Raw genomic sequence first — 115343 nt, 5'->3', positions numbered from 1 at the left:
TCATTTCAGTTGTACAAACCGGAGTGAAATCTGCGGGATGCGAAAACATAACAATCCATTTGTCTTTAGCAAAATCAGACATTTTAATTTTACCCTTAGTTGTTACAGCTTCAAAATCTGGTGCTATATCACCAATTCTAGGCATTGAAATCACTTGTTCCTGTATACTATTTTCGTTGTTCATAATAAATATTATTTATAGTTTTATATTTTTTGATAAAATTAAATTATCAAACAGGTTTACAATGTAACCTTGGTTACACATATCAATTTTTAACAATTTTTTACAAATACAAACAAGCTTAACCTTGTAATTTAGCTTTTGTACATAATAATTAGTACTGTCAAGATTAAGTTAGTTATGTGACTAATGTCACATTTTAAATCAATAAGGGCGCTTAATTTTGCAGCATGAAGTTGTCAAGCTTTTCTATATCAATACTGTTTACATTCATTTCATTGGCAAGTTGTTTTAAGACTGCTAGTGTAATGAGCTATTATGCTTTGTTTACAACTGATTTTGTGGAGCGCTTTTGTGAGAATAAAGAACGACCAGAATTAAAATGTGATGGTAAATGTGCCCTATCTCAAATATTATCTCAGAAAGCCGATGATGAAAAGACACCAATTAATTTAGACTTACTTAAAAACGAAACAGTATTGTTTATTGGAGCGTTGACTGCATATGAGTTTGTACAACAACCTAGAAAAGTGGTGCATAATGTACTGTATCGTGTTCTTTACGATTTTCATTTCTTTGAACGTATCAAACATCCTCCCAAAATTTAAAAATTTTCATTTCAATTTAATGTATCTAACTCCTTATTAAGAGGAAGTTCGATAGTATTTCTATTAATTAAAATTTTTAAAATGAACCTAAAATATCTTTGGGTACTATCGGTATTATTATCGACACCCTTATTATACGCACAAAATTTATCAGGAAAAATCATCTCTAAAATTGACCAACAACCACTTGATGGTGCTCACATTTTGACTAATAACGGATTAGCAACATATACTAATTTTGATGGTGATTTTGTTTTAAAAAATGTTGAAGAAAATGTGATATTGACCATATCTTATGTTGGGTATAAAACCATACAACAACAAGTACTTGACATTAATACCCCAATTGTAATCACTTTACAAGAAGCGCCCATTGCCATAAATGGAGTTTTAGTGACAGGAAATATGAAAATTGACCCAGTACTTACCTTAGAGACCAATGATTATGTCAAAAAAATAGTTCAGCCCAGAAACGTGGCTGATTTATTCAATGATGTTAATGGTTTTTCATTGATTAAAAGAGGGAATTATGCAATTGATCCTAGTTTTAGAGCAACGCAATATGAGCAGTTAAATGTGCAGTTTGATGGTGGTACTAAAGCCATGAATGCATGCCCCAATCGTATGGATCCCATTACTACCCATGTGATACCAGAAGAAATAGAAAAAATTGAAATTATAAAAGGACCATACTCTGTTAGATATGGTGCAACTTTTGGTGGTATCGTTAATATGGTAACCCAAAAACCAACTGTAGAAGATTATGGTATTCACGGTAGTGTAAGTGGTGGTTATGAAAGCAACGGTAATTCTATGGTATCTATGGCAAGGTTGCAACAGGCAACTGAGAAATATGACGTAGCAGGTAATATTGGTTTTCGTGATTTTGGTAATTATGAAGATGGTGACGGTACAGAAATTCCGTCTTCTTTTAGAAGCTTGGATTATGGCATAAAAGCGGGTGTTAATTTTACTGAAAATCAAAGACTACAAGCACATTGGCGACAGTCATTCGGGCGCGATGTTTTACATGCTGGTCTTCCTATGGATACCGAAGAGGATAATAGTAGTATTCTCTCTTTAGATTATAAATTAGGCAGTATGCCAGGTCTTGTAGAAAGAATAGATTCTAAAATCTATTATAGTTATGTTGATCATGTAATGACCAATTACAAAAGGCCAACTTTTATGATGACATCTGCAATTTCTGCAATTGATGCTACAACGGCAGGTGGTAAAGTAGAGTTAAAATTAAAACCAACAGACAATCTTGCCCTATTTACAGGTGTTGATGTTTTGCATATTGCTCGAGATGGCAATAGAACACGTCTAGTAAAAAGCAATACTATGGGAGTTTTAGAAACACCCTTGACATTTGAAGATAAGATATGGCAAGATTCCTATATAAATGATATTGGTTTATTTGCAGAAGGTAAATACCCCATAACAGAAAAAACCATGTTAACTGCAGGTGTACGTTATGATAATGTTACTTCTGAATCTAAAGATCCAGAAGCTGATTTTGCTGCTTTATATACTAATCTTGATAAAAGAACCGAACATAATTTTAGTGGTACAGCTTCAATTAAATATGTGTATTCTCCTCAATTTATTATGGAAGTGGCGTATGGTCGTGGTGTTAGATCAGCAAATATGATAGAACGTTTTATTAATCATTTCAGCGTGGGTCAAGACTCGTATGAATATGTTGGTAATCCTAATTTAGAGGCAGAAGTAAATAATCAGTTTGAGGTAGGTTTTAAAGGAAAAATGCCTATTTCAGAAAACACTTTAGATATGTTTAGGTATAGCACTTCATTCTATTACTCCCTTTACGAAAATTATATAGTAGCTATCATAGATGAAACACAAACAAGAAAATTCATGCCAATGAATGAACCCTCTAATGCAAAAGTTTTTAGAAATTTAGATGATGCGTACAAGACAGGTTTTGAAATTATGGCAGGTGTAGACTTTTGTAATCATTTCAATTTCACCACTGAACTTGCTTATGTATATGCTAAGAATAATGACTTAAATGAGTCATTACCCTTGGTACCACCTTTAGTTACAAGATTTAAATTGGGCTTTGAAAAAGAAAAGTTTTGGGTGAATGCAGAATATAGGCTGACTGCCGAGCAAGATAATATTGCGTATTCTTTTGGTGAGCAGGTTACACCAGGGTATGAAATAATGGATTTACGTTTAGGTGTAATACCAATGAAGAACCTAACCTTAGGTGTTGCTGCATTAAATGTTTTTGATAAAACGTATAGTAATCACCTCAATTTTGCATTTAATAATCAGGCTGAATTTGGAACAGAACCCATCAATGATCCAGGAAGAAATCTTTCGGTTTTTGTTCAATATGAGTTTTAATAGATGTTATTAAAAAAAGGGGACCATACTCGGTCCCCTTTTTTAATTTAATGAATTACTATTTTAGTTTTATGGCATTAAAATATAACCATCAAGTTGATAATTGGCAAGCACCATCATAGCAGATAAGCCTAATTCTGTATTCGGGTTTAAATCTTCTGCCGCAATACCTCTAGATGCCGTAGCTTGGGCGCATACTATAAGTTTTACACCGTAATCTTTTAAAAGTTGAATTACTTCTGAATTAGGATTTTCTTTATCATATTTGGCTTTATATTTTTCATCGTTTAAAGCGGTAAATGTAGCTCCGCCGTGCACAGCTGCCACAATATTTACTTTATCTGCAGAAATGCCATTAACACCTAGCATATTTATCATACGTGCAATTTTAAAATATCCAATATTAGAACCTTCCATTTCACGTTCGTCTTTTAGGTCAAAAACGATATTGTATTCCTTATCCGGATCTGGTAATGTAGTCACATCTTTAAAATCCTTTATTTTTCCGTAACCATCAATTACTGGTGTAATCCATTCCTGTGCAGATGAGAGTTGTGTAGCCATAATTGCTATTAAAATTAAAAGTACTTTTTTCATGAGTTTGTAGAATTTTAAATTAGTGTAGTTTGGTTTAAAGTATTCGATGATTGCTACTAATGTCCGTTATTTTTTAAAGTAATAAAAGTAAGTAGGGTTATTTAACGCAACTGTAACTCATGTTACAGTAATTATTAAATAGAAGTTCTAGATTCGTTGACTAAATTAGTGTTGTAAATATTTTATAAGCTTATTATATAGGTATGGAAGAATTAAGAACATTGGCCAGAAAGCTATATCATTTATTTATAGTGGGGTTTATATTGGTCCTGACCATATTTGTAGTGCTACTTACGTATGAGCCGAAATCTGAAATTTACTCGCCAATAATAGCAGACGAAATAACATCTACAGCTATATGGAAACCCAAAGATGCTATTGCTGAAATTCCTAATATGTCCGAAACCGTCAAGAAAGGATATTACTTGATAGCGGAAACTTCAAAATATATGGGACCGAATGCAGCGCGTGCCGAAGATCGATATAGCGGTAATAATTTGGCGTGTACTAATTGTCATTTACAAAAAGGAGCACAGGCAGGCTCTGGCTCTTGGGTTGGAATTATAGAACGATTTCCACAGTTTGGTGGCAGAGGTAATAGAGAAGGTACTATTGAAGACCGAATAAATGGGTGTATGGAGCGTAGTATGAACGGCAAAATGCTTCCGGAAGGTTCTGGTCAAATGAAAGCGATTGTGGCCTATATGAATTGGTTGAGCGAAGATGTACCAGAAAATAGAAAGGCAGAGTTTAAAGGATATCCAAAAATAAAGATACCTGCTGTTGCGGTAGATTTAGAAAAGGGAAGTCAGGTGTATCAAAAAGAGTGTATCATCTGTCATGGTGAAAAAGGAGCGGGAGTTCTTAATGCGGTCGATGGTAAAAGCTACACCTATCCACCACTTTGGGGTCCAGATAGTTTTAATGATGGTGCAGGTATGAATAGGGTGATTACATCTGCGGAATTTATTAAAAGCAACATGCCTTATTTGCAGGCAACATGGGATAATCCCAAATTAACAGATGAAGAAGCTTATCATGTGGCGGGTTATATTAATAGTTTTTCAAGACCTCATAAGGCAAATAAGGAAGATGACTACCCTAATAAAAAATTGAAACCGGTATCTACTCCTTATGGTCCTTGGGCAGATGATTTTTCTCCAGAACAACACAAATACGGACCTTTTCCACCAATAATGGAGTATTACAAGAACGAATACGGTATTACCAAAACGAAATAGGCTTTATGCGAATACTATTAGTACTACTTATTTGGCTACCTATTTTTTCTATGGCACAAGATACTGTTGCGGTAAAGAAAAAAGGAATTTTATCTGGGCAATGGCGAACGTATTATATGATGACGTCAAATAAAGGTGAATTAAAAGACTTTAATGCTTTAGCGACAGGAGGTAAATTAAAGTACCAGTATACTCTACTAGAAAACTTAGAAATAGGTGCAGCATTATATAATGCTACCAATTTAGGATTACAAGATTTATCAAATCCTGATGCTACAACAGGCAGATTAAGTAGATATGAAGAAGGATTATTTGATAGGCTTAACCTTAGTAATGATGCGGTCTTTTTATTAGGGGAATTGTATGCAAAATATAAATTGAACCATCAAGCTTTTACTTTAGGTCGCATTAAGGTAAATACACCACTTATAAACCCTGAAGATGGTAGAATGATACCCACTTTGGTACAAGGATTTTGGTATAACTATAAAGCAAGTAAAAGTACTATTCAATTTGGATTATTAAATGAAATAGCACCTAGGTCCACAGGTCAATTTTATGGTATTGGTGAAAGTATAGGCACATACCCAGTAGGTAGAAACAATCTTGGTAGTGCATCTCAATATGCAGACAACACGTTATCTGATTATATCTTAATGGCAAATGTCGATTTTGAAGTAACTGACGATTTTAATGTGAGAATATGGAACCAATATGTAGACAATATATTCAATTCGTTCTATATAAAACCTGGTTATAAAATTTCTGAATCGTTGATGTTGGAAGGGGAGTGGTTGCATCAAAATAAGGCGGGCGATGGTGGTAGCGGTATAGATTCCCTTCGCTATTTTAATCAGAAATCATCGGATGTTTTAGGAATGAAAATCGCGTATAAAAGTAAAGCAGGACTAGTTTCTTTGAGTTATAATAGAATTTTACCGCACGGTCAATTTATCTCACCAAGAGAATGGGGTAGAGAAGATCTTTTCAGTTTTCAAAAGCGAGAACGCAGCGAAGGTTCTGCGGATAATCATACACTGGTTCTAAACTATAAACAAGAGTTTAAAATTCTTAAAGAGGATCTAAACCTAATTTCAATATTGAGTATTGGAAAGCATTGGAAACCAGATGTAACCAATGCTATTTTAAATAAATATGCAATGCCAGATTATACCCATATCAACCTGGATATTTTCTTTAAAATAAAGAAAATTAAAAACCTACGACCAGAATTATTGATTACCTCTAAAATGGGAAATGGGGATATTCAGGACAACCCAAATTTCTATTTCAATAAGGTTGATTTGTTTCATTTGGATTTCATTATTAACTATAATTTTTAGTCGCAAAATCTAACCAACTTCATTAAAATAAATTATAGAATCATTTTAAAGATAATTACTTTTTCAATTTACATGTATTCACACCAAACAAGGTATACAGAGGGCAAAAGCTAACAAATGTTGTCAATATTAAGATTGCGGCAACAGCCAACATAATATAACCTAAAACACCAGTTACTGTATCCGTATAAAATGTAGTTAAAAGTGCTACGGCAATAAATATTCTAATAAAACGATCTGTACTTCCCATGTTTTTTTTCATGATACTAATTTTTAAATTATGATTTGTTTGCAAATTGTAATGATTTGCGTTTATAAAAGACTTATCAATTAAGCAGCTTGTATACTGCTCATTATAAATGCAATGTATACGTAATCAATTACATAGAATATGATAATAGTCATGTGTAAAGTTCAATGTTAATGGGAAGAATTAATGTAACTTAAGTTACTAAGTTGCGATTTTAAAAAAAGTATTTTTGTAAAAATGGTTAATTGAATGGAAGCATACATAGAAGCATTCTTAAATGCAGTTTCAGGAACATTTACATGGACTTGGAAATCAATAATTTTCAATGTTCCTTGGTATTTAAATTATTTTTGGGGTTTAATTCTTATCTCGTTGGTAGTATGGTTTTTAGAGATAGTTTTTCCTTGGAGAAAAGAGCAAGGTGTTTTTAGAAAAGACTTTTGGTTAGATGCTTTTTATATGTTTTTCAATTTCTTTTTGTTCGCTATAGCAATTAGCGGCATCTATAAGCTGCTGCAAGTACTTTTTGAGGATATAGGTGTAGCATCTAACAGTCTGGCGCTTATAGATATTTCCAATTGGCCAATGTGGGGCCAGCTATTATTGTTTTTTGTTGTATTGGATTTTGTACAATGGTTTACGCATACTTTGCTTCATAAATATGCTTTTCTATGGAATTTTCATAAAGTACACCATAGCGTGAAAGAAATGGGTTTTGCTGCACATTTACGTTATCATTGGATGGAGAATATCCTGTATAAACCTTTAAAAACTTTTGGTGTAATGATTTTGGGTGGTTTTGAACCAGAACAGGCGTATATAGTCCATTTTGCTGCTATAGCTATTGGTCATTTTAATCATTCTAACATAAAAATTACTTGGGGACCTTTAAAATATCTGTTCAATAATCCTGTAATGCATTTATACCATCATGCCTATGATTTACCAGAGGGAACGTATGGCGTCAATTTTGGTATTAGTTTAAGTATATGGGATTATATCTTTAAGACGGACTATATACCAGAAGATAGCGGTAATATAAGGTTAGGATATCCTGGAGATGAGAATTTGCCAAAAGACTTTTTAGGGCAAGCGGTACATGGTTTTAAGCCAAAGAAGAAGTAAACAATTTAACCTCTTCTTTGGTTATTTTATGCTTATTAAGATAGTTTGCCTGAAGCACAACTTACAATAGATTTGGCTTTAGATAATACTGAGTTATCTTGGTCAATACTGGGGTATCCAATTGACTTTAATTTATCTTTTGCTGCTGTTATTCCTTGCTGGTTTAAAGCGTCGAATTGAACAGATGACGATTCTACAGACACAGATACATTTTTTATTGCTGGTATCTCTTCCAATTTAGCAATTATAGTTTTGGCACAACCGCCACATTTAAGGTTTTGAATAGGAATTACTGATGTCATATGACGTTAATTTAATTTAGATTAAAATGGATTAGTTCCAAGCACTATAACCTCCTTTTAGATCATATACTTGTGAAAAGCCTAATTTTAATAGCTTACGGGCGGCTTTTTGGCTTCTTGCCCCTGATCTACAATAGACATAAACGGGTTTATCTTTATCAAGTTTTTCAAAATATTTATTAAAATTACCAGCGTTAAAAACATCAACGTTTATTGCTTTTTTAATATGTCCGCTATTAAATTCAGAAGCTGTTCTTACATCAAAAGGCTTTATATCGTTAGTGATAATTTGTGTTGCATATTCGGTCTTAATCAGGATAGTGATATTACCTGTGGTTTCTTTTTTTTTACCGAAGAGTGTACTTAAAAATGACATAGTATTTTGTTTATAATTAATATTCAATATTAAAAGGAAACGGTCTTTAGTATATGACCGCTTCCTTAATAAACCAACCAATAAAAAAATCTTTGAGTTTGTAAATGTCTATTTGAATTACAAGGTTGTAGGGCAAACAAATTCAGAGACTGGAATACCAGCTTCTTGTATAGCTTTGAACCCTCCTTTTACATCTATTAGATTATGAATACCTCTACTTTTTAAAATAGATGCCGCAATCATACTTCTGTAACCACCGGCACAGTGTACATAAAACTGTTTCTTTTCTGGAAATTCTGCTAAATGATCATTTAGAAAATCTAACGGAGTATTTTTTGCATCTAAGATATGTTCAGATAGAAATTCAGATTCTTTACGCACATCAAATACAGGTGCTTTTTCAGTTTCAAGAACTTTTTTAAGCTTGTTGGCATCAACTTGGCTAACGGTATCATATTCCATTGCTGCCTTTTTCCAAGCATCAAAACCTCCTTCTAAATACCCTAAAGTACCATCAAAACCAACTCTAGAAAGTCTAGTTACTGCCTCTTCTTCCATACCAACAGGGGTAACCAATAAAATAGGCTGTTTAACATCGGCGATTAAGGCACCTACCCAAGGAGCAAAGCTACCGTCAAGACCTATGAAAATAGAACGCGGTATATGACCTGCCGCAAAATCATCTTGGTTTCGCACATCTAATACAATGGCATCTGTTTCATTTGCAGCAGCTTCAAAAGCCTTTGGGGAAAGAGCTCTTGTACCACGTTCCAAGACTTCTTTTATATCTTCATAACCTTCTTTGTTCAATTTTACGTTTAAAGGAAAATATTGAGGTGGTGGTAGTAAACCATCGATCACTTCATCAATAAACTCTTCTTTCGTCATATCTGAACGTAAAGCGTAATTCATTTTCTTTTGGTTGCCCAAGGTATCTACTGTTTCTTTCATCATATTCTTACCACATGCAGAACCGGCACCATGAGCGGGATAGACGATGACGTCATCTGCTAAAGGCATAATTTTTTCACGTAGACTGTCAAATAAGAATCCGGCTAGGTCACGCTCTGTTAATTCGCCCATTTTCTGAGCAAGATCAGGTCTGCCCACATCACCTAAAAATAAAGTGTCTCCGCTAAATATAGCATAGTCTTTACCATTGGCATCTCTTAGTAAATATGTGGTACTTTCCATTGTATGACCAGGAGTATGTAATGCAGTAATAGTAATATCACCTAATTTAAACTCTTGATTATCTTTTGCGATTATAGCCTCGAAAGACGGATTTGCTTTTGGTCCGTATATAATATCAGCACCGGTTTCTTTGGCCAAGGTTACATGACCACTAACAAAATCGGCATGAAAATGAGTTTCAAAAATATATTTGATTTTAGCATTATCTGCCGCAGCTTTCTTTATGTAAGGCTGTACTTCTCGTAGAGGATCAATAATGGCGACTTCTCCATTGCTTTCAATGTAATAAGCACCTTGCGCAAGACAACCCGTATATATTTGTTCTACTTTCATAAGTTCATATTTATTATTGAGACAAAATTACATTTGTAAAAAGGACTACACAGTAACTTAGGTTACATAGCTATTAAAGTAAAACAGCCCTGAATAATCAGCGCTGTCTTAAGTTTTAAAAATTACAATAGTGTTGATGGGCAAACGTATGCTGTTTTAGGTAGTGTTGTTTTTGAAATAGCTTCAAATCCACCTCTAACATCTGTGAAATCTTGCCATCCTCTTTGCTTTAAAATCGAAGCTGCTATCATACTTCTATAACCACCGGCACAATGTAAAACGAAAGGCTTGTTTTTAGGGAATTGAGATAGATGCTGATTGAATTCATTTAAAGGAACATTGATGGCGCCTACCACATGTTCAGAATCAAACTCGCTCTTTTTTCTAACATCAATGATTAAAGGTTTTTTAGTAGCGTATAATGCTTCCAATTCCTTACCCTCAATTCTATCACTTGTTTCGTAATCCTTTTTAGCTTCTTTCCAAGAATCAAAACCACCTTTTAAAAAGCCTACCGTATTATCATAACCAACACGTGCCAATCTTGTAATAGCTTCCTCTTCTTTATCTTTATAAGTAACTAGTAGTATCTCTTGTTTTATATCTGGTATCATTTCACCTACCCATTGGGCAAAACTACCTTCTAGTCCAATATTGATGCTATTAGGAATAAACCCTTTTGCAAAATCTTCAGCATTTCTAGTGTCTAATACTAGTGCCCCGGTTTCATTGGCAACAGCCTCAAAAGCCTCTGGAGTGTATGGGGTAGTGGCACGATCCATTATCTTGTCTAAACTTTCATACCCTTGAATGTTCATTAAAACATTTTTAGGAAAATATCCTGGAGGAGCTGTGAGTCCGGTTAAGAGTTCTTTTATAAATTCCTCTTTGCTCATGTCTGGTCTTAAAGCATAATTTACTTTCTTTTGATGCCCTAAGGTATCTGTGGTTTCTTTACTCATCATTTTACCACAAGCAGAACCGGCACCGTGGTTAGGGTACACAATTAAATCATCGCTCAGTGGCATAATTCTATTACGAAGAGAATCGTATAAATAACCAGCTAGTTTTTCTTCGGTTAAATCTGCCACCACATGTTGTGCTAAATCTGGTCTACCAACATCACCAATAAATAACGTATCGCCGGTAATAATGCCGTGCTCTTTTCCATTCTCATCAATTAAGAGGTAGGTAGTACTTTCCATGGTATGACCAGGAGTGTGAATGACTTTTACCTTATAATCGCCAACTTCAAAAATTTGATTGTCTTTTGCTATTGTTGCCTCATAAGCTGGTTTTGCACCAGGACCAAATACAATTTCGGCATTAGCTTTTTTCTTTAATTCTAAATGACCACTAACAAAGTCGGCATGAAAATGAGTTTCAAAAACATATTTGATTTTAGCATTATCTTTCTTTGCTCGATCAATGTAGGGTTGTACTTCACGTAACGGATCAAATACGGCGGCAACGCCGTTACTTTCTATATAATATGCGGCGTGTGCCAAACATCCGGTATAAATTTGTTCTACTTTCATGTTTATGGTTTTTTAATTAATGAAATAAAAATACCATTTGTAAAAGAGCTGTACAGTGACATTAGTCACATAAGGAAAATTTTATTTGAAGAATTCCATGTAGAAAATAAAGCCTGCCATTACAAGAATAAAATAACCGAAACCCTTCTTTAATTTTTTGCCATCAATGAAGTTACTAAGATAACTTCCTATGAAAATGCCGATGAAGGAAAGCGAAGTGAAAACCGATAGAAACTTCCAATCTATTTCCATGGTCATTGCATCACCTAAAAAGAAACCCATTAAAGATTTAATAGCAATAATGACCAAAGACGTACCTACTGCAATTTTCATTTCAACATTTGCTAAAATGACCAAAGCTGGAATAATTAAGAATCCGCCACCTGCACCAATTAAGCCGGTAATGCTACCAACTAAAAGACCTTCTAATAAAATTAATGGATAATTATAAGTTACTTGCCCCGTTTTAAGAACCGTCTTTTCTTTTTTAAGCATTGAATATGCTGCAGGAATCATTAGAATGGCAAATAGTCCAAACATTGCCATTCTACGTGTAAATTGAAAGTGTTCAATTTGAAATAAAACATCTGGCATAGCTGGCACTACATAATGTCTAACAAGCGTAACACCTATAATTGCTGGTATACCAAATACAACGGCGGTACGCCAATCTACATACCCTTTAAGATGTTGTTGCCAACCCCCGACAAGAGCACTTGCACCCACAATAAAAAGAGAATAGGCGGTTGCAGCTTTTTCGTTAATTGAAAAAAGATATGCCAATACGGGTACTGCTAAAATAGAGCCACCTCCGCCAATGAGACCTAATGATATACCAATTATTAAGGCGCTGATATAACCAATAATTTGCAAAATTTCCATGTGATGTATTTGATATCACAAAAGTAGAACGGTGCAAAAACCTGTGCAGTAACAATGGTTACAGAAGGATTATAAATCTAAAATTTCTAGGTAATTTCGATGGAGTTTAATTTTACCCATTTCCTCTAATTTCTTTAAAAGTCTAGATATGACAACCCTAGAACTATGAAGATCATATGCAATATCTTGATGGGTACTATGAATAATATCATCTTTAGTAACCCTTGCCTTTTCTTTTAAGTAGCCAATTAAACGCTCATCCATTTTTTGGAAGGCAATACTGTCTAGTGTACTTAAAAGTTCGTTTAGTCTTACGTGGTAACTGTTAAAAACGAAGTTTCGCCAAGATTTATATTTAGCTGTCCATTCTTCCATTTTCTGAATAGGAACCATAATCAGTTTTGCATCGGTCTCTGCAACAGCTCTTATTTCACTTTTGGCATCGCCCATACAACAAGCCATGGTCATAGAACAGGTATCTCCTTTTTCTAGGTAGTATAGCAACAATTCATCACCATCTTCATCTTCCCGTAAAATTTTAATAACTCCAGAAATCAATAAAGGCATACCTCTTAAGTAGTCACCTATTTCTATTAATTTATAACCTTCGGGCACTTCTTTAAAAGTACCTACTTGTACAATTTCATTAATAAGTTCTGGCTCAAAGATATTTCCGTATTCTTCCGTTAAATTCTGAATCATGCTATGGTTAATTAATTTTTTGAGCTATTTCTTTATCATATTTAAAAAACATATTTGCCCAAATTGATTTTGACACTGCTGCTATCCAGGGCATAGTCAAGATCAGTACGACAACTATAGTAATGAACAAGGTAGGCAATGAAAGATTTAAACCAAATAATAATATTAATACATAAGTAGCTACCGCTACGGCAATACCTACTGCATAAGATACATACATAGAACCCGTATAAAAACTAGGTTCAATACTATATTTTAAATCGCATTTCGGGCAACGTTCTTTTACCTTATTAAAATTACTTAATTTATAAGGATTAGCCTCAAAGAATTTTCCTTTATGGCATCTAGGGCAACTTAAAAATATGATACTGTACAACTTGGAACCTTTTGGTAACATGCATTAAAATTTAGCAACAAAATTATTGGATTTGGATTATCTGATCGGTAACATTGGTTACATAACAAAGCATTCTATAACTATTAAAAGAGGGGTAAGTTATTTTTTTACATTGTACTGTGAACTGATAAAAATCATATTATAAACTATTTATGACATGTAAGTTTGTCATTAAATAAGACTTTTATGTGTTCGCTTGTTCAAAAATATAATGTTCCAGGACCTAGATATACTAGTTACCCTACTGTTCCTTTTTGGGATATTTCTACATTCTCAGGTAAGAAGTGGGAAGAAACAGTTAAGAAAAGCTTTCACCTTAGTAATTCATCTACAGGTATAAGTCTATATATACATTTACCGTTTTGTGAAAGTATGTGTACGTTTTGCGGTTGTCATAAGCGTATTACAAAAAGGCACGATCTGGAACTGCCTTACATAAAATCAGTTTTAAAAGAGTGGGGGTTATATAGAAATTTGTTTGATGAAAAACCGATTATTAAAGAACTACACTTAGGTGGTGGTACACCAACATTTTTTACTCCAGAGAATTTAAAATTTCTTATTGAAGGAATTTTAAGAATAGCCACAAAAGCCGAAGATGCTGAATTTAGTTTTGAAGGTCATCCTAACAATACTACAAAAGAACATTTACAGGCATTGTATGACGTTGGGTTTAGAAGAGTAAGCTTTGGTGTTCAAGATTATAATGAAACAGTTCAAAAGGCAATTAATAGAATTCAACCTTTTGAAAATGTAAAAAATGTAACCGAATGGTCTAGGGAAATAGGTTATGATTCTATAAGCCATGATATTATATTTGGTCTGCCCCATCAAAAATTAGAGCATGTTATAAATACCATAGAAAAAACAAAAGAACTAAAGCCAGATAGAATTGCTTTTTATAGCTATGCACATGTGCCGTGGTTGGCTGGAAACGGTCAAAGAGGGTATAATGATGCAGATTTACCTGCAGGTGAAGAAAAGAGAACTCAGTATGAAGTTGGTAAAGAATTGCTGTTAGAGTATGGTTATCATGAAATTGGTATGGACCATTTTGCTTTAGAATCTGATAGTTTGTTTAAAGCTATGGAAAATGGAACCCTACATAGAAATTTTATGGGATATACTAGTTCTAATACCCATTTGATGGTTGGGTTAGGAGCATCTAGTATAAGTGATAGTTGGTATGGTTTTGCACAGAATGTAAAAAATGTAGAAGAGTATCAAAATTTAGTTGCAAACGATATTATTCCACTTTATCGAGGTCATATTTTAACAGAAGAAGATCAAATTATAAGAAGACATATCTTAAATTTAATGTGCCAGTTTCAAACATCATGGAGTGTATTTAAATTGCATTTACCGCAATTGGATAGTATACTAGATAGGCTGAAAGAATTGGAAAGAGATGGTATTGTGGTAATTACCGAGGGTAATTTAAGAATTACAGAAAAAGGCAGACCTTTTGTACGTAACGTTTGTATGGCATTCGATTTACCATTACAGGATAAATCGCCAAATACGAAGTTGTTTTCAATGACCGTTTAATATTAAAAAAGATAAAGTCCCTATTTTACTAATTGCTAAATAAATTAATCATGAAAAAAATTATTGTACTTACAGATTTTTCAGAACAATCGGAATATGCTTTAAAAGCAGCTGTTGATTTAGCCAAGAAACACGATGTAGAACTTTTTGTTGTTCACATGTTAGAGCTTAACCAGGCCATACTTCCGTCAACAGATGGTATTTATATAGAGCAAACAGTTTTCATGGTAAAATTGGCAGAAAAGAACTTAAATGAATTCTTAAAGAAACCATATTTAGAAGGTGTTAAGGTGACACCGGTAATAAAACATTACAAAGTTTATAGCGAGTTAGATGCAATGGCAAAAGAGCACGATGCAGACTTAATTGTCATGGGCTCTAATGGTGCTAGCGGATTTGAAGAATTGGTTATAGGATCTAATGCAGAAAAAGTGGTTAGAAATGCAACCGTACCTGTTTTGGTGATAAAAGGTAAGGTTGAAAATTTAAACATTGAACGTTTTGTTTTTGCTTGTGATTTTAACGATGATAATTTACCTGCTTTTCAAAAAGCAAGTGAGTTTGCAAAATTACTAAAAGCATCTATGGAGGTTGTTTATATAAACACACCTAATGATGATTTTTTAAGCAACAGAGATGCATATCAAAAAATAAACAAGTTTTTGTCCAAAGCAAATTCAGCGCAACAAGTAGAAATTTATAATGACTATAGTGTAGAGCAAGGCATTATTAATTATGGCAATACCATACTTGCAGATGCTATTGCCATACCTACGCATGGCCGTAAAGGAATTTCACACTTCTTCAATGGCAGTGTTGGTGAAGATGTGGTGAACCATGCTAGAATACCAGTGATTACATTTAAAATATAGATACTAACCTATACTATAGATAAGAATAAACCCAAGGTGAAAGCCTTGGGTTTATTTGTTAAATATATTCATCAATTAACTATGTGAATTTTGAAAATTACGTAATTCTATTTACCCAGTTATAGGTAGCTTTTTAGATAACAAATACCAATAATTCAATTAAGATCATATTAAAGGACAAATATGTCTTTATATATGACCTTAATCATGTTTTTTCCTTTTTATCACACATACATTTGTTCAGTTAATAAACCAATAAAAATATTAAAAATGAAAATAGCTTTAAGAAGTATCGTGGTCGTGTTTTCACTCATGCTAGTAGCATGCGGCGGTAAAGAAGAAAAGAAAAAAGAAGGATTTAGTGTAGATCGTGCCAAAACTACAGAAAAAGCAACAGAGGCTCTTACTGAAACTAGTACAGAAAAACCTTCTGAGCGTGTAGATCTAGAAAATAAAGGAGTAGGTCCTATTACGTCTGTGACTTTATCTCCAGATATTGATACGGCATTGGCAAAGAAAGGTGAAGAAACTTACAGTCAAATGTGTATGGCTTGCCATAGAATAGATAAAAAATTCATTGGTCCGGCTCCAACAGGTGTTTTGAAAAGACGTAGTCCAGAATGGGTTATGAACATGATCCTTAACCCAGAAGTTATGGTTAAAGAAGATCCTTTGGCAAAAGAGCTTATGGCAGAATTTAATGGAGCACCAATGGCTAACCAAGGGTTGACCGAAGATCAAGCACGTAGCATACTTGAATATTTTAGAACATTAGAGTAGTAAATAAATAAGATAACCACAAACATAAATAAAATGAAAAAGTACTTCTATTATCTAGCAGCGGCTCTAGGGCCAATTCTGCTTCTTTCAGGTTGCGGTGACCAAAACGGTAAGGCATCCTCAAATGGAGCACTTGCATCAAATAATGCAGAGAAAGTATATGTAGCCCCTGGTGAACATGATGAGTTTTACGCATTCATGTCTGGCGGGTATAGCGGTAACGTAACCGTTTATGGTCTTCCTTCTGGGCGTATGTTTAAAGAAATTCCAGTTTTCTCTCAATTTCCAACTAACGGTTATGGATATTCAGAAGAAACAAAACCTATGTTAGAAACTTCTTTTGGTTTTATACCAACTGATGATTCTCACCACCCGGATATTTCTCAGACTAATGGTGAATTAGATGGTAGATGGCTTTTTATAAATGGAAACAACACACCGCGTATAGCTAGAATTGACCTAAAAACATTTGAAACTGCTGAGATTATAGAAGTTCCAAATAGTGCAGGTAACCACAGTTCTTCTTACATCACTGAAAATTCAGAATATGTAGTGGCAGGAACACGTTTTTCAGTTCCTATTCCACAAAGAGATATGCCTATAAAAGATTACAAAGGTAACTTTAAAGGAGCCTTGTCTTTTATTAGTGTAGAACCTGAAACTGGTAGAATGGATATAAAATTCCAATTGATCATGCCTGGTTTTAATTATGATTTATCTCACCCAGGTAGAGGTAAATCTCACGGTTGGTTTTTCTTTACAACGTATAACACAGAAGAAGCAAATTCATTGTTAGAGGTTAACGCTTCTCAAAACGATAAAGATTTTATTGCAGCGGTAAACTGGAAAAAAATTGAAGAGTATATTGAAAATGGTGGTGGTACAATGGTACCTGCAAATTATACACATAACGTGTATAGCGATGAGACTCATAGTGCTACTTCAACAATGAAGAAAGAGGTTCTAACAATAGATCCTACAAAAGTTCCGGGTGCTATATTCTTTATGCCAACACCAAAATCTCCGCATGGGGTAGACGTAAATCCAACAGGAGATTACATTATTGGTAACGGTAAGCTTTCTGCAGACCTTACAGTGTTCTCTTTTGATAAAATGATTGCTGCAATTGACGGTAAAAAGTATGATGGTGAAGCTTATGGTATTCCTATTTTAAAATTCGAAGATGTATTGGCTGGTCAAGTCAAAAGTGGAGGATTAGGTCCTTTACATACAGAGTTTGATGGTAAGGGTAATGCGTATACTACGTTCTTTATTTCTTCTGAAGTTGTAAAATGGAAAGTAGGTACATGGGAAGTTATTGATAGAAAACCAACTTTTTACTCTGTTGGTCACTGTATGATTCCTGGAGGAAATTCTGCAAAACCTTTTGGTAAATACCTGGTATCCATGAACAAGATTACAAAAGATAGGTACCTGCCAACTGGTCCAGAATTAGAACACTCTGCACAGTTGTATGATATTTCTGGAGATAAAATGGAGTTAATCTATGATTTTCCAACACATGGCGAGCCGCACTATGCAGCTGCTATCCCAGCATCTATACTAGCGCCTAAATCGCAGAAAATCTATAAACTAGCAGAAAACGAACATCAATTTGCTACAAAAAATGTTTCAGATGCAAGAGTAGTGAGAGAGGGTAATGAAGTACACGTGTATATGGCAATGATCCGTAGTCACTTTACTCCAGATAATATAGAAGGTATTAAAGTTGGTGATAAAGTATATTTCCATATCACTAACCATGAGCAAGATTTTGATGTGCCACACGGCTTTATGATGATCGGTCAACAGAATTCTGGTTTATTAATAATGCCTGGTCAAACAAAAACATCTGTTTGGGAACCTAAGCAAGAAGGGGTATGGCCATTTTACTGTACAGATTTTTGTTCTGCTTTACACCAAGAAATGCAAGGTTACGTAAGAGTTTCTCCTGCTTCATCTAATATTGACCTTTCTTGGTCTTTAGGTGAGTAAATTAAGAACAAGTAAATAAATTATTCAAACAAAAAGCAGGTCGCGTACCATGACCGACCTGCTTTTTTATTTGAGTATCAAGTTGTTTCATAGTTATGATTTTTAAGATACAATAAGATGAAAAAGGCAAGTGTAATAATGATAATTGGATCTCTATGTTTATTGGGATTGTTTGCGTTTCCACTTTGGAATATTATGTTAGGTGCGCCTCAATATCCAGATCCATTGGGTATGAATATTCATATTTCTGGCATACAGGGCGTTTCTGAATTTGATTTACAGAATATTGACGGTCTTAATCATTACATAGGTATGAAGACTATCCCTAAGGCTGATGAAATGTGGGAGTTCAATATATTTCCTTCAGTGATTATCGGTATGGTACTTTTAGGAGTGATACTGGGAATGTTAGGCTTCTTTCAAAAAATTGATTACCGGTATTTCTTAGGATGGTTTGTACTAATGTCTATCTTAGGTATTATGGGTATGTATGATTTTAATCTATGGTTAACAGACTATGGTTCAAATTTAGATCCCCATGCAATTATTAAGGTGGTAAACGAAGACGGAACACCAATGTCATATAAACCACCACTTTTTGGATATAAAAAACTATTGAATTTTGATGTAAGTTCAATGCCGGCAACAGGTGCATGGTTCATGTTCGTAGGTATGATGCTTACCGTAGTTGCTTTTTTTTTAGGATGGAAAAGTAAAAAATCATAGTAATCTCAACAAACCATAAATAACTAAATAATGAAGAATCTAGCAATAATAGGGGTCATATGTGTTCTAGTATTATCGGCATGTAATAGTGAACCTAAACCAATTACTTATGGTTCTGAAGGTTGCCATTTTTGTACTATGACTATTGTAGATAAGCAGCATGCTGCCCAATTTATGACCAAAAAAGGAAGAAGCTACTCTTTCGATGCTACAGAATGTATGCTAAACCATTTACGCGAAATAGATACTGAAACAGTCGCATTATTTCGAGTAAATAATTATACAGATCCTGGGGTTTTTATTGACGCTACACAGGCAACATATTTAATTAGTGAAAACATTCCGAGTCCTATGGGTGCATTTTTATCTGCTTTTTCAAATGAAGAGGCTGCTAAAAAAGCGCAATCAGATAATACGGGAGTTTTATATACCTGGACTGAACTAAATGAAAAGTTTAAAAAGGAAAATCCTTTTTAAACTTAATAGAGCAATTTTAAAAATTCAGACCTATTATATAGTATTTTCTTAAAGAAAAACAATATCAGTTCTACATTACCAACAAACCCAATCAAAGCATAAACCAGTAGGTAAATTTATTAGTGATAACATGATACGATACCAAAGCTTATTAATTTTTACGTTAGTACTTATGGTAACTGCAAATCTATGGGCGAAACCTATTATAATTTGCGATAGTTGTGAGGTAAATTCTATTTCAGAAGGAGTTAAAATAGCTATGGAGTTTGATACGCTTCTAGTGAAAAAAGGAACTTATAAAGAGCACAATATTCTAATAGATAAACCATTGACTTTAATAGGAGAGGATTATCCTATAATTGATGGAGAAGAGAAAGGAGAAATTATACGTATTGTATCAGATGGTGTAACGATAGATGGCTTTTTTATCATCAATGTAGGTACTAGCTATACCACGGATTATGCTGCAATCCGAGTAGTTAAAAGTGAAAATTTTCTAATTCAGAATGTAGTACTAGAAAAATTATTTTTTGGTATTTATTTAGAAAAATCTAATTACGGTAAAGTCTATCACAATAAAATAATAGGAGATGCGAAAGACGAGTATAATTCCGGAAATGGAATTCAACTTTGGTACTCGCACCATGTTGAGGTCAGCAATAATATTGTTCAAGGCGCAAGAGATGGTATTTACTTAGAGTTTTCTGATAATATTACAATAGACAATAACAAAAGCACAGGTAATTTAAGATACGGTCTACATTTTATGTTTTCAGATGATGATGTTTATACCAATAACCTTTTTGAAAATAATGGAGCAGGGGTAGCGGTTATGTTCTCTAAGGGAATAATAATGAAAGGCAATACTTTTCGTAAAAACTGGGGTACAGCTTCTTTTGGTGTTTTGTTAAAAGAAATCAATGATGCGAAAATAATTGAAAATACCTTTGAGGAGAACACTATTGGCATACATATAGAAGGTTCTAACAGAATTGAATACAAAGGGAATAATTTTATAAATAACGGATGGGGTATTAAAGTACTTGGTGCTTGTTATGCCAATTCTTTTAAGGGAAATAATTTCTTGTATAACAGTTTTGATATATCATATGACGGTAAGTTAAATGATAATGTATTTGACAGTAATTATTGGAGTGATTATACAGGTTATGATTTGGATAAGGACGGAATTGGAGACGTGCCGTATCGCCCTGTAAAATTGTTTTCTTATATCGTGAATAAAACACCAGAGTCTATTGTTCTCCTACGAAGTCTTTTTATGGATATTATTGATTTTTCTGAAAAAGTATCACCAGTGTTTACACCAGACAATTTATTGGATGCCAACCCCTTAATGACAAAAGTAAAATGATTCATATTGAAGGTTTACAGAAGAAATTTGGAAAGAACATTGTTCTTTCAGACTTAGATCTCAACATTGAGAAACCAGGTGTTTTTGCCATCTTGGGTCCTAATGGCTCGGGTAAAACTACCTTGATTAAGAGTGTTTTGGGTATGGTGGTACCAGATAAGGGAAGTATTTCTGTTTTGGGAAAATCAATTAAAAATAGCTGGAAATACCGTAAAGAGATTGATTATCTACCACAGATAGCAAATTTTCCGGGTAACTTAAAAGTGCACGAGCTTATTCGAATGATCAAAGATCTTAGACAGAGCCCAAGTGATGAAGATAGATTGATAACGCTTTTTAAACTAGAACCATTTTTAGATAAAAAACTCTCAACCTTATCAGGAGGAACAAAACAGAAAGTGAATATCGTTTTAGCTTTTATGTTTGATAGTCCGTTGTTGATTTTAGATGAGCCTACAACGGGTCTTGATCCAGCATCTTTAATTCATTTGAAAACCCTCATTAGAGAACAAAAAGAAATGAATAAAACAGTATTGATTACTTCTCATATTATGCAGTTCGTAGCAGAAGTTTCAGATATAATTGTCTATTTGTTAGAAGGTAATATTTATTTCAAAGGAAGTATTGAAGAACTGAAAACCAAAACGGGACAAACAGATTTAGAACATGCCATAGCGGCGATAGCAACCACACCAGCTCATGCTTAAAATATTAAAATACAGTTTTTACGACCTAATTCGTAGCCGATGGAGTTACGTTTATTTTTTGTTTTACCTATTGTTAGGTTTTGTATTGCTATTCTTGAACAATGATGTTTCAAAGGCAATCATAACTCTAATGAACGTTATCATAATTCTAGTGCCTTTAATTAGTACCATCTTTGGTATCATGTATTTTTATAATTCAAAAGAGTTTACAGAGCTTTTATTGGCACAGCCGGTTAAACGTTCTTCTATTTTCTTAGGGCAATACTTTGGTGTTGCGGGCTCTTTAACTTTAAGCTTGGTGTTAGGGCTTGGTATTCCGTTTGTACTTTACGGCTTATTAAAGAGTGATGCTATTTTTGACTTTACCCTGCTCTTGGTAACAGGCGCTTTTTTAACTTTAATTTTCACTGTACTAGCTTTTAATATAGCCTTGTCTAATGAAAATAAAATTAAAGGTTTTGGGTATGCTGTTTTGCTGTGGTTGTTTATGGCAGTAATTTATGACGGACTTTTTCTGATGTTTTTAATTATTTTTAAAGAGTATCCGTTAGATAGTTTTTCTCTTGGTGCAACCATTTTTAATCCAATAGATTTATCGCGAACCTTAATACTTTTAAAGTTAGATATCTCCGCACTTTTGGGATATACAGGTGCTGTTTTCAAAAAAATTTTTGGTACAGATCAAGGTCTCTTTGTGTCTATCTTTATGCTTATATTATGGACGTTATTACCAATTTGGCGATTGGTGTTCGTATCTAAGAAAAAAGACTTTTAACTTAGCCCCATAAAATGGCGGTACAAACAATTAATCTTAAGACACACACGAAGTTAGCACTGGGGTATTTTGTTTTAGCTGCGCTCTTAGGCTGTGTCTTAAGGTTTTTTAAGGTGCTTGAAATTCCTATTACCTATAAGTTTATAGTTCATACCCATTCTCATATAGCTTTGTTGGGTTGGGTATATTTGGCACTCACGACATTACTGTATAAGCTTTATTTAAGTAATGCAAAAGTTCATAAAACGTATCGGAGAATCTTCTGGTTTACACAAATCACCTTATTGGGTATGCTGTTCACCTTTCCTTTTCATGGATATGCTGCATTCTCTATTATTTTTTCAACCTTATTTCTATTTGCCTCTTATTGGTTTTCTTGGTTCTTTTTTAAGTATATTCCTTTAAAGTTTAGTACCGCGCCATCATTAAAATTTGCGAAGTCTGCCATTTTCTACCTACTACTTTCTAGTATTGGTCCATGGGCTTTGGGAGCTATAATGAATACCCTTGGAGCTACCTCTATATGGTATCGTTTAGCAATCTACTTTTATCTCCATTTTCTTTATAATGGTTGGATGATTATGGCACTTATTGCTGTTTTATTATATGCTATTGAAAAAAAGCACCATATTTTACCTCAAAGAAGTTATAATAACATCTTTATAGGATTTAATTTGGGTATCATTTTCTCTTTTTTTCTTTCAACTCTATTTTCACAACCTTCGGCACTGTATTATGTATTTGGTGGGCTAGGGGCAGTATTACAGCTTTGGGCATTTTATAATTTAGTGATTTTCTTAAGGGAAGCTAAACTGAATAAGGAAAGAATATTTTCTTTATTACATCAAAATATTTTAACAATAGTAGCAATCCTTTGGGCGGTTAAAATGGTATTGCAATTACTAAGTTCTGTGCCGTATTTTGCTAATTTGGCAGTAACGTATTTAGATTTTACAATCGGTTATTTACATTGGACGTTTTTAGGGGTAGTAACACTAAGCTTATTTCTTTTTTTGGACTATTTTAAATTACTATGTCTGAACAAAAAAATGCTCTGGTTATATGTTTTTGGCTTTTTGCTTACAGAAGCACTTATTTTTTATAAAGCTATTGTGTCATGGCAAGAGAGTACTTTAATCTCAGAATATATAGTCATTTTGGCTATAGCAAGTCTAGTTATATTAGTGGCTGTAATTGGTATATTATTAAGTAGTTACAGACTTAAAACTAAGCACTAATGTTTAAAAAAGCTCTTTTAACGTCTTAAAAAGGTGAGTCCCTCTTCTATACCCATAGTTAAATCATAAAGGCTTGTATTCTCTAGCATATCTCGCAAATCATTTCTCATTTGAACAAATCTATCGTGAACGGGACAAGGTTTATTAGCGTTACACTGTTTAAGACCCAGACCGCAACCTTCATAAACTTTGTTACCATCTATAGCATGCACAATCTGGTTAAGTTTTATTTCAGGAATTTTGATTTTATCAATCTCAAAACCTCCAGACGGACCTTTTACCGAGCTAATGATATTGCTTCTAGTTAATTGTTGTAAAACTTTAGCAGTAAAGGCAGCAGGTGAATCAATCTTCTCCGCAATCTCTTTAAAGTTTACACGAGTATCATCTAGTGATTTTAAGGCTATGTACGTCGAAGCTCTAATTCCGTATTCGCAGGCTTTTGAAAACATTGACAAATGTGTTATAGATTAAAAATATAAACGCTATTCCTGAATGAAATCATAGGAGTTAGTCTATATCATGTAAATATCAGTAATAATGGTTTTTTAGAATATGAATTATATCATAAAATAAAATTAATTACTATCAAAAATGGAGTCCAAACCGGGCTCTCTTTTTTATTTTATGAAATTAAATTCTTTTAATTCCCTAAATGCTTGTTGTAGAACACCCAAGCCTGTTTAGCAACGTCTCTACCTAATTCTAAACCTGCTATATTATCTGCTTGTATGTGGTAACCGCCCATTACTCTAGACATTCCCGCCATGTTTGCGGCTTCGGTAAATGTGGGGAAAGTTATGGTAACAGGTTTTCCGTAGAATGCAGAATCTATTTCTGTTAAAGTTCCTGGTACCAATTCAATAGACTCACCAAAATAATCATCACCGGTAAAAAGGCGCAATATTTCTGCACAACCACCACTAATGGTACTATGACCAGATGTGTAACTAGGAAACGGTGGGCAAAGAAAAATATCAGGAGAATAAGGTCTCCATTCTTGTCCTTTCATTTCAACAATACCTACACCAGGTCCGCCCCAAGCTTTAATCATCTTGTCTTTGTAATATTCATGTACAAGAGCGTAAGGTCTAGCATAGTCGTAGTACATTTTTGAATCCCAAGAAGCTATAAAGGCATCCATTGCGGTTATTTCGGTTAAGAAATACATTTTTACATCTTGGTCAAGGGTATGGTTATCTCGGCGAGAAACATCTTGCGCAAATTTCAACCAGTGTCCCGCTTGTTGAACAGACTGTGGTCCGTCTCGCATAAATTCGACCAAAGCTTTATCTTCATCGGTAAGGTTGGCCTGTAGATCAACAACTTCTTTAACTTCTTTTTTTAACTGTTCTGATCCTACCATTGGTGGCGGGCCTGGTCTAAATTGATCAGCCGATGTCATGGTGATAGGAATTACTTTTTGCCAGTAAGGAGTAAGGCATCCTGGTGCATATTGTCCGCCTTTTCCATCAGAAAAGTATTTAGGTTGCCAACGGTTGATGTCTATACTTTCATCTGCAGTATTTACCGGGCTATAATTAGTATAGTCAAAATAAGCCTCTCCGTTAGATCCTTCTACTTCGCCATATTGATTACTGCCATCATTTTTTCTTGCTTCTATTGTTGATTTAGCTGCCAAATTACCAACACCTTCAGGAGTAGTAGGGTCAGTAGAAGTATTATCTGGATCAAGACCTAATTCAACCATAAATTTCCTGAACATTTCTGTATCAGAATAGTAATATTCTTTCATGGCACCAAAAGCGGCATAACTAATAACAATTTCTTTATTTGAAAGTGTTTGCTCTGCTAATGGTCTTCTTTCTACATTTTTTAGGTAAACAGGAATTGCATTTTCATCATATACAGACCAAGCATCAAAAATAGAGACAAAGATTAAACCAAGGTAGCGAGAGGTTATCGTAGGTCTTGGTTTAAATTTTTCGGTATCGGAAGCCGTTGCATCCAACGCCATTTTTCCCCATTTATAGGCTATGTTTTCAGTTCCCTTTGGTTCTTCTACATTTTGCTGTGAAAAAGAGAGTTCTGTGTTCAACAAAACAAAGGCTGAAACTAAGAGTAAGAATCTTATCATGTGTTTGGTTTATAGGTTGTTGGTTGACTATCAAATATAATGAAGACAGTGAAAAATCTAAAATTTAGGCTGTAAGAACATTCTGTATGAAATCATTTAATTGATGCATTTGTGGTTTCCCTTTTTTCTTACCGCTTCTGCCTGCAAAATAGAGTACAAACCATATTACTACTAATATTACCATAATACCTATTTGTATATGGTACGTTCTGTTTAAAGATGCGCTGGCATATGCCCAGATACCAACAATTATAAAAAGTGTAGCAACTACGAAATGTATGAACATAAAGAATGTCCAAAGAGTAGGGTTGGGACCAAATACGCCATGTAACCGACAGCTGTGCAAATCAATTTCATCAATTTCTAAGTGAAGCTGAGGTGACCAAAAGTGATGTTCTTTTTGATTGAATTTGATGAATATATGCTCATCTAATCGTTTTATTAAAAATGGTGCTTCTTTTGTTTTTTCAAATTTTAAAAGAACAATTTCTTTGGTTGTAGGTATATCTAATTGAAACCTAGGGCGAAGCACAATTTCGTTCGGTAACGGTTTCATATTAGTAATGTTAGTTTGGCAAAAGCCATTAATTATGACACTCTATGGCACTTGAAGCTAATTCTGTTACAGGTGCTGGTGATACGTAAGGTATATCAAGACCAAGACCTCTTAGAATGAAAAGTATACCAATAATAACTACAAAAACAGGAATAGCTCTTTGTACTTTTTGACGTACACCACCTTTTAGTAGATTACTAAAATAAATTGCAGCGGTCATTAAGGGTAGGGTACCTGCACCAAAAAGAACCATGTAAAGACTACCTTGTAATGCGTCGCCCATTGCTATTGAAGCAAAAAGCGCCATGTACACCAATCCGCATGGTAAAAACCCGTTTAAGAAACCTATGGTTAAAAAGGTATCTGGTGATTTTTTCTTCAGCTCTTTCCCCAGTTGATTTTTAACTTTTGATATAATTTTATAAATGGGTTTGGAAAGATTGTATTTATTGAAGGTTTTATAAGGAATTAAAACTACCAGAATCATTAACGCCCCAATGGCAATAGAGAGTTTCTGTTGTAATCCGAATATTGAAAGCCCCTTTCCAAGTAAGCCAAATATCAGACCTATGATACCGTAAGCTAATAATCGTCCAAAGTGATATATAAATATTTGACCGAATTTTTTATAGTTGTTTGTTCTATCTACCGGAAGCATAAAGGCTATGGGTCCGCACATACCTACGCAGTGCAAACTTCCCATGAATCCTAATATGAGGGCAGATAATAGCATGTACTAAAATGTTATACTCTCTTTATGTAAAAAATCCTTTCCTTCGTGTTTCCAAAATATTTTAATGTCCCATCGACCATCCAACAATTGATTGTCAGGTATGAGCAAATGTGAATCGGATAAACTTATGGGCAAGTCAAAATCCAAATTCTTGTTGGATGGTCTGTAAAGGGACACCGTGCCAGTAACATTAGTGTCATCATAACCTTCAGGAAAAAGAATTAATAATCCTTCAGGAGAATTTTTTAATTGTATTTGCGTAGGTGCAATTTGAGCATTTTTCTCTGCATCTATCTCTTTTTGATATCCAAGTTCAGCTTTATAATACTCTTCTGTAACCAAATCATGGTTGGCATTATGGCTTGTAGTCATTGTAACCACGAAAAACATAATGAAACTAATAAATGCAACTATGGCAATTACAATACCGGTACCCCAATTAATTTTCATATTTTTCTATTTAAATCTATTTATAACTACGTGGTGCCAAAAAGCGAGCGGTAGTGGTCTCTATTAACTTGTCTTTACTGTAAACCCCTATTTTAAGGTTGTTTTTGTCACCGCTCAAAGCTGCTGCATTAATCTCAATAAACAATGTACCTTCTGCTAGAGCTTCTGGTTGAACATCAAAATTATCAGTACGTACCAGTTTAATTTCACCTTTAGGTGACATTAATTCAAAATGTACATCTTCAACCGCTTTAGTGGTTTTGTTCAATAATTTATAGGTAAACACATTACTAATGATATTCCCTTCTTTATGTTCGTAAAGTTGACCAGGTAATCTAAGAATATTTGCTTCCAAATCATTTCTTAAGAACATCATACCAACAAGGACTCCGGTTAAAATTACCAGTACTGCGGTATATCCTTTTAAGCGTGGTGTAAATTTGAACTTTTCCTTTTTGGTGATTTCATCTTCACTTGCATATCGGATCAATCCTTTAGGTAGATTTACCTTTTCCATTATGGTATCGCACTCATCAATACACGCAGTACAGTTTACACATTCTAGTTGCGTTCCGTTTCTAATATCTATTCCCGTAGGGCAAACGTTTACACATTGAAAACAGTCTATACAATCACCATGGCCAAGTTCTTCGCGATTTTCGTTCTTACGCCATTTTTTTCTACCGTTTTCAGCTTCTCCACGTTTATGGTCATAAGCAACAACAATAGATTTGTTATCCAACAAAACCCCTTGCATACGTCCGTAAGGACAGGCAATAATGCACACTTGCTCTCTAAACCAAGCGAAAACAAAATAGAATACCGCTGTAAAAATCAACAGCGAAACCATGGTGCTTACATGTTGAGTAGGACCATCTGTTATATATTGAATTAAACGATCGCTACCAATAAGATATGCAAGAAATACATTAGCTATGATAAATGATATAATAAAAAAGATAAACCATTTCAATGTACGTTTACGAATCTTCTCTGCGTTCCATTCTTGTCTGTCTAGGCGAATTTGAGCACCGCGATCTCCATCGATCCAAAATTCTATTCTACGAAAGACCATTTCCATGAAAATAGTCTGCGGGCACATCCATCCACAGAAAATACGTCCAAAGGCTACTGTAAATAGCGCAATGAAAACTACTCCAATAATCATTGAGATTACAAAGAGGTGGAAATCTTGTGGATAAAAAGGGAAACCAAAAATGTTAAAACGTCTTTCTAAGACATTGAACATTAAAAATTGGTTGCCGTTTATTTTAATGAAGGGAGAAAATATCAAAAAGGCAAGCAGCACGTAACTTACATATTTACGGTACTCGTAAAGTTTACCACTTGGCTTTTTTGGGAATACCCAAGCACGCTTACCATCTTCTTTAATGGTGCCTATGGAATCTCTAAAATTATCTTGATCTTGCGACATTTTCTCTCTCTTTATGTGCTTTGAGAGGTTTTACACTCTCATTGTATTCAGTTCATGGTAACCGAAGCAGAATCAATTGCTACTTCTGGCATTGTTTGTTCAGCTGGAGCTTCTTGTGCGGGCGCATTTGGGTCTACCCATATATCACCTTCAGGTGCTTTTGGATTGGCAGCTGTAGTACCTTGAAAACTTAAGACATAACTTGCTACCTGTGCAATCTCTGCAGGTTTTAAGTTTTGTTTCCAGGCGATCATACCTTTACCATCACGACCACCTTCAGATATGGTGTGAAATACGTTTTTAATACCGCCACCAAGAATCCAGTTTTGATCTGTTAGGTTAGGTCCAATTCCACCGCCACCATCAGCCATATGACAGGCAACACAGTTACCTTCAAAAATGCCTTTACCGGCACTAAGGTCTGATGCATCAGTTAAAAGTTCGACCGTATTGGCATCAACAAGACCTTTTGCTGTTTTTTTGTATTCCTCAATTTCTAATTGAGCAGCAGCTACTTCTTGTTCATATTCCATAGTTTGGTTATAGTCGTTAAAGACATGAAAACGAAGTAAGTATACTACGCCAAAAACAATAGAAGCATAAAATAGATATACCCACCATGGCGGTAAATTATTATCCAACTCGCGAATACCATCGTAGTCGTGATCTAGTATAATTTCACCTTCTGCCTCCATAGGTTTAGTGCCCAACATTTTGTTGTACATTTTTTTACCCCATGTCCATTCCCATTTTTCTTCCTTAGCAGCTAGATAACGAACTTTTGCTTCTTCGTCAAGTGTATTGTAAAGCACATTTTCAATGGCTTGTACAATAAAGGCAATAGCTATTAATAGTAACAGGATAAGTGCCATAAAACCGAACATCATAGTAGGGTAGGCTAGAAAAGCCGGCTTGTCTCCACTATCAATATAAACTTCCATGAGTACGATGACCAAGAAAAAAGCTACTGTTATTCTTAACCACCAGGCTGTATTGTTTTTCATAATTCGTTGTTTAGTTGGTTATCTTCTTCTAAAGGCAATTCGCTAACTTCTTTTATGTATGATTTTGAGGCTGTAATTACCCACCAGAATAACAATGTGAAAAACACAAAGAAGATAAGTAATGATATCATGGGGTAGGTTGCTACACCATCTATTGTTTCCATGTAACCTTTTACAAATTTGAACATGATTTTTTAGTTTTATTTATCAGATAATAATTCACCAGTTTCCTTCACCTTAATATCTGTACCTAATCTTTGTAGGTAAGCAATTAAGGATACAATTTCACGGTCTCTCATTTCTATGAATTCTTCACCGTTTTCTGCAGCATATTTTTTGTCAGCTTCGTAAGATCTTGCAAAATCGGGATCACTATATAAGTTCTTCTCAATTTTCTCTGCCTGTGCATCCATTAGAGCATCAGCATTTGCAATTTCTTCTTCTGAGTAAGGAACGCCCAAAGTTACCATAGCTTCCATTTTAGCTTGTATATCACTACGGTCATGCTCATCACGTATCATCCAAGAATAAGAAGGCATAATAGAACCAGACGATGTACTTTGTGGATCATACATATGGTTTAAATGCCAGTTGTCAGAGTACTTGCCCCCAATTCTTAATAAATCTGGACCAGTACGTTTACTACCCCAAAGGAATGGGTGATCGTAAACGAATTCACCAGCTTTGGCATATTCACCATAACGTTCAACCTCACTTCTAAATGGACGAACCATTTGAGAGTGACAACTTACACAACCCTCACGAATATATAGATCACGACCCTCTAATTCTAAAGGAGTATATGGTTTTACACTGGTAATTGTGGGTATGTTAGATTTCACCAAAATGGTAGGTACAATTTGTATGATACCACCAATCAAAATAGCTACGGTAGCTAAAATGGTTAATTGAATAGGCTTACGCTCTAACCAAGTATGGAAAGTTTCACCTGCTGTTCTATGTTTAGAAACACGTGTAAGTGCAGCCGCTTCCGCTAACTCATCTTCTATAGTACTTCCAGATTTAATAGTACGAACAACGTTATAAATCATAACACAAGCTCCTACAATGTAAAGGCTACCACCAATGGCACGCATCCAGTACATAGGCATAATTTCATGTACGGTTTCTAAGAAGTTACCATAAACCAAAGTACCATCTGGATTAAATTCTTTCCACATTAAAGCTTGTGTAAATCCAGCTACATACATAGGTAGGGTATATAGAATAATACCTAAAGTACCGATCCAAAAGTGGAAGTTCGCCAAACCGATAGAGAACAATTTATTCTTGGTCATTTTAGGTACCAACCAGTAGATCATACCAAAGGTTAAGAAACCGTTCCATGCCAATGCTCCAACATGTACGTGAGCAATAATCCAATCACTAAAGTGGGCAATTGCGTTTACGTTTTTAAGAGAAAGTAAAGGACCTTCAAAGGTTGCCATACCATAACCGGTAATTGCAACAACCATAAATTTTAAAACAGGATCGGTACGTACTTTATCCCAAGCACCTCTTAAAGTTAGAAGTCCGTTAATCATACCACCCCATGATGGAGCTAAAAGCATAATAGAGAAGGCAACACCTAAATTCTGAGCCCAATCTGGCAAAGCAGAATATAATAAGTGGTGTGGTCCTGCCCAGATATATATAAAAATCAATGACCAGAAGTGAACTATAGATAGTCTATAAGAGTACACCGGTCTGTTGGCCGCTTTAGGAACAAAGTAATACATAAGACCTAGGAACGGAGTAGTCAAGAAAAATGCAACCGCATTATGGCCGTACCACCATTGTACCAACGCATCTTGAACACCAGCGTAAACCGAGTAGCTTTTTAATGCACTAACAGGTAATTCTAAACTATTGAAAATATGAAGTACCGCTACAGTTACAAAAGTTGCTAGGTAAAACCAGATAGCAACATATAAATGACGCTGTCTTCTTTTGATCATCGTACCAATAAGGTTAACACCAAAAGCAACCCATACTACAGCGATAGCTAAATCAATAGGCCATTCAAGTTCAGCATATTCTTTAGAACTTGTGTATCCTAAAGGTAAGGTTATAGCGGCGGCTACAATAATTGCCTGCCAGCCCCAAAAATTGAATTTACTTAGAAAGTCACTATACATACGCGCCTTTAGAAGACGTTGCGTAGAGTAGTAGACCCCTGCGTAGATAGCATTACCTACAAATGCAAAAATTACCGCGTTGGTGTGCAACGGGCGTAAGCGACCAAAACTTAACCATGATATACCATCTGTTAAATTGGGGAACATGAACATAAAGGCCAATAATAAGCCTACAGACATACCTACAATACCCCAGAACATGGTTGCATAAAGGAAATTTTTCACGATTTTGTTATCGTAATAAAACTGCTGTACTTCCATAATTATACTTGTTTATTTAGTTGGATTTTCTCTTGTTTAAACTCTTTTGTAACTGTCTTTTTAGGTTTGACCAATTCATCTTCAAATAGCATACGAACAGATGGTGTGTAAGAATCATCGTATTGTCCTTGTTTGACAGACACGATAAAGGCAATGAAAAAGATAATCGCCACAACTAGACTAATAGCTAGTAAAACATAAATAACACTCATACCTACCTGAATTATTCGGTAAAAATAAGTGGGTTGTATACCTTAGAAAATGACAAATGTCATACTTTAAAATTTTTCTTAAAAAACTTAAATATATTAGATGATAGGGTAATCAGTGATAGGTTATATTATGTTGTAAGTGAGTGATTTAAAATAATATTTACAGTGAAGAATAATATTTCGATTATGTTAAAATATATGATTTATATTTTTCTGATAAGATGAATGTAAATTGCAGAATAAGTTAGTCCTAATTAAATTTTTACTTGAATTAGTATTCATCAGATTACGGCAATTTTCTACCAAGTAGGTTGGTCATAATCGTAGTGAAAATAACAATACTGATAGAGCTTAATGGCATGAGTATCGCCGCAATAACAGGCTCTAATTGTCCAGTAATCGCAAAATAAAGTCCTACACAATTATATAGCAGCGATAGCATAAAGCTCATTTTAATAATACGTATTGCTTTCTTTGAAGCCAAAATATAACTGTATAACTGTTTAAATTTTGTAGCATCTAAAATAGCATCGCAGGCAGGGGAGAAGACATTAATGTTTTCTGATATGGCTATACCTACATTGCTTTGTGCCAGCGCTCCTGCATCGTTTAATCCGTCGCCCACCATTAGTACTTTTTTTCCTTGATCTTGTAACGTTTTTATGAACTTTAATTTCGTTTCAGGTTTCTGATTGAAGTAGAGTGGAGTCAATTTTGGTAACAATGCTTCTAGTCGCTCTTTTTCTCCTTCATTATCACCAGAAAGTATCGCTAGGTTTAAGGTTTCTGACATGTTTTTAAAGACTGTTGAGAGTCCGTCACGATATTGATTTTGAAATACATATCTACCTTTATAGTCATTATTAGAACTGATATAGATAGAAGTGTCTAGCACATTATCTGGATTAGTTTTACCAACAAAATTGGCAGAACCAATTTTCATATTTATGTCATCTTTAGAACTTTCTAATCCCTTTCCAACATGTTCTTCGTATTCATCTAAGGTTATGATATTCTGTTCTTTAAGTAGATCATATAAAGATCTGCTTAAAGGGTGGTTAGAAGCTCTAATGGTATTTTTTAAGATAGATTCCTCCTCAGGGGTCAAAGGCATTCCTTCGTAGTGCGCTGTACTTTTTTGCGTAGTTGTGATTGTTCCTGTTTTATCAAAAATTGCAGTATCAATTTTTGCTAATTGTTCTATGGTCTGCGTGTTTTTAATGTAGAATTTTTTCTTGCCAAAAATGCGAAGCATATTGCCCAATGTAAATGGTGATGCCAATGCTATAGCACATGGGCAGGCAATTATTAATACCGCCGTAAAAACGTTCAAAGCTTTAGATGGGTCGTAAAATAACCAGAATGTAGTTGCGGTAAAGGCTATTGAAAGTACTGTGATAGTAAAGCGTCTGCCAATGCTATCGGTTAGATTTTGAAAGGCATTTGCTTTATCCGTCTTAAAAACGGCATTTCCCCATAATTGGGTCAAATAACTTTGCGAGACAGATTTTAGGGCAATCATTTCGATAACTCCGTTTAGTTGCTTTCCACCTGCAAATATTTGTTCACCGGTATTTTTTGATACGGGTTCAGATTCTCCAGAAACAAAACTGTAGTCTATTTGTGCATTACCGTATACCAATGTACCGTCTACGGGAATCATTTCTTCATTTCGTATAAGTATTCTATCACCTTTTACAATTTCTTGTACAGGAACCGTTTCTTCTTTACCACTAGTATTTAATCTTGTAATGGCAATGGGGAAGTATGACTTATAATCGCGTTCAAAAGATAAAAAGCTGTAGGTTCTTTGTTGAAAGAATTTACCTAGTAAAAGAAAGAAAACCAGTCCTGTTAGGGAATCAAAAAAACCACTTCCTAAATCAAAAGTAATATCAAAAGTACTTCTTAGAAAAAGTACTAGAATACCAAGGGCTATGGGTACATCTATGTTTAAAAGTTTTGCGCGTAATCCTTTATAGGCAGAAACAAAATAATCCCATCCTGCATAGAAAACTACCGGTAGTGAAAATATGAACATCATCCATCTAAATAGATTTTGATATTTATTCAGCCAAAATTCACCACCCGATGCCGCGCTTGATCCTAAATCAAAATACTCAGGAAATGAAAGAAACATGACATTGCCAAAAGCGAAACCGGCAACGCCTAATTTATAAATGAGGCTTCTGTCTGTAACCTTCTTTTTACCATCAAAATCTTCTAACGAAATATAAGGCTCATATCCAATTTTTGCTAAAAGCAAGACTAAGTTTTTTAAGCTGAAACCCTCTTGCTTATAGGTGATACGTATTGTTTTCTTGGGAAAATCTACTTGAGAATTGGTGACATGGCTGTTCAGCTTATTTAAATTCTCTAGAATCCAAATACACGAACTACAGTGTATAGTGGGTATATAAAGGTTAATGATTTGAATGTTGCCATCATTGAACTCCGTTAGTTTAGAAATGATTTCTTCATTATCCAGAAAATCATATTTTCCTTCTATAGCTTTTGGAGTAGTACCTGCCGCCGCTTGTAGTTCATAATAATGAGACAAGTCGTTACTGGAAAAAATTTCATAGACAGTTTTACAACCGGCACAACAGAACGATTTTTCATCAAATGTTATGAGTTGTCTTTCACAAGGATCGCCGCAATGGTAACAATTTGTAGCCTGCATAAATTTAAACTAATAAGTTTGGCAAAGGTGAAAATCATACACAATCTAAAACATGATAATTGTCAGTTAATACATTCGCAGGCTTGTTTATTTTTGGCGGATAATAAATAATATTGCCATGGAACATAGATGTGAAAATTGTATTATAAGACAGTTTAATTCACTCCGTGCGTTAAATAAAGACGAGTTAAAAAAAGTCTCAGATTCTAAAATTTCTAAGATAATAAAAAAGGGAGATGCTTTATTTACGGAAGGGCAGAAACTTGATGGGGTATTTTGTGTACGCAATGGCGTATCTAAATTATCTAAATTGAGTAGTAATGGTAAAGAGCAGATTGTAAAATTGACCAATAGGGGAGAGATTATGGGTCAGCGCTCTGTAATTGCAGAAGATTTCACCAATTTAAGTGCAACTGCTATTAGTGATATGGAAGTATGTTTTATACCAAAAGAAACCATCTCTAATATCTTAAATACAAATCCGTATTTTTCATTAGAAGTACTTAGACATTTGGCTCATGACTTAAAAGAAGCCGATGATGTTATTGTAAATATGTCTCAGAAAACCGTAAAGCAGCGTTTGGCTGAAGCTTTCATTTATTTGAAGAATAATTATGGGGAAGATGCGAACGGATTTCTTTCACTAACATTGAGCAGAGATGATTATGCAAATATTGTTGGGGCGGCAACCGAGTCTCTAATTCGTATGATTTCTGAATTCAAGAAAAAAGGACTTATTAAGACTGATGGTAAGAAAATAGGGATAGTACAAGAGTGTACGTTGCAAGAACTTGCCGACGGATTTTAAATAATTTACTATTCTGATAAATGTCATAGTTTCAGTTCTATTGTGAGCCTACATTTATCATTCAAATGATCTACCTCATTCATGAGAAATATATTAATACCAACCGATTTTTCAACAGCTGCTTGGAATGCAACTAAATACGCATTACAACTATTTGCAGAATCTAAGTGTGTATTTCACTTTCTTAATGCATATACACCAGAATTATATAGTAACCGTTTAATGGCAGGTAGAATAGCTGAAACTTCTAAAACGTGTTCAGCCCAATTAGCCTCAGAAAAAGGATTGCAAAAAACAATAAAAAGAATTAAAAAAGAATACAATAACCCGCTTCATACCTATAAGTCGATTTCAACTTTTTCTATGTTAATAGATGAGGTTAGAGAAGTGGTTGAGCAACAACACATAGATTTTGTTGTAATGAGTGCCAGTGGTGCTGCAGACGATGATTCCATTTTTTTAGGAAGAAATACAGTTCGTATTATAAATAATGTAGACAAATGCCCCGTTTTAGTAATACCTGCAGCGGTGGAATTTACATATTTGCAACATATTTCATTAGTATCGGAACACAATCATTTATTCAATAATGATGAATTAAACCCCGTGGCAAAACTGGCAAAAGAATTTAATTGTTCAGTTGAAATTGCAAGCTTGCAAAATGCAATTTCCCCAAGATCAGACTTACAACAACTAAATCACGTAACTATAGGTAGTTCATTACGTAATATTGTTCATAAGATTCAGGCTTTAAATATGGACACTACCTTAACAACTACTTTAAAGAAGTATGTTGATCAAACTAATTGCCAATTAATTGTACTGCCCAATGGTGCTAATAGTTATTTAAGAAATTTATGTAATGATTTTATTGTAGGTAAATCCACATTTTGCTGTAACCTACCAATGTTATCATTGCAATTAAGTGAGAATAACATAAGTGTGAGTCAGTAAATAAAGGTCTGAAAAGGTTTTGTTGTATTTATAATCACAAAATTTTACATATTAGTTTGTGTTAAGGGTAATCCTATCAATTTATTCTAAATATCTTTAACACCAAATAAACCTTAATACATACTAAAGTGAGCGCGGTAAACGAGAAAAAAGTAGCGGCATTAGAAGCTGTAAAATATATTAAATCTGGAATGACAGTTGGTTTAGGTACCGGTTCTACAGCATTTTTTATGATTGAGGCTATTGGCGAAATGGTTAAGAACGGTTTGGAGATAAAAGCTGTTGCAACATCTGAAGCGACTAAAAAATTAGCTACTGAGCTCGGTATAAATGTAATTACGTTAGCAGAAGCAAAAAGGCTAGATGTTACAATTGATGGGGCAGATGAGGTAGATGAAGACTTTCAATTGATTAAAGGCGGCGGTGGCGCTTTATTACGAGAAAAGATAGTGGCACATAATACAGATTTGAATATTATCATTGCCGATTCCTCTAAAAGTGTATCTCGCCTTGGTAAGTTTAAATTGCCCATTGAAACTATACCATTTGCTACAAAACTCATCATCAAAGAGCTTAATGAAATGGGATTAAAACCTGTTCAGCGTATGAACGGTGATGAAGATTATAAAACCGATGAGAATAATGATATTGTAGATATTGATATTTGGGATACCAATATTAAATTGTCGGATTTAGAACAACAATTAAAAGCAATACCCGGTATTGTAGAAACCGGTTTGTTTTTGACATCGACCAATTTGGTTATTATTGGTAATGGAGAGCAAGCAACTACATCGAAAAAATAAACTATGCAAGACGAGAAACATTATGGTACTAGAAGCGGATGGTTACGTGCAGCCGTTTTAGGGGCTAATGATGGTATTTTGTCAACAGCAAGTTTGGTAATAGGTGTTGCAGCGGCAAGTACGACCAGAGAGCCCGTTATTTTGGCGGGAGTGGCAGGCTTGGTAGCAGGTGCCTTATCAATGGCAGCAGGTGAATATGTATCTGTAAGCTCACAAGAAGATTTAGAAAAAGCCGATCTAGCTCGAGAAATGATAGAGCTAGAAGAAATGCCAGAGGAAGAACTCAAAGAACTGGCTAAGATTTATGAAGAGCGTGGTTTAGATGCTAATTTGGCATTGCAAGTTGCAGAGCAATTAACTGCTCATGATGCTTTGGGTGCCCATGCTAGAGATGAGTTGGGTATAAACGATATTACACAAGCTAATCCGTTATTGGCGGCATTATCATCTGGTGGAGCCTTTGTTTTCGGCGGATTATTACCTGTTCTTGTAGCCTATTTTGGTCCGCTGGAACAGATGGAATATGTGCAGTATGGTTTTGCGGTAGTGTTCTTGGCGGTTTTAGGGGCAATTGCGGCTAAAGCGGGCGGTTCTAATATCTGGAAGGCAGTATTAAGAATTAGTTTTTGGGGTACGGTAGCCATGGCAATTACAGCACTAATTGGTCATCTGTTCGAGGTTAATCTAGCGTAATTACCTTTTAGTTTCAGGAGCAGCAATTTCATTGAATTCTTGCTTTGAAAAATCTCCTTTAAGAACCTCCTTTAAAAAATCACTTATCAATTCTGGAAAATCAAAACCTAGGGAAGCCCATTCATGCCCGCCATTTTCATTGTATAACACACTGAAGTTTCCGCCAATTTCAGATAATCGTTCTGCAATAGCTTTAGGTCCGTTAATTCGTAAATAGCCCGTTTCATTAGAATTACAAAATCGATGTGGATTGGTATCCATGGGAACAATAGAATCTTTGACCCCATGAAGAAATAGTAATGGCACTTTATTGCTTTTATCAATATAGTTCTCGTCTAAAACCGCGCCCGATAAAGCAACTGCTCCGGCTATTTCAGCATTAGGATAGGGCAGGTTTTTAAAGCGATAGTCATAACGCATAAATTGAAAATTTAAAATGGTTTCAGCACCGGCACTGCTGCCTATCAAGAATATTTTGGTAGGGTCTGCCTTAAAAGGCAATGAATCTTTCGTTAAGTAATTTATGGCCTTAGAAAGATCTGCAACAGCTTCCACGTAGGTGTCAATTTTAATGGAAGCTGGGCAATCGCAACCAAAAGATTTTCCTTTTCTAGATAGTCGGTAATTAATAGAAGCCACGTTAAATCCTTGCCTTGCTAAATAGGTGCTCAATCTTTTTTCATCACCTCCATTTCGCTGTCCGGCAGTGAATCCGCCACCATGTACTAAAACCACAGTAGGTTTTAATTCTAGGGTAGTGGAGGGTATACTATAAAAATCTAGCTGTAAGGTATCGGCGTAATTGTAGGTTTTCATCTGTACGGCATCGGGCGTGTTGTTGGAGATTTGACAAAGCGTGGAGTTCCAAGTCAATAATGTGCCAATTAATACGATGCATTTACAAAATAGAGAGAAAGATATATTCGAAATCATATGGGGTATTGTAGCATTAAAGAGGATAATAGGGGTAAACAGAATTAGGCTAAATCGTTAAAAATTAAGTATTCAGTAAGCTTAACATTTTAAATATCGGGCCGTCTCCGTTTATGATCAATCTTTTGTTAATCTTAGTATATGGACAAATGTACTGCGTAAGTAGCTTACTTATAGTAATTAAAGGGCTAATGTGTAGAAAAGCATTGAAAAGATTATTTTCGAAAACCCTTTCGAAAGAGTACATATGATAACACATAGGTGATCTAGCGTTTAATACTTGAATACTACAGAATTATGTTGGGCAAATTATTTTAATTAGCGCCCGATATAAAGTATCTTTACGGAGATATTAGAAGTTTTAAAGTAAACACGAACCTGAAAAATAATCTAAAAATATAATGAACAAGGAACTAGATCAATTAGCAGCCGATAATATAAGGGCATTAGCTGTAGCGATGGTAGAAAAGGCAAACTCTGGACATCCAGGGGGGCCAATGGGAGGCGCAGATTACATGCACATTTTATATTCTGAATTTTTCAACTATGATCCTTCTGATATGAAATGGCCATTCCGTGACCGTTTTTTCATGGATGCTGGACACTTATCAACATTAATGTATGCGCAGTATTACCTATTGGGTAATTTCGAGAAGAATGATGTTGCTAATTTTAGACAATGGGGATCGGTAACACCGGGTCACCCAGAGGTTGATGTAGCAAGAGGTATAGAAAACACATCTGGTCCTTTAGGGCAAGGGCATACTATGGGAGTTGGTGCAGCGGTAGCGGCTAATTTCTTAAAGGCACGTTTTGGAGATTGGATGAACCATAAGATATATGGTTTCATTTCTGATGGTGGTGTACAAGAAGAAATTTCTCAAGGTGCAGGTAGAATTGCAGGTCATTTAGGTTTGAGCAATTTTATTATGTTCTACGATTCTAACGATGTTCAGTTATCATCTAAAACAGATGAGGTAACATCAGAAGATACGGCAAAGAAATATGAAGCATGGGGATGGAAAGTTGTAACCATTGATGGTCATGATCACGATCAAATAAGAAAAGCACTTACAGATGCTAATGCAGAAACAGATAAGCCAACGTTGATTATCGGTCAAACGATAATGGGTAAAGGTTGTGTAACTGCAGATGGTACTCCGTACGAAGGGTATACAGAATTGCATGGTAAGCCAATTGGCGATACAGGTGCAGATTATGAAAAGACCTTGGTAAACTTAGGTGCAGATGTAGCAAACCCTTTTGATATCTACGCTAAAGTAGAAGAGTATTACGAAGGTATTATCAATAGAAAGAAAGATCAGGCTCAGGCTAAGAAAAGAGAGATTGATGCATGGCGTTCAGAGAATGCTGAACTATCTGCAAAATTAGACGGTTTCTTAGAAGGTAAATTACCTGAACTTGATTTTAGTTCTGTAGCACAGAAAGAAGGTCAGGCAACAAGAGCGGCATCATCTAACGTTTTAGCGTATTTAGCGCAGAATGTAGAGAATATGATCGTATCATCTGCAGATTTATCTAACAGTGATAAAACAGACGGTTTCTTAAAGAAAACACACATTTTAAAGAAAGGTGATTTCTCTGGAGCGTTTTTACAAGCAGGTGTAGCAGAATTGACAATGGCAACTATGGCAAACGGTATCGCGCTTCACGGCGGGGTAATGGCAGTAGTGGCAACATTCTTCGTATTTTCTGATTATATGAAGCCAGCAATACGTTTAAGTTGTATTCAAGAATTACCGGTGAAGTTTGTTTGGACACATGATGCCTTTAGAGTAGGTGAGGACGGACCAACACACCAACCAATAGAGCAAGAAGCACAAATACGTTTGTTAGAGAAATTAAAGAACCATAGCCATGAGCAAAGTTTTGTAGCATTGCGTCCTGCAGATTCTCAAGAAACCAATGTAGCTTGGAAAATGGCAATGGAAAACCAAAAAACGCCGACCGGACTTATTTTATCTCGTCAAGGGATAAAAGATCTTCCTGCGAAAAGTGGTAACCGTTACGAGGAAGCTTTAGGAGCTGAAAAAGGAGGATACTTAATTCAAGAAGTAGCTGATCCAGATGTTATTTTGATCGCTAATGGTTCTGAAGTTGCAACTTTGGTAGCGGCGACTAAATTATTAGAAGAGAAAGAAGGTCTAAAAGTGAATATCGCTTCAATACCATCAGAAGGTATTTTTAGACAACAGTCTGAAGCTTACCAAGAAAAAGTAATTCCGCCAAACAAACCAGTTTTCGGACTTACGGCAGGTCTTCCTGTAAACTTGGAAGGTTTAGCAGGAGCTAACGGAAAAGTGTTCGGTTTAGAGCATTTTGGTTATTCTGCACCAGCAACTGTATTGGATGAGAAATTCGGGTTCACCGGAGATCAAGTATACCAACAAGTAGTAGATTTTTTAAAGTAAATAGTATTTAGGGTTTATCCCTAAAGACATTCATAATAATTTTAAAATTAGAAAAAGATGAAATTTTTTATAGATACAGCAAATTTAGACGAGATTAAAGAAGCTCAGGATATGGGTATTTTAGATGGTGTTACAACTAACCCATCTTTAATGGCTAAAGAAGGCATTACTGGTGCTGATAACATTTTGGCACATTACAAGAAAATATGTGATGTTGTTGATGGTGACGTTAGTGCTGAGGTTATTTCTACTGATTATGAAGGTATGATAGCAGAAGGCGAGAAGTTGGTTAAAATTAGCCCACAGATCGTTATTAAGGTACCTATGATCAAAGAAGGTGTAAAGGCAATTAAGTACTTTTCTGATAAAGGATATAGAACTAACTGTACTTTGGTATTTTCTTCTGGTCAAGCATTATTGGCTGCTAAAGCAGGTGCAACGTATGTATCTCCTTTTATTGGTCGTTTAGATGATATCTCTACAGACGGTTTAGGGTTGATTGCTGATATTCGTTTAATCTATGATAACTACGGTTACGAAACTCAAATTCTTGCAGCATCTGTACGTCACGTAATGCATATTATTGACTGTGCTAAAATTGGTGCTGATGTTATGACAGGTGGTTTAAGTTCGATTGTTGGACTTTTAAAGCACCCATTAACTGATAGCGGTTTAGAGAAATTCTTAGCTGATTACAATAAGGGTAACTAAATCGTAAGATTTAGTCTAATGATATAGAAAGCCATCACTGAAAAGTGATGGTTTTTTTGTTTTATATTAGTAGGGATATTAGTATATAATGAACATATGTTCATTATACCTACGCTGGCAGTAATTAAACAAAAACTATGGATAACAATAAATCGACAAGATTAGCCAATAAACTTTTTCCAGTTAAGGAAGAATACGAAATTGATATTCTTGACATTCCTGCAGAAAAAAGAAAGTTAAATACAGAAACTTACGATTTTACAGTTTCTACAATAGTTGAGTACATTAGCGATAAGCATATCGAAATACCAATGTTCCAACGTGGTTATGTTTGGAATCGAGCTCAAGCATCAAGACTTATTGAATCTTTAATTATTCAATGTCCAATACCTGTTGTTTATTTAAGCCAAAATTCGGATGAAACTCTTTCTGTTATTGATGGAAATCAAAGATTGACGAGTATCAGTCTATATCTCAATGATGAATTTCCATTAACAGGATTAGCCACATATCCGGAATTAGATAGTTTTAAATTTTCAGAACTTGACCCAAGATTTCAGAGACATATTCGGAATAGAACAATTAGATGTATTGTTATCCTTAAAGACACACATCCACAAATAAAATTCGATGTATTTGAAAGACTGAACACAGGTTCGGTTAAATTAAATCCTCAAGAATTAAGACACGGAATTTATAATGGACCTTTAATACGCGCAATCGAAAAATTAAGCAACATTAGTTCTTTCAAGAAAGCTACTTCAACTACAAACGATAAGCGGATGAAAGGCGAGGAAATGATTTTGAGATATTTTGCTTTGCACAATAACTGGGAGAATTATGAAAAACCAATGACAACTTATCTAAATAGCTATGCAGAAAATAATAGATTTTATGATCAGCAAACCATCGAGAGGTTATCGCAAACATTTAAAATCAATTTCGATAAGTGTATAGAGTTATACGGAGAATATACTTTTAAGACATTTGATGCAACCAAAAAAAGAATGAAAGCAAATACTGCATTATTTGATGCTCAGATGATATCAATGACAATTTTAAATCCCTCAATAGAACATCTTGAAGGCACAAATAAAAATATGGTAATTGATAGACTGACAACGTTGTTAGATAATGAGGATTTCTACAGTAGTTTAACCAAAGGGACAACAGATAAGAATGTTGTACACAAGAGAATAAATGATTATACTTCTTTTTTAAGAGAAATTTTGTAGATATGCCATACAATAAAAGTCAGGCAAGAATAGACTTTGAGACAGGCACCAAATCTCTTAAACAGGTAGCTAAAAAAGTTTCTTATAACTCTTCGCCTTTAAATTACGATCAAAAGTTGTTGATTTTTCAATCGACAATGTTTTTAATGTCTGCAAAAATTGAGGAATACACTAAAGCATTAATTGAAAATTTAATTTTTAATTACAAATCAAATAATGCAGTAATGAGTGAAATTCCAGAGAACATAAGGACTAAAGTTTTAATTGATAATCAACTAATACATTACAAAAACTTCAATCATAACAAGGACGAAAAAAAGCTATTAGAAAAAATAAGTTGTAACAAGTCATATTACGAATTACTGAATTTGACAAATACATTTTCCAATGCAATAAATTCTAAAAGTGTTTTGGCTACAAATAAATATCCATCGGTCAAGAATCTTAAAATTTTATATATAAGAATTGGTATTAATGATATTTTCAACGAAGTAGCTAGACGAGGACAAAAAGATTACAAGAGCCAATTAGAATCATTTTTGAGTATACGAGAAGCAATTGCTCATCAGGAAGCGCCCGTAATGACTTTTCAAGATGTGGAAAGGCATTTGGACAACTTAATTGACTTTATTAATAAAATTGATAGAGTCGTTTACAGTCACATAACCAAGATTTCAGGCGAAGGATATTGGTCATAATAACTGTTGACGACAACGTATATAGCTAATAATTAATTAGTTGCTTAATCGAAGTTAAAGTATATTTGCAAGTCCGCCAAATTTTTAAATTTGGCTTATTGAAAAGAAAAGTAATAAGCCAAATTAAAAAATTCGGCTCATGTTTAACCGTGTAATTATTGATAATTTGCACTCTACGAGCCATATACAAAACCGTTGTATGCCATATGAACAAACTATAATAGGACTTGATAATTGAAAAAAATAAACGTAAAAAAAGGAGTTGTTTTACAACGAAAAGGAGATATAAGTTCCAGGGTTTATCTTGTTGAAAGTGGTTTGTTACGAAGCTATACAATTGATGAAAAAGGGAAAGAACATATATTTATGTTTGGTCCAGAACATTGGTTAGTTGCTGATAGTTGTGAACCCAATACACCTTGTCAATTATTTATAGATGCTATTGAAGACACTATTATAAATATTGCTTTAAAAGAGGATTTATTAAAAGAAGGTCCTGATTTAAATGTTTTGTTAAGAAGGTTAAATACTATGCAAAATAGGATTATAATGTTAATGAGTTCAAATGCAAAAGAAAGGTATGAGCATTTTATTAAAACGTATCCAAACATTATTCAAAGGGTTCCATTAAAAATGGTAGCCTCTTATTTAGGAATTACGCCTGAAGCTTTGAGTCGTGTCCGACATGAACTTTCTCTAAAAAAATAACCTAATGTCATTTCTTGATGTACATCAATGCATAGGTTTTCTTAAACTATGACATTTGTGCCTGAAATAAAAAGAAAGTAAAATGACAAATCAAAAAAACAACAAAGCAATTAATATAGCATTATGGATTGCACAAGGATTATTAGCCGTAATGTTTATCATGGCTGGATTAATGAAAGCTACACAACCTGTTGAAGCACTTACAGAATCTCTTGCATGGGTAGCAAATACCCCGCTTGCGTTGGTTAAATTTATAGGAATTAGTGAGCTATTGGGTGGTTTAGGATTATTAATCCCTTCTATTTTCAGATGGAAACCTAATTTAACGATATTGGCTGCTCTTGGTTTAGCCTTGGTTATGATATTAGCCGGTGGATTTCATGCTTCTAGAGGAGAGTTTACTGCAATAGGAATGAATGTGATTTTACTAGGACTTGCACTTTTTATTGCGTGGGGAAGAAGTAAAAAAGCACCTATACTTGCAAAGAATTAATGTAAAATTAATTACTTTATACATTACCTGAGCTGAATAAAAACGGCATACAACTATGTATATAAAATAGCAGAAAAGAGCTAAACTTAAAGTTTATTTCTTTTCTGCTATTTTAGTTTAAACGGACAGTTATCGCAAATAAATCTGCTACTTTCCATATACTAATCGTTTCCATACATTTAAATACAAGTAACACCTATCAATTGATTTAAATACTAGCAAACTTTCCATAAACAGAAATAAAAAATAAATTTGCGGTATGGAAGACAAGTTACAGTTACTAAGACAACATTTTGAAGAAATCGTTTCTTTAACTGATGAGGAGTGGAACTTTGTAAAATCGCACTTTGAATTTAAAAGTCTTAAAAAACACCAATTCTTAATACAAGTTGGGCAGCCTGTAGCCTATGAATATTGGATTATCAAAGGCTTAGTAAAAGCGTATTCCATAGATGAAAAAGGCAAAGAACATATTCTTCAATTTGCAATGGAAGACTATTGGGTAAGCGACCATTGTGCTTTTCAACATCAAGAACCAGGTACTATTTTTGTGGATTGCCTTGAAGATTCTGAGTTTTTCTGTTTATCCCTAGAGAACAGGGAAAAGATTTGCTTTGAAGTACCTGCGGTTGCCAATTTTTTCAGAATTAAATCCAACCACGGTTATATCAATTTACAGCAAAGAATCCTTTCTTTGCTTACGATGCCAGCAGAAAGTAGGTATGAATATCTTTTAAACAAACTTCCAAAATTAATACAACGCGTTCCTAAAAAATTAATCGCTTCTTATTTAGGCGTATCTAGAGAGACTTTAAGTCGTTTTAACAGCTAAAAGTGACCTAAATCACTTTTCAAAATTGATATACATCACAAAAAATCCGTGATGTATGTCCTCGCACACCCCTTGGTTTTCATAGAATTTTGTATCGAACAATTAAATACAATGTACTATGAAATCTACAAGAACACTTTTTCTATTATTTACAGTAATTGCCATAGGTTTTAACGCTTATGCGCAAGAAGACAAAAGACCGTTAATGGGTAACTCCTACGGTATTATCAATATTGATGAATACGTTACACTACTTCCTAAAAGTCACAACGGCATCATCAAAGACATCAGATTAATAGACCGCGAACACGCAGGTGTAAGAATCTTTCGGTTGTATGACGAAGTGCCTATGCACTACCACGCAAAATCTGATGCCTATCTCTACATTTTAAATGGCAAAGCAGAATTTTATGTTGCTGATAAAGGTCCTGTTGTTGCAGGAAAAGGCGACTTACTTTTTTGGGGGAAAGGCACAGCACACGGAAACGGAAAAATTTTAGAAGGTCCGTTAGACGTACTCGTTTTTGATGCCATTGCCAGAGACCCAAGCGATGTAATCTGGGTGGACCCTTCAACCCAAAAGAAATTCTTAGGCAACTAATCAAATCATATTCACTTTTTAAAAACAATAACGATGAAAACAATAACAATTATAAAAACAGTCTTGTTCGCATTTGTAATGAATTTTACACTATCAGCACAAGCACAATTAGAAACGATAGCAACATTTCCAGAATCAAGACCAGGAAATATAACGGTGTCTAACGACGGAAGAATATTTGTAACAATGAGTGCCTTAAGTGCTTCAAAATATATGGTGAAAGAAATTTTGCCTAATGGAGAAGCTATTCCGTTTGGTGATAAAGAATGGATTGTAAAACCAGAAAATGGAAGTCTAAAAGGAATCAATTCAACCATCGGAATTCAAGCTGATGCTAACGGAATACTTTGGGTGTTGGATATGGGTAACGTAAAGCAAAATCAGGTTTCAAAATTGGTGGGTTTTGATTTGGTGACCGGAAACGTCACAAAGGTTTTTCCTATTCCAAATACGGTATTATCAACAAAACCTTTTTTACAGGATTTTGTAATTGATGTGAAAAACAACACTGCGGTAATTGCAGATATGACCGATGCTTTAAATCCACCAATTGCACCAGCTTTTGTCGTGATTAACTTAGAAACAGGTTATATAAGACGTGTTCTAGAAGGAAATTCTTCGTTTTTACCTGCTGATGAACCAGTGAAAATTCACGGTAGATTAGTATCCCACAAAAGAAAAGACGGTACTACCATTCAGCCAAGATATCCATTAAATCCAATTTCTATAGATGATGAAAACAATTTCATCTACTATGGTGCAATGGGAAACACCAAAATCTACCGTATTCCGTCTGCTGTTTTAGCTGATGAAAGTAAGCAAGATAGCGACCTGAATAAGTACATTGAGTTTTATACCAACAAACCAAAATCTGACGGATTTAAAGTCGGTGCAAACGGAAAAGTATATGTAACCGATGTTGAAAATTCAGCCATTGTAGAAAGTACGCCTGCTGGAATGAAAACCATTGCGCAATCTAAAAAAGACCTGTCTTGGCCCGATGGTGTTGCCATACACGGAAACTACTTGTATATCGTAGCAAATCAGCTTCATAATCTGCCTTTATTAAATGAAGGAAAAGATGCCAGTAAACCACCTTACTTGGTGTTAAAAATGAAGCTTCACGATTAAATAAAATTAAAAGTAAAGTGATGTATGAGCAGTATTAAATGTGACATACATCACTTTAAAATGGTGATGTACATCCTCGCACACCCCTTGCATTAATTAGAAATTTGTATCAGAAATTTAAAAACATATTAAAATGAAAACAATAGTAAATACATTAAAAACAATTGCGTTAGCAGCTACACTTTTTACAGCTTTAACTACAAATGCTCAACAAGTACCAACGTCACCTTATGGTGCAGACGATGAAATTGGCGCACTAAACCTTTTGAATGAAGAAACAGTTTTAGATGCGGTAAAATTGGTGAAGAAAGGAAAAATATACCGCTTAGGAATGGTGGTAAATGCACAAACTGCAGCTTTCCGTCACAGATACTTTCATATTGAAACTTTACAACCAGAAACTGCTGCTGCAGGTTCTAACAAATTTACTTATGTAGATGACCAGTTAATTGGTTGGACAGGTGTTGGGTCTCAAATAAACGGATTGGCACATTACGGTAGAGACAATGTGCATTATAACGGACATAAAGTTGAAGATTTTCTAACAGTTTCTGGTGTAAAAAAATTAGGGCTAGAAAAATTACCCCCAATTGTTACTAGAGGTATTGTGCTAGATATGCGCTCATATTACAAACAAGATATTGTAAAGGAAGGAACAGTTTTTACAGTTGAAGACATTGAAAAAGTAGCCAAAAAACAAGGTATTGAAATACGTAAAGGTGATGTAGTGCTGTTTTACACGGGATGGACCAAATTAATGGGTAAAGATGACAAACGTTACCTAGCTGGCGGACCTGGAATTGGCACTGAAGCTGCGCATTACTTAGGTAAAAAAGGAATTGTTGCAGCAGGTGCAGACAACTGGTCTTTTGAAGCAGTGCCACACGAAAACAGCGAGCTTTCTTTCCCTGTAAATCAAATGATGGCAACCGAATACGGTGTGCAAGTATTGGAAAATATTCTTGTAGATGAATTGGTTGAGGATAAAGCTTGGGAATTTCTTTTTGTATTAGGTCACCCTTTATATGAAGGCTCTACGCAAGTACAAATAAACCCTGTTGCCATTAAATAACAATAACAAAAAACAATTAGAAATTATGGAAACATCAACAATACATAGAGATACTACGGTAGCCAAAAAGAAGAGTCTACCAGCCGCATTATGGGCATTGACCATAAGTGCATTTGCCATAGGAACAACGGAATTTGTAATTGTAGGTTTATTATCTACCGTTGCAAACGACCTGGGCACATCATTAACATCAGCAGGATTATTAGTTAGTCTGTACGCCATTGGTGTTGCCATTGGAGCACCCATATTAACTGCCTTAACAGGTAAAATTCCTAGAAAACAATTATTAATGGGTATTATGTTGCTTTTCATTGTTGGTAACGGATTAGCAGCTATCTCACCAAGTTTTGAATTGTTGCTATTATCAAGAGTGGTAACAGGTTTTGCACACGGTGTATTTTTCTCTATCGGGTCTACCATTGCAGCTAGTTTGGTGCCTAAAGATAAAAGAGCAACTGCAATTTCTATAATGTTTGCAGGTCTAACGGTAGCCATTGTAACCGGTGTGCCTTTAGGAACATACATCGGTCAGAATTTTGGATGGAGAGCTACTTTTATTGGTGTTGCCCTATTAGGATTAGTAGGTGCAATAGCTAGTTTAGCTTTGGTGCCTAAAAACATCAAACAATCAGCGCCATTACGTCTTATTGACCAATTAAAAGTGATTAAGAATCCGTCTATTTTATTGGTGTTAGCCATTACTGCATTTGGTTATGGTGGTACGTTTGTAACTTTTACCTACTTAACTCCTTTGTTGGAAGAAGTAACTGGTTTCTCTTCGGATATGACCAGTATATTCCTTTTAATTTATGGTATTGCCATCGCAATTGGAAATATCATAGGTGGTAAAGTCTCTAACAACAAACCAGGAAAAGCCTTATTGGTAATGTTTGCTTTACAAGCCATAGTGTTGTTTGTGTTATACTTCACCGCTTCTAGTCAGATTTTTGCCATCGTAACCTTGTTTTTTATGGGAATATTAGCCTTTTCAAACGTACCGGCATTGCAATTATACGTCGTAAAAATGGCTGAAAAATACTTACCAGGAACCGAAGATGTAGCGTCTGCCTTAAACATTGCAGCATTTAATGTAGGTATTGCTATTGGCGCTTATGTAGGTGGAATGGTTGTAGAATCGAGCTTAGGTATTGAAGCGACTCCTTGGGTAGGAGGTATTCTAGTAATTGTAGGATTCTTGTTGACCCTAGTTTTATTCAAAAAAGAAAAAATATAAATATATAATGATGACTACATTAAAATTTAGAAACAACGACGAAATGCCAATTTTAGGCTTAGGAACGTTCCGTTCTGAACCTAATGAAGTGTACAATGCGGTGCTTATCGCAATTAAAATTGGATACAGACATATTGATTGTGCTGCGGCTTACGGAAACGAAAAAGAAGTAGGTAATGCCATTGCTGAAGCAATTAAACAAGGCTTAGTTACGCGTGAAGATTTATGGGTGACTTCCAAATTATGGAATGCTTCTCACGGTGAAGAGAATGTGATTCCTGCGTTGCACCAGACTTTAGAAGATTTACAACTAGAGTATCTAGACCTGTATCTTATCCACTGGCCTGTCGCTCTTAAAAAAAGAACGGAAATGCCAGAAAAAGCATCTGATTTTATTCCGCTTTCAGAGGTACCATTAACCAATACTTGGAAAGGAATGGAAGCTGCTTTGGAACAAGGACTTGCAAAGCATATTGGCGTGAGTAATTTCAATGAGAATCAGTTGAAAGAAATAAAAGCGAGTGCAGTTCATAAACCAGAAATGAATCAGGTAGAAATGCATCTGTTTTTACAGCAAGAAGCATTACAATCATTCTGCGTAAAAAACGATATTCTGCTAACTGCATATGCACCTTTAGGTTCGCTTGTAGATGACAATAGCACGCTTCGTTTGTTAGAAAATGATACGATAAAAAACATTGCCAAAGCAAGACATATGTCGCCTGCACAAGTCGCATTGGCATATACAATACAACGAGGCATTGCGGTAATTCCTAAATCTATAAATGAAGCACGATTACTTAAGAATTTAGAGACGTTAAACCATACACTTACTGAAGAAGATATGGCATTATTGAAGGATTTAGATAAAGGACACCGTTTTATAGATGGTAAATTTTGGGAAGTTGAAAACGGACCATACACTGCAGATAGTATCTGGAATGCTTAATCATATTATTCATCAGGTGTCTTAGCGGATACCTGATGAATTTAATAAAAAACACATTATGAATCCATTTGATAAACTATACAAACCAGGTAAAATGACACTTGGTATAGAGTTTCCTTTAGATAACGATTGGTCAACCGTAGGCAATCGCAAACGTTTGGAAGACAACAGACCATTTGGAGTTCCAGATATCTCCAATCATTTAGCATTGGCAAAGCAAATTGATGAAGCAGGGTTCGCCGCTTTATGGATGCGAGATGTTCCGGTGTACGACCCTAACTTTGGTGATGGTGCGCAATTGTTTGACACCCTACCTTACTTGGGCTATTTAGCTGCTGCTACCAAAAACATTTTACTAGGTACAGCTGCCATAGTATTGCCACTACAGCAACCTATAAAATTGGCAAAAGCTATTGCGACCATAGAAAATTTAAGTGATGGCAGACTAATGTTAGGCTTAGGTTTGGGAGACAGACCTGTAGAGTTCCCAATGTACAATATCGACTATAAAAAAAGACCTGAAATCTTTAGAAACAATCTTGACATTATTAAAGAAGCTTGGAAAACTAATAGCGATTTAAAATCTATGTATGATTTTTTAAATAGCGGTATTGAAGTATATCCAAAACCGAAGAAAGACATTCCACTTGTAGTAGCTGGTCATTCCGGACAAAGTATTAACTGGATTGCCAAAAACGCGCAAGCTTGGTTTAATTATCCAAGACCGGTTGCCGAAACTTTAGAAAATAGAAAATACTGGTGTAATGCTTTGTACGATGAAGACCAAGCAGCAAAGCCTTATATTTCGGCTATACATTTAAACCTATCTAAAAACGACAATGTGACTTTTAAACCACAGCGCTTTGGTGGCACTGTGGGCATCAACCATCTTACCGAATATTTAAAAGCTTATGAAAACGTCGGTGTCAATCATATGGCAATAAACCTAAGAAAGTCTGAAACTCCCGTAAGTGAGGCTATTGCTAAAATTGAGGAGTTGGTATTACCAGAGTTTGCTATTGGTTTTTAAATGATTCATAAAAAAATAAAAGAATATTAATTCCTCAATTAAAATGTGTGGCAGCAACGTGTATAATTAATTGCTAGTGCTGGCTAAGACGATGGTCCTTCTCTACTTTTTATTATATTGTATCTCAAAGAATTTTAGCCTATTTGTACGCAACTGATCATGCCGAAACCGTTGTGCGTCATTCAAAGAGCATCAATTAATCAATGAACTATCAAACTTTTCAACCACATTCAGATTTAGGATCCCTTATAAGTTGTTATTGGACTTTAGAAGTTCCTGCGGAGAACAATTCTGAAAGACAACGGATTATACCTGATGGTTGTATTGAAATGGCATTTATTCTTGGAGACGACATTAAGCGCTATACTTCGAAAGATGAATTTATACTGCAACCGCGTGCAATGGTACTTGGGCAAACTATTGAACCATTTTATATCGAACCAACAGGTTTCGTAAATACATTTGCAATTAGATTTTATCCTTATGGATTTGCTAATTTTGTTACAATGCCAATTAAAGATTTGGCAAATAAAGAAACACCTATAGAATTATTGTTCGGAGCATACACCACCAAAGAATTGGAACAAAAAATAATTCAGGCAACAGACACCAAACAAAGAATTGAAATCATAGAGAATTTTCTCTTGGAAAAATTGAAAGACAAAATTACTATTGACAATATCGTAAAACAAACCGTTGAAGCTCTTTTATCATCAAATGGAACTGAATCTATAACCACTATTCTTAAAGAAGATTTGTCTAAAAGAAGACAACTCGAAAGAAATTTTAAAAAGCAAATTGGTATCAGTCCAAAACAATTGGGTAAAGTAATTCGACTTCAAACTGCGTTGAAAATGTTGCTTAACAAAAAAAAGGACAACCTAACCAACATTGCCTACGAAAGTGAATATTTCGACCAAGCACATTTCATAAAAGACTTTAAGGAGTTTACAGGTATTAACCCTAAGGAGTTTTTAGGGAACGAAAATATGGCTCTTTCAACACTCTTCTACAAATAAATAACGTGTCGCATTTTTACAATTTTAGACTTCTCAAATAATTCATATTTGTATCTAGAACTTAAACATTAAATATGAAAAAGAGAATACTATGTAGTGCGGTTATACTTTCTTTTCACATATTATCTTGTAAAGGTCAAGACAAATCCAGTACCGAGAACCAACAAACGTATTCAAACGAAACACAAAAAACGAGCGATATGAAAAGTTTTATTTCCATTTTTGAAATTCCGGCTACAGATATTTCAAGAGCAGTAGATTTTTATCAGGCAATTTTAGACGTTAACATTGAAAAAATGGACTTCCCAGAAATGCAAATGGGAATATTCCCATACGAAGGGCAAATGGTAACGGGAGTTATTATGAAAGCAGAAGGTTATAAGCCCTCTGCTGATGGAGTGACCATATATCTAAATGGAGGAGATAATCTTCAAATAATTCTTGATAAGGTCGAAGAAAATGACGGGAAAATAATTGTTCCAAAATCACTTCACGCAGATGAAAGCGGATATTACGCAATATTTCTCGATTCGGAAGGGAATAAAATTGGTCTGCATTCCCCAAATTAAACGAGGGAAATAGAACGAACGCACAACAATAGACATAAGTAATATAGACTTTGGTACTTTCCTAAAGGTAGTTGTGTAAATCGAAGTGCGTAAAGCCTTGTTTTGAGTTTTTATAGTTAAATTTAAAAACAAAAAATAAGGCTTAGCTATGTACTATAACCGTAAAGGCTTGCGCTCAAAATACCCACACTACGCTTATTATCAATGTTGTGCTTCATTATTACCAATCGCTAACTAATGATAAAATTTTTTAGAAAAATTAGACAAAATTTGCTTTCAGAAGGTAAAACTGGAAAGTATTTTAAATACGCAATCGGAGAAATTCTTCTTGTAGTTATTGGAATTTTAATTGCGCTTCAGATAAATAATTGGAATGAGAAACGAAAGATTAAAATTGCGGAAATAGAAATTCTTCAAAACTTAAAAACTGAATTAAAATATAATCTTGAAGACCTCGAAAAAATAAATAGACAACATAAATCGGAATTTGAGGATGGCATTATTATTTTAAAACTGTTTGGAACTGATGTTTCCAGCGTTTCTGAATTAAAATTGGACTCATTAATGTCAAATGCTTTTTCTGGATATTCTTTTGAATCAAAAGATGGATATATCAAATCACTTATTGCATCAAACAAAATTGATTATTTAAAGAATGCTGAGTTGAAATCTTATATTTCTTCTTTCGAATCTATGGTTATAGATGCTAATCAAGAAGATGGCTATGTGAGAAAATTACTAAATGACCGCTTTTGGCCTGCTACAGATGGTAAATTGAGTGCTTTAGACATTATTTCCTCTGCTGAACAGTACCAAGAATTCCCGAAAGGAACTTACTCCTCTGACTATAAGTGGTTTTTCAATAATCGTGAAATGGAAGATTTGACAGCCAATATTTTCAGCTGGAAAAAAGAGAATGTATTGGATGAACAAGTTTTTATGGATAAAATCCAAAAAATGATACAGATTATAGATGTTGAATTAGAGGAAGAGTAACGATAGCGGAACGAAATCTAAAAGTAAGGTGAACCTTAGAGTAAAATCTTAAGGACTGTTTATATTTATAAAGTCGCTAAATCCCTGGAATATTGCTTTGAGCAATAAAAAAACCAAGCAAAAAGCTTTAGCTTCGTATGCAAACGGAAACGAAAAATTCCTTGACTATGTTCAGCTTAGACGTTACGAATTATATGAAATATCTTTTACTTTATTTCTTTACTATCTGCCCTGTGATTATATGTGCTCAAAACTCTAGAATAAAAGAAATTCAATTTGAAGGTATAGCTATTGAAGAAAATAGTTATACAGAAATATTAAAATTGAAAGACCAAAATGCTTTGATTATTCAAATTGGCTATTCTAGTTACCCAATAAGAAGACTGGATTCTGATATAATCGTGTATCTAAATAATGGAAAAGTTGAGTTATATAAAATAACTGAATCCGTTGAAAACGGAGTAGAAGCTAAAGTAAAAAAAGTAAAAATAAAAAAGAATAATTATCTGCAGTATTGGAGTTTTTTAAATACTTGCATAACCCAAAAGAAATTTAATATAGATAAAGCCAAATTAAATTTTGAGGACAAAGAAAATACAACTTTGGCGCTAGCTACTTCTGGTGGGCAAACTTATCATTTTAATGTATATCAGAATAAGAAATATATAAATTACAGCAGCTTTGCTCCTAAAATATCTATATCTCAAAAGTACCCAGGTTTTGAGGAATAACAGAGGCTTGTGGACTTAATGGAGGGTTTTGAAGATATTATTAATTAGTAGTAAATGTATTTTAACTAATATAACAGAAGAACTTAAGCAATACGAAACAAAACCTATAAGATTCAATAAAAATATATGACCATATTCTCTTATCATCTAGTTAGTATACCATTTTCAATGGCGATAAAAGGATTGTTTTTAAACCCAATTGATAAGAATACCAAAGGCTTAATTCATGCAGAATATATGACGGCGATGACATTAGGCTCACCAATTATATCTACTTCTAGATTTCTTATAAAACAAGTCGCAATTTTTGCACAATGGGAAAATGAAGAAGCGCTTGAAGAGTACCTGAAAAAAGAAAAAATTGGCAAACTCTTGTCAAATGGTTGGCATGTTCGGTTAGAATTTATGAGGGAGTGGGGAAAAATAGGCGGATTCAAAATTCCAGAACAAAAAGCAAAATTAGCAACTTCGGCATCTTCTGTTATAGCAGTTACCATTGCTAGAATGAAACCATTGGCAGTACCTAGATTTTTACATTGGGGAAGACCAGTAGAAAAATTAGTACGTGACCACGAAGGTACATTACTATCATTAGCATCCGTTAGATTTCCAAATACAGTTTCTACTTTTTCAATTTGGAAAACAGAAGAGGAAATGACCAATATGGTTCACGGTCATAGTACCATGCCTAAGCCAAAAAGACATGCAAATGCAATGAAAGAGCGGGAGCGAAAAGATTTTCATTTTGAATTTACGACACTGCGTTTTAAGCCTATTTCTGAGTTTGGTACTTGGAAAGGCAAAGAGAATTATATTCCTGATCTTAAAAAGAACTAAATGGGAATTGCAATTCTAAAACAAAACCTTCAAGATTTAATTACCCAACAATGGGTAATACTATTTGGAAAAAAAATTATTGAAGATCAAAACAAATGGTTGTTAGGTCCTTTTGGGAGTACAAAAGGCATAGGTGTAAAATTTATTAAACAACTAGCTAAAAATGAGCAGTTAATAGTTGATGAGAAAGAAAATGATAAAGGGATATTATCATCAATAAATCAGTTGAATTTATCTAGCGAAGAACAAAATAAATTATCCAAAAGTGTAATTGATTTCTACGAAAATACGAGTAACTACGATTTTGATTTGAAAGTAAAATGGAATCCTTTTTTTAAAGGATTTGGTGTGCTGCTAAGATTATTATTTAGTAATCGAATTGAACAGTTAAATGTTCCGATAGAAAATATTGAAGATTCAGAATCCTTAAAAAGTGATATAATTCATTTATTAGATGCTACAACCAAAGAAGTGAAACGCACTATTTGGCTTAGATCTTTTAAGGGAAGAGGGGAGGTAGTGTATTCGGGTGTTTATGAGACATGTGTAATACCATCAGGACAAACTTGTATTAAAGCCATATTTCCATTGCCGAACGGAAGCGCAACGGTTATTTTAAGTCCGAGTGTAGGGGAAAACGGAGAGCTGATTTTAACTTCTTCTGGAAAGAAAATAGGCGATAGTGGTTTTTACTTTTTACTCAACGACTCTAAGGGAAACCTTTGGACTAAATTCATTAAATCATTTAAAGATGAGCTAGTTGTAAGCTCTAAAAATGAAAATATAATTGCAATACAGACCTTGACGTTATGGAATTTAAGAGTTTTGCAATTTACATATCATATCAATAAAAAAAGAGCAAAAAGTTAAACATACAAGTGGTTAGGAGCTTACTCTAACTCAAAAGATTTTTTAAGTTAAGAATGAATTATTCGTTCCCATTTTTATTAAGCTAATTCACAATCTATTTTACTATGAAGTAATCTGTATCCACTGCTATATTTTGTTTTATAGTTAAGCATGATGAAATGTAACTCTTATTTATTATACAAGATTATGGGGAATTAAGGTTGAAAATAATAGACTGGAATTAAATTTTACAAGTAAAGCTAAGACAGAAAATTCAGCTTTTTATGGAACGATTCTTGCTTCATAAAATAGACCACAAAAAGACTTTAAATGAACCTAAAACCACTGACCAAATGAAATTTTTCTATCTTTCAATAGTACTTTTATTTTCACTTTCCATACATTCTCAAACTCAAGATACATTAGTAGACGTTGGCGGTTATAATATGCATTTCAGAATAATGAAAGGCGAAGGCACTTCATTTCTTTTTGAAGCAGGGGCAGGTAATGATGCTTCTGTTTGGCACGGCATACTAGAGAAAATTCATAACGTTACAGGTACTACGCTAATCACCTATGACCGATCAGGATTTGGAACAAGTGAATTAAATCCAAAACTAAAAAATGATGCAGATTTTGGTATAGAAAATGGAATTAAGGAACTGGAGATAGGACTTTCAAAGTTGGGTTATGACAATGAAATAATACTAGTTTCTCATTCGTACGGTGGTTTATACAACCTGTTATATGCGCATAAATATCCTAAAAAGGTAAAATCGGTTGTATTGATAGATGTTACTCTTAATAACTTCTGGAATGAAGAATTACTGACAATGAGAGATAACTTGTTTGATACAAGTACGATAGTAAAACCTTCGGGTGATTATTATATGAATGCAAATTTCAATGAAATTATGCGATATATGAGAAACATAGAATTTCCAAATAACATACCTATTATAAATGTTTTTCCTGAAAACTCATTTGCAGGCTTTCCAGAAGTGCTTTCAAATAGATGGAGAAAGCTTCACAAAGAATTTAACCATAATAAAGACAATGTAGAAAATATTATAGCGTACGGAAGTGCGCATGCGGTATTTCAAGATAATCCAGGGCTAATCATCAATACAATTATAAAAGCGTATTCAGCAACATTAAATGAAAATCAGCAAAGAGAGTTGTTGCAAAAAGCTTTAGATAATGCCATTGAAATGTCTATTGAAACTAAGGTAAACAATCGTTCAGAGCATGATTTGAATGAACTGGGGTATTCATTTTTAAGAAATGAAGAACTAGAAAAAGCTATGGAAGTTTTTAAATTGAATACATTACTTTTTCCAGATAGTTTTAATGTTTATGACAGTTATGGAGAGGTTTTGTTGATGGCAGATAAGAAGGCTGAGGCAATGAAAATGTATGAGAAATCACTAGAATTAAATCCGGAAAATGAAAATGCCAAGAATGTGTTGTTAGAGTTGAAACAATAATAAATCGCTACATTTCTACCTATTATTGGTTATATAAATACCATGTATTAAATACAAATGAATAGATTTCTTGTAATTATTATAGCTTTCGTGATTTTTTCCTGTTCTGAAAAACCAAAACCAAAATCAAAACAAGATATATTATCTAGCATAGAAGTTGGCGTAACGAATACTTCAATCGTTATTCTTGGAACGGCACAAGATGCAGGTTCACCACAAATAGGCTGCAAAAAAGAGTGTTGCATTGAACTCTTTGAAGATGTCACTATAGAAAGGCGCGTTATTTCGTTAGGGTTAATTGATACGGAAAATCAAAAAACATATATGTTTGATGCTACACCTGACATTGGTAAGCAGATGAAAATGCTTACGACAATTGAGACAAAAAATGATAAAGAATTGGTAGATGGTATTTTTCTAACACATGCACATATAGGTCATTATACCGGGTTAATGTATTTAGGAAAGGAAGCCATGGATGTCAAAAGTACACCTGTGTATGTGATGCCAAAAATGGAAATTTTTCTTAATGAAAACGGACCTTGGAACCAGCTTGTAAAAAGAGAAAATATTGTGCTCCACAAGATGGTAAATGAAGCTTCGGTACGTTTATCGAAATCAATTGAGGTAACACCTACTTTAGTACCACATAGAGACGAATTTTCAGAAACAGTAGGGTATCATATAGAAGGACCAAATAAAAGTGCGTTGTTTATTCCTGATATTGATAAATGGGATAAATGGGGGAAGGATATTGTCACTGAAATTAAAAAGGTTGATTATGCATTTATAGATGCAACTTTTTACAGTGGTAAAGAAATTAATAATAGGGATATTAGTGAAATTCCACATCCCTTTGTAATTGAAAGTATAAAGATGTTTGAGGACCTAAGCGAAAAGGATAAAAGCAAAGTAGTTTTTATCCATTTTAATCATACAAATCCGTTATTAGACCCTAACAGTCAAGAAAGTCTTTTAGTACTTAAAAAAGGGTTTAAAATTGGACGAATCAATGATGTATTTGAATTATAGCTTACATAAATAGCTGATAAAATGTCTGAATATGCAGTATATTTAGTTCTATGAATGAAACACTGGTTCAGCTAAGAAAAGAACTACACAAATACCCAGAGCTTTCGGGTGAAGAATATACCACGGCTAAACGCATCACGGAATTTGTAAAGGAGTTCAATCCAAAAGGCATTATTACAAATGTAGGTGGGGCAGGAGTGGCAGTGGTCTATGAATTTGATAACGGTGGACCAACAGTTGTAATTCGGTGTGAGTTAGATGCTCTACCCATACAAGAAGCGAATACTTTTGAACATAAATCTAAGAACAGCGGAGTCTCCCATAAATGTGGACATGATGGTCATATGACTATTGTTGCTGGATTAGTTACTTGGTTAACAAATGCGACATGTAAACAGGGTAAAGTAGTATTATTATTTCAACCTGCCGAAGAAACCGGTAAAGGTGCGGCTAAGGTTTTGGAAGATACCAGACTTACAAATTTTAAACCTGATTACGTATTTGCACTTCACAATTTACCTGGGTTTAAAAAACATACTATTAGTGTAAAATCAGGTTATATTACAGCAACGGTACAAAGTATGAGTATTAATCTCAAAGGACAAAAAGCACATGCCTCTGAGCCAGAAAATGGAGTTAACCCTGCGTTGGCAGTAGCAGAATTAATACAAGTACTATCAAGCTTTGTACAACCAAATTCAGAATGTAAAGACTTTGCTTTATTAACTCCAATATACATTAACCTAGGGGAGAAGAATTACGGTATTTCAGCTGAAGATGCAGAACTACATTATACTATACGCACATGGAGTGGTGAAGTAATGACCGAGCTGGAAGGTAAAATAAAAAAAGCGGTCAATGATATCTCAGGCCAATATCGATTGACATTTGATATGGAATGGTTTGAGTTTTTTCCTGCATCAAAAAACAATAAAGAATGTGTTGCTTTAGTTGAAAAGGTGGCGAAACAACAAAATTTAGAATTGGTTGAGAACCCAAGTTCCTTAAAATTTGGTGAAGATTTCGGGTGGTTTTCACAGCATTATAAAAGTGCAATTTTTGGTTTAGGAGCAGGAGAAAATCAACCGGCATTGCATCATTCTAATTATGATTTTCCTGATGAGTTAATAGCATCGGGTATACAAATGTTTAAAGGTTTGATTACCGAGATTTTAGGAAAATAAGTATCTTTAAGATAACCATCCTATCCTACCAAAATGAAAAAAATAATTCTCTTTTTACTCGTTGTAATTCACCTACATTCCTGTCAAGAAGAAAAAGAACCAGAAAAATCTACAGTCCAAAAACCGAATATCATTTACATTTTAGCAGATGATCTAGGTTATGCCGAAATAGGTGCTTTTGGTCAAGAAAAAATAGAAACTCCCAATATCGATGCCTTATCAAAAGAAGGTATGATTTTTACACAGCACTATTCAAGCGCTCCCGTTTGTGCTCCCGCCAGATATATGTTTTTGACAGGTAAACATTCAGGGAATTCATTTATTCGTGGTAATGATGAGTGGAACGATCGTGGCGATGTCTCGGATTATAAAGCCATGGCAAAAGATTCTACATTAGAAGGTCAACGCCCAGTTCCCAAAGGCACCAAGACCATTGCCAATTATTTACAAGAAGAAGGGTACAAAACTGCATTGGTAGGTAAATGGGGATTAGGGGCACCGCACACACATTCCGTACCCAACGAAATGGGATTCGATTTTTTCTACGGTTTTAACTGCCAAAGACAGGCACATACCTATTATCCATTGCATTTATACAAAAACAAAAACCGTGTGCATTTGGCGAATGATACCATTGCGCCAAGTACACCTTTTCCAAAAGGTTTAGACCCAAAAGACCCTACCAGTTATAAAGATTATACATTAACAGAATATGCACCCGATTTAATGTTCGAAGAGCTTACCGGTTTTGTAGCTGAGAATAAAGCAAATCCGTTTTTCTTGTATTGGGCAACTCCTGTTCCACACGTAGCATTACAGGCGCCAAAGCGTTGGGTAGACTACTATATCGAAAAATTTGGTCCAGAAGAGCCATATTTATCGGGTAATGGAAATGGTTATTTTTCACATCAAACACCCCATGCTGCATATGCAGCTATGGTATCCTATTTTGATGAAAATGTGGGTAAGCTAGTACAGCAGTTAAAAGACGAAGGAATTTATGATAATACTTTGATTGTATTTACATCAGATAACGGACCAAGTTATGCCGGTGGTGCAGACCCAATATTTTTTGAAAGTGCAAAACCGTTTGACGGAGAGTATGGTAGGGGAAAAGGATTTGTGTATGAAGGCGGAATTAGAGTTCCTACTTTTTTTACTTGGCCAGGTAAAATTAAAGCGGAAACAACAAGCAATCATGCATCTGCACATTATGATATGTTAGCAACTTTTGCTGATGTTTTAGATTTTGACAAACCAATAGAAACAGATGGTGTTAGCTTTTTACCCACATTGTTGGGGGAGCAAAATCAAGAAAAGCATGAGTTTATGTATTGGGAATTTCCGGAGTATGGTGGTCAGGTTGCCATTAGAATGGGTGACTGGAAAGTTGTTCGTCAGCATTTAAAAGATGAGGTGAAACCAACATTAGAACTGTATAATCTAGTGGATGATCCTGCCGAAACAAACAATATTGCAGCAGAACATCCTGAAATTCTAAAAAGGGCAGCTGAAATTTTCGATAAAGAACATACCGAACCTGAGACCCAGTTATTTAAAATTCCACTCTTAGAAAAAGGATTATTAAGTGATTAATATTTAGCAATTTCATCTTCTTCGATTTTACATTTTTTACAATTTCATTTCCTTTTCAAATTTGCAAGTTTAATTGTATTTTGCAAGGATGGAATCATTGATGGTATCTAAATTTTTAGGGTGTTAAAATGTGAATTCAGATTTATATAATTACTAAAAATAAGAAATCATTAGAAATTTAATGTATTCTACATTTTTGAGAACCACCAAACTACAACGATTATAACATGAGAAACGGTATTAAATTCTGCGTATTTTCTTTTTTTTTATTTACGGTAATAGGGTTTGCCCAAGCACCAAAATGGGAAAATCCTGAATGGGAGAATCCAGAAATATTTCAAATTAATAGGGAAGAACCCACGGCATCTCTATATCGTTATGAGAATGCGGAATTAGCTTTAGCAAATGAAAGTTGGGAGAATTCATCATTCTATCAGTCTTTAAACGGGGAGTGGTATTTTAATTATGCCGCAAGTGTACCAGAAAGACCAACTACATTTTTTGAATCTGACTTCGATACATCGGATTGGGGTAAAATTACGGTACCATCGAACTGGGAACTTAAAGGTCATGGCACACCAATTTATACCAATGTGGTGTATCCTTTTCCTAAGAATCCACCATTTATTCCCCACGATATCAACTCCGTAGGTAGCTATATACGCAGTTTTGAAACTCCTGAAAAATGGAATGGAAAAGAAGTGTATTTGCATTTTGGCGGTGTAAGCGGTGCAATGTATGTGTATATGAACGGACAAATGGTTGGGTATAGCGAAGGCAGTAAAACGCCCGCAGAATTTAATATTTCTAAATACCTGAAACCAGGCAAAAATGATTTATCTGTTCAAGTGCTACGCTGGTCTGACGCCAGCTATTTAGAAGATCAAGATTTTTGGCGTTTAAGCGGTATAGACAGAGATGTGTATGTATATGCGACTAATAAAGCGACCATAAAAGATTACACCGTGGTGGCAGATTTAGATGATACGTATACCAACGGTAAATTCAGTTTAGATTTAAAACTGGCGAATACGGGCAAGAAGCAAAAAGGTGCTCAAGTAGAAGTTACCTTATTAGATGGTGCCAAGGAAATATTTAAAGTAGACCAGAAATTAGATGTTGTTGAAGGCACAACTACGTTAAAATTTGCTCGGGAAATTACTGATGGAAAGACATGGAATGCTGAAAAGCCAAATTTATATACGCTACTTTTTACGCTAAAGGATAAAAAAGGAAATACTACCGAAGCGATCAGTTCTAAAATCGGATTCAGAAAAATCGAAATCAAGAATAATCAGTTTTTAGTTAATGGAATGCCTGTATTGATAAAAGGTGTAAACCTTCATGACCATGATGAAGTAACCGGTCATGTAATTAGCGAAGAGGTTACCTTGAAAGATATGCAGGTAATGAAGCAAAACAATATTAATGCAATTCGTTGTAGTCACTATCCTAAAAATGAGTTTTTCTATAGAATGGCAGACAAATATGGTTTTTATGTAGTTGATGAAGCTAACATTGAAATTCATGGTATGGGGGCAACCAACCAAGGTTTAGATGGTGATGAGGAGGCAATTGCAATTCACCCTGCATACCGCCCAGAGTGGAGAGAAATGCATTTAGATAGAACGATTCGTATGTTCGAGCGTGATAAAAATTACACATCTATTGTTACGTGGTCATTAGGTAATGAGGCGGGTAATGGTCAAAATCTTTTTGATACTTACGATTGGTTAAAGGCACATGATACTACCAGACCAGTACAGTATGAGGGAGCAACTAATTACTCAAATACAGATATACAGGCACCTATGTATGCAAGGGTAAATCAAACTATTGCCTATGCAGAGAATAACCCGAAGAGACCTTTAATTCAGTGCGAGTATGCACATGCTATGGGAAATAGCGTAGGAAATTTACAAGAGTATTGGGATGCCATAGAAAAGTATGATGTGCTGCAAGGCGGTTTCATTTGGGATTGGGTAGATCAAGGTCTAAAAGCGACCAATGAAGAGGGTGTGGAGTTTTATGCCTTTGGTGGCGATATAGGTGGGGCAGAATTACAGAATGATAATAATTTTTGTTTGAACGGATTAGTTGATCCCGATCGTTCTGCACATCCTGCTTTATATGAAGTAAAGAAGGTGTATCAATATGTGAAATTTAAGGCTGTAGATCCGAAATCTGGAAAAATCAGTTTAAAGAATAGGTATGATTTCACCAACTTGTCTGAATATTCCTTTTCTTGGAAATTATTAGAAAATGGAGTAGAAGTAGGGCAAGGGAATTTAGCAGATGTTGATATTGCTCCGTACAAAACTAAAGAAGTTCAGATAGACTTGCCAGCATTAGCAAAAACAGGTTCTGAATATCATTTGAATGTTTATATGACAACAAAAAATGAAAGTGCCTTAATACCTGCAAATTATTTATTAGCATATGAACAGTTTCAGTTAACAGAATTTAATCCTTCTATGTTTAAGGAGAATATCGACGGATTAATCGTTAGTAAAATTGCTGATACCATTTTGGTAAAAGGTGAAGGATTTGAAATTGGTTTTAATAGTAAAGACGGAACATTATCTTCTATAGATTACGGTCAAGGTAATTTATTACTAAAAGGACCGACCGTAAATTTCTGGAGAGCACCGAACGATAACGATTATGGCTACAATATGCCAAGTCTATTAAAGAAATGGAAAGAGGCTACCGATACCCAAAATATCATGAGTTTAGAAGTGAACTCAAATGAAGGGAAGAAAATTATAGATGCTGTAAAGCTAACTGCTAATCCGTTTAAAATCAGAAAAGATCTAAAGTTGAGCGCAGATTACGAATTACCTTCTGTAAATGGTCAGGTAAATGTAACCTATACTATTAATACCAAAGGCGAAATATTAGTAAGTACCAAGTTAAAAGACATTAGTAGCGATTTGCCAATTATGCCAAGATTTGGTAATAATCTAATTATTGATACCAGCTACGATCAAGTAGAATGGTACGGTAGAGGAGAACATGAAAATTACCAAGATCGTAAAACCTCCGCTTTGGTAGGTGTATACGATGCCAATGTTTCCGATTTATATTTCGAATATATTCGTCCGCAAGAGAATGGAAACAGAACAGATATCAGAACCTTGTCATTTGAAAATAAGGAAGGCAAAGGAATAAAAATCACGGCTCCAGAATTATTCTCTTTCAGTGCTCACCATCAGTTGAATTCAGATTTTGATGAGGGTATGCAGAAAAGACAGCAGCACACTTATGATATACCAACAAGAGATTTAATCAATATCAATATTGACCATAGTCAAATGGGTGTTGGTGGAGATAATAGCTGGGGATTACTACCGATGGAAAAATATCAGATACAACCAGAAAACCTTTCTTTTGAATACGTAATTAGTCCCGTTCGTTAAAATCGCGGTATTAATGTAGAATTTAAAGAAGAGAAAGTATATTTAGAGGATGAAAAAAAGTGTACAGTTTTTAGGCTTGGGTTTACTCATATTTGGTATGGTAAATTGTAAGTCAGAACCCAAAGAAAACAAAGACCAAGAAAAAGTTGCAACGAAGGTTGAAGAAACCGCACAAGTAGTCAAACATACTTTATTAAGTGAAAAACCAGGAGGAGTATCAGCTCCCGATGGTATGGTTTGGATTTCTGGTGGAACTTTTAAACAAGGAGCCGTAAATTCTGATAAAATGGCAATGGATCATGAAAAACCGACAATCGATGTTACTGTCGATGGTTTTTTTATGGATGCTACAGAAGTTACAAATGCTCAATTTGCAAAATTCGTAAAAGCTACGGGCTATGTAACGGTTGCCGAAAAGGGAATAGATTGGGAAGAACTGAAAAAGCAAGTACCGGCAGGTACCGAAAAGCCACACGATTCTATATTACAACCAGGATCATTGACATTTAAAAAAGCGAAATCTACAGTCCCAAATCTATATGATTTCTCTCAGTGGTGGAACTGGACGATTGGTGCAGATTGGAAACACCCAAACGGACCTAAAAGTAGCATTAAAGGCAAAGATAATTACCCTGTAGTGCAAGTATCTTATGAAGATGCAGTGGCGTATTGCGAATGGGCAAATAGACGTTTACCAACAGAGGCAGAGTGGGAGCTGGCATCTAGAGCAGGTTCTTATGGTACCATATATAATTGGGGTGATGATGAATCTGTATTAAAGGAAAAAGCAAATACTTGGGAGGGCGAGTTTCCGGTAGAAAATACCATTGCGGACGGTTTCGAGTTGCGTGCTCCGGTGAAATCATATCCTCCAAATGCATATGGTCTATATGACATGGCAGGAAATGTTTGGGAATGGACGAGTGATTGGTATAATACCAATTATTATAAAGAAACAAAGGCTAAAAATACCGTATTGGTGAATCCTAAAGGAGCTGAAAACCCTTTTACACCAAATAATCCATTGGCGAAAGAACGCGTAATAAAAGGTGGTTCTTTTTTATGCAGTGCATCGTATTGCGCTAGTTACCGTGTATCGGCAAGAATGGGGTCTAGTATGGATTCTTCGTTAGAGCACACTGGGTTTAGAACCGTTGCTACAGTTGATATGATAACCGAATAATATAGTCTGTTTAATCAAGACAATTTAAAAGTTGATCTAACTCCACTATTTTGGCTCGGCTAATCGGTATTTTTTTGTTCTTGATTTCTATGAACTCGTGGTTGTAGCGTTCCACCATTTTCAAGTTGACAATGTAAGATTTATGAATTCTAATGAATTTATCGGCTTCCAGTCTTTTATTAAAAGCGCTCATGGTAGATAGAATAACGTAGTTACGTTCTTCGGTCACCACTTTTACATAATCGCCCAAAGCTTCAACGTATAAAATACCATGCACATTAAGTTCAACCTGCTTAAGATTGTGTTTTACCACTAATTTACTTTCAGGTTTCTTCTGCTTTGCAGTTTTCACCTTGTCTATTGCTTTTTTTATAGCAGCATCAAACCTTATAGTACTAAAAGGTTTTAAAAGGAAATCTGTTACATTAAAATTAAAAGCTTCAAGAGCATACTTTTGGTTCTGACTAGTTATGATTACTTGTGGATGGATATCTAATCCCTCTAAAAATTCAAACCCGTTCATAACAGGCATCTCAATATCAAGGAATAACAAATCTATATTAGATGCATTTATTTCCTTAAGGCTTTCAATACTAGCACTAGCAGAAAGTACAAGCTTTAAGTTTTTATTTTTTTCAATAATTTGCTCAAGAATTTTCCTCTGAACATTAGAATCTTCTATGATAGCACATTTAAAGGTCTTCATTCAATAATAATATAAGTTCTACTATACATACGTAAAGAATGGGGGAAAGTTCATTTTTCTTAAATTAATTTTAATCTTAAAGATCAAAAAACTGGGGAAAATTAATAAATACTTATCTTCATTACTAATTATCGTATAAAAACTTTTGATAACTATATTGTAAGTTTTTCAATCAAAAACCTACTTTTGTTATAGAGAATTTAATAGAACCACTTGATATTATGTCTGATAAAATAGAACGTGTAAAAACATTAATTATAGGATCTGGCCCTGCAGGGTATACAGCAGCTATTTATGCTGCCCGTGCAGATTTAAAGCCTGTTATGTATACAGGTATGGAGCCAGGAGGTCAATTGACAACCACAACAGAAGTAGATAATTTTCCAGGGTATCCAGAGGGTATCGATGGACCTACAATGATGGTGCAATTACAACAACAAGCAGAACGTTTTGGTACCGAGGTTAGAATTGGTATGATTACTTCAGTTGAATTTTCAAAGGAAAAAGGCGGCATACACAAAGTAACTGCCGATGGTGAGAAGCAAATTGAAGCTGAAACTATAATTATTTCTACAGGTGCATCTGCCAAATATTTAAACATACCTAGTGAACAGCGTTTACGTGGAGGTGGTGTTTCTGCATGTGCAGTGTGTGATGGTTTTTTCTATAAAGGTCAAGATGTAGCCATTGTTGGGGCAGGTGACACTGCTGCTGAAGAAGCATCTTATTTGGCTAACATTTGTAACAAAGTTACTATGTTGGTACGTAGAGATGAAATGAGAGCATCTAAAGCTATGCAACATAGAGTGCATAGTATTAAAAATATAGAAGTACGTTACAACACTGAAGTAGACGAAGTTCTTGGAGAACAAGTTGTTGAGGGTTTACGCATGAAAAACAATAAAACTGGAGAAAAAGAAGAAATTGCAATTACCGGTTTGTTTGTAGCTATTGGGCACAAACCGAATACCGATATATTTAAAGGTCAATTAGATATGGATGAAACGGGTTACCTAATTACAAAAGGTAAGTCTACCAAGACTAATTTGCCAGGCGTATTCGCTAGTGGAGATGCTCAGGATAAGGAGTATAGACAAGCGGTTACAGCTGCAGGATCTGGTTGTATGGCTGCATTAGATGCAGAGCGTTACCTAGCATCTATTGGTTCTGTTGAAGAAGCAGTAGCAGATCAATACAAATTATAATACAATAGTTTATAATTAAAAAGAGCCCATTCATTTGAATGGGCTCTTTTTTTGTTGAATTAATTGAGTTAATCTATTCTAACATAGTTTTCAGAAAATGTTCTATTTCCTTCTTCATCTAAGGTTATTTGACTGAATTTGTCATCATCGAGAAGTAATTCAAAAGTAAATATACGCAGGGTATCCATAGCTTGGATCATCTCATTATCACCATATTCAAGTGTTTCCATAAGCCTGTCATCCGTAATTTTATAGGTGCCATAACCAAATCTTCCAATTTTATCTACAGGCACGTAGCGGCTCCACATAATTTTACCGTTGTAGTACATTTTAACCTGTCTATACCCATCAGTGGTAGGTACAGTGTCAATTACCTGTTGTCCGTCATAATTATAAAAGCTTTCCAGTTCCCATGTACCTTGAATGGTATGCATGTAATTTTCTTTAATGGAATTAGTTGAGGCTGCGGAAACCAATAATAGCATCAACAATACCAATCCTATAATTTTTTTCATAGTGGTAAGGTGTTTAGTTAATAAAGAGTTGAATGTGTACTAAAAAGATACGAATTATAAATTAGAATTTAACAAAAAATTCACTCTATAATTACGAATAACATAATGAAAGTGAACTTATTATACTTTGAATTATTCTTTTTTGAAGTATGAATTTAGAATATTACAAATCGTTAAAATGTCTTTATTTGTATGAGAAGCGCTCAAAACTATACGACTCATTAATGAATCGTTTTTTGTAGGATACCTAAAATTGGTTACTATTATTCTATTTTCTTCAAGATGTGTGGCAAGAGTTTCATTTTGAAAATTAAACGTTGGGTGACCTTCAACATGAACAAAAGATGAGGTGCTTTTTAATTTTGATAAAAATAATGCAGTGTTTTTGTATAACTGGGCTCTTTTAGTTTCAAAAAGTTGATGGGCATCTTTTATTGTAGCTAATGATGCAGGTGTTGCAGGGCTTGCACCACCAAAAAACTGTGTTTCCTTTAAAAGGTCTATAATCCTTTGGGTACTAAATATAGCTCCAGCTTGTACGGCAAAACCTTTGCCAAGTGAGCATGATACTAAAAGTTCTTTTGGTTGTAAAGATTGCAAAAACTTAAAACTACCACCACCATTTTCACCAGTTATACCAATTCCGTGAGAATCATCAACTACCAAAATAATATCTTGTAATGGTAACTTCTTAAGAAAAGAATAGTAAGGATAGTTATCACCATGAAAATCAATACTATCTAAAAAAAGAACAGGCGTTTTCTTAGGACTATTATGTATGGCTTTGGTTAATTCAACCCAATTGGGATATAAGTCTTGTTGACCGCTATATAATGCAGAGTGGGTATTTGGGGCGTAAAATGACTGATATTCATCACTTTTTAAAAAATCACAAACCAATTGACCAGCCAAATAACCTGATGACATGGAAATGCAAGCTTCACTACCAACCACTTTTGATAAATAGGCATCTACTTCATCAAATACAGCAATTTTAATATTTGATTTACGGGATGCGCCATAGGCCGTGCCATATTTTTTAATATTATTGATGAATAGCAATTGAAATTCAGAATCAGTTTGAAGTCCTAAATACGATGTACCACCAAAATACAGATATTCTTCACCTTCTATGTTAATTGACCTATCCGGAAATTCATCAATAGTAAACATTAATCTAACAATTGAACACCGCTACCGGCTAGTTTAGGGAAAATAACCTTCCCATCAGGTTTAATATGAACTCCCGTTGCTATATCACTTTTTAATAACAGAGCGCCATCCATATCGACATAATCTAATTGTGGAATTAATTGAGCAATAGCAGAAATACCTACAGTAGATTCCGTCATACAACCAACCATTACGCTAAGACCTAATTCCTTACCTTTTTTAATCATCCGTAGGGCAGGGGTGAGTCCGCCACATTTGGTCAACTTAATATTGATACCGCTAAAATGTAGTGCACATTTTTCTACATCACTTTCTACAATGCAGCTTTCATCTGCAATAACAGGTAAAATACTATGGTGCATGACTTCTTCCATACCAGACCAATCATCTGCTTTTAGGGGTTGCTCTAAAAATTCAACGCCCAATTCTTTTAAAAGTGGTGCATTATGTATCGTTTCTGTTGCAGTCCAAGCACAATTGGCATCTATTCTAAAAATGGCATCTGTATGCTTTCTTAATTCGCGAACAATAGCAACATCATCACCAGTGCCTAATTTAATTTTATAGATAGGCCACGGCATTTCTTTCATTTTGGCTAACATAACATCTATCGAAGCAATACCTATGGTGTAATTAGTTGTAGGGTAGTTTTCGATACTAGTTCCCCAAATTTCGTATAAAGGTTTGCCTAATAACTTTCCATATAAATCATGTGCTGCCAAATCTAAAGCACAAATAGCAAAATTGGATAAGCCTTTGCTTACTAAAAACGCATGAAAAATTTCAGGCTTGGTAAAATCAAATTGTTCAATCTCAGAAGAAATGGCATTGATTTCATCCATCATGGTCTGGGTAGTGATCTTGTAATACGGATTTGATGTTGCCTCACCATATCCCGTTTCACCGTTTAGGGTTAACGATGCAATCATAGTATCTTGAAAATCATGAGATTCTCTTGAAATACTAAAGGTATGTTTTAATGGTAAAACGTATTTTTTTAAGTGTACTTGCATACCACTAATATACAGATTAGGGCTAGATTACAAAATGAAAACCCACTGATATTTCAGTGGGTTTAAATGTTGAATTGATGATTGAATATTCTAATACTTATGTACGCTACCAGATACCGATTTATTCTTCTGTACAGATGGGTCACCTTTGTAAGATATATTACCACCACTTGAAGCTTCCGCTGTCAAGTTATCGGTAACATCAATGCTAATGTTGGCACCACTACTGGCATCTGCGGTGGCAACTAAAGTTGATAAGTCTTTAGCTTTAATATTTGCACCACTACTGGCATCTACATAAACTTCTTTTGCAGTACCTTCTAAAGAAATGTTTGCACCGCTGCTGGCATCAATGTCCATGTTTGTGGCGTGGACATTGGCATTTATAATAGCGCCACTACTTGCATCTACTTCTAATTTATCTGATTGAATTCTATTTTCAGTAGTTAAATGAGAGCCGCTAGATGCGTAAAGTCCAGAAACGTTTGGCATGGTCACATATACTTTTTTGGTTGCACGACCTATGTTTTCAATACAATGAATTTTTAGCTTTCCGTTTTTAATATCAGTACCAATAAGGTCCATAATATTTTCGTCAGCTTCAACAGAGATATCAAAATCTGATCCTTGTGTTACAAAAACTTCTAAACCTTCAGAAGCAGATACTTCTGTAAACTCTCCAGTTATTTCTCTAGTTTCCTCAACGACTACGCCGTTACCTGATTCACCTGATCCAAAATCTCCGAAGTTAATGTCAAAGCCACAAGATGTAAGTAATAAGGCTAAGACGAGTGCGACTGTAATTCTAACTAGTGTTGTCATGATTGTTTGTTTTATGATTGTTATTTGATGAGGTAAAAATGATTGTTTTATAATTCTTCTGCGATTAATAAATACTGAATTGTTGTTTAAGATGCCTGAACTGTAATTAGTTGATACTATCGTTTGTATCCACTTTTACGCCATTCTGATCTAACTTCATTTTAAACGATTCTCCGTTATCATTAACGTCAATGTCAATTCCATTTTCGTTGATAATAATTTTACCTTTGTCGCCATTATCGTTGATATTGATATCGATTCCATTCTCATTGATATTGATGCGATTAGAGATGTTGTCATCTTCATCGTTCATTTCAATGAACTCAGGACAATCTTGACACTCAAGCTCTCCGCTTTCAGTCATTTTCCATATATATCCTTCTAGACCTTCAACATCTCTATCTGTATTTACGGTAGTAATCCAATCTCTAGAATTTGTCTGGTCATAAGTTAAAATGGTGCCTACAGGCAAGAATATATTAACACGTACCTCTTGATCTTTAAACTTAGGACCTTGTGTCGTTAAGAAATCGTCAAAAGAAATTGTGTTACCGTTTACTTCATACTCATACACAATTTGGTTTGCAATATCTTTTGCCTCTCTGTTAGATGGTCCATCAGCCTCTCTGCGTATTTGAACGCGTACCAAAGTATCTTGAGACTTACGAATACGGAACCTAACATCATCTGAAACTAAAACTTTGTTACCAGCTTCGTCATAAGATATAAAGGTATCTCCCATGTGCATATCCTTTTCATAATCATACTCATCTGTAGATACTAACCTAATATTTAAAGTATCTGTTGGGATAATAGAAGTTATTTCGTTTTCTACAGATGTACTACCTGTATACGCATGTGCTGCAGCTTCTCTAATACCAAAGACTACCAAACATATAATGGAAATCAGCCATAATCCTAATAAAGAGAATTTTGCAACAGTACCAATAGACTTGAGGTTGTTTACCAAAATTTTTAATCCTAAGTACATTAAGAAGAAAAACGGAATACCGATGGCAAAAAATGCTAATAATGATACAACCCAAATTGGTAAGTTGGTAGAGTTAACAACATTATAGAAATCAATACCGGGTACATGAATAATATCTAAAATACCAACGGTAAACATGCCTACAAAAAGTCCTATTAAAGTAGCAGCACCAATGATAACCAATAGTATACCAATGAATTTGCCGAAAATCTTAAAAAGAAACATTACAATGTCACCAAAGGTGTCAAAAATTGTTTTACCTCCTTTTTTGACGGTGTCGCCTACTTTTTCATAGTCCACACTTTTTACACGATCCGCTACGTCATCAAAACCCTCTTTAACTTTACGTTCTATATTGCTGATGTTAACCGTTTCACCGCTCATATCTAATTTTTGAGCAGTAGTTTTCGCTTCAGGGATAAGAATCCAAAGAAGACCGTAGATAAAGATGAATCCGCCCCATGTAAAAATGGTCAAGAAAATCCAAAGTAAACGAATCCATAACGGGTCTATGCCAAAGTAATGAGCTAAACCGGCAGATACACCTGCAACATATTTCTTTTCAGTATCTCTGTATAATTTTTTAACCCTGTTTTGGGCTGTAGACGTTTTAGTTCTAGGTTCATCTTCAAAGATGTCTTCATCTACCATATAATCCTCGGGTTGCCCCATAATGGCAATAACTTCATCTACTTCTTTTTGAGTAATAACCTGTCTTTCGTTTTCTAACTTATCATGAAAAAGTTCGGCTATACGGGCCTCTATATCGGCAATGATTTCATCGCTACCAGGTGTATTGGCAAAAGAACGTTTTACAGATTCTAAATACCTACGCATTATATTGTATGCCTCTTCATCTATATGGAAGAGCATGTTTGCTAAATTTATATTTACTGTCTTGTTCATCGTTAGCTGTTTTTTGAGTTGGTTACCAGATTGGTGGCTTTTCTTAATTCGTCCCAAGTAGTATCTAGTTCCTTAAGAAAAAGTTTACCGGTCTCGGTTAGGGTATAGTATTTACGTGGCGGTCCAGAAGTAGATTCTTCCCAACGGTAGTTTAGAAGTCCTGCGTTTTTTAATCTGGTTAGTAGCGGATAAATAGTTCCTTCCACTACAAGCATTTTAGCATCTTTTAGCGTTCCCAAGATTTCGGAAGCATACTTGTCTTGACCATTTAGAATGGACAGGATGCAATATTCCAAAACCCCTTTACGCATTTGCGCTTTTGTATTTTCTACATTCATAATCTCTTTTTGCTTTTTATGCAGTCCCGCTTTCGGAGGGGATTGCTCCATCGTCTCTGTTGTCTGCATAGATTAACTGTTCGTTTTTTGTTTGATGAATAAACATCTTGATTGATTTTTTTTGATTGATAAATAAACTACTAAGGGTATGATGAATACCCTCTTTACTATAAACTGATACGCTATTTGATAAATTTTATGGTTAATGGATATTCAAAAACTTCACCTTCATTAGTTTTAATAGTGGCTAAAATGGTGTATACAATATTGACGATAAATATGGCTGATTGGGCCAGACCAAGTAATGCTACTGGTATCATCCAAGGACCAAAAAGGTCATCGGTATCAAAATTGAAATTGATATTATTGAAACTGTGCATATTGGATAAAGCAAAATTGTCAAAGTCAAATATGTTTGGTAGAAACCCACCTAAGAAAAAAGGTATGCTTATCATACCTACAAGAATAGAGTAGAGTAGTATGCTAATTTGAAAATTTAGCGCTTGTTTGCCATTGTGGTCTACAAATTCATATTCTTTTTTATTCGCCGTCCATAATACAAGTGGAATTATAAAATTCCCAAACGGAATAAAGAATTTAGAAAACGTACTTGCATGGATGAGTGCAGAGAGGTTTCTTTCGTGTTTTGTTATTGTTTCTGTCATGATTGGTTCGTTGATGATGATTGATTTTAAAACTATGTAAAAGCCAATTACGTTGATAACCTATTAACTTCCTATGCAAATATATGGCTAAAAAAAGGTACTATGTAACGCATAGTACTAATATTTAACAATATATTAACATTTTAGTATGCTGTAAATAATGGCTACTTTTATCAAAATAATTAGATAATATGGCGATTACAGCTAGTAAATTCAACAAGTTCTCATTTTTAAAATTGCCAGCAGCATGGTGGTGCGGGGTACGTTTAAGAGAAATAGATAAAAGCAGGGCAATTGTTACTGTTAAACATAGATGGATTAATCAGAATCCGTTTAATTCTATGTTTTGGGCAGTGCAAGGTATGGCGGCAGAATTGTCTACAGGTGCTATGATGATAGATCAAATTGAAGCTACTGGAAAGAAAATATCTATGTTGGTTGCTAATAACAAAGCTAATTTTTCAAAAAAGGCAACCGGTAAAATTACATTTACCTGTAATGACGGGCATTTAATAAAAGAAGCTCTAGAAAAGACCATTGCGACAGGAGAAGGGCAAACTATTTGGATGAAATCTTTTGGCGTAAATGAAGATGGAGTAGTGGTAAGTACTTTTGATTTTGAGTGGACAGTGAGGTTGAAACAGAAAAAGTAGTTTCAATGAATAGAGAAATAAGATTCAAAGAAACTCAGAAGTTTACCCAATGGTGGTTGTGGTTAATTATACTTGCACCAATAATTATAATCGCTTTAAGATTTATAAGTAGTTATCTATATTTATTTGGTGTTATACCAGCAGCTGAATCAAATAATACTAGTATGACATGGATTGCCCATAAAGGATCTTTAGTTGAATTATTACCTCATTTTTTTTACCTACTCACCGTGTTATTTTTGATTTTACTAAAACTTAAAGTAGTAGTTACTGAAAAGGAAATTAATATTCGTCATCTGCTATTTTATAAAAAAACGATTAAGTTGAGTGATGTAATAGAGCATCGAATAACTAATTATGATTTTGTGGGGTATGGTATCAGAAAAACTCAAAAGTATGGTACGGTCTATAATGTTAAGGGAAAACAAGGCATTTCTTTAACACTTAAAAATGGCGATAAATATCTTATTGGTAGTCAAAGACCTCAAGAATTATTGAAATCCATTTCAAATAATAGTTGATTTGTTGTAACAAAACCACTGCATCCAACAACTAATAAGCATCAATCAATAAAAATTAAGAAATGAACGCACACGAAATAGACTACGAGATTTTTGGAGAAGAAATGCAATATGTTGAAATAGAGCTTGATCCGCAAGAGGCAGTTGTTGCTGAAGCAGGTAGCTTTATGATGATGGATACCGATATTAAAATGAATACTATTTTCGGTGATGGAAGTAATCAAGATAATAGCGTTTTAGGTAAAATATTTTCTGCAGGGAAAAGAATGTTGACAGGCGAGAGTCTCTTCATGACAGCATTTTTAAATATAGGGCAAGGTAAAAAGAAAGTAAGTTTTGCCTCTCCATATCCAGGTAAAATTTTAGCAATTGATCTTTCTGAAATGGGCGGCCGCTTCATTTGCCAGAAAGATGCGTTTTTATGTGCTGCACAAGGGGTTTCCGTAGGTATTGAGTTTTCAAAGAAACTAGGTCGTGGCCTTTTTGGTGGAGAAGGATTCATTATGCAAAAATTAGAAGGTGATGGAATGTCTTTCATTCATGCAGGCGGTACCTTAGCAAAAAAGACCCTCGGACCGGGCGAAGTGCTAAAAGTAGATACGGGTTGTATCGTTGGTTTTACCAAAGGTGTTGATTATGACATAGAGTTTGTTGGCGGAATTAGAAATACTGTTTTTGGCGGAGAAGGATTGTTCTTTGCAACGCTTCGCGGACCAGGTACCGTTTACATTCAGTCATTACCATTCAGTCGTCTTGCAGGTAGAGTGCTAGCTTCAATACCAAGAGGTGGTAAAGATAAAGGAGAGGGAAGTATTTTGGGTACTCTTGGAGATATCGTTGGTGGAGATAATAGGTTTTAATTATTACTATTGTTTGTTCTTATTGATACGTTTGGGAAATGGATAAAAATAATAACAATTCTCGCATATAACGTTTTCAGAAATAGCCTACAACGTTGGTTTTAATAATTTGTATTGGTTTAAAAGGGTCTTTTTATAGGATGTATTATTCGGTTCATTGTAAGGAATAAACAACCAATACAAATTATTAAAACTATTGTTTAAAGAATGCTATAAATTATATTATCATACACTATTGATTTACAGTCTACACATAATAATTAGCTAACAAAACTTGGATTATCACTTATGGTACAGTTACATTAAGTTTTGGGAAGGTACTTTACTAAATTCGTTATGAAAGCGAAAATTCAAATTTAGAACTGTTTTTTGTTAATTCTAATTTCATTTGGAGTACAAATGGACCAATTTTTCTAAAAACCAAGTGAAAAATGGAGGAAACTCAAATCTTATATTCCATTTACTCAAAAAATCGCTTTAAGCTATTATTTCTACTGTCGCTTGTTTTAAACGTTACTTTTCACTGTGTTTATTCCCAACAGGTTTCTGAAATTGGATTGCCATATATTCAAAACTACTCTTCAGATCAATACAAAGGTGCATCGCAGAACTGGGACATTCTTCAAAGTAAAGAGGGAATAATCTATATCGGCAATAACGAAGGTATTCTAGAATATGACGGTACCTCTTGGAGAACTATTCAATTACCCAATTTTGGAGTCGCAAGAGCGATGGCTATAGATGAGAACAATAGAATATATGTGGGAGGGTACAATGAATTAGGGTATTTAGAACCTGACAATTCAGGCTTGTTAAAATTCACTTCTTTAAAGGAAGATTTAGAGGATAAGAATTTTCAGCAAATAGAAGATATTAGCGCGCATAATAACATTGTCTACTTCAGATCTGAACAAAAAATATTTGAATGGAAAAACAATGCTTTTTCAATTCACGACGCTCCTTCAGGTTTTAATCTATGTAAAACAATAGGCGAGAATGTTTTTGTTGTAAAAAACAAAGTAGAGCTTATAAAAATAAGTGCAAATGATTCTCAAGAGATAATAAATGCTTCAACCGCAGGGATTAAGGCAATTACGGATGTTGCCCTGTACAAAAATAATGAGCTGTTGCTCTTAACTTATGGGCAAGGACTTTTTGTGACAAATAAAGGAAAAATAGAACCCTTAAATCTTAATACCTCAATATTTTTAGAAAAATGGTTAGCCCGTAGAATACTTAAACTCAGGAATGGAAATTATGTTATTGGGACTATAAAAAATGGAATCATAACCATTGATCAAGACGGAAATATAATACAGGCGGTGAATAAGGATTTTGGGTTACAAGACAATGCCATTTTTCGTTTATTTGAAGACCAACAAAAAGGTGTTTGGGCTGCGACTAATAACGGTGTTTCCCGTATTGAACTTCAATCTCCGTATTCTATTTTTGATGACAGAAAAGGTATCGAAGGATATGTAAATGACATTATTTTATACAACGGTAAAATATATGCCGCTAACTACAATGGAGTTTTAAGACTAGAGGAGGACAGTATTGAAGGTCATAAATTGTTTAAAAACGTAGGACCATCGGTTTCCTCCACCAAAATTTCCTCAAAGCAGGCTATTGAATTCCTCATATCGAAGGACACCTTGTTCGCTGGTACCAGAGCTGGATTATTCGTTTTTGTAAACCATAAACTTGTTCAACAAATTGATTTACAAAGCGGTGCGCTATTTCGGTCAAAGAAAAATCCAAAACGTATTTATGTAGGCTTAATTGACGGTTTAGCGTCAATTATTTACAAGAATGGGAAATGGCAAAACGATAGAAAAATCAATGGAATTGTAGATGATATAAGAGAAATTGTTGAAGATAGCGATGGAAATCTATGGTTAGAATCTCAAAATGACGGTGTCTGGAAGGTGACTACTAATTTAGGCAAGCAGCAACCTGTTGTAAAACATTTTAAAGCTAACGAGGAACTACCCGAAGGTATCTTGTTTCTTAGATTCATAAAGGATAAGGTACTCTTCAATATAGACCATGATGTGTATAGTTATAATAAACAAAACGATAGCATTATCCGAGATTCCAGTATTAACGAACTTTTAAAACTACCAGGAGAAATCTCGTTAAAAAGAGAAGACAAAAAGGGAAATATATGGATGTTCGCCCAAATAAAGAAAGATGATAAAAGAAGATCAAGAATAAAGGCGATAAAAACAAAGGATGGTAATTATATGATACAAAAAAATTTTGATGAAAGAATTACTCAAGATGTTGGAGTCGCTCATTTTCCCGAAGATAATAATGTCGTCTGGTATGGAGGAAGCGGAGGTATTATCAGACATGATTTAGATGTTGGTACAGAAAGTTCTAAAAACTTCAAAACCCTTATTAGAAAAGTAACATTTTTAAAAGATTCTTTATTATATGGAGGAGCTAGAACAGAAGTAAAACCTCCTTCCCTTAAATTTAAAGAAAACGCACTTAAATTTGAGTATTCCAGTACTAGTTTTGATGACGAGTCTAAAAACCAATTCCAATATATACTAGAAGGTTTTGATGAAGATTGGTCAGAATGGACGTCGGAAACCAAAAAAGATTATACTAATATTTCTGAAGGAGACTATAGCTTTAAGGTTCGTTCGAAGAATGTCTTTAATCATATAAGTACTGAAGATAATTATTCTTTTGCTGTTTTACCCCCCTGGTATAGAACATGGTGGGCTTATGTAGTTTATGTTTTAGGAACAATTGGCATTGTTGGGCTATACTCTAAATGGAGATCTAATGAATTACAGAAAAAAAATATAAGATTAGAAAACATCATTAATAAACGAACTCAAGAAATACGACAAAAAAATGAACTTTTAAGCCATCAAACAGAACAACTCGAATTATTGAACGAGGCAAAAACAAAGCTATATTCAAATATTACCCATGAATTTCGAACACCGCTGACAGTTATTCTCGGTATGGCTGACACTTTAAAATCCAAAGTTAAAGAAGAGAGTTTTGAAGGGGCTGAAAATTCTTTGGAAATGATTCGCAGAAATGGTAAAAACTTGTTACAATTGGTCAATGAAATGCTTGATTTGGCAAAAGTAGAAAGTGGTTCTATGGAGTTGAATCTGGTACAGACCGATGCCATTCCGTTTGTGAAATATTTGAGTGAAAGTTTTCATTCCTTGGCGCAGTCTAAAAATATCAACCTCACCATTTACTCAGAAATTGATTCTTTGGAGATGGATATTGATGTAAACAAAGTAGCCTCCATTATTTCTAATTTACTTTCAAATGCAATAAAATTTACCCCAGCACATGGTAAAATTATTGTTCACCTTAACAAAATCAAAAGTAAAGAGATTGAGTTTTTTCAATTAAAAGTACAGGACAACGGTTTAGGGTTGGCAGAAGATGACATCGCGCATTTATTCGACCGTTTCTATCAGGTTGAAAATGAATCTTCGCACAAGCAACAAGGTACAGGTATAGGTCTTTCTTTAGCTAATGAATTTGTGGAATTAATGAAAGGAACCATAGCGGTAGAGAGCACCTTTGGTAAGGGGAGTACCTTTATCGTACAATTACCTGTAACGAATAAAGCGATTAAAACAGCTGACGCTAAAATAACTGTTGAACCGTCACTTAACAAAACTACTTTAATTGCCAAAACGATTCCGTCTTTTTTAGATGAGACCTCTACATTACCCTTGGCATTAATCATTGAAGATAATGACGATGTGGCCCACTATTTAAAAACATGTTTAAAAGGAAAATACCAAACCTTGCATGCCAATAATGGTAATATTGGTATAGAAATGGCCTACGAAAAAATACCTGATATCATTATAAGTGATGTAATGATGCCTGGCAAGGATGGTTATGAAGTTTGTGCAACCTTAAAGACAGATGAACGTACAGATCATATTCCTATAATACTTTTAACCGCAAAGGTTACTACAGCAGATCGACTTACTGGGCTAACCCATGGTGCCGATGCCTATTTGGGAAAGCCTTTTATAAAAGAGGAACTATTTACACGTTTGGATCAATTAATTCTGGTACGCAAAAAATTGATTGGTAAATTAGAAAAACATGGATTTGCAGCTCTAGTCAAGAATAAAATAGAAAATCCTCAAACCAAATTTTTACAACACGTAATAAAAATCATTCATGATAATTTGGATGATGCTGATTTTGGAACATCTCAATTAGCCAAAGAAATTCATTTAAGTGAGTCTCAAATCTACAGAAAATTAAAAGCAATTACCGATAAATCTACAGCAGTTTTTATTCGATCTATTCGACTACAAAAAGCTAAAGAATTAATTGAAACCACTAATAAAACAATCTCCGAAATTGCCTATGAGGTTGGTTTTAACGACCCTTCTTGGTTCAGTAGAGCTTTTAAAGACGAATTTGGAATTTCTCCAAGTGGTATTCATAAATAATTGATATTCAGTTATTTGATATTTTATTATTGCATAAAATGCAATAATAGTGCTTGCTTTTTTTTGTCAATGAACCAATACTACTACTATTTGAATTAATTGTACAAGTCCTTTTTATTAATGCACAATATCATTGTATCATAATAATTAAAACAAACATTATGAAAACTACAATGAAACTTTTTACCTACGTATTAATCATTTTATCATTAACAATTACCTCTTGTGCTAAAGACGGTGAAGATGGAGCTGTTGGTCCCGCTGGTACTCAAGGTGAAACTGGTTCAGATGGTCTCGACGGAGTTGATGGTGCTGATGGTGCTGATGGAGCTGACGGAGTTGATGGATCAGATGGAGTCGATGGTATAGATGGCGAAGATGGTAATGCAGATGTTCAACTATTAGAATATGGGTCAGAAACCATTACTACGGGTAGTGTTACCTACCCAATGGACGGTGTATCACTAAATGAATTAAACGAGAGTTTAGTTTTAGGGTTTTATGCTGAGATTTTTCAAACACCCAATGCTGGAAATTCTTTTGTAACTAAAAAAAGGTGGGTACCCGTTCCTGGAATAGGTGAACCTACTTTATTTGAAACAAGGGTAATTATAGAGGGAAGCACTGCTGTTCTGTCTGGTGGTCCAAGTTCTGATTATATTGTAAATCTATATGATTTAGGAACTCTAGATCCATATTTGACAGAAGTAACTTTTGAAGAATTCAAAATATTTGTAATTCCGGCTTCCTCTATTTCTTCTCCATCTTCTCCTGTAAATTCTGCTAAAAACAGCAATGACTTTAGTGAAATGTCACATGATGAATTGATTACTCATTTTGATTTAGAAAAATAAAAAAGGAATTGTTAGCTTAAAATACTACTCAGGGAGTGCTGTAAAATCTTTCAGGGTAGTATTATAAATGTCTAATGAAAATAATTTCCCAAACTCTTACCGATTTATTATAAAATCAAAAACAAATACGATGAAAACAAAAAAAATGTATTTGGTGCTTTTTTCATTTATCACATTATCCTCAACATTCATTAATTGTAGAAATGATGATGATAAAGTAATCTTAGAAGAAGGCGAAACACCTAATCAACAAGATAAAACAGTCAATCAAGCTCCAGATGACTTTGAGCTTATAGCTGTTATAGATGGCGCAACAGACGTAGATGTAATACCGAATTTTTTATGGAATGCAGCTGTGGATCCTGATGGAGATTCTATATCCTATGAATTGTTTGTGGATGAAAATAACAACCCCACTACTAGCTTGGCAAATACTATAAACGAAACCAATTTTACCCTAGAAGAAAGGTTACCATTAAACCAAGACTTGTTCTGGAAAGTTGTAGCGATTGATTCAGAAGGAAATACAACATCTAGTGAGACTTTCAGTTTTACTACAAGAAATCTGCACATCCCTGAAACTCCAGTAACAGCAAGTGCAGCTTTCTCAGAGAGAAGAGATCATGCCTCGGTCGTTTTTGATAATAAAATGTGGGTTATTGGTGGCTATGATGGTTTCTCACATTTAAATGATATCTGGCTAAGTACAGATGGTGAAACGTGGACTCAAGTTACTGCAGAGGCTCCTTTTCATAAAAGAAGATTTCATTCTACCGTTGTCTTTGATAATAAAATATGGGTAATGGGCGGTCATAATGGCTCAGATATATTAACTGATATTTGGCAGAGTAGTGATGGCGAAAATTGGACATTGGTTACCGGAGCACTTCCATTTAATATAAGTTATGACCAATCAGTAATAGCTTTTCAAAATAAATTATGGGTCATAGGAAGTGGATCTGGTCCAGCCAAATCAATGAATACTATTTGGCAAAGTTCTGATGGTGAAACATGGACTAGTGTCGATTCTCAAATAACTTTTACTGATAGGTTTGGCTTTGCGACCCTAGTCTTCGATAATAAAATATGGATTATAGGAGGAAATGGAGCGGGAGCAGAGAATTTCAATACACCCTTAAACGATACCTGGCAAAGTAGTGATGGTAAAATATGGAACCAGGTTAATGCAAACACACTTTTCTCAGGAAGAAAAGGTCATACTTCTGTAGTTTTTGACGATAAAATGTGGATCATAGGTGGGTTTGATGGCTCATCTCGAGTTAATGATATATGGCAAAGTGCTGATGGTGAAACTTGGACACAAGTAATTAAAGAAGGTCCGTATACCGGGAGATTAGAGTATACCCCTATCTCATTTAATAATAAAATATGGATAATTGGTGGGTCAACTGGATCTGCTCTTTTAAATGATGTCTGGTCTATGGATTAGAATAGCACTTTAATTAGAATCTTATGAAAAATAATAGAATAGAATCAATTGACTTATTAAGAGGCATTGTTATGGTGTTAATGGCATTGGATCATACAAGAGCATTTCTACATTACGATTCTTATTTTTTCAGTCCTACAGATATATCGCAGACTACCGTTCCATTATTCATTACCCGTTTTATCACTCATTTTTGTGCACCAGTATTTGTTTTTTTAGCGGGTACTTCGGCATATTTGAGTGGAAGAAGAAAAAATAAGAAAGAACTGAGTACTTGGCTGATTAAACGTGGCGTTTGGCTTGTTATTTTAGAATTAACAATTGTACAATTCGTCTGGCAGTTTCAGTTAGATTATGCTATGAATGTACTTCAAGTAATTTGGGTGCTTGGGGTATCTATGATATTTTTAGCAGCATTTATTTATGTCCCAAAAAGGCTAATGATTACAGTTAGTTTAATAGTGATATTCGGACATAATGCATTGGATGGATTTGAACCTGAAACTTGGAATGGGCTATGGACTATTCTTCACTTACAAGCCCCGATAGTTACCAAATACTTCGCTATAATGGTTTTCTACCCTCTTGTACCTTGGGTTTTTGTAATGCCCCTTGGTTATCATTTTGGAGTATTATATACCCAAGATTTTGACCCGAGAGTTAGAAAGAAATATTTGATCTACTTGGGTTTAATTGTAATAGGTTTATTCTTTATTATTAGAGCATTAAACTTTTATGGTGACCCGAATAGTTGGTCAAATTTTGAATCGTTGACTTCTACGATTTTGTCATTCATGAATGTTTCTAAATATCCGCCTTCGTTGTTATATTTACTGATAACATTAGGTCCTTCTATACTTTTACTAGCCTTTGTCGAGAATTGGAAAGGTCGTATTCACCATGCTATTGTTATCATTGGTCGTGTGCCATTGTTTTTTTACGTCGTTCACCTGTTTGTCATTCACTTAGTTGCTTTAATCATAGCAACAATAATGGGATTTTCACCAAGATTGATGGTTATTGAATTATTTATAAGCTTAACAAAAAGCCTTCAAGGTTTTGGGTTTAATCTGGTAGTGGTATACATTTTAGCGATAGCTATAACACTAACAATTTACCCTTTATGTATATGGTTTTGGAAATATAAGAATAACAACCGCGATAAATGGTGGCTAAGCTATTTGTAAATGATAGGTTATTTAAGGGTTATTTCCCTGAAACCTTTATTTACATGAATTTTTAAGGAAATATACTCTGTAACACTAGATTGTTGTTGAATCATTGACATTCATTAATACTGCTAGAAAATGAATAAATAGTGAAAGAAATCTGGTTGACAATTTTATAAAATTGTACAGAGCTATGCTAACATTATACAACTTCCCTCAACTTGTTTAGCAAACAGTTTTCTCTATTCGAATTGCAATAGGCAACCAATATTGTCAATATAAATAAACCATTTAAAATACTATCTTATGGAATTAAATGAAGAAAAATTACACGCTTTACTAGGTAAAGTAGTAACTGAAATGGGTGCTGCAGCTAACGGTCCATTAATTACAATTGGAGACAAGCTTGGTCTTTTTACTACGCTATCAGAATCAGACCCTTTATCATCTAATGAATTAGCTGCCAAAACCAATACCGCTGAAAGGTATGTGAGAGAATGGTTATCGGCACAAGCGGCATCTGGCTATGTACAATATCATGCCGATACACAAACATTTTCTATGACGCCAGAGCAAACTATGGTTTTTGGAAACAGAAAGAGTCCTGTTTTTATGACAGGAGCATTTTATGCCATTGCTTCAGTATACCACGATGAGCCAAAAATAGAAGAAGCTTTTAAAACAGGGGAGGGAGTTTCTTGGGGAGATCATAACAATTGCCTATTCTGCGGAACAGAAAAATTTTTTAGTCCTTCCTACGAAGGAAACCTAATTTCTAGTTGGCTTCCAGCTATGGAAGGTCTTGTCAAAAAATTAGAGAAAGGGGCCAAAGTAGCTGATATTGGATGCGGACATGCAGCTTCTACCATAATAATGGCAAAAGCATTTCCTAATTCTTCCTTTATTGGATTTGATTTTCATGCAGCATCCATCGAACAAGCAAAAGAAAGAGCTAAGGAGGCTGGTTTATCTAATATATCTTTTGAAGTGGCAACAGCTAAAGATTTTCCAGGTAACGATTATGATTTTATCGCGTATTTTGATTGCTTACACGATATGGGAGATCCTGTTGGTGCATGTGCACACACCAAGGCAGCCTTAAAACCTGATGGTACTTGTATGATTGTAGAGCCTTTTGCAAAAGATTCCTTAGAAGAAAACTTGAATCCTGTAGGTAGAGCCTTTTACGCTTTCTCAACAATGCTTTGCACACCGTGTTCACTAAATCAAGAAGTAGGACTGGCTTTAGGCGCACAAGCCGGAGAAAAGAGACTGAAAGATGTCATCACCAAAGGTGGTTTTTCTAGATTTAAGAGCGCTGTGGAAACGCCTTTTAATTTGATATTAGAAGCCAGGCCTTAAATAATGACGGTAAAAAAGTTCGGGTTTTAGTGTCTTTTTCTATTTGTAGACTTCAACGATAAAAAGTAAAGTATTGAACAAGAAACAAATACAGAATCATAGAACATTTTTTTGAATTTAAAGGAGAACATGGGTTACTACTGAACCTTTGAAGGAACAAAGAAGTTTTAAAGCTATTTTGATTTCTATTTGCTAATTTGGCGTAAAACAGAGATGATTTTAAATCTCTCTTGCGTTAATCCTGTCAATATAGTTAATAATCAAATTGATAATGAACTTCAAAAACCAAATAGCCTTTCTCAAGGAACTTCAGAAAAACAATTCAAAAGATTGGATGGATGCCAATAGAAAATGGTACAAGCAAGTTCGCGATGAATATATTGGTTGGTTAAATAGTATGAATACAAGACTAGCTACTATTGATAATGAATATTATGATACACCTGGTAAAAAAGGAATTAACCGTATCAATAATAATTTGATGTTTCATCCCAATAAACCTGTTTATAAAGACCATTTTGGTGCTGGGTTTGATAAGAAACCAAAGACAGCAGATTTCTATTTTGAACTAGGTACTGACCGCTGCATTTTTGCTGGAGGATTATGGAGACCTGAGTCAAAAGTATTACGCAGCATTCGCGATGCCATAGATTACGACGGAGAGGAATTAGTGAAAATCTTAAATAAGAAATCCTTCAAAACTCGTTTCGGAGACCTCTATGAAGATGCGAAACTAACAAACGCACCTAAAGGCTTTGCCAAAGATCATAAGCATATAGAATTACTTAAGAACAAGACCTTTGCCGTATTCCAAGAGTTTTCAACAAAGGAAACCAATAAAGCTAATTTTGATGATGAGTTAATTAACGCCTATAAAGAAATGCTTCCGTTTAGGCGTTATTTAAATAAAGCGCTTACAGTTTAATTATTCAGCGTCCGCTGCAGGAATCCACCTTGGTGTTAAATCTGGCTGAGTCATCAAACTATCTAATGGAAACATTGGTCTTTTAATTCTTTTATACCCCAAACGATTAAGGTCTTGATCTACTCCGCCGGGAGTAAGCGCCATGGTCCAATCGCCTCGCATTTCGTACAATTCGGGTACTAAGTAGCCTATTTTTACGACAACAATATCAGCATTTTTAGGGTCTAATCCTAAGTTTGTAAAATCACTTAAATGATGGTATGGCTTCCGTTTTTTGGTGATTATAACATCAATATTTCCAACCTTAACAACTACTTCAACTTCGGCATTGGTATCGCCTTCTTTAATGGCAGTAATAGTTCCGTCTAACAAAATTGGACCTGCAAATCTATGATCTACTGCAGCACCTGCTTTGGCTTTAATTTTTCCTCCAACACCTATTTCCATTGCTTTTTCAACAAATTCTGGTCCGGGTATAGATGCATAGATTAGAGATTTGCCTTTTGTTGATTTAAACTCAGGTCTAGCCAATAGCTCTTTTAGGGTCCAAGTAACATCACCAGCACCTCCAGCCGTTGGGTTATCGCCCATATCACTAATCATGTAAGGTTTCTTATCACTTGCCAATGCCAATTTTAAGCTTTCATCTAAGGTAGTTGTAGGTGCTACAAATTCAAATTCATTACGAACATCCCAAAAGCTTTGAGCTAATTTTTCGGCACCTTTTTCAACCTTTTCTTTATTATCACCCGTAACCATTACAACGGCATGGTTACGTGGTTCGTCTGCCCAAGCATACCCAATCCAAATGGCGGCATCAATAACTCCGTCTTGCTTCGTAATATCTGGTATTTTGGCATATAAACTTTTACCTGGCTCAATACGTGTACTCGTCTTTTCGCCTGGTAATAGAATTGGAACAGGAACCCAAGCCTTATAGGCTGGTTTTCCTTTACCGTTTTCTAAACGGTCAATTAAATTGGTTACCGCTCTCTTTTTAGATTCAATAGCATCTTCATGAGGAGCCATACGATAGCAAGTAATTAAGTCGGTATGTTGAGCAAGTCGTTCCGATACATTTCCATGCAAGTCCATCGACGTAGAAATTAATACATCATCACCAATTACTTCACGAATACGAGCTATTAAATCGCCTTCTGGATCATCTAGCCCCACAACGCTCATTGCTCCGTGTATATCAAAGAAGAGTCCGTCATAAGGTTTATTCTCCTCTAATAGTTGTAAACTTTTAGTTACTAATGATTCATAAGCTTCTCTTGTAACTGTACCGCCTGGTAAAGATTTACCTACTAACGTAGGTACCCATTCTGCTCTATTTCTATTCACAGAATCTACTTGCAGAAACGGGTATCTCGTAAAAACGGAATCTCCCACTTTTGCATGAAAAGCTTCTTCTGTTGAAAGGGCAGGTGAGAAGGTGCTACTTTCAATACCTAAACCTGCAATCGCTATTTTTGGTAACTCTTTAGTGGTGTTGGTCTTTTGGTCTTTTTTACAAGATGTAATTAGAACTAAAAGTAAAATGAAGTAAATGTAAAATGTTTTCAAGGTAGTTGGTAGTTTAGAGTTCGTATCGAAAAGATAAATGAAAAGACTTTTAGATGGCAAGAGTTTTTGCTAGATGACCATTTTGAAGCTATTAATGATAGTGTTAAGCAATTTTCTGCACTTTTTAACGAAAAGGCTTTCGAACTTTTATGGTTTATTGAATTAAAATCTAAATCATAAGTATTACCTAATAAAAACAGTATTACTAAGATTATATAATAGTTGGTTATGGTTGGTAAAATTTCTCATAATCTTAAGAATAATCCGTAAATATTAAGTTTAGACCACTATTTAGTATTTTAGGAAAGAAACTAACGCAACATTTTAATGGCAAATTTTAATATTAACGCTAAAAAAGAGGTAACCTATGATGCTATAGTTATTGGTTCAGGAATTAGCGGTGGATGGGCAGCAAAAGAACTTTGTGAGAAAGGCTTAAAGACCTTGGTATTGGAGCGCGGTCCAATTGTAGAGCATGTAGTCGATTATCCAACCATGAATTTAGACCCTTGGGATATGGAACTTAGGGGCGGACTAACACCAGAAGAAAAAGAGAAACATTATAAGAACATCCGCTCAGGATGGGTCGGTAAAGATACCGAACATTTTTGGGCAGATGATAAGGCTAACCCATATACCGAAAAGAAACCGTTTTTATGGTTACGTGGTCACCAAATGGGTGGTAAGTCACTATTGTGGGGTAAACAAACCTATAGATGGAGCGATTTAGATTTTGAGGCAAATGCGAAGGATGGGTATGGTGTTGATTGGCCTATTCGTTATAAAGACATTGAGCCGTGGTATACCTACGTAGAAAAGTTTGCAGGAATAAGTGGTGAAGCATTAGGATTACCCCAATTACCAGATAGTCATTTTTTACCGCCGATGGAGCTTAACTGTGTTGAGAAACATGTAAAAGCTAGAATTGAAGAACAGTTTGCAGGTAGAAATATGACGATTGGTAGGGTGGCTCATTTAACTCAACCTCATAATGGTAGAGGTCAGTGCCAAAATAGAAATAGGTGTAGCCGTGGGTGCCCTTATGGCGCTTACTTTAGTAGCAATGCAGTAACTTTACCACCGGCGAATGCTACAGGCAATCTAACTATTCGCCCCTATTCAATAGTACAATCTTTAATTTATGATGAAGCAAAAGGAAAAGCTTCAGGAGTTCGTATTATAGATTCAGAAACAAACGAGGCTATTGAGTATTCAGCTAAAATTATTTTTGTAAACGCATCCACTTTAAGCACAACACAAATTTTAATGAATTCTAAGTCTAATCGATTTGAAAACGGTTTAGGAAATGATAGTGGAGAGCTAGGGCACAATCTTATGGATCACACGTATAGAGTTGGAGCGATGGGAAAAGTTGACGGCTTTGATGATAAATACTATAAAGGAAGAAGACCGAACGGAATTTACATTCCTAGATATGTAAATATCGATGAAAAAAGCAAGTCAGATAAATTTTTACGTGGTTTCGGATATCAAGGCGGCGCTTATAGAGGTGGTAATCCTGCAAATATTGAAGCCTTCGGTGCAGATTATAAAAATAGTATTTTAAAGCCAGGGGGGTGGGAAATGTTCATCACTGGTTTTGCTGAATGTTTGCCTTATCATGATAATAAAATTTCCTTGAATTCGGATGTTTTAGATAAATGGGGGCAACCTACCTTAACGATTGATGCTGAGTTTAAAGCAAATGAAAAGGCATTGAATAAACAAATACAGGAAGATGCGGTTGAAATGCTAACCAAAGCCGGTGTTAAAGATGTTTTAGGATTTGACAATGAGCATCCACCAGGTTATGGTGTTCATGAAATGGGAACTGCACGTATGGGCCATGACCGAAAAACGTCTATTTTAAATGGATTTAATCAAGTGCATGCCGCTAAAAATGTATTTGTAACCGATGGTGCTTGTATGACATCCTCATCATGTGTAAATCCGTCGTTAACCTATATGGCATTAACGGCCAGAGCTGCAAATCACGCAGTATCAGAATTAAAAAAATTAAATATCTAAGCAATGGACAGAAGAAAAGCGTTACAAAAAACAGGACTTTTTGCAGGAGCAACAATTTTAATGCCTTCCATACTTTCCTTATTTGAATCGTGTAAAACGGAAACCAGATTAGATTGGAAACCGTTATACTTTACCGATGTAGAAGCAAAAACTATTTCAAAGCTGGTAGATATTATTTTACCAAGAACAGATACCCCAGGGGCATTAGATGTGAAGTCTGATATCTTTATAGATAAGGTGATTGCCAAAACGTATGATAAAGAAGGGCAAGATAGTTTGCGAGCTGCTATTGCAGCTTTTAATGAGAATTGCAAAGAGAATTACAGCGATATTTTTATCAATTTGAATACCGAAGATAGCATCAAGGTGTTGAAAGAGGCAGAAAAGATTTCTGGTAAATTTGGTTCCGGAGTTTGGGGTGCAGCAGTTGGTCCGCAAGAAAGCATCGGTTTTTATAGGTCTATGAAATCTATGGCTATTTGGGCATTTATGACGTCTGAAGAAATTGGCAAAAATGTATTGAGTTATGACCCCATACCTGGAAAATATGTACCATGTAAACCCTTATCTGAAGTGGGAAATAAATGGAGTTTAGGTTAAACTTAAATTATTCATCTTTTTTAAAAACCACTTTACCATCAAAAATGGTCATAGCTATTTCTGTTTTTAAGAATTCATCTTCCGGTATGGTCATTATATCTTGATTGTAAATAGTAAAGTCAGCCAGTTTACCAGCAGTGATCGTTCCTTTAATACTTTCTTCAAAAGCGCCATAGGCAGCATCAAGCGTATACGATTTTAAGGCTTGCTCCCTAGTCATTTTCTGTTCCGGTTCATAACCGTCTTCAGGTAAACCCTTTAATGTTTTACGACTGATACTGGCATATAAACTCGCAATCGGATTTAGTGGCTCTACCGGTACATCGGTACCATTTACAATAGGTATACCACTTTTTAGAAGGGCTTGCCACATATAGGCACCTTCTTTAATTCGTTTTTCTCCCAAACGGTCAATGGCCCAAGACCTATCTGAAGATAAATGAATGGCTTGCATGGCAGGTATTACACCTAGTTGTGCGAAACGGGGAATATCATCAGGATGTAAATGTTGGGCATGTTCTATTCGAAATCGATGATCAGTTTTTAAATCGGGCAATTCTTCAAAGGCAGTTTCGTAACGGTCTAAAATTTCTTTATTGGCACGATCACCAATAGCATGGGAGCATACTTGAAAGCCTTTTCGCAAACCATTTAAGGCAGTTTCAAGAACCATTTCCATAGGTAAAGTTTCATGTCCAAAATGTCCTGGTCGGTCTGTATACGGTTCTAATAACCAAGCACCACGTGACCCTAGAGCTCCATCACAATTTAATTTCACGGAACGTATGGTCACTAAATTATCAGGATCAACCAACGGTCCTTTTTCATACCATTCGCCAAGTAATTCTTTGTCCCGTCCGGTGAGCATACCATATAAACGAACTTTCATTTTGTCTGCTGTTTTCATTTGTTCGTACAATGCTATTGTTTCCCGACCGATACCTGCATCGTGAAAACCAGTAATACCGTTTCTGTGACAAGCTGCTACCGCCAGTTCAAATGCTTTATTATTTTGCTCGGGAGTGCTTTCAGGAACCTGCTGCCAGATCAGACCTTGTGCTCGCTCATTGAAAATTCCGGTAGGTCTTCCTAGTTCATCGCGCATTACTTCACCACCTTCGACTTGTAATTTATCAATACCATCCTTGGGTAATATCTCAATTCCCGCTATTTCCATAGCCTTGGCATTTGCAAAACCTGCATGGCCACTGGCATGGCTCAAAAACACAGGGTTATTTGGAGTTGCAGCACTTAACAGGTCATGTCTTTGAAATCCATTTACAGCATCTATTGGTAATGAATCCCATTTGCTTTGATGCCAACCTGCACCCAAGATCCATTCACCTGGGGCGACGGTTTTTACTTTTTCGGCCACTGCATCTACGATTTCTTGATAGCTTGTCGTATTTATCAAATCTAGCTCCAATTCATTGTATCCCAAGCCCATAAAATGTCCGTGTCCTTCAATCAATCCCGGAGTCATAGTTTTCCCTTCTAAATCGATGACTTGGGTTTGTTCGTTTTTATACTTTTCGGCTTCTTCGAGTTTTCCGGCAAAAAGGATAATTCTATCTCTCGTAACTACAGCTTCAACTGTTGTTTGTACTGAATCAACAGTGTAAATCGGACCGCCATGAATTAACATGGTGCCGTATTCTTTTGTAGCAATCTTACATCCATTCAATAATAGTAGACTTAAAGCAATAGTCCAGAAAGTAGAAGTTAGAAATTTCATAGGTTTGGTTTTGAAAACTTAAGTTACAATTTTATCACTAAAATAATTACAATGAGATTTATCTAGATTTTTTGGATTTCCGCATATAATAATTTAGTCTGATTAATAGTTTGTGAGGTGTATCTTAGTAGGTTTCAAATTATGTTAGCTAAAAATTAAAGTATAGTTAAATAGATTTTCAGATGCCAAATAAAAATTTAAAAGAAATTAAAAGAGAAATTTTATCAGATAACTGGTATACACTCAATAAATACACCTATAAGTATCAAAAGCCCGATGGTAGTTGGGAAATTCAAGAACGTGAAGCTTACGATCGTGGTAATGGAGCAGCTATTTTATTGTATAACTCTGAAAAGAAGACTGTTGTGCTTACCAGACAATTTCGAATGCCTACATATGTAAATGGTAATGAAAACGGAATGATGATAGAGGTATGTGCGGGTCTTTTAGATGGAGATAACCCAGCAGATTGTGTACGCAAAGAAACCGAAGAGGAAACCGGTTATAAAATAAGTAACGTACAGAAGGTATTTCAAACTTACATGTCACCAGGTTCGGTGACCGAGATATTGTATCTTTTTGTTGGAGAGTATGATGAAAGTATGAAAGTTAGTGATGGTGGTGGTGCAGACGATGAAACAGAGAATATTGAGGTTTTGGAGCTAGATTTTAATGAAGCTATGAAGATGGTGGCTAGTGGAGAAATTAAAGACGCTAAAACTATAATGTTATTGCAGCATGCAAAATTGAACGGGTTAGTTTAAGCATTTTAATTCGACCTAATTAATATGCAAAATTTGTATAAAGTCGGGTTTGGCGGTGGTTGCCATTGGTGTACCGAAGCTGTTTTTATGTCCCTACGTGGTGTAACCAAAGTAGCTCAGGGCTTTATTTCCCCAAAAGAAAATATAGAAGATTTTTCTGAGGCTGTTATCGTACATTTCAATCAGGATATTATAGCATTAGAAGACCTTGTAGCTATTCATTTAGATTCTCACCGTAGTACCCAAAACCATTCTATGCGAAATAAGTATAGGTCTGGTATTTATTTTTTTGAAAAGAAAGAAGAGTCTGTTTTAGCGGAAATTATGAGGGAGTTGCAAAAGGATTTCGATGAACCTATAATTACATCCATTATACCATTCGGGGCTTTTACATCATCTCAAGAACAATTTCAAAATTACTATTTCAGTGATACGGAGAAGCCATTTTGTAAAACACACATATCACCTAAAATTAAATTTTTAAAGGAGAAATACGCTAAACATGTAGTTATAAAATAATAGCTTAATACTTATCTCTAAGTATTTGTAACATTTGCTCTAGACGTAATCTTTCTTCGGATACTGGTTCCCTGAAATGATTATTCATAAAACTAAAAATCAATTTTTTACCTGATTTTGTTACTAGGTAGCCACTAAGACAATAATTATTACTTAAACTACCCGATTTGGCAAAGATGTACGGATGCTCTTCACCAACAAATCTATTTTTTAAGGTGCCTGATTTTCCACCAGCTGGGAAGATGGAGAACAAACGGTCTTGCGGAATTTGTGAGTGCAATTTGTCTAAAACAGCAACCATATTTTGCGGAGTGAATAAATTGTAACGTGAAAGTCCAGATCCATCAACCCATCTAGGTTCTTGTTTTAAATCACTTAAGTCATTTTCTAATATATGAGTTCGTACAGCTTTACTATTTAAGGTATCGTTTAATTGTGATGAAGAAATTAGTAACAATTGTTCGGCTATGAAATTATCGCTTTCATGCATCATCCTTTTATAAAGAGAATCTGAAGGCACGCTATATAAGGTTTGTTTCTTACCCAATGGCATGCTAGCGGTGATACCCACTTTTGTTTTTAATATTTTTTCTAAGATTGATCTTGTAGTTATCGTGCTTGTAATAAAAGGCGTCTCTAAAGTATCTCTAGACTCAGGAGAATAATAGAATACATTAGAAAATTCATTCCTGTTTCTTTTGTTGGTCAACTCTAGAATACTGTCTTTAAAAAAAGTAGGTGATACCTGTAGGGCATTTGTTTTATAAGCCATTATTACATTTCCATGAATGGGGAGTATACTTTTCTCTGGAGAGTAGTACCATTGATAATCGTCCCAAGCCCAACCTGGTCCATATTTTTCATCTTCAAAATTCCCTACAGCGTAGACTACATTTTTCTGGTTTCTCAGAAAATTTAATGCAGATGAATCTTTTATATAAGGATGAAGAAATGATGGGTCACCTGTACCTTCAAAATATAAAGTATCGTTGGTATTGATGTATTTTAATGCGGGTATTTTTTCTGGTAAAATAGTTAGTGCCGTAAATAATGTAAAGATTTTGGTATTGCTGGCAGGTATAAAATATTTATGACTATTATGATTGTAGATGGTATCTTTTGTATCAGCATCTATGACTAAGATACCTGTAAATTGATTATTATAAAATGAAGAAGAAAGCTGATTATCAAAATCTTTTCTGATAATAGATTTTTTTGAAACACAGGCAGACAGTAATAATATTATAATGCCTATAAAAAGAAAATTTTTCATGAATTCGAATGTACAAAATAGAATACTTATTAATGCGATAAAAATTTAACACGAAGAGTATTACTTTAACTTTTTATATACAATATTCGACATGCATTTCTGTTTACCTTTATACAACAACAAATATATTAATCTAACAACAACATGTCTAAGTCAATGCTAGAGTATAGTAAAACAGTACTTAAAAAGGTTAGTTTTGATACCTTGCTTTTCTGCAAAGAATTAAAGAAAGCCATAATGACGTTACTACCTGAAGAGGTGGAAGAATTAAAAGTCTGGTTAGAAAGTTACATTACAGATAAACCAGAATTACAACAAAGTTTAGTTTATTTAAAAGCATAATAAAAGAGCCACTTTAAGTGGCTCTTTTTTTTTAAGCAACCTTTAGATGGTTTGGTCATCTTTTATAAAAAAACACAGATGGCAATTAGATTTTTGATTTCAATATTTTTTTTATTCTTAATGCAATGTCAAAATGACGACATGCCTTTTGATGATACACCTATAGATGACACAAGTTTAGTTGGTGAGTGGTTGCTGTATGAGTCATATGTCAGTCCTGGTGGTGCTACAGAATGGAAAGATGTGGAAGAAGGGTATCGGTACTTCTTCAATGAATTTGGAAATTATGAAAGAACAGATTACGATAAAAACCTATTAGATTCCGGTACTTACGAAATTACAGAAGAAGAGTTGTATCTATATTTTATTACCTAAGGGAAAAAAGATACATTAGGCTATAGCGCAGACTTTAATGAAAGTAAAACCAGATTAACGCTATCACCATCTTACCCTGCTATCTGTATAGAAGGTTGTTTGTATAGATTTAATAAAGAGTAGCTAATTATTTGTTAATCGGGCTAATGATTTTCACATCTTGAAAAGCGATAGCTCCACGTACAATACCAGTAATAACATCTCTTAATGCCTCTGTAATCTGTACTTTAAGTTCTTTTTTATGATATATAAGACTTACCTCACGTGCAGGAGAAGGATCTTTAAAATATTTTAGGTTCTTTTTCTTAACATCGTCAAGTTCTAAAGTATTTAAATAGGGTAGAAGGGTCATACCCAGTCCTTCATTCGAAAGATTTATAAGTGTCTCAAAACTACCGCTTTGTAAACTAAAATGATCGCCGCCAATTTTTGGGGCTTTACAAAGGTTAAGAACACCTTCTCTAAAACAATGACCATCTTGTAGAAGTAAAATATCTTCAATATCTAAATCATCAGGAGTAATTTGTGTGCTATTTCCCAAACGGTGCTCTTTAGGTACATACCCTACAAACGGTTCATAATATAAAGGCCTCTCTGTAATGAAATCAACTTCTAATGGAGTAGCGGCAATAGCAGCATCTATGTGACCGTCTTCAATATTTTGTATAAGACTTTCTGTGTTTTGTTCCTTAATGATAAGGTTTACTTTTGGATATTTCTGAATGAAACTCTTAAGAAACATTGGTAATAATGTGGGCATTATAGTTGGTATAATTCCCAACACATAATCCCCACCTATATACCCTTTTTCTTGCTCTACAATATCTTTGATACGTGCAGCTTCGTTAACAATATTTTTTGCCTGAGCCACTATTTTCTTACCTACTTCAGTAATTGTAATAGGCTTTTTACTTCGGTCAAAAAGTAATATATCTAACTCATCCTCAAGCTTTTGAACTTGCATGCTTAAAGTGGGCTGAGTAACAAAGCTTTTCTCGGCAGCAAGGGTGAAATTCTTATATTCTGCAACAGCAAGTACATATTGTAATTGAGTAATGGTCATGTATATAGTTTAAGGCTATAAAATTACTAAAAACCATTATTATAACCTATTGCCTGAGGAGGATGTACACCTTATTGTTTTTTAAAATCTTAGCTTAATCTCCATATCTTCATTTGCAATAGAAAATTTTGCATCACTAAAAGTTGGAGGTCCCATTTGCATAGAATTACCACTCATTGCATAATCTTCTTTGGGCATTCCATTATTTTCAAAATCCATACGTTGATTATCATTTGCATCATGTAAAACGGAAAAAGCATAATCACTAGGTTGTACATGTTCAAAGGTTAAGATTAGCTCACCTGCTTCAGCTTTGTCATGGCTTGTTTTAATTCCGTCAGCTTTCATAAAAGTTTGTTCATTGTGCAATGCGCTAAGTACATGACCTTCATCGTTCAATACATTTTCAATAATAACGGTTAACGTTACGCCGTCATTTCCTTGAGCATTCATAGTAACGGTCATTGCTAATACAGTAATGGTAAATAGTAACTTTTTCATTTTATAAGGTTTTAAAGATTAATTGATGCTTCAAAGATGCCTTATCAATACGCTTTTTGAAATAGAAACTAACTCAGTTGTAGAAATGCTATCCTGAATTGTAGAAAAGGGGAGGTATAGAAAAAACAAGTACTTATGAAATACTATCTTCTTTTGGTAATGAAATAGTCTAAACCAAACTTACCTGAGCCAAATCCCATAAAAAATAGCCCTAGACAAAATAATGTAAAAGTGGGTATAATACTCCAAGAGTCATCCCAAGGTCTAAATACGATGGTGGTAAACATGGTTATAGTTACAAAAAAAGCTGTTATTCTTGTATTTAACCCTAAAATTAATAAAAGACCGCCAAGAGCCTCAGTCATCCCGGCAGACCAGGCAAAGAATCCTGGCATGTATGAAAAAGGAACTCCAAATTGTCTTACCAAATCAACGAACCAATCAGAAACTTCTAATAAGCCGAGTTCGGCAGATTTGGGGGTCCATGGAGTACCAAACTTATTCACTGCAAAAACAAAGGAAAGTAAGTATCCTGTAAATATTCTAGGAATTAAAACTAAAACATTTGGTAACAACGCATCTATTCTAAATGGGATGATCAACTTTTTTAACGGGTATAGTTGTTCGTTCATTTTGGTTGGTAATGGTTTCTTAAACTTAATTAAAATAAATGTTTTATGATATGATAATTATCAGTTTGCTTCTTTGATTGCAGTCAGTTTATCTTTAGTTATCATCGTCATCATTTTTACATTTTAACTTCATATATTTAATTTTATACACACCATTAAAATTGGTTTAAAATCTTTTAGAGTCAATAATTAAGGGGGCTAAAGTGTACCTTTGAAATAGAAAAAGTAATATATATGACTAAGATAAAAGCATACGCGGCAGATAATAAAGATGCTAATTTGAAGCCGTTAGAAATAGAAAGAAGAGATACGTTAAAGGATGATGTAAAAATTGATATTTTATATTGTGGCGTATGTCATAGCGATTTGCACCAAGTGCGTAACGATTGGAAAAATTCCGCATATCCGGTAGTTCCAGGACATGAAATTATAGGTAAGGTTTTAGAGGTTGGTAGTGGAGTTACCAAATTTAAGGTAGGTGATTTAGTAGGTGTTGGTTGTTTGGTAGATTCATGTCAAACGTGTAGCGCATGTAAAGATGATTTAGAACAGTTCTGTGAAAATGGTGCAACGTTTACTTATAATAGTAAAGACAAACATTCAGGAGGGCATACTTTTGGTGGTTATTCTGAAAATGTAACCGTAAATAAAGAGTTTGTATTAAAAGTACCTGAAAATTTAGACCCTAAGGCAGCGGCACCATTGTTATGTGCTGGTATAACCACGTACTCTCCATTAGCACATTGGGGTGTTAAAAAAGGGGATAAGGTAGGTGTAATCGGTTTAGGTGGTTTGGGTCATATGGGGATCAAATTTGCACATGCAATGGGGGCTCATACAGTTATGATTACGACATCTCCATCTAAAAGTGAGGATGCTAAGAAATTAGGTGCAGATGAAGTTTTAATATCTAAAGATGAAGCACAGATGAATGAACATGCAAATTCTTTCGATTTCTTATTAAACACTATTCCTGTGGGGCATGATATGAATCCGTATACGGCTTTATTAAAAAGAGATGCAACTATGGTAATTGTAGGGGCGGTAGAACCTTTAGATCCATTACATGGTGGTAGTTTAATAATGGGAAGAAAAAGTATCGCAGGCTCTTTAATTGGAGGTCTAAAAGAGACTCAAGAAATGTTAGATTTCTGTGGCAAGCATAATGTAGTTTCAGATATTGAAATGATTGATATTCAAAACATCAACGATGCGTATGATAGATTACAAAAATCTGATGTAAAATATAGATTTGTAATTGACATGAAATCTTTAAAAGATAGTTAGATAATAGAAGTCTATAATTGAAAAGAGCCATATCTAAATATGGCTCTTTTTTATTTTAATTGTATGCTCTCTATTTCCAGAGTAAAATCTTCTTCAATTCCGTTCTTAATAATAAAAGCGATTTGGGCAAGATAATCGCCATGGTAGTTGGGCAATTTTAGTTCTTCACCTCTAAATACAGGTTCCATTTCTTTAAATGGAATTTCAATGGTATGCCATTCTTTACTAGATTTAAAGTCATAGCTATAAGTATGCCGTTGATGTTCGCCAGATTTACATCTAAAAGCATATTTTTTACCATCTCCTTTTAATCGTATTACAAAAGTGGAGTAAGTATCTACTGCAATTCTATCTAAATCAAGTCTAACTAAGCAAAAGCCTCCATTATTTTCTAATGATACGTGCCCACTAAATACGCCATTTCCTTGGGGGTTAATTTGTATGAGCCCCATAGATAAACCGCCCATAACATCATCATTGACAATTTGCCATTCTTTAATTTTGGACGCTTTGTTGAATTTATAAATAGAAAGTAATTCGCTCATAATTTTAATAGTTTGGGATGATAGAAACTGCGATTAAAATTAGAGGAAAGAAAACCAATAATAATACTCTAAACCTTTTTATTTTAACTTGTTCACCAAAGTTTTAAGGCATACGTTTTTTCATTTCATCCGCAACAGCTTTTTCTGAAGGACCTTGTTTTTCTAATTCAGATATAATTTTAGGATGGTCATGGCTTCTGCCTTGAGAGAGTTTATTTACTGCCTGTATATCGTTAATTTCAATTTCAAACCCGATGATGCCACTAACTTGTCTCATAGTTTTATCAGACATATCGTTCAATGAAATAGGATGCTCTGACTGCTGCTCATATTTATTTACAAGTTCATGTAAAGAAGTAAGTAGCTCTTCTGAAGTTTGAATTTTTACAGTACCATATACATGAACGGCAATATAGTTCCAAGTAGATACTTCTTCTTGCTGATACCAAGATGAGGATATGTAACTATGTGGGCCATTAAAAATACAAAGCACTTCATCGCCATCAATTAAATTTTTGCTCTGTAAATTGGCTTTGGCAATATGGCCAACCAATACATCGGCATCATTAGAATTCTTTCCCAATTCTAAAGGAATATGTGTACCCCATGGTTTGCCATTAATAGTATTAATAAGAATACCGAAACTATTACTTTTTAGAAAGTCATGAATCTCGTTAATGTCATTGTTCTTGTAGTGTTCAGGAATAAACATGTAGATAGATTTTAATTGTAAATATACTGGTTTTGCGTAATTGCTTTTTGAAACAATTATTTAATGCTTAGTGCTAAGTATTTGACGAAATCCTAATTATCTTGTATAAGAATTATAAAATAAGAATATGCCATTTATATCAAATACAAAAGCAAAGGAACAAGTAGATATTTTCTATGAAGATTATGGAAGTGGACAACCTGTAATATTAATACACGGATGGCCTTTAAGCCGTAAATCTTGGGAACAACAGGTTTGGAAAATTGTTGAGGAAGGGTACCGTTGTATATCATATGACCGTAGAGGATTCGGAACATCATCTGCACCTTGGGGAGAATATGATTATTCTGCTCTAGCAAGTGATTTAAATGCGATTATAGAAGAGTTAGATTTGAAGGACGCAATTATTGTTGGTTTTTCAATGGGAGGAGGAGAAGTAGTACGTTATTTAACGGAATATGGTTCTAGTAGAATAGCAAAAGCAGCGTTAATAAGCTCTATTGTTCCATTGGTAAAACATAAATCTGATAATCCTGATGGAGTGCCAGAAGAAGCTTTAGATGGTATTATAGATGCCTTACAGAAAGATAGAGTTGGTTTCTTAAAGGAATTTAGCAAAGGATTCTATAATTATGAGGATAATAAGGATAATCGAGTAAGTCAGGCACAACTAGATTATGACTTTAATATAGCATCATTTGCTTCGCCTAGAGCAACAATACAAGCGGCTCTTGCATGGATGCATACCGATTTTAGACCAGAGCTAAAAAACGTAACAGTGCCAACATTAATAGTTCATGGAGATGCAGATGCCACTGTACCTTTTGAAACATCTGCAAAACAAGCTGCAGAAGGAATTAAATATAGTACGTTAGAGGTTATCAAAGGAGCTCCGCACGGACTTAATGTAACCCACCCAGAAGAATTGAATGAGATATTGATTTCATTTTTAAAGAAATAAAAATATCTCTTTCAAATAAAAAATCCCGATTGTTTCAACAATCGGGATTTTTTATGCTGTCTAATAAAATCTTAGTTCTTCATTTCTAAGTTTGCGAATACGGGCAAATGATCGGAAATATGCTTGTTGTTTTCCATTCTGTCATCAATATGAATATACTCTAGAACTTCAAAATTCTCAACAAATATATAGTCAATACGGTTGTTTAAAACTCTATTGTGGTCAAAACCGCTAAAGGAACCAGTAGGACCATAGAACGGTTTTTTGGTGATCGATTGGCCATCTGTCAAAGCGCCTTGCAAGAATTTGATAGGAGTTTCGTTAGGGCTCAAATTCAAATCACCCATAAGAACTACCGGAAGCTTATTTGAATTTATTTCTTTGATTTTAGTAACTATAAGCTCAGCAGATTTTTCACGGGCAACAGTGCCTATATGATCAAAATGGGTGTTAAATACCATAAACTGCTTACCGCTTTCTATATCAACAAATACCCCATACGTACAAATACGTTCCATAGAAGCATCCCAACCTACTGAAATTTCATGTGGAGTTTCAGAAAGCCAAAACGTTTCACTTTTTAAAAGTTTAAACTTTTTGGTATTGTAAAGAATAGGGGAGTATTCCCCTTTTTTCTTTCCATCATCTCTACCAACGCCAATAAAGGTGTAGTCTGATAAGTTTTCATCCAAATAGGTCAACTGATGATCAAGTACCTCTTGCATACCAATTATATCTGGCTCATAATAGTTTAAAAGTTCAACCATGGCTTCTTTTCGGTCGTTCCAATTGTTTACCGTATCGTTTACATTATCATACTTGATATTGTATGATAACACCTTGACTTCTTGTCCGTATGTAGTTAAAAACGAGATGAATAATCCTAGTATAAAAATAATTTTTTGAGTTTTCATACTTTTATTCTGCTTCTTTGTATTTCTCGAACCAAGCTAAAACACTGGCAATTTTTGCAATTAAATTACTTGGTCTATTGGCAATACCGTGGCCTGCACCAGGTATACGTACCATAGCAGTTTCTACACCTTCTAATTTTAGTGCGGTATAGAACTGTTCAGATTCTGCAATTGGAGTTCTATAATCTTCCTCGCCAGTAAGTAACATTGTTGGGGTTGTTACATTGGCTACATACATTAAAGGAGAACGTCTAAAATAATTTTCTGGATCTTCCCATGGTTTTTTGCCGAACCAGTATTTAGAGAAAAAAGCAGCACCATCGGCATACAATACAAAGCTTGTCCAGTTAATTACTGGCTTGGCAACTACAGCAGCTTTAAAGCGGTCTGTTTTTCCTACTATCCAAGCAGTCAGTACTCCGCCGCCACTTCCACCGGTAACAAAAAGATTATCGGTATCAACATAACCTTTTTTAATAACGGCATCTACACCACTCATTAAATCTTCATAATCATGATTAGGGTAGTCGTGGTGAATTAAATTTCCAAATTCGGCTCCGTAGCTTGTACTACCTCTAGGGTTACTATATAATACCACATAACCCGCAGCAGCGTAAGCTTGTATTTCGGCACTATAAACAGAACCGTAGCTAGTAAACGGTCCGCCATGAATTTCAAGGATAAATGGGTACTTTTTATTAGGGTCAAAGTTTGGCGGAGTAACCACCCAACCTTGAATCTTTTGTTGGTCATAAGAAGACTCCCACCAAATTTCTTCAGTTTTACCTAAGTCTCTGAACGAGTAAAGATCATCATTTACAAAAGTTACTCGTTTAGAACCTTTTTTGTCGGCAACGCCTAGATCAGAAGGATGTTCCGTATTACCCAGGGTATATGCAAATCGTGAGTTTTTAGAAACTGTAAAATCACCTGCATTATAAGGTCTTCCTAAGGACAAACCACCAAGACCTTCAACTAAAGTTGTAATTTTTCCTTCAAGGGTAATGTGTCCAATTTTGGTAGCACCTTCCGTATCATATTGAAAATAAAGACCTTTACCATCATTAGCCCATTGCGCATTAGCTATATCTCTATCAAAATCTCCAGAAAGCAATTTTGAGTCTGTACCATCGGTATTCATCACATATAAATTCGTGATTTGGTACCCCATTAATTTATCATCGTTACCTGTGTACGCAATCATTTTACCATCAGGAGAAACTGTTGGAGAGCTGTCAGGACCATATCTTGTAGTCAACGGAGAAACTTCGCCGTTAGAAATGTTCAGGGCATATACCTCACTATTGGCAGGTTCAAAAGCCTCATCAGGATTAAAATTCGCTGAGAAGTAAAGTGTTTTGTCATTTTTGGACCATACAGGTGCACCGTGATCAAAAGTTGTCGCCGTCAGTTGTTTAGGTGTACCACCGTCTAAAGAAAGGGTGAAAATTTGATTGTGCCCACCTTTAATATAACCTTGTCCGTCACCTCTGTAATTTAATTTGTCAATGTAAGTAGGAGGTGTGTTCCATTTTGCACCTTCCGGCTTTGCAGGTAATTTTACAATAGATTCTTCAGCTTCTGGTACAAACATGGTAAATGCCAAATAACGGTCATTGTTAGACCAACTAACTGCTCCTGGAGCTTTAGGCGTATTGGTTAATGGTGCAATTTCTTTGGTATCCATCCACATGATATACAATTTCATCTTATCATCGGATTTGTTCGATTTAAAGATGATTTTTTTACCATCATGAGACCAACGTGGGTAGTAATCATTTTGGTTACCAGTGGTAATTGGTCTGTTTTGTGAACCATCATAATTTACCATCCATAAGTTAGATAAGTTCTTATCTGTCATGATATCCTTAAAATTTCGGACATAGATAATTTTGGTTCCATCAGGTGATATCTGAGGGTCAGATACATACTCCATGTTAAAAATATCGGTAAGCTCAAGATTTGAAGAAACTTGGGCGGTTACAGATACTGTAAACAGCAAGAGAAATAGTGTTTTACAAATAATTTTCATAGTGTTGAATTTGGTTTGAAATGATAGTATGAAGATAATGATAAAGCTTAAAAAGAGATGCCTCATGCTATAGTAAACTTCTTAAAATATAGATGTTCTTAACATTCTCTTTTTGTATTTTCACATTAAAGAAGATAAAGGTTATTGACAACAAATTTATCTGGTATTTACAGCATGCTATAAAGTTGATGTATTTGCATTTTATTCTTTCTTTAAGGCAGGTCAATATTTTATACAGATGTATAAAGTGATAAGTTGTAATTATTTGATTATTAGTATTTTAAAATGTAAAAATGAAAGTATTATTTATAGGAGGAACAGGAAATATTAGCACACCAAGTAGTAGATTGGCTGTTGCTAAGGGAATGGATTTATATGTATTAAATAGAGGGAAAGCCAAAGTTGAGATTGAAGGAGCACATTCCATTATCGGAGACATCAATAAACCCGAAGAACTTACAGAGCTTAAAAAACATGACTGGGATGTTGTTGTAAACTGGATCGCTTTTACACCAGAAGACATTGAGCGTGATATTGAATTGTTTAGAGGGAAAACCAAGCAATATATTTTTATAAGTTCAGCTTCTTGTTATCAAACACCTTTAAGTTATCCTGTAATTACCGAATCTACTCCGGTACATAACAAGCTGTGGGACTACTCTGAGAATAAAATTCTATGTGAAGACCGCTTGCAAAAAGCATATAGAGAAGAAGGATTTCCTATCACTATTGTTCGTCCGTCACTAACATACGATACCGTAATACCTATTGCAATTGGCGGATTTAATAAATATAATACGGCACAGCGAATTTTAGATGATAAGGAAATTATTATTCATGGAGATGGTACGTCGCTTTGGACGGTTACCCACTCTGACGATTTTGCAAAAGGCTTTGTTGGGTTATTAGGAAATACACCCGCAATTGGTCATGCATTCCATATCACATCAGATGAGGTTTTGAGCTGGAATATGATTTACAAGATTTTAGCAGATGCTTTAGGGAAAGAAGCGAAGGTAGTACATATTGCTTCTGATTTTATATGTAAAATAGAACCTTCTTTTACGGGAACTCTATTGGCAGATAAGGCAGAAAGTGTTTTATTCGATAATAGCAAGATCAAAACCTTTGTACCTGGTTTTAAAGCAACCATTCCGTTTTCTGAAGGGATAAAGAGAACTATTAAGTGGTTACAAGAAGATTCAGAGCGCCAGAATATAGATCAAGAGACTGAAGCTAAAATCGAGAATGTGTTGAAGGTTTATAAAGGGTTGTAGATTTAGAAATTTAATTTTAGAGTAATTCATCATTCGTATTACCCACCGCTTTAGCCCCTCAAAGGAGGGGAAGATTACATTTTTGATTTCGAACTAGAAGTGCCTTTAAATCTAGGGTTACTATGTCAATTCTGTAAATATTTTAAAATGTCAGCAGGAGCTATTCCCCTCTAGGGAGGGGTTAGGGGTGGGTTTTTGTTTGTAGACTATAGGCTAGTTTTTGATAGGTGACGCTTCAGGAACTATTTCATATAGAACATTTGCCGCGGCTTCATACTTATCACCTTTAATCCAAAAAGGTGTTTCAGGATCGTTGGCTATTAACCTACCTGAGAGCACGTACCCTTGATAAAATTTTAGTAGGTAATCAAAATCTAGGCTATCTGCCTCATCACCAGCTTGATGGTAATATTTATTGATTTCATCATCAAAGGCATCAAAACCTGTGGAATAAGTAGGAGCAGGAACTCCTTTGCTAGCGAAACTTACATTATCACTACGATCAAAAAGACCTTGTTCGGGTGCAGGATCGTCTATGGCTTCTAGTCCAAATGTAGCAGCTCCAGCTACAATATGTTTTTGTGCTGTTGTTCTATTTAATCCAATTACGGTTGCCAATTTTGTATTGTTATACCCGCCACCATCAGTGTTGAAACCATATACAATTTGCTTGAGTGGAAATATAGGATTCTCAACATAATATTGACTACCTAATAAACCTTTTTCCTCGCCCGTAAAAAAAATGAATATAGCCGACCGTTTTGTAGGAAACTTTCCAATATTCTCTGCCATACTTAAAACTGCGGTGGTACCTATAGCGTTATCTCTGGCTCCATTATAAATACTATCTCCTGTGGCATCCGGCGTGCCAATACCCACATGGTCATAGTGCGCAGAATACATAATATACTCGTCCTTTAGTTTCGAATCAGTGCCTTCCAAGACTCCAATCACATTTTGCGTAATTAGAGTTTTCTCTTTCTTTCCATCAGTTTCAATTGAATACGATAATTTTGAATTAGTTAATACATCTAGTTTTTCTGGAGTCGTGTTTACCCAAAGATGAATAAAATCAGTTTTTGGATTTTGGTCATCCATAGCATCAGGAATCTTAACATTTTCTCCCATAAAGTGCGATATTCTCGACCACCATTCTTCATCTAGCAAGGTCATTTCAATTAAACCAATAGCCCCATTTTTAACGGCTAATTGTTGCTTTTCTTTATGTGAGCCATAAATAGCTCTGGCATCAGAGGCTTCTGAAGTGCCGCCTTTAACTATGATTAGTTTTCCTTTTACATCTATTCCTCTGTAATCTTCTTCACTTCCAAAACCAAGATATACAGCTTTTCCAGAAGGCGATGCTGCTTTTGCTTTAACGGCAATGGTATGTGGATAGTTCTCGCCATCTATAGAGACTTTTAGCAGACTTGGTTGGGCTGTTTGTGAAAGTTTAAATGACTGATAGTATGAATTAGTGACAGGGTTCGGTTGTATTCCATACCCTCGCAAGGTATTTGCAAGGTAAGATGCCGCAATCTTTAATTCTGGCGATCCTGTGGCACGACCATTCAAAGCATCATCTGCCAAAAAATAAATATGACCCTCAATTTTATTTTTGTCTACCGTTTTTGTTGCTTTTTCTGTGTCGGTTTGCGCAGAAACTATTGTGTTTAAAGTTAAAGCTGATAGTAGTAAAAAAAGTTTCGCTGTTTTCATAATCTCATTTTTAATAGGTTTATTCAGGTAATATTTATATCAATTTTACAATTGCTAGGCAATTCTAAGCACCCCGTAATAAATAGCGGTTATTAGTAACAGAATTAGACTAATGGCTAAAAAACGAATGGAACGTTGTACGTTTCTAAATTTCCAAGCGGCTATTTTTGAGTTGATATAGATTTGTTCTCCTAATTGCTCAAAAACCTCTTCTTCGTTCATACTTACCTTATAGAATTTTTTTGAGAATTCTTTGATGCTCCCAAATTTGGTTATGACATCTCCAAAATAAAATACATTGTCACTATAGTTTCCTTCTAATTTTGGAATAAAGCAGCGTACGCTATAAAAAACGGAAACAGTAGTGGCAACAAACCAAAGTCCGATAAAGACATAAAATAAAATAGCATTAGAAACCGAGTGCATTACAGGAGCTGCACTTTGATAAATGAAATTCAATATAATACCGTAAAAGGATAGAATTAGACCTGCTTTTAATTCAGAAGCCTTTATTAAACTTGATACATAATTGATTGTACCCCAATAGTGATCTACCAATTCTTCTGCATGCCCCTTAGATTTAAGTTCATCTAAGAGTCCTTTTTCAAAAGCAGATAACGGATTTTCCTTTGCCTTAATTTTAGTAGTTTTTTTATTTTCAGGTGGTAATGGTTTGGTCATAGTTAGAAATTTAAATACTGCAAATAATTATTCAAGTACATTATAGACAGTAAGTGGTTGCGCTTTATTTTTCATTAAAATACTGCCAAGGTTCTCACATTTAAAAGCTTCTTTTACTTGTTCGTAGCAACCCTCGCAGATAATTATTTGATTTTCTTTAGCGGCATCTTGTAATCTGGCAGCAGTATTTACGGTATCGCCAATTACGGTATAATCAAGTCGTTTTAAAGTAGCGGAACCTATGTTGCCCGATATCATTTCACCACTTTTAATGCCTATTGAAACTTTGGGTTTAAAATTTTCTTTATTCTCCACATTTGGGAAAGCATTAACTTGGTTTCTTATCGCAAGAGCAGCATCAATGGCACGGTCTAAATGATATTCTCCTCTAAAAACGGCCATAACAGCATCACCAATAAATTTATCTATGATTCCGTCTTGCTCCATAATCTCTTTTACCATGGCATCGAAATAGGTGTTGAGCATGGTAACGACTACATCTGGGCTCGTAGTTTCACTAATCTTTGTGAATCCACAAACGTCTACGAACATGACCGTACCCTCAATACTTTCATTATCCATAATTTTAGATTCATATTCTTGTCCACTCATAAAATTTAGAACGTTCTCATCTACATACATTCTAAGAATATTGTTCTCTTTAATAGCCTGTAGGGTCTTTCGAATTTCTCTGGCATGCTTTAAGGTTTTCTCCATGGTCAAAGTAAGGTCCTCAAAATTGATAGGTTTGGTGATAAAGTCAAAAGCACCACGGTTCATGGCCACACGAATATTTTCCATGTCACCATATGCGGAAACAATGACCGATTTTATTAGCGGACTAGATTCATGTAACTCAGAGAGTAGGGTAAGACCGTCCATCTCTGGCATATTAATATCGCTCAAAACAATATCTATACCGGGATTTTCATCAAGCTTTTCAAGTGCGTCTCTACCATTTATAGCAAATACAAACTCGTATTCGTTCTGTCGTATCTGTTTTCTAAATTTCTGTTTGATGAGTATCTCTAAGTCTGTCTCATCATCTACTACCATTATCTTTGCCATAGTCTTACGTTAAGGTTATCAGCTTGTCTTTAAGGAGTGAAAAATCTAAAGGTTTGGTTAGAAAGTCGTCCGCACCTAGATTTTTTGCCATTGTTCTATTCTCATCATCTCCATAGGCGGTAATCATCATAACCATTGGTGGCGGTTTTACATAATTTTTTTTGATGTTATCTAATAGTTCCAGTCCGCTCATTCCTGGCATATTAATATCAGATAAAATCAACACCGCTTCATGCTCCATAGTTTTCATGATTTTGAGTGCATCTTCTCCAGAGAAAGCAAACACAAATTCTAATTCTTCTTTGCGAATCTCTTTTCTAAATCGTTGTTGAAAAAGCACTTTTACATCTTGTTCGTCATCTACAACTAATATTTTCATAATCTGTTTTTTTTGTGTTTGTAAATATTATAATGAGGGAACATTTTGCTATTTAATTCATTGGTAATGAGATGGTGAAGGTGGTGCCTTCTCCTTGTTTTGTTTCTACCGTTAATTCACCACCATGTACCTTTACAATATCATAGCTTAGTGATAGTCCTAGTCCGGTACCTTCCCCAGAAGGTTTGGTCGTGAAAAAAGGTTGAAATATTTTATCCAATACCTCTTTAGGCACTCCGTTACCATTGTCCGATACTTTAATAAGAACCATATTACCTTGCTTTTCGGTGCTCACAGATACAGTAGGGTTGTAACCTTTAGGATTTTCTTCTTTTTTCTTCTTAACTACATAAAAGGCATTAGTAATAAGATTTAGAATAACTCTACCCATATCTTGAGCTACGATATTTAATTTACCGATAGAGTCATCAAAGTCGGTATTCAACGTGGCATTAAAGGTTTTATCTTTTGCTCGCAAACCATGGTAGGCCAGGCGTAGGTATTCATCTGATAAAGTATTGATATCAGTTAATTCTTTTTGACCAGTACTACTACGGCTATGTTGTAGCATCCCTTTTACAATACCATCGGCACGTTTGCCATGAAAGATAATTTTTTCCTCATTGGCAGATACGTCTTTAGCTATGGCTTTTACTTCTTCATAATTACCGTTATCTATTTCTTCTTCTAGTTCATCAAGAAGTTCTTTGTTGACTTCAGAGAAGTTATTTACGAAGTTTAGCGGATTCTGAATTTCATGGGCAATACCAGCGGTAAGTTCACCCAAGCTTGCCATTTTTTCAGATTGTATAAGCTTTGATTGGGTGGACTTTAATTCGTCTATTTTGGTTTTAAGCTGAACGGTTCTATGAGAAACACGTTCTTCTAAAATTCTATTCTCTTTAGTTAATTTTCTGGCCCTAAAAACAATATATGCCCTTAAAATACTAGCTGTAATTAAACCAAAAATTAGGTACGCCCACCAGGTTTGCCACCATGGTGGATTTATTATAAATGAAAGTGTATCGGGTGCAGACCAGACGCTATTCCCACTTCTAATAGCCACTTTAAAGGTGTAATTCCCTGGTTTTAAGTTATAATAATTTTTGGTCTTGGTAGCATTTGCGGCATAGCTCCAATCTTCATCTTCACCATCAAGAATAAAGCGATAGTTCAATTTATCCCTGTTTAATATATCATTACTTCCATAACTAAAACTAATACTGTTCTGGTCATAAGGTAGGATAAGGCCTTGAGGTAGGTTGTATGGACGTTTTACCGAATCCCATGTTATACTATTGGTACTGGCATAAGTTGAAGTTTGCACCTTTGTAGAATCTTTCTTGAGGTTGAACCCGAACCCCGGGTTTTCATCCATGACGAACATGCTGTTAATTTGAACGGAGCTGATGGTACTGTCTTGATGAGGTTCTGAATTAAGAACAAGTAGCTTCCATTCACTGGAAGTACTCGTAACACCTGACCAAAACTGGCCGTTTTTTAAAAATTTAGGTGAATTTTGTAAATAATCATTCGATTTAAAACCGAGTCCACCATTAAAATTGTAGAAGCCTTTATCTGTTGTTTTTGCAGTGGCTTTTTCCATGGCAATTAAACCATTACCACTAGCCGCATACATAAAGTTCCCTCTTTCAACTAGGTCGTAAAAATCTAGTGGGTATAATCCATTTTCACTTTCAATAGTAGTAAGCGTATTTTGTTCTAAATTAAGTATGTCTATACCGTTTAAGGTTGCTATCCATAATTCACCTTCATTAGAAAATTTTGCTGAAGATACATTTTCATGGCTAAGACCTTGCTCTTTACTAAGATAACTAACAGTGTTCGTTTTTAAATTTACTTTGGCTAGTCCGTTTGTAGTAGGTATCCAAATAATTTCTTTGTCATAAGCTATGACGGATCCGCTTCCTGCCTTTAAAATTTCCTGGCCATTATTAGAGACTGCTTTTTTAACGGTGTTGTTTTCAATATTAAATATGTACAGTCCTGATCTAGAGTAGTTCGCAAATGTACCTTCATTTAAAATAGAAACTCCTGCACCAAAAATGTTGGAAGAATTGGCATAGACGTAAAGTTTATTTTTCTTTTTATCAAGAATGGAAAAGCCGGGCCTTGTGCTTAAATAATACATGTCCGGTGATATTTCTTTGATAAAATTGATTGTATTGGGCACACTATGTAATTGCTCAAAACTTAGAGTTTTTATAGTATTTTTATTTAAGTCAATAATATTTATACCCGCAGCGGTTCCAAGCCATAGTTCACCCTTTGAGTCTTCTTCTATTTCCCAAACTTGGTCATCTATTAAGCCTCTGGTGGTATCAAAATATTCTGTTTGTAAAGTAAATTCATTGGCGATAATTACTCCATTATCAGTGGAGGCAATCCAAAGTGACCCATCCTTACGCTTTAAGGGTGTTGGTATTTTAAGGGATTCTTCTCGTTTAGCGTTTAGCTTAATTTTTTTAGAGGCATTTCTATTTGTACTTAGAATATATGCCTCTCTAGGGCCAAATATCCATAAGTTGTCGTCAGAATCAAATTCCATATTGTCACCCTTTATGGTATATCCGTTTTCTTCACCTAATACACTAACTTTATTCTTATCTAATGCTAGTCTTAAAATGCTTGAAGTGGTTTTAGTATCAGGATTTGGGTAAGGGTAACTTAACCAAATACCATTTTGTGCATCTTCTTTAAATTCATAAACAACAGAATTTATTTCTAAATTGGCTATGGTTGAGATTGTTTTAATCTCAGTTCTTTCTTTATTCAATACTGCAAGACCATCTATAAACCCTAACCATAAGTTATCTTTGCTATCTTCAAAAAGTTTAAAGGGCTTATTTCGTCCTATATTTGAAATCTTTTGCAAACTTTTCATTTCCGAGTCCATCTTGTATATCCCTTCACTATCGGAGATTATGTATAGGGTTCCCGTATGATCGCAAAGAATGTCAAACGGTATAAAGCTTGCCGTTTTAGTTATTGTATAGGCTGTATTGTTTATAAAGTCTAACACTGTTAAAAAATTATGTCCAGGACTTACCAACCAAAGCTTACCTTGTTGGTCAAATGTCATTTTATACACTCCTTGGTAATCGTAAACTAAGGCGTTCTCACCATCATAGTAGGTTAGGGGTGTATTATTCATGGAAGACCCTATCCAAATACCACCATCCTCAGTTTCTAAAAACGATGTAATATCGTTAGAGGGCAATCCCTCATTTGTGGAAAGCTGTAGAAGATTCACATTTGTGCCAGCCATATTCGCTGGGGGTTTCATTTTGGTAATAGTTGGTTTTTTTATGGTAGATTTTGTAACTGTAAATGACGCAGAATCAAGCTTCAATTTCTCTACAGGAAAATTGTCCCAATCCAAATCGTATTCTTTCATGGGAGTTTCTAGTGGCTTGAATTCATTAAATTCAAACGGTTTGCTTGGCAAGGCATCTACGTTCAAATCATAAGTAACGGGAGTTGTCAGCGTATCATTGGTTATGGTCTCCCATTCAAAAGGTTCGGGGTCCGTAAATTGTAAAGGAATGGTTTCTGGAACCTTATAATCACCTACAGTAGTTTCCGTTTCGGACTTGCTTTGTTTGTGGCAAGAAACCAAAAACAGGCAGCAGAAAAAGCCGATTATAAGTATAAGTTTACTTTGTTGTGTATTTTTCATACTGGTTTGGTTGTTGGTCTAGTTTGGTAATTCTATAATAAATGTGGTTCCTTTATTTTTTGTTGTTTCCACTTTTAACTTTCCATCATGTCCTTTTGTTACAATATCATAACTCATGCTTAAGCCCAAGCCGGTACCTTGTCCAGTAGGTTTGGTGGTGAAAAACGGTTGGAATATTTTCTCTTTGACTTTTTCAGGAATACCGTTACCATTATCAGAAACACTAATGGTGATATATTCATCAGACTTTTTAGTACAGACAGTAACTATGGGTTTAAAACTAACACCTCTTTGTTTTTTCTCGTTTACCGCATAAAACGCGTTGGTAATCAAATTGAGAATTACC

109 protein-coding genes (2 of these 109 cut by a window edge) are annotated in these 115343 nt (G+C 34.8%); 63 read left to right on the top strand and 46 right to left on the bottom strand.

Annotated features, from left to right (window positions below):
- Nucleotides 1-184: the 5' end (the start) of a peroxiredoxin gene (locus P178_RS0118080; RefSeq protein WP_027067558.1), read on the bottom strand. It extends 482 nt beyond the left edge of the window; 184 of the gene's 666 nt are visible here — the first part of the coding sequence; the start codon lies at nt 182-184; its stop codon lies off the left edge, out of view.
- A gap of 227 nt (nt 185-411) precedes the next feature.
- On the opposite strand from P178_RS0118080, the gene P178_RS22770 reads away from it, so the two are divergent.
- Together P178_RS22770 and P178_RS0118070 are read left to right on the top strand one after the other, a co-directional pair.
- Nucleotides 412-789 carry a hypothetical protein gene (locus P178_RS22770; RefSeq protein ID WP_051638350.1) on the top strand — a complete coding sequence of 126 codons (378 nt, stop codon included), beginning with the start codon at nt 412-414 and terminating at the stop codon, nt 787-789.
- 81 nt (nt 790-870) lie between these two features.
- A complete protein-coding gene (locus P178_RS0118070; RefSeq protein WP_027067557.1) occupies nt 871-3168 on the top strand; it encodes a TonB-dependent receptor in 2298 nt (765 codons plus the stop codon).
- Nucleotides 3169-3237: 69 nt separating this feature from the next.
- Here P178_RS0118070 and P178_RS0118065 read toward each other — a convergent pair whose 3' ends face one another.
- Nucleotides 3238-3765 (bottom strand): DsrE family protein, encoded by a 528-nt coding sequence (locus tag P178_RS0118065; RefSeq protein WP_036147121.1) that lies wholly within the window; start codon nt 3763-3765, stop codon nt 3238-3240.
- Between the two features lie 203 nt (nt 3766-3968).
- Between P178_RS0118065 and P178_RS0118060 the strand changes: the two genes are divergently transcribed.
- The gene (locus tag P178_RS0118060) at nt 3969-5006 is read left to right on the top strand and encodes a c-type cytochrome (protein WP_027067555.1); all 1038 of its coding nucleotides are present in this window, start codon (nt 3969-3971) and stop codon (nt 5004-5006) included.
- 5 nt (nt 5007-5011) lie between these two features.
- Nucleotides 5012-6349, top strand: a complete 1338-nt coding sequence (locus P178_RS0118055) for an OprD family outer membrane porin (RefSeq protein ID WP_027067554.1) — start codon at nt 5012-5014, stop codon at nt 6347-6349.
- Nucleotides 6350-6404: 55 nt separating this feature from the next.
- On the opposite strand, the gene P178_RS0118050 is transcribed toward P178_RS0118055, so the two are convergent.
- Nucleotides 6405-6611 (bottom strand): DUF2892 domain-containing protein, encoded by a 207-nt coding sequence (locus P178_RS0118050; RefSeq protein ID WP_027067553.1) that lies wholly within the window; start codon nt 6609-6611, stop codon nt 6405-6407.
- 237 nt (nt 6612-6848) lie between these two features.
- On the opposite strand from P178_RS0118050, the gene P178_RS0118045 reads away from it, so the two are divergent.
- A complete protein-coding gene (locus tag P178_RS0118045) occupies nt 6849-7724 on the top strand; it encodes a sterol desaturase family protein (RefSeq protein WP_027067552.1) in 876 nt (291 codons plus the stop codon).
- A 35-nt stretch (nt 7725-7759) separates the two neighbouring features.
- Here the strand turns inward: P178_RS0118045 and P178_RS0118040 are convergent, their stop codons facing one another.
- The 7 genes from P178_RS0118040 to P178_RS0118010 all read right to left on the bottom strand — a co-directional run bounded on the left by P178_RS0118040 (nt 7760) and on the right by P178_RS0118010 (nt 13448).
- Entirely contained in the window at nt 7760-8026 is a 267-nt protein-coding gene (locus P178_RS0118040; RefSeq protein WP_027067551.1) for a cation transporter, read from the bottom strand.
- A gap of 31 nt (nt 8027-8057) precedes the next feature.
- Nucleotides 8058-8402, bottom strand: a complete 345-nt coding sequence (locus tag P178_RS0118035; protein WP_027067550.1) for a rhodanese-like domain-containing protein — start codon at nt 8400-8402, stop codon at nt 8058-8060.
- A gap of 117 nt (nt 8403-8519) precedes the next feature.
- The gene (locus tag P178_RS0118030) at nt 8520-9929 is read right to left on the bottom strand and encodes an MBL fold metallo-hydrolase (protein ID WP_027067549.1); all 1410 of its coding nucleotides are present in this window, start codon (nt 9927-9929) and stop codon (nt 8520-8522) included.
- A 122-nt stretch (nt 9930-10051) separates the two neighbouring features.
- Entirely contained in the window at nt 10052-11467 is a 1416-nt protein-coding gene (locus tag P178_RS0118025) for an MBL fold metallo-hydrolase (RefSeq protein WP_027067548.1), read from the bottom strand.
- Between the two features lie 81 nt (nt 11468-11548).
- Nucleotides 11549-12349: a sulfite exporter TauE/SafE family protein gene (locus tag P178_RS0118020; RefSeq protein ID WP_027067547.1), complete on the bottom strand. Its 801-nt coding sequence runs from the start codon at nt 12347-12349 to the stop codon at nt 11549-11551.
- Between the two features lie 69 nt (nt 12350-12418).
- Complete coding sequence (locus tag P178_RS0118015; RefSeq protein WP_027067546.1) at nt 12419-13051, bottom strand: Crp/Fnr family transcriptional regulator; 633 nt, start codon at nt 13049-13051, stop codon at nt 12419-12421.
- Nucleotides 13052-13058: 7 nt separating this feature from the next.
- Nucleotides 13059-13448 (bottom strand): DUF983 domain-containing protein, encoded by a 390-nt coding sequence (locus tag P178_RS0118010; protein ID WP_027067545.1) that lies wholly within the window; start codon nt 13446-13448, stop codon nt 13059-13061.
- A 186-nt stretch (nt 13449-13634) separates the two neighbouring features.
- On the opposite strand from P178_RS0118010, the gene hemN reads away from it, so the two are divergent.
- From hemN to P178_RS0117960, 10 genes are all read left to right on the top strand, one after another.
- Complete coding sequence (hemN, locus tag P178_RS0118005) at nt 13635-14996, top strand: oxygen-independent coproporphyrinogen III oxidase (protein ID WP_027067544.1); 1362 nt, start codon at nt 13635-13637, stop codon at nt 14994-14996.
- A gap of 50 nt (nt 14997-15046) precedes the next feature.
- Nucleotides 15047-15868, top strand: a complete 822-nt coding sequence (locus P178_RS0118000) for a universal stress protein (protein ID WP_027067543.1) — start codon at nt 15047-15049, stop codon at nt 15866-15868.
- Nucleotides 15869-16138: 270 nt separating this feature from the next.
- Nucleotides 16139-16648 carry a c-type cytochrome gene (locus tag P178_RS0117995; RefSeq protein WP_027067542.1) on the top strand — a complete coding sequence of 170 codons (510 nt, stop codon included), beginning with the start codon at nt 16139-16141 and terminating at the stop codon, nt 16646-16648.
- A gap of 33 nt (nt 16649-16681) precedes the next feature.
- Nucleotides 16682-18643 (top strand): Sec-dependent nitrous-oxide reductase, encoded by a 1962-nt coding sequence (nosZ, locus tag P178_RS0117990; protein ID WP_027067541.1) that lies wholly within the window; start codon nt 16682-16684, stop codon nt 18641-18643.
- 117 nt (nt 18644-18760) lie between these two features.
- Entirely contained in the window at nt 18761-19369 is a 609-nt protein-coding gene (locus tag P178_RS0117985; RefSeq protein ID WP_027067540.1) for a hypothetical protein, read from the top strand.
- Between the two features lie 30 nt (nt 19370-19399).
- Nucleotides 19400-19846 (top strand): nitrous oxide reductase accessory protein NosL, encoded by a 447-nt coding sequence (locus tag P178_RS0117980; RefSeq protein WP_027067539.1) that lies wholly within the window; start codon nt 19400-19402, stop codon nt 19844-19846.
- Nucleotides 19847-19976: 130 nt separating this feature from the next.
- Nucleotides 19977-21218, top strand: coding sequence for a nitrous oxide reductase family maturation protein NosD (locus tag P178_RS0117975; protein ID WP_036147115.1), 1242 nt, complete (start codon nt 19977-19979; stop codon nt 21216-21218).
- Nucleotides 21215-21925: an ABC transporter ATP-binding protein gene (locus P178_RS0117970; protein ID WP_027067537.1), complete on the top strand. Its 711-nt coding sequence runs from the start codon at nt 21215-21217 to the stop codon at nt 21923-21925. Before P178_RS0117975 ends, P178_RS0117970 begins: the two co-directional genes overlap by 4 nt.
- Nucleotides 21918-22700, top strand: coding sequence for an ABC transporter permease (locus P178_RS0117965; protein WP_027067536.1), 783 nt, complete (start codon nt 21918-21920; stop codon nt 22698-22700). The genes P178_RS0117970 and P178_RS0117965 overlap by 8 nt, the downstream gene beginning before the upstream one ends.
- A gap of 14 nt (nt 22701-22714) precedes the next feature.
- The gene (locus P178_RS0117960) at nt 22715-23938 is read left to right on the top strand and encodes a hypothetical protein (protein WP_036147112.1); all 1224 of its coding nucleotides are present in this window, start codon (nt 22715-22717) and stop codon (nt 23936-23938) included.
- Between the two features lie 17 nt (nt 23939-23955).
- Here the strand turns inward: P178_RS0117960 and P178_RS0117955 are convergent, their stop codons facing one another.
- The 11 genes from P178_RS0117955 to P178_RS0117905 form a co-directional block, all read right to left on the bottom strand.
- Nucleotides 23956-24390 carry an RrF2 family transcriptional regulator gene (locus P178_RS0117955; RefSeq protein WP_027067534.1) on the bottom strand — a complete coding sequence of 145 codons (435 nt, stop codon included), beginning with the start codon at nt 24388-24390 and terminating at the stop codon, nt 23956-23958.
- Nucleotides 24391-24581: 191 nt separating this feature from the next.
- Nucleotides 24582-26036: a vanadium-dependent haloperoxidase gene (locus tag P178_RS22325; protein ID WP_081819471.1), complete on the bottom strand. Its 1455-nt coding sequence runs from the start codon at nt 26034-26036 to the stop codon at nt 24582-24584.
- A 64-nt stretch (nt 26037-26100) separates the two neighbouring features.
- The gene (locus tag P178_RS0117945) at nt 26101-26592 is read right to left on the bottom strand and encodes a hypothetical protein (protein WP_027067533.1); all 492 of its coding nucleotides are present in this window, start codon (nt 26590-26592) and stop codon (nt 26101-26103) included.
- A gap of 28 nt (nt 26593-26620) precedes the next feature.
- Entirely contained in the window at nt 26621-27325 is a 705-nt protein-coding gene (locus P178_RS0117940; protein WP_027067532.1) for a sulfite exporter TauE/SafE family protein, read from the bottom strand.
- A 3-nt stretch (nt 27326-27328) separates the two neighbouring features.
- Nucleotides 27329-27775 (bottom strand): FixH family protein, encoded by a 447-nt coding sequence (locus P178_RS0117935; protein WP_027067531.1) that lies wholly within the window; start codon nt 27773-27775, stop codon nt 27329-27331.
- A 16-nt stretch (nt 27776-27791) separates the two neighbouring features.
- Nucleotides 27792-29210: a cytochrome c oxidase accessory protein CcoG gene (ccoG, locus tag P178_RS0117930; RefSeq protein ID WP_027067530.1), complete on the bottom strand. Its 1419-nt coding sequence runs from the start codon at nt 29208-29210 to the stop codon at nt 27792-27794.
- Between the two features lie 47 nt (nt 29211-29257).
- Nucleotides 29258-30214 (bottom strand): cbb3-type cytochrome c oxidase N-terminal domain-containing protein, encoded by a 957-nt coding sequence (locus tag P178_RS0117925; protein WP_027067529.1) that lies wholly within the window; start codon nt 30212-30214, stop codon nt 29258-29260.
- Nucleotides 30211-30402 carry a cytochrome c oxidase subunit IV gene (locus P178_RS0117920; protein WP_027067528.1) on the bottom strand — a complete coding sequence of 64 codons (192 nt, stop codon included), beginning with the start codon at nt 30400-30402 and terminating at the stop codon, nt 30211-30213. The genes P178_RS0117925 and P178_RS0117920 overlap by 4 nt, the downstream gene beginning before the upstream one ends.
- 12 nt (nt 30403-30414) lie before the next feature.
- Nucleotides 30415-32613 carry a cytochrome-c oxidase, cbb3-type subunit I gene (ccoN, locus tag P178_RS0117915; RefSeq protein WP_027067527.1) on the bottom strand — a complete coding sequence of 733 codons (2199 nt, stop codon included), beginning with the start codon at nt 32611-32613 and terminating at the stop codon, nt 30415-30417.
- Between the two features lie 2 nt (nt 32614-32615).
- Nucleotides 32616-32825 carry a cbb3-type cytochrome oxidase assembly protein CcoS gene (ccoS, locus tag P178_RS0117910; protein WP_027067526.1) on the bottom strand — a complete coding sequence of 70 codons (210 nt, stop codon included), beginning with the start codon at nt 32823-32825 and terminating at the stop codon, nt 32616-32618.
- Nucleotides 32826-33111: 286 nt separating this feature from the next.
- Nucleotides 33112-35508: a heavy metal translocating P-type ATPase gene (locus tag P178_RS0117905; protein WP_027067525.1), complete on the bottom strand. Its 2397-nt coding sequence runs from the start codon at nt 35506-35508 to the stop codon at nt 33112-33114.
- Between the two features lie 118 nt (nt 35509-35626).
- On the opposite strand from P178_RS0117905, the gene P178_RS0117900 reads away from it, so the two are divergent.
- The 4 genes from P178_RS0117900 to P178_RS0117885 all read left to right on the top strand — a co-directional run bounded on the left by P178_RS0117900 (nt 35627) and on the right by P178_RS0117885 (nt 38769).
- On the top strand, nt 35627-36316 hold the full coding sequence (locus P178_RS0117900) for a Crp/Fnr family transcriptional regulator (protein ID WP_027067524.1): 690 nt from the start codon (nt 35627-35629) through the stop codon (nt 36314-36316).
- Between the two features lie 81 nt (nt 36317-36397).
- Nucleotides 36398-37270, top strand: a complete 873-nt coding sequence (locus P178_RS22765) for a universal stress protein (RefSeq protein ID WP_051638349.1) — start codon at nt 36398-36400, stop codon at nt 37268-37270.
- Between the two features lie 128 nt (nt 37271-37398).
- On the top strand, nt 37399-38076 hold the full coding sequence (gene rpiA, locus P178_RS0117890; protein WP_027067523.1) for a ribose-5-phosphate isomerase RpiA: 678 nt from the start codon (nt 37399-37401) through the stop codon (nt 38074-38076).
- A gap of 3 nt (nt 38077-38079) precedes the next feature.
- Nucleotides 38080-38769 carry a VIT family protein gene (locus P178_RS0117885; RefSeq protein ID WP_027067522.1) on the top strand — a complete coding sequence of 230 codons (690 nt, stop codon included), beginning with the start codon at nt 38080-38082 and terminating at the stop codon, nt 38767-38769.
- Here P178_RS0117885 and P178_RS22315 read toward each other — a convergent pair whose 3' ends face one another.
- Nucleotides 38770-39702, bottom strand: coding sequence for an alpha/beta hydrolase family protein (locus tag P178_RS22315; RefSeq protein WP_081819470.1), 933 nt, complete (start codon nt 39700-39702; stop codon nt 38770-38772).
- Nucleotides 39703-40103: 401 nt separating this feature from the next.
- Here P178_RS22315 and P178_RS0117875 point away from each other — a divergent pair, with 401 nt between their 5' ends.
- From P178_RS0117875 to P178_RS0117755, 25 genes are all read left to right on the top strand, one after another.
- Nucleotides 40104-42134 (top strand): transketolase family protein, encoded by a 2031-nt coding sequence (locus P178_RS0117875; RefSeq protein ID WP_027067521.1) that lies wholly within the window; start codon nt 40104-40106, stop codon nt 42132-42134.
- Between the two features lie 57 nt (nt 42135-42191).
- Entirely contained in the window at nt 42192-42845 is a 654-nt protein-coding gene (fsa, locus tag P178_RS0117870; RefSeq protein WP_027067520.1) for a fructose-6-phosphate aldolase, read from the top strand.
- A gap of 137 nt (nt 42846-42982) precedes the next feature.
- Nucleotides 42983-44080, top strand: a complete 1098-nt coding sequence (locus P178_RS0117865) for a DUF262 domain-containing protein (RefSeq protein ID WP_027067519.1) — start codon at nt 42983-42985, stop codon at nt 44078-44080.
- Nucleotides 44081-44082: 2 nt separating this feature from the next.
- Nucleotides 44083-44778 carry a HEPN domain-containing protein gene (locus P178_RS0117860; protein ID WP_027067518.1) on the top strand — a complete coding sequence of 232 codons (696 nt, stop codon included), beginning with the start codon at nt 44083-44085 and terminating at the stop codon, nt 44776-44778.
- A 234-nt stretch (nt 44779-45012) separates the two neighbouring features.
- The gene (locus P178_RS0117855; RefSeq protein WP_027067517.1) at nt 45013-45486 is read left to right on the top strand and encodes a Crp/Fnr family transcriptional regulator; all 474 of its coding nucleotides are present in this window, start codon (nt 45013-45015) and stop codon (nt 45484-45486) included.
- 82 nt (nt 45487-45568) lie between these two features.
- Nucleotides 45569-45979 (top strand): DoxX family protein, encoded by a 411-nt coding sequence (locus P178_RS0117850; RefSeq protein WP_027067516.1) that lies wholly within the window; start codon nt 45569-45571, stop codon nt 45977-45979.
- 259 nt (nt 45980-46238) lie between these two features.
- On the top strand, nt 46239-46811 hold the full coding sequence (locus P178_RS0117845; protein WP_027067515.1) for a Crp/Fnr family transcriptional regulator: 573 nt from the start codon (nt 46239-46241) through the stop codon (nt 46809-46811).
- A 118-nt stretch (nt 46812-46929) separates the two neighbouring features.
- A complete protein-coding gene (locus P178_RS0117840; protein ID WP_051638347.1) occupies nt 46930-47412 on the top strand; it encodes a cupin domain-containing protein in 483 nt (160 codons plus the stop codon).
- A gap of 33 nt (nt 47413-47445) precedes the next feature.
- Complete coding sequence (locus P178_RS0117835) at nt 47446-48543, top strand: L-dopachrome tautomerase-related protein (protein WP_051638346.1); 1098 nt, start codon at nt 47446-47448, stop codon at nt 48541-48543.
- Nucleotides 48544-48676: 133 nt separating this feature from the next.
- On the top strand, nt 48677-49615 hold the full coding sequence (locus P178_RS0117830; RefSeq protein ID WP_027067512.1) for a cyclase family protein: 939 nt from the start codon (nt 48677-48679) through the stop codon (nt 49613-49615).
- 25 nt (nt 49616-49640) lie between these two features.
- Nucleotides 49641-50849 (top strand): MFS transporter, encoded by a 1209-nt coding sequence (locus P178_RS0117825; RefSeq protein ID WP_027067511.1) that lies wholly within the window; start codon nt 49641-49643, stop codon nt 50847-50849.
- A 7-nt stretch (nt 50850-50856) separates the two neighbouring features.
- A complete protein-coding gene (locus P178_RS0117820) occupies nt 50857-51798 on the top strand; it encodes an aldo/keto reductase (RefSeq protein WP_316930015.1) in 942 nt (313 codons plus the stop codon).
- A 58-nt stretch (nt 51799-51856) separates the two neighbouring features.
- On the top strand, nt 51857-52828 hold the full coding sequence (locus P178_RS0117815) for a TIGR03571 family LLM class oxidoreductase (RefSeq protein WP_027067509.1): 972 nt from the start codon (nt 51857-51859) through the stop codon (nt 52826-52828).
- A gap of 203 nt (nt 52829-53031) precedes the next feature.
- Nucleotides 53032-53847: a helix-turn-helix domain-containing protein gene (locus P178_RS0117810; protein WP_027067508.1), complete on the top strand. Its 816-nt coding sequence runs from the start codon at nt 53032-53034 to the stop codon at nt 53845-53847.
- 74 nt (nt 53848-53921) lie between these two features.
- Nucleotides 53922-54416 carry a VOC family protein gene (locus P178_RS0117805; protein WP_027067507.1) on the top strand — a complete coding sequence of 165 codons (495 nt, stop codon included), beginning with the start codon at nt 53922-53924 and terminating at the stop codon, nt 54414-54416.
- A gap of 237 nt (nt 54417-54653) precedes the next feature.
- Nucleotides 54654-55412 (top strand): DUF6090 family protein, encoded by a 759-nt coding sequence (locus P178_RS22760; RefSeq protein WP_027067506.1) that lies wholly within the window; start codon nt 54654-54656, stop codon nt 55410-55412.
- Nucleotides 55413-55606: 194 nt separating this feature from the next.
- Complete coding sequence (locus P178_RS0117795) at nt 55607-56143, top strand: hypothetical protein (RefSeq protein WP_155941665.1); 537 nt, start codon at nt 55607-55609, stop codon at nt 56141-56143.
- Between the two features lie 126 nt (nt 56144-56269).
- Entirely contained in the window at nt 56270-56980 is a 711-nt protein-coding gene (locus P178_RS0117790) for a hypothetical protein (RefSeq protein WP_027067504.1), read from the top strand.
- Nucleotides 56981-57850, top strand: coding sequence for a hypothetical protein (locus tag P178_RS0117785; protein ID WP_027067503.1), 870 nt, complete (start codon nt 56981-56983; stop codon nt 57848-57850).
- 332 nt (nt 57851-58182) lie between these two features.
- Nucleotides 58183-59316, top strand: coding sequence for an alpha/beta fold hydrolase (locus P178_RS0117780; RefSeq protein ID WP_231500566.1), 1134 nt, complete (start codon nt 58183-58185; stop codon nt 59314-59316).
- Nucleotides 59317-59373: 57 nt separating this feature from the next.
- Complete coding sequence (locus tag P178_RS0117775) at nt 59374-60348, top strand: MBL fold metallo-hydrolase (protein WP_027067501.1); 975 nt, start codon at nt 59374-59376, stop codon at nt 60346-60348.
- A 50-nt stretch (nt 60349-60398) separates the two neighbouring features.
- Complete coding sequence (locus tag P178_RS0117770) at nt 60399-61532, top strand: amidohydrolase (RefSeq protein ID WP_027067500.1); 1134 nt, start codon at nt 60399-60401, stop codon at nt 61530-61532.
- A gap of 33 nt (nt 61533-61565) precedes the next feature.
- Complete coding sequence (locus P178_RS0117765; protein ID WP_027067499.1) at nt 61566-63128, top strand: arylsulfatase; 1563 nt, start codon at nt 61566-61568, stop codon at nt 63126-63128.
- 227 nt (nt 63129-63355) lie between these two features.
- Entirely contained in the window at nt 63356-66547 is a 3192-nt protein-coding gene (locus P178_RS0117760) for a glycoside hydrolase family 2 TIM barrel-domain containing protein (RefSeq protein WP_027067498.1), read from the top strand.
- Nucleotides 66548-66596: 49 nt separating this feature from the next.
- The gene (locus tag P178_RS0117755; protein WP_036147103.1) at nt 66597-67730 is read left to right on the top strand and encodes a formylglycine-generating enzyme family protein; all 1134 of its coding nucleotides are present in this window, start codon (nt 66597-66599) and stop codon (nt 67728-67730) included.
- A gap of 10 nt (nt 67731-67740) precedes the next feature.
- On the opposite strand, the gene P178_RS0117750 is transcribed toward P178_RS0117755, so the two are convergent.
- Nucleotides 67741-68436 carry a LytR/AlgR family response regulator transcription factor gene (locus P178_RS0117750; protein ID WP_027067496.1) on the bottom strand — a complete coding sequence of 232 codons (696 nt, stop codon included), beginning with the start codon at nt 68434-68436 and terminating at the stop codon, nt 67741-67743.
- 221 nt (nt 68437-68657) lie between these two features.
- Between P178_RS0117750 and trxB the strand changes: the two genes are divergently transcribed.
- Entirely contained in the window at nt 68658-69641 is a 984-nt protein-coding gene (gene trxB / locus P178_RS0117745; protein WP_027067495.1) for a thioredoxin-disulfide reductase, read from the top strand.
- A 68-nt stretch (nt 69642-69709) separates the two neighbouring features.
- Here the strand turns inward: trxB and P178_RS0117740 are convergent, their stop codons facing one another.
- The 7 genes from P178_RS0117740 to P178_RS0117710 all read right to left on the bottom strand — a co-directional run bounded on the left by P178_RS0117740 (nt 69710) and on the right by P178_RS0117710 (nt 76064).
- Nucleotides 69710-70156 (bottom strand): hypothetical protein, encoded by a 447-nt coding sequence (locus P178_RS0117740; protein WP_027067494.1) that lies wholly within the window; start codon nt 70154-70156, stop codon nt 69710-69712.
- 132 nt (nt 70157-70288) lie between these two features.
- On the bottom strand, nt 70289-71329 hold the full coding sequence (locus tag P178_RS0117735) for a pyridoxal phosphate-dependent aminotransferase family protein (protein ID WP_027067493.1): 1041 nt from the start codon (nt 71327-71329) through the stop codon (nt 70289-70291).
- Complete coding sequence (locus tag P178_RS0117730; RefSeq protein WP_027067492.1) at nt 71329-72342, bottom strand: dipeptide epimerase; 1014 nt, start codon at nt 72340-72342, stop codon at nt 71329-71331. The genes P178_RS0117735 and P178_RS0117730 overlap by 1 nt, the downstream gene beginning before the upstream one ends.
- A gap of 90 nt (nt 72343-72432) precedes the next feature.
- Nucleotides 72433-73164, bottom strand: a complete 732-nt coding sequence (locus P178_RS0117725) for a head GIN domain-containing protein (protein WP_027067491.1) — start codon at nt 73162-73164, stop codon at nt 72433-72435.
- Between the two features lie 106 nt (nt 73165-73270).
- Entirely contained in the window at nt 73271-75061 is a 1791-nt protein-coding gene (locus tag P178_RS0117720; protein WP_027067490.1) for a PspC domain-containing protein, read from the bottom strand.
- Nucleotides 75062-75063: 2 nt separating this feature from the next.
- Entirely contained in the window at nt 75064-75399 is a 336-nt protein-coding gene (locus tag P178_RS0117715) for a PadR family transcriptional regulator (protein ID WP_027067489.1), read from the bottom strand.
- A gap of 182 nt (nt 75400-75581) precedes the next feature.
- Nucleotides 75582-76064: a DUF4870 domain-containing protein gene (locus P178_RS0117710; RefSeq protein WP_027067488.1), complete on the bottom strand. Its 483-nt coding sequence runs from the start codon at nt 76062-76064 to the stop codon at nt 75582-75584.
- A 191-nt stretch (nt 76065-76255) separates the two neighbouring features.
- Here P178_RS0117710 and P178_RS0117705 point away from each other — a divergent pair, with 191 nt between their 5' ends.
- The 9 genes from P178_RS0117705 to P178_RS0117665 all read left to right on the top strand — a co-directional run bounded on the left by P178_RS0117705 (nt 76256) and on the right by P178_RS0117665 (nt 88321).
- Nucleotides 76256-76717 (top strand): DUF4442 domain-containing protein, encoded by a 462-nt coding sequence (locus P178_RS0117705; RefSeq protein WP_027067487.1) that lies wholly within the window; start codon nt 76256-76258, stop codon nt 76715-76717.
- 5 nt (nt 76718-76722) lie between these two features.
- Nucleotides 76723-77238, top strand: a complete 516-nt coding sequence (locus P178_RS0117700; RefSeq protein WP_027067486.1) for a hypothetical protein — start codon at nt 76723-76725, stop codon at nt 77236-77238.
- 62 nt (nt 77239-77300) lie between these two features.
- Complete coding sequence (locus P178_RS0117695) at nt 77301-78098, top strand: TIGR00266 family protein (protein ID WP_027067485.1); 798 nt, start codon at nt 77301-77303, stop codon at nt 78096-78098.
- Between the two features lie 431 nt (nt 78099-78529).
- Nucleotides 78530-82561 (top strand): hybrid sensor histidine kinase/response regulator transcription factor, encoded by a 4032-nt coding sequence (locus tag P178_RS0117690; protein WP_027067484.1) that lies wholly within the window; start codon nt 78530-78532, stop codon nt 82559-82561.
- A 161-nt stretch (nt 82562-82722) separates the two neighbouring features.
- Nucleotides 82723-83415: a hypothetical protein gene (locus P178_RS23475; protein ID WP_027067483.1), complete on the top strand. Its 693-nt coding sequence runs from the start codon at nt 82723-82725 to the stop codon at nt 83413-83415.
- A gap of 130 nt (nt 83416-83545) precedes the next feature.
- Entirely contained in the window at nt 83546-84865 is a 1320-nt protein-coding gene (locus tag P178_RS0117680) for a Kelch repeat-containing protein (protein ID WP_197026818.1), read from the top strand.
- A 23-nt stretch (nt 84866-84888) separates the two neighbouring features.
- Complete coding sequence (locus P178_RS0117675) at nt 84889-86052, top strand: DUF1624 domain-containing protein (protein WP_027067481.1); 1164 nt, start codon at nt 84889-84891, stop codon at nt 86050-86052.
- 288 nt (nt 86053-86340) lie between these two features.
- Complete coding sequence (locus tag P178_RS0117670) at nt 86341-87396, top strand: class I SAM-dependent methyltransferase (RefSeq protein ID WP_027067480.1); 1056 nt, start codon at nt 86341-86343, stop codon at nt 87394-87396.
- A 271-nt stretch (nt 87397-87667) separates the two neighbouring features.
- Nucleotides 87668-88321 (top strand): DUF2461 domain-containing protein, encoded by a 654-nt coding sequence (locus P178_RS0117665; RefSeq protein WP_027067479.1) that lies wholly within the window; start codon nt 87668-87670, stop codon nt 88319-88321.
- On the opposite strand, the gene P178_RS0117660 is transcribed toward P178_RS0117665, so the two are convergent.
- Nucleotides 88322-89848: a M81 family metallopeptidase gene (locus tag P178_RS0117660; RefSeq protein ID WP_410477215.1), complete on the bottom strand. Its 1527-nt coding sequence runs from the start codon at nt 89846-89848 to the stop codon at nt 88322-88324.
- 369 nt (nt 89849-90217) lie between these two features.
- Here P178_RS0117660 and P178_RS0117650 point away from each other — a divergent pair, with 369 nt between their 5' ends.
- Together P178_RS0117650 and P178_RS0117645 are read left to right on the top strand one after the other, a co-directional pair.
- Nucleotides 90218-91918: a GMC oxidoreductase gene (locus P178_RS0117650; protein WP_027067477.1), complete on the top strand. Its 1701-nt coding sequence runs from the start codon at nt 90218-90220 to the stop codon at nt 91916-91918.
- A gap of 3 nt (nt 91919-91921) precedes the next feature.
- Nucleotides 91922-92518, top strand: coding sequence for a gluconate 2-dehydrogenase subunit 3 family protein (locus P178_RS0117645; RefSeq protein ID WP_027067476.1), 597 nt, complete (start codon nt 91922-91924; stop codon nt 92516-92518).
- 7 nt (nt 92519-92525) lie between these two features.
- Here the strand turns inward: P178_RS0117645 and P178_RS0117640 are convergent, their stop codons facing one another.
- Entirely contained in the window at nt 92526-94253 is a 1728-nt protein-coding gene (locus tag P178_RS0117640) for an amidohydrolase (protein WP_027067475.1), read from the bottom strand.
- A 182-nt stretch (nt 94254-94435) separates the two neighbouring features.
- On the opposite strand from P178_RS0117640, the gene nudK reads away from it, so the two are divergent.
- Together nudK and P178_RS0117630 are read left to right on the top strand one after the other, a co-directional pair.
- A complete protein-coding gene (gene nudK, locus P178_RS0117635; protein ID WP_027067474.1) occupies nt 94436-95017 on the top strand; it encodes a GDP-mannose pyrophosphatase NudK in 582 nt (193 codons plus the stop codon).
- A 24-nt stretch (nt 95018-95041) separates the two neighbouring features.
- Nucleotides 95042-95536, top strand: coding sequence for a peptide-methionine (S)-S-oxide reductase (locus P178_RS0117630; RefSeq protein WP_027067473.1), 495 nt, complete (start codon nt 95042-95044; stop codon nt 95534-95536).
- A gap of 4 nt (nt 95537-95540) precedes the next feature.
- Here P178_RS0117630 and P178_RS0117625 read toward each other — a convergent pair whose 3' ends face one another.
- The gene (locus P178_RS0117625; RefSeq protein ID WP_027067472.1) at nt 95541-96809 is read right to left on the bottom strand and encodes a D-alanyl-D-alanine carboxypeptidase/D-alanyl-D-alanine-endopeptidase; all 1269 of its coding nucleotides are present in this window, start codon (nt 96807-96809) and stop codon (nt 95541-95543) included.
- Between the two features lie 144 nt (nt 96810-96953).
- Between P178_RS0117625 and P178_RS0117620 the strand changes: the two genes are divergently transcribed.
- Together P178_RS0117620 and P178_RS0117615 are read left to right on the top strand one after the other, a co-directional pair.
- Nucleotides 96954-97151: a hypothetical protein gene (locus P178_RS0117620; RefSeq protein WP_027067471.1), complete on the top strand. Its 198-nt coding sequence runs from the start codon at nt 96954-96956 to the stop codon at nt 97149-97151.
- Between the two features lie 78 nt (nt 97152-97229).
- Entirely contained in the window at nt 97230-97526 is a 297-nt protein-coding gene (locus tag P178_RS0117615) for a lipocalin family protein (RefSeq protein WP_027067470.1), read from the top strand.
- A gap of 127 nt (nt 97527-97653) precedes the next feature.
- Here P178_RS0117615 and P178_RS0117610 read toward each other — a convergent pair whose 3' ends face one another.
- The 3 genes from P178_RS0117610 to P178_RS0117600 form a co-directional block, all read right to left on the bottom strand.
- Nucleotides 97654-98589 (bottom strand): LysR substrate-binding domain-containing protein, encoded by a 936-nt coding sequence (locus P178_RS0117610; RefSeq protein WP_027067469.1) that lies wholly within the window; start codon nt 98587-98589, stop codon nt 97654-97656.
- Nucleotides 98590-98670: 81 nt separating this feature from the next.
- On the bottom strand, nt 98671-99090 hold the full coding sequence (locus P178_RS0117605) for a DUF2141 domain-containing protein (protein WP_027067468.1): 420 nt from the start codon (nt 99088-99090) through the stop codon (nt 98671-98673).
- 143 nt (nt 99091-99233) lie between these two features.
- On the bottom strand, nt 99234-99722 hold the full coding sequence (locus P178_RS0117600; RefSeq protein WP_051638345.1) for a DoxX family membrane protein: 489 nt from the start codon (nt 99720-99722) through the stop codon (nt 99234-99236).
- Between the two features lie 234 nt (nt 99723-99956).
- On the opposite strand from P178_RS0117600, the gene P178_RS0117595 reads away from it, so the two are divergent.
- Nucleotides 99957-101009: an NAD(P)-dependent alcohol dehydrogenase gene (locus P178_RS0117595; protein WP_027067466.1), complete on the top strand. Its 1053-nt coding sequence runs from the start codon at nt 99957-99959 to the stop codon at nt 101007-101009.
- 50 nt (nt 101010-101059) lie between these two features.
- On the opposite strand, the gene P178_RS0117590 is transcribed toward P178_RS0117595, so the two are convergent.
- Complete coding sequence (locus tag P178_RS0117590) at nt 101060-101554, bottom strand: CIA30 family protein (RefSeq protein WP_036147098.1); 495 nt, start codon at nt 101552-101554, stop codon at nt 101060-101062.
- Between the two features lie 103 nt (nt 101555-101657).
- Nucleotides 101658-102266, bottom strand: coding sequence for an FMN-binding negative transcriptional regulator (locus P178_RS0117585; protein ID WP_027067464.1), 609 nt, complete (start codon nt 102264-102266; stop codon nt 101658-101660).
- 127 nt (nt 102267-102393) lie between these two features.
- On the opposite strand from P178_RS0117585, the gene P178_RS0117580 reads away from it, so the two are divergent.
- Nucleotides 102394-103227, top strand: coding sequence for an alpha/beta fold hydrolase (locus P178_RS0117580; RefSeq protein WP_027067463.1), 834 nt, complete (start codon nt 102394-102396; stop codon nt 103225-103227).
- Between the two features lie 71 nt (nt 103228-103298).
- On the opposite strand, the gene P178_RS0117575 is transcribed toward P178_RS0117580, so the two are convergent.
- Nucleotides 103299-104141, bottom strand: a complete 843-nt coding sequence (locus P178_RS0117575; RefSeq protein ID WP_036147097.1) for an endonuclease/exonuclease/phosphatase family protein — start codon at nt 104139-104141, stop codon at nt 103299-103301.
- 4 nt (nt 104142-104145) lie between these two features.
- Nucleotides 104146-106173 (bottom strand): S9 family peptidase, encoded by a 2028-nt coding sequence (locus P178_RS0117570; protein WP_036147096.1) that lies wholly within the window; start codon nt 106171-106173, stop codon nt 104146-104148.
- 293 nt (nt 106174-106466) lie between these two features.
- On the opposite strand from P178_RS0117570, the gene P178_RS0117565 reads away from it, so the two are divergent.
- Complete coding sequence (locus P178_RS0117565) at nt 106467-107450, top strand: SDR family oxidoreductase (protein WP_027067460.1); 984 nt, start codon at nt 106467-106469, stop codon at nt 107448-107450.
- Between the two features lie 213 nt (nt 107451-107663).
- Here the strand turns inward: P178_RS0117565 and P178_RS22305 are convergent, their stop codons facing one another.
- The 6 genes in view from P178_RS22305 to P178_RS23605 are tightly spaced (at most 54 nt apart) and all read right to left on the bottom strand, a layout consistent with a single transcriptional unit that may run on beyond the window.
- Nucleotides 107664-109169, bottom strand: coding sequence for a M28 family peptidase (locus tag P178_RS22305; protein WP_036147093.1), 1506 nt, complete (start codon nt 109167-109169; stop codon nt 107664-107666).
- Nucleotides 109170-109223: 54 nt separating this feature from the next.
- Entirely contained in the window at nt 109224-109850 is a 627-nt protein-coding gene (locus tag P178_RS22300) for a Pycsar system effector family protein (RefSeq protein ID WP_231500565.1), read from the bottom strand.
- A 27-nt stretch (nt 109851-109877) separates the two neighbouring features.
- Nucleotides 109878-110918 (bottom strand): adenylate/guanylate cyclase domain-containing protein, encoded by a 1041-nt coding sequence (locus P178_RS0117550; RefSeq protein ID WP_027067459.1) that lies wholly within the window; start codon nt 110916-110918, stop codon nt 109878-109880.
- Nucleotides 110919-110922: 4 nt separating this feature from the next.
- Nucleotides 110923-111297, bottom strand: coding sequence for a response regulator (locus P178_RS0117545; RefSeq protein ID WP_027067458.1), 375 nt, complete (start codon nt 111295-111297; stop codon nt 110923-110925).
- A gap of 52 nt (nt 111298-111349) precedes the next feature.
- Nucleotides 111350-114997 (bottom strand): ATP-binding protein, encoded by a 3648-nt coding sequence (locus P178_RS22975; RefSeq protein ID WP_081819469.1) that lies wholly within the window; start codon nt 114995-114997, stop codon nt 111350-111352.
- Between the two features lie 18 nt (nt 114998-115015).
- Nucleotides 115016-115343, bottom strand: partial view of a sensor histidine kinase gene (locus P178_RS23605; protein ID WP_231500564.1) — the 3' end only. Its footprint extends 1790 nt past the window's final position; 328 of the gene's 2118 nt are visible here — the last part of the coding sequence; the start codon falls outside the window, past its right edge; the stop codon is at nt 115016-115018.

Origin of the sequence: Maribacter sp. Hel_I_7, assembly GCF_000688315.1 — a bacterium.
Lineage (GTDB): Bacteria > Bacteroidota > Bacteroidia > Flavobacteriales > Flavobacteriaceae > Maribacter > Maribacter stanieri.
The sequence above is the reverse complement of the archived record's forward strand: the minus strand, read 5'-3'. Positions and strand labels throughout refer to the sequence as shown.

Bases quoted from the DNA above. Each gene is read 5' to 3' on its own strand.
- P178_RS0117810 (WP_027067508.1), top strand. From the start codon at position 53,032: ATGAACTATCAAACTTTTCAACCACATTCAGATTTAGGATCCCTTATA.
- P178_RS0117940 (WP_027067532.1), bottom strand. From the start codon at position 27,325: ATGCTATTATCTGCCCTCATATTAGGATTCATGGGAAGTTTGCACTGC.
- P178_RS22760 (WP_027067506.1), top strand. From the start codon at position 54,654: ATGATAAAATTTTTTAGAAAAATTAGACAAAATTTGCTTTCAGAAGGT.
- P178_RS0117590 (WP_036147098.1), bottom strand. From the start codon at position 101,554: ATGAGCGAATTACTTTCTATTTATAAATTCAACAAAGCGTCCAAAATT.
- P178_RS0117600 (WP_051638345.1), bottom strand. From the start codon at position 99,722: ATGAACGAACAACTATACCCGTTAAAAAAGTTGATCATCCCATTTAGA.
- P178_RS22770 (WP_051638350.1), top strand. From the start codon at position 412: ATGAAGTTGTCAAGCTTTTCTATATCAATACTGTTTACATTCATTTCA.
- P178_RS0117835 (WP_051638346.1), top strand. From the start codon at position 47,446: ATGAAAACAATAACAATTATAAAAACAGTCTTGTTCGCATTTGTAATG.
- P178_RS0118030 (WP_027067549.1), bottom strand. From the start codon at position 9,929: ATGAAAGTAGAACAAATATATACGGGTTGTCTTGCGCAAGGTGCTTAT.
- P178_RS0117640 (WP_027067475.1), bottom strand. From the start codon at position 94,253: ATGAAATTTCTAACTTCTACTTTCTGGACTATTGCTTTAAGTCTACTA.
- P178_RS0117550 (WP_027067459.1), bottom strand. From the start codon at position 110,918: ATGGCAAAGATAATGGTAGTAGATGATGAGACAGACTTAGAGATACTC.
- P178_RS0117820 (WP_316930015.1), top strand. From the start codon at position 50,857: ATGATGACTACATTAAAATTTAGAAACAACGACGAAATGCCAATTTTA.
- P178_RS0117715 (WP_027067489.1), bottom strand. From the start codon at position 75,399: ATGAATGTAGAAAATACAAAAGCGCAAATGCGTAAAGGGGTTTTGGAA.
- P178_RS0117585 (WP_027067464.1), bottom strand. From the start codon at position 102,266: ATGTTTATTCCTGAACACTACAAGAACAATGACATTAACGAGATTCAT.
- trxB (WP_027067495.1), top strand. From the start codon at position 68,658: ATGTCTGATAAAATAGAACGTGTAAAAACATTAATTATAGGATCTGGC.
- P178_RS0117730 (WP_027067492.1), bottom strand. From the start codon at position 72,342: ATGCAAGTACACTTAAAAAAATACGTTTTACCATTAAAACATACCTTT.
- P178_RS0117900 (WP_027067524.1), top strand. From the start codon at position 35,627: ATGGAACATAGATGTGAAAATTGTATTATAAGACAGTTTAATTCACTC.
- P178_RS0117925 (WP_027067529.1), bottom strand. From the start codon at position 30,214: ATGAAAAACAATACAGCCTGGTGGTTAAGAATAACAGTAGCTTTTTTC.
- P178_RS22305 (WP_036147093.1), bottom strand. From the start codon at position 109,169: ATGAAAACAGCGAAACTTTTTTTACTACTATCAGCTTTAACTTTAAAC.
- P178_RS23475 (WP_027067483.1), top strand. From the start codon at position 82,723: ATGAAAACTACAATGAAACTTTTTACCTACGTATTAATCATTTTATCA.
- P178_RS0117785 (WP_027067503.1), top strand. From the start codon at position 56,981: ATGGGAATTGCAATTCTAAAACAAAACCTTCAAGATTTAATTACCCAA.
- P178_RS0117615 (WP_027067470.1), top strand. From the start codon at position 97,230: ATGGCAATTAGATTTTTGATTTCAATATTTTTTTTATTCTTAATGCAA.
- P178_RS0117680 (WP_197026818.1), top strand. From the start codon at position 83,546: ATGAAAACAAAAAAAATGTATTTGGTGCTTTTTTCATTTATCACATTA.
- P178_RS0117570 (WP_036147096.1), bottom strand. From the start codon at position 106,173: ATGAAAATTATTTGTAAAACACTATTTCTCTTGCTGTTTACAGTATCT.
- fsa (WP_027067520.1), top strand. From the start codon at position 42,192: ATGAAATTTTTTATAGATACAGCAAATTTAGACGAGATTAAAGAAGCT.
- P178_RS0117700 (WP_027067486.1), top strand. From the start codon at position 76,723: ATGAATAGAGAAATAAGATTCAAAGAAACTCAGAAGTTTACCCAATGG.
- ccoG (WP_027067530.1), bottom strand. From the start codon at position 29,210: ATGTCGCAAGATCAAGATAATTTTAGAGATTCCATAGGCACCATTAAA.
- P178_RS0118070 (WP_027067557.1), top strand. From the start codon at position 871: ATGAACCTAAAATATCTTTGGGTACTATCGGTATTATTATCGACACCC.
- P178_RS0117620 (WP_027067471.1), top strand. From the start codon at position 96,954: ATGTCTAAGTCAATGCTAGAGTATAGTAAAACAGTACTTAAAAAGGTT.
- P178_RS0117670 (WP_027067480.1), top strand. From the start codon at position 86,341: ATGGAATTAAATGAAGAAAAATTACACGCTTTACTAGGTAAAGTAGTA.
- P178_RS0117955 (WP_027067534.1), bottom strand. From the start codon at position 24,390: ATGTTTTCAAAAGCCTGCGAATACGGAATTAGAGCTTCGACGTACATA.
- P178_RS0117725 (WP_027067491.1), bottom strand. From the start codon at position 73,164: ATGACAACACTAGTTAGAATTACAGTCGCACTCGTCTTAGCCTTATTA.
- P178_RS0117755 (WP_036147103.1), top strand. From the start codon at position 66,597: ATGAAAAAAAGTGTACAGTTTTTAGGCTTGGGTTTACTCATATTTGGT.
- P178_RS0117750 (WP_027067496.1), bottom strand. From the start codon at position 68,436: ATGAAGACCTTTAAATGTGCTATCATAGAAGATTCTAATGTTCAGAGG.
- P178_RS0118060 (WP_027067555.1), top strand. From the start codon at position 3,969: ATGGAAGAATTAAGAACATTGGCCAGAAAGCTATATCATTTATTTATA.
- P178_RS0117575 (WP_036147097.1), bottom strand. From the start codon at position 104,141: ATGAAAACTCAAAAAATTATTTTTATACTAGGATTATTCATCTCGTTT.
- P178_RS0117905 (WP_027067525.1), bottom strand. From the start codon at position 35,508: ATGCAGGCTACAAATTGTTACCATTGCGGCGATCCTTGTGAAAGACAA.
- P178_RS0117980 (WP_027067539.1), top strand. From the start codon at position 19,400: ATGAAGAATCTAGCAATAATAGGGGTCATATGTGTTCTAGTATTATCG.
- P178_RS0117605 (WP_027067468.1), bottom strand. From the start codon at position 99,090: ATGAAAAAGTTACTATTTACCATTACTGTATTAGCAATGACCGTTACT.
- P178_RS0117985 (WP_027067540.1), top strand. From the start codon at position 18,761: ATGAAAAAGGCAAGTGTAATAATGATAATTGGATCTCTATGTTTATTG.
- P178_RS0118010 (WP_027067545.1), bottom strand. From the start codon at position 13,448: ATGTTACCAAAAGGTTCCAAGTTGTACAGTATCATATTTTTAAGTTGC.
- P178_RS0117695 (WP_027067485.1), top strand. From the start codon at position 77,301: ATGAACGCACACGAAATAGACTACGAGATTTTTGGAGAAGAAATGCAA.
- P178_RS0117920 (WP_027067528.1), bottom strand. From the start codon at position 30,402: ATGTTCAAATTTGTAAAAGGTTACATGGAAACAATAGATGGTGTAGCA.
- P178_RS0118050 (WP_027067553.1), bottom strand. From the start codon at position 6,611: ATGAAAAAAAACATGGGAAGTACAGATCGTTTTATTAGAATATTTATT.
- P178_RS0118015 (WP_027067546.1), bottom strand. From the start codon at position 13,051: ATGATTCAGAATTTAACGGAAGAATACGGAAATATCTTTGAGCCAGAA.
- P178_RS0117610 (WP_027067469.1), bottom strand. From the start codon at position 98,589: ATGACCATTACTCAATTACAATATGTACTTGCTGTTGCAGAATATAAG.
- P178_RS0117865 (WP_027067519.1), top strand. From the start codon at position 42,983: ATGGATAACAATAAATCGACAAGATTAGCCAATAAACTTTTTCCAGTT.
- P178_RS0118020 (WP_027067547.1), bottom strand. From the start codon at position 12,349: ATGGAAATTTTGCAAATTATTGGTTATATCAGCGCCTTAATAATTGGT.
- P178_RS22315 (WP_081819470.1), bottom strand. From the start codon at position 39,702: ATGATTTCGAATATATCTTTCTCTCTATTTTGTAAATGCATCGTATTA.
- P178_RS0117650 (WP_027067477.1), top strand. From the start codon at position 90,218: ATGGCAAATTTTAATATTAACGCTAAAAAAGAGGTAACCTATGATGCT.
- P178_RS0117735 (WP_027067493.1), bottom strand. From the start codon at position 71,329: ATGTTTACTATTGATGAATTTCCGGATAGGTCAATTAACATAGAAGGT.
- ccoN (WP_027067527.1), bottom strand. From the start codon at position 32,613: ATGGAAGTACAGCAGTTTTATTACGATAACAAAATCGTGAAAAATTTC.
- nosZ (WP_027067541.1), top strand. From the start codon at position 16,682: ATGAAAAAGTACTTCTATTATCTAGCAGCGGCTCTAGGGCCAATTCTG.
- P178_RS0117565 (WP_027067460.1), top strand. From the start codon at position 106,467: ATGAAAGTATTATTTATAGGAGGAACAGGAAATATTAGCACACCAAGT.
- P178_RS0117770 (WP_027067500.1), top strand. From the start codon at position 60,399: ATGAATGAAACACTGGTTCAGCTAAGAAAAGAACTACACAAATACCCA.
- P178_RS0117885 (WP_027067522.1), top strand. From the start codon at position 38,080: ATGCAAGACGAGAAACATTATGGTACTAGAAGCGGATGGTTACGTGCA.
- P178_RS0117710 (WP_027067488.1), bottom strand. From the start codon at position 76,064: ATGACAGAAACAATAACAAAACACGAAAGAAACCTCTCTGCACTCATC.
- P178_RS0118035 (WP_027067550.1), bottom strand. From the start codon at position 8,402: ATGTCATTTTTAAGTACACTCTTCGGTAAAAAAAAAGAAACCACAGGT.
- P178_RS0117875 (WP_027067521.1), top strand. From the start codon at position 40,104: ATGAACAAGGAACTAGATCAATTAGCAGCCGATAATATAAGGGCATTA.
- P178_RS0117830 (WP_027067512.1), top strand. From the start codon at position 48,677: ATGAAAACAATAGTAAATACATTAAAAACAATTGCGTTAGCAGCTACA.
- P178_RS0117765 (WP_027067499.1), top strand. From the start codon at position 61,566: ATGAAAAAAATAATTCTCTTTTTACTCGTTGTAATTCACCTACATTCC.
- P178_RS0117595 (WP_027067466.1), top strand. From the start codon at position 99,957: ATGACTAAGATAAAAGCATACGCGGCAGATAATAAAGATGCTAATTTG.
- ccoS (WP_027067526.1), bottom strand. From the start codon at position 32,825: ATGAGTGTTATTTATGTTTTACTAGCTATTAGTCTAGTTGTGGCGATT.
- P178_RS0117970 (WP_027067537.1), top strand. From the start codon at position 21,215: ATGATTCATATTGAAGGTTTACAGAAGAAATTTGGAAAGAACATTGTT.
- P178_RS0117705 (WP_027067487.1), top strand. From the start codon at position 76,256: ATGGCGATTACAGCTAGTAAATTCAACAAGTTCTCATTTTTAAAATTG.
- P178_RS0117545 (WP_027067458.1), bottom strand. From the start codon at position 111,297: ATGAAAATATTAGTTGTAGATGACGAACAAGATGTAAAAGTGCTTTTT.
- P178_RS0117960 (WP_036147112.1), top strand. From the start codon at position 22,715: ATGGCGGTACAAACAATTAATCTTAAGACACACACGAAGTTAGCACTG.
- P178_RS0117975 (WP_036147115.1), top strand. From the start codon at position 19,977: ATGATACGATACCAAAGCTTATTAATTTTTACGTTAGTACTTATGGTA.
- P178_RS0117665 (WP_027067479.1), top strand. From the start codon at position 87,668: ATGAACTTCAAAAACCAAATAGCCTTTCTCAAGGAACTTCAGAAAAAC.
- P178_RS0117780 (WP_231500566.1), top strand. From the start codon at position 58,183: ATGAAATTTTTCTATCTTTCAATAGTACTTTTATTTTCACTTTCCATA.
- P178_RS22325 (WP_081819471.1), bottom strand. From the start codon at position 26,036: ATGATAAGATTCTTACTCTTAGTTTCAGCCTTTGTTTTGTTGAACACA.
- P178_RS0118055 (WP_027067554.1), top strand. From the start codon at position 5,012: ATGCGAATACTATTAGTACTACTTATTTGGCTACCTATTTTTTCTATG.
- P178_RS0117825 (WP_027067511.1), top strand. From the start codon at position 49,641: ATGGAAACATCAACAATACATAGAGATACTACGGTAGCCAAAAAGAAG.
- P178_RS0117720 (WP_027067490.1), bottom strand. From the start codon at position 75,061: ATGAACAAGACAGTAAATATAAATTTAGCAAACATGCTCTTCCATATA.
- P178_RS0118040 (WP_027067551.1), bottom strand. From the start codon at position 8,026: ATGACATCAGTAATTCCTATTCAAAACCTTAAATGTGGCGGTTGTGCC.
- P178_RS0117860 (WP_027067518.1), top strand. From the start codon at position 44,083: ATGCCATACAATAAAAGTCAGGCAAGAATAGACTTTGAGACAGGCACC.
- P178_RS0117850 (WP_027067516.1), top strand. From the start codon at position 45,569: ATGACAAATCAAAAAAACAACAAAGCAATTAATATAGCATTATGGATT.
- P178_RS0117645 (WP_027067476.1), top strand. From the start codon at position 91,922: ATGGACAGAAGAAAAGCGTTACAAAAAACAGGACTTTTTGCAGGAGCA.
- P178_RS0117805 (WP_027067507.1), top strand. From the start codon at position 53,922: ATGAAAAAGAGAATACTATGTAGTGCGGTTATACTTTCTTTTCACATA.
- P178_RS22765 (WP_051638349.1), top strand. From the start codon at position 36,398: ATGAGAAATATATTAATACCAACCGATTTTTCAACAGCTGCTTGGAAT.
- P178_RS0117935 (WP_027067531.1), bottom strand. From the start codon at position 27,775: ATGAAAATTAATTGGGGTACCGGTATTGTAATTGCCATAGTTGCATTT.
- hemN (WP_027067544.1), top strand. From the start codon at position 13,635: ATGTGTTCGCTTGTTCAAAAATATAATGTTCCAGGACCTAGATATACT.
- P178_RS0117740 (WP_027067494.1), bottom strand. From the start codon at position 70,156: ATGAAAAAAATTATAGGATTGGTATTGTTGATGCTATTATTGGTTTCC.
- P178_RS0117795 (WP_155941665.1), top strand. From the start codon at position 55,607: ATGAAATATCTTTTACTTTATTTCTTTACTATCTGCCCTGTGATTATA.
- P178_RS0117775 (WP_027067501.1), top strand. From the start codon at position 59,374: ATGAATAGATTTCTTGTAATTATTATAGCTTTCGTGATTTTTTCCTGT.
- P178_RS0117690 (WP_027067484.1), top strand. From the start codon at position 78,530: ATGGAGGAAACTCAAATCTTATATTCCATTTACTCAAAAAATCGCTTT.
- P178_RS0117965 (WP_027067536.1), top strand. From the start codon at position 21,918: ATGCTTAAAATATTAAAATACAGTTTTTACGACCTAATTCGTAGCCGA.
- P178_RS0117840 (WP_051638347.1), top strand. From the start codon at position 46,930: ATGAAATCTACAAGAACACTTTTTCTATTATTTACAGTAATTGCCATA.
- P178_RS0117995 (WP_027067542.1), top strand. From the start codon at position 16,139: ATGAAAATAGCTTTAAGAAGTATCGTGGTCGTGTTTTCACTCATGCTA.
- P178_RS0117945 (WP_027067533.1), bottom strand. From the start codon at position 26,592: ATGAAACCGTTACCGAACGAAATTGTGCTTCGCCCTAGGTTTCAATTA.
- P178_RS0117630 (WP_027067473.1), top strand. From the start codon at position 95,042: ATGCAAAATTTGTATAAAGTCGGGTTTGGCGGTGGTTGCCATTGGTGT.
- P178_RS0117815 (WP_027067509.1), top strand. From the start codon at position 51,857: ATGAATCCATTTGATAAACTATACAAACCAGGTAAAATGACACTTGGT.
- P178_RS0117625 (WP_027067472.1), bottom strand. From the start codon at position 96,809: ATGAAAAATTTTCTTTTTATAGGCATTATAATATTATTACTGTCTGCC.
- P178_RS0117760 (WP_027067498.1), top strand. From the start codon at position 63,356: ATGAGAAACGGTATTAAATTCTGCGTATTTTCTTTTTTTTTATTTACG.
- P178_RS0117790 (WP_027067504.1), top strand. From the start codon at position 56,270: ATGACCATATTCTCTTATCATCTAGTTAGTATACCATTTTCAATGGCG.
- P178_RS0118065 (WP_036147121.1), bottom strand. From the start codon at position 3,765: ATGAAAAAAGTACTTTTAATTTTAATAGCAATTATGGCTACACAACTC.
- nudK (WP_027067474.1), top strand. From the start codon at position 94,436: ATGCCAAATAAAAATTTAAAAGAAATTAAAAGAGAAATTTTATCAGAT.
- P178_RS22975 (WP_081819469.1), bottom strand. From the start codon at position 114,997: ATGAAAAATACACAACAAAGTAAACTTATACTTATAATCGGCTTTTTC.
- P178_RS0117675 (WP_027067481.1), top strand. From the start codon at position 84,889: ATGAAAAATAATAGAATAGAATCAATTGACTTATTAAGAGGCATTGTT.
- P178_RS0118000 (WP_027067543.1), top strand. From the start codon at position 15,047: ATGAAAAAAATTATTGTACTTACAGATTTTTCAGAACAATCGGAATAT.
- P178_RS22300 (WP_231500565.1), bottom strand. From the start codon at position 109,850: ATGACCAAACCATTACCACCTGAAAATAAAAAAACTACTAAAATTAAG.
- P178_RS0118045 (WP_027067552.1), top strand. From the start codon at position 6,849: ATGGAAGCATACATAGAAGCATTCTTAAATGCAGTTTCAGGAACATTT.
- P178_RS0118025 (WP_027067548.1), bottom strand. From the start codon at position 11,467: ATGAAAGTAGAACAAATTTATACCGGATGTTTGGCACACGCCGCATAT.
- P178_RS0117580 (WP_027067463.1), top strand. From the start codon at position 102,394: ATGCCATTTATATCAAATACAAAAGCAAAGGAACAAGTAGATATTTTC.
- P178_RS0117845 (WP_027067515.1), top strand. From the start codon at position 46,239: ATGGAAGACAAGTTACAGTTACTAAGACAACATTTTGAAGAAATCGTT.